This is a genomic window from Bradyrhizobium sp. SRS-191 (assembly GCF_024586915.1).
Classification (GTDB): Bacteria; Pseudomonadota; Alphaproteobacteria; order Rhizobiales; family Xanthobacteraceae; genus Bradyrhizobium.
Map to the genome: position 1 here is coordinate 227,167 of NZ_JANBVS010000005.1, position 113,359 is coordinate 340,525.

Consider the following 113,359-nt stretch of genomic DNA (forward strand, 5'->3'; position numbering starts at 1 on the left):
GGTGCGGCGCCGGTGCGCGGCACCCGCTATGGCGGCGGCTCCGAAACGCTCACCGTGAAGGTGAAGGTCGAGCAGGTCGGCCGCGGCGGCCAGTCGCAATCGCAGTCGCAGCGCCAGTCCTGAAATCCCGGTCTCGCTCGTGACCACACCCCCGATGTCATTTCGGGGCGCGCATCAGCGCGAACCCGGAATCCATCGCCCCGCAGAACGCGCTGAAAAATGGATTCCGGGTTCGTCGCTTCGCGCCGCCCCGGAATGACGACCTGTTGTGGAGCGGCAGCGGGGTCTCCGGCACTGCAGGGTTGGACGCGCCCCCGATTTTCGCTACTAATTCGCGCTCTGGCTCGAGGGGAAGACGATGACCTATTGCTGCGGAATTCTGGTGCGTGACGGGCTCGTCATGATCGCGGACACCCGGACCAATGCCGGTCTCGACAACGTCTCGACCTTCCGCAAGCTGCACATCTTCTCCAATCCGGGCGAGCGCATCATCGCGGTCGCCAGCGCCGGCAATCTCGCGATCAGCCAGTCCGTGCTCTCGACCCTGACCGAAGGCATCGAGGACCCCGAGACCGGCGAGGTCGAGACGCTGATGAACGCGCCGACCATGTTCCAGGCCGCGCAGCGCATCGGCAAGGCGATCCGCATGGTGCATGCGACCGAAGGCCCGGCGCTGAAGGCCGAGGACATCTCGTTCGACGTGTCCTTCCTGTTCGGCGGCCAGATCCGGGGCTCGCGGATGCGGCTCTTCATGGTCTACACCGCCGGCAACTTCATCGAGTGCACCACCGACACGCCCTATTTGCAGATCGGCGAGCACAAATACGGCAAGCCGGTGCTCGACCGCGCCATGCATTACGACGTCGAGCTCTACGAGGCGCTCAAGACCGGGCTGATCTCGATGGATTCGACGATGCGCTCCAATCTCGGCGTCGGCCTGCCGATCGACGTGCTGGTGGTGCGCGCGGACGCCTGCGAGGCCGATCTCAACCACCGCATCGAGGCCGGCGAGCCCTATTTCCACGACCTCCGCTCGCGCTGGTCGGCGGCCCTGCGCGCGGCGCATAACAACATCCCGCGCCCGCCCTATAAGACTCAGAGCGAAGTGAAGCACTGACGCGATCCAACGCTCAAAACGGCAAAACGTGAAAAGGTGAGGAAACATGGCTGAAGCAAACAAGATCGCGCTGGTGACGGGCGCAGGCACCGGTGTCGGCCGCGCCACATCGCTGGCGCTGATGAACGCAGGCTTCACCGTGGTGCTGGCGGGCCGCCGCAAGGAGATGCTGGAGGAGACCGCCAAGCTCGGCCCCGCCGGCATGAGCCTGCCGGTCTCCGCTGATATGATGGACCCCGCCTCGATCGCGGCGCTGTTCGACACGGTGAAGACAACCTACGGCCGGCTCGACGTGCTGTTCAACAATGCTGGCATGGGCGCGCCGCCGGTGCCGTTCGAAGACCTGACGATGGAGCAGTGGCAGTCGGTCGTCGCCACCAACCTCACCGCGCCGTTCCTGTGCACGCAGCACGCCTTCCGCATCATGAAGGACCAGTCGCCGCGCGGCGGCCGCATCATCAACAACGGCTCGATCTCGGCGCATGCTCCCCGGCCGTTCTCCTCGCCCTACACCTCGACCAAGCACGCCATCACCGGCCTGACGAAGGCGTCCAACCTCGACGGCCGCGCCTATGACATCGCGGTCGGCCAGATCGACATCGGCAATGCCGAGACGCCGATGACCGAGCGCATGGTCGGCGGCGTGATGCAGCCGGACGGCCGCATGATGCCGGAGCCGCGCATGGACGTGAAAGCCGTCGCCGACGCCGTCGTCTACATGTCCGGCCTGCCGCTCAGCGCCAACGTCCTGTTCATCACCGTGATGGCGACCAAGATGCCGTTCGTCGGCCGGGGCTAGCCCGCCGATCCTCGCAGCCCGGGCCGATACGCCGATCCGGGCTGCGCGATCCGCACGCGCAGGTCAATCTCGCCTCTCGCCTCAATTGTATCTTAAGGCAATTTTTCTACCTATCCGAGCAACGGGCTGCAGCCGCGGCGGCCTGAACCGGATGCGCGATGCGACACTCATCAACTCGCTGCCCTCGTTCGATCGACGACGCCAAGCAGTGGCTCGCGCGGCTGGCTCCGTCGCCCCCGCATGATACCGACCGCGCCGTGTTGCGCAGCCTTCTTTGGCCGGGCGCGATCATGTTCGTCCTGACCCTCCTGGCCTATGTCTGGACGGTGCAATGGTTTCAGCCATTCCCCCGCGACGCCACGAGCTTGGTGATCGGTCGCGACTTCCTTAACTTCTGGATGTATGGCCGGGCGGCGTTCACGCCCGACCCGTCGCGCTTCTACGATGTCGCGATCTACAACGACGCCCTGTCGGCGTTTCTCGGGCCTGACTATCCCGGCCAGAACGTGCCCAACCCGCCCAACGCGCTGGTGGTCTTGGCGCCGTTCGGGCTGCTGCCCTATCTGCCGGCGCTCGCCTGCTGGCTCGCGCTCGGTCTGCTCGCCTTCCACTATGGCTGCCGGCTGGCATTCCCCGATCGAAGGGCGCTGCTGATCGTCGCGATCTCGCCGGCCGCAATGATGTGCCTGCTGTCGGGCCAGAGTTCGTTCCTGACCACTGCTTTGTTGTTCGGCGCGCTCGCCTCGCCCGCACAGCGGCCTGCGCTGACCGGCCTCCTGATCGGCCTGCTCACGGTGAAGCCGCAGCTCGGCCTGCTATTCCCGGTGATGCTCGTCGCGTCCGGCCAGTGGCGCGTGATCGGCTATGCGACGCTCACCGCGCTCGTCCTGTTTGCCGGCAGCGTCGGCATCGGCGGGCTGCACGCCTGGAGCGACTACATCGCCAAGGGGCTTCCGACGATGACGGAGGTGCTGCGCGATCCCCGCGGCATTGCCGTGCCGTTCCACGCCTCGGTGTTCATGAACTTCCGCGGCCTCCTCGGCGATCGCCTGGCCGAAGCGATCCAGACCATCGCGGCGCTGAGCGCTGCGGCGGGCGTGTTCGCGGTCTTCCGCTATCGTCGCGATGCCGATCCCGCGGTGCTCCGGGCCTTCTTCCTGGCCTGCACGATCTCCGCCTCGCCCTATATGGGGATCTACGACGTGCTGCCGCTGACCTGCGCCGCCGTGGCGCTGATCGCGACCGGGGCATTGGACAATGCAGGCCGCAGGCTCGCGCAGCTGGTGTTCTGGCTCCCCGCGCTGCAGCTTCTGTTCGGCAACATCCAGGTGCCCGGGCCCGGCCTGATTGCGCCAGCCTTCGCGATCTATCTCGGCTGGCAGTTGTTCGCGCCGGCCCGAACCGTGCAACTCGACGCGCGCATTGCGGCAGGCTAAGCGGGCTTCCCCAGCTTCTGCCGCCGCTGTTCGCGCGCCCGCTCGAGCTCGGGAAACGGCTCGTACTTGGCGAGCATGCACGCTCTTGGAATGTTGTTCATCCCCACGACAAACTCCATCTTTTCCCGGCCGCCGTCGCCCGGCTCGAAATGCACCATGGTGACCCGTGTCTGCGGGATGAGCGGCACCTCGAGCTTGGCTGACACGCAATAGATCGTCATGCGCTTCGACTCGAACAGACCGCCGCCATACTCGAATGGTCCAGAGAACTTCGCCTCGGACAGGGGCGGCGCGCCATCGTCCCACAAAGAGCGGTAGCCCCAATGGTCCTCCAGAACCCGCGCAATGGCTTCACGCCGCCGCGGCAATGAGGGATCGGCCGCCGTCGACGCTGCCACGGCGCGCGAGTCCCGATTGGACCTGTCGTTCGATGGCGCAACCGGCTGCCCGGCGTCGGCCTGAGGCAAAGGCGCTGCCGCGCTGGCGCATCCCGCCAGTAGCAACAGCATCAGAAGGCCCGGAAGCTGCAACAGCCGATCTCGCGCGACAGGCGTCGGCATCTGCCGCGCCGGTGCAACGCCCGCCGGCGGCATCGGAAGTCCAAACATGAAAGCGTCCCCACCCCCAACAAGACAGGCCTGTCGGCTTGCCCCATGAAGATCGAGCTACCATCGGAGCCGCCCTTCGTCCAGTTGTAAACTCCACGACGTCGTACCTCAGGCTGTTCACCCCGGGCTGTTTACCTCAGGCTTTCTTGGAACACGCCCGATCAAGGAGCGGACGCCTACTCCAACCGCTCCACCTTGCGTAGGTCGGGAAACAGCTTCATCCACGCCAGGGCGATCGCGATGGTGCCGAGGCCGCCGATAATGGCGGCGGGCATCGCGCCGAACAGAGCGGCGGTCACGCCGCTCTCGAACTGGCCGAGCTGGTTGGAGGCGTTGATGAAGAGGAAATTGACGGCGCCGACACGGCCACGCATCTCGTTGGGCGTCGCGAGCTGCACCAGCGAGAAGCGGATCACGACGCTGATCGTGTCGGCGGCGCCGAGGATGGCGAGCGCAACGACCGAGATCCACATCACCTGCGAGACCGCGAACACGACCGTCGCCGCACCGAACACGATCACCGCCTGGAACATGCGCAAGCCCACGCGCCGGCGGATGGTGGTGCGCGCCAGCACCGCCGTCATAGCGAGCGCGCCGACCGCGGGCGCGGCGCGCAGCACGCCGAGCCCGAACGGCCCGGTCTGGAGAATGTCGCGCGCATAGATCGGCAGCAGCGCCGTGACGCCGCCGAGCAGCACTGCGAACAGATCGAGCGAGATCGTGCCGAGGATCGCCGGATTGGCGCGAATGAACCGGACGCCGGCGAACAGGTCGGCATTGCCGCCGTCGCGCCGCTCGGCCGGCACGTCATCCGGCACCTGCATCAGGCCCGTCAGCGCCATGCCCCCGAGCCAGAACAGCATCATGATGCCGTAGGGCAGCCCAGGCCCCACCGCATAGGCGAAGCCGCCGATCGCGGGGCCCGCGATGGTCGCAAGCTGCGCAGCCCCGCTCGAGAGCGCGCTGGCGCGCTGCAACGTGCCTGACGGCGCGATCAGCGGCAGCAGGGCTGCGGTCGCCGGGCTCTCGAACGCGCCGGCAATGCCGAGCACGAACACGGCCGCAAACAGCTGGAATTCGCCGAGCTGACCGGCATAGGCGCCCCAGCACAGATACAGCGCCGTGATTGCCTCGACGAGCTGACAGAGCTGCACCACGCGCTTGCGCCGATAGCGGTCGGCGGCGCTGCCGGCCACGAAGACCAGCAGCGCGGTCGGCAGAAACTGGATCAGCCCCACCATGCCGAGATCGAAGGCGCGCCCGGTGAGATCGTAGATCTGCCAGCCGATCGCCACCGCTGCGATCTGGCTCGCGAAGCGCGACAGGCTGCGGGACGACAGGAAGAACAGGAACGCGGCTTGCTTCAGGAGATCCTGCGCGCCGATCGGGGCGGTGGTCGACATGATGACGCCTTGGGTGACGCAGGCCCATCCGCTTGTCAATCGCAGCTCCGAGCATGGCCGCACGGCATTGCGCGGGGCTGTTCCGTCGGCTCATAATGATCAGGGGTTCGGGGGATCTGATGCTGCAGCTGCAATCGGCGTTCGGGATCGTGGCGCTGCTCGCGATCGCGTGGGCGCTCGGCGAGAACCGGCGCGCGGTGTCGCTGAAGCAGGCCGGCCTGGGGCTGGTGGTCACGCTGCTCACTGCGCTCGTGCTGCTCAAGGTGCCGACGGTGGCCCGCGCCTTCGGCGCCATCAATGACGCGGTCGGCGCGATCGCCTCAGCGTCGCGGGCCGGCACCTCCTTCGTGTTCGGCTATGTCGGCGGCGGCGCCCTACCCTTCGACCTCAAGGCGCCCGGCGCCGATTTCGTGCTCGCGTTCCAGGCCCTGCCGATCGTGCTGGTGATGAGCGTACTGACCACGCTGCTGTTCTATTGGCGCGTGCTGCCGCCGCTGGTGCGCGGGCTCGCCTGGCTGCTGGAGCGCACGCTCGGCGTCGGCGGCGCCGTCGGCCTCTCCACCGCCGCTAACGTCTTCCTCGGCATGGTCGAGGCGCCGCTGTTCATTCGTCCCTACCTCGCGCAGATGACGCGCAGCGAGTTGTTCCTGGTGATGACCGGCGGCATGGCCGGCATCGCCGGCACCGTGCTGGTGCTCTACGCCACGCTGCTTGCGCCGCTCATTCCCGACGCCGCCGCGCATTTCGTCATCGCCTCCGTGCTCGGCGCGCCGGCCTCGATCCTGATCAGCCTGATCATGGTGCCGGAGACCGCAAAGCAGCTCACCGGCGGCGCGCTCGGGGATCCCGACATGCAGGCCTCCTCGACGATGGACGCCATCGTCAAGGGCACCAGCGCCGGGCTCGAGCTGCTGATGAACATCGTCGCGCTGCTGCTGGTGCTGGTCGCGCTGGTGCATCTCGCCAACGCCATCCTGTCGCTGCTGCCGGCGGTCGGCGGCGCCGCGATCTCGCTGCAGCGGCTGCTCGGCCTGGTCATGGCGCCGGTGTGCTGGCTGATGGGACTGCCCTGGCCGGAGGCGGTCACGGCGGGGAGCCTGATGGGCACCAAGACGGTGCTCAACGAGCTGATCGCCTATGTCGAGCTGGCCAAGCTCGACGCCGCGGCGCTCGATCCGCGCGCGCGGCTGATCATGCTCTACGCGCTCTGCGGCTTCGCCAACTTCGCCAGCCTCGGCATCATGATCGGCGGCCTCGGCACCATGGCCCCGACACGGCGCGACGAGATCAATGCACTCGGCTTGAAATCAATAGTCTCGGGAACGCTCACCACCTGCCTGATGGGCGCGATCGTCGGGCTGTTGACATGAGCGAACGCTGTTATTCGACAGCCCCTCGCGACACAAACCGGGCTACTTCAAACGATCCGGCGGATGGCGGTTCAAATACTCCTTGGCCTGTTCGTTGGACGGATTGATGGTCAACACAGACTGAAAAACTGCGACCGCCTCACCAGCTTTACCGGCTTGATCCAAAGCGCGCCCGAGATCGATTTGATACTGCTCATTCCCTTTTTCTAGGTCAGCGGCAATACGGAATTCGGCAACCGCTTCATCGATCTGCCCGACCCGCCTGAGCAGCTCACCCAAATCATAGTGGGCGTCTGACATGCCGGGGGCAAGCCTTGTCGCTTTCCGATATTCTTCAATCGCCTCCTGGATCTCCCGGTTTTTCTCGAGAACAATAGCCAAATTATAGTAAGCTATTGCGTAACCCGGATCGCAGCGTATGGCCCTCTTGTATTCCTCTATTCCTTGAGACTTCCTGCCAGACGCGACCAGTGCAAGTCCATAGTTGTTGTGAACGGACGCGTCGGTCGGGTTTAATCTCACCGCCGCCTTGTGCTCACCAATGGCTTCTTCGGGTCTGTTAGCTCGCCTCAAAAGCCGACCCAGCTGATCGTGAGCGAGATAATACGTTGGATCGACCTGAACAGCCGCCTGAGCCTCTTTCAGCGCACCATCCATGTCCTTCGCATCCCGCCGCACATTACTCAAATTCAAATGAGGTGCAGCAAAATTCGGGTTATGGGCGATAGCAATATTCAACGCTTCAATCGCTGCATCGTCTTTTTTCTGCAGATGAAAGATTGCACCTCTCAAATTGTAAGCCCACGCAACGTCTTTGCTCGGTGGGTCCTCGGAGACGATCTGTTCGATCAAATCGAGCGCGGCATCCATCTTCTTAGCCGAAGCCAGAGCCAATGCCGCCAGATAGGGTCGCGTTCTCTTGATCAGCTCAGGAACTGCTGCATTGATAACTTTCTCCGGATCTTCGGCCTCATCCCCATCACTCTCGCTAAAGAACTTCTGCCCGTTGATCCTGAGTCGGAGCTGAAGCTTGCCTTGGTTGATCACGAATTCACCACCCACCGATTGGGTTCGCGTGCTTCGGAACAACGTTTTCAAGGAGGACAGAACCGCATCAATGGAGATTCCGACAGTAGGCACGACGATGTCTGGAAGTTCTCCATGAAGCGCGATTTCTATTAGCTCCGCACGCGTCTCTACCGGGTAGAGGTATCTTAAAATGCCATCGCGCAAGATCCGCGCAGTGACCCCAGACGAATAGCCGCGATCGGCCAGTGCCTTTGGCACAGCAATCTGCTCGATGACGATAGCATGTTGCATGAGCCCCTGAACAACGACCAGCACCACCAGAAGAGCAGCAGATGCTGCGAATAACTTCGTGATGATCGCTGAGAAATTCTGAGAGACATATGAAGCCAGGTCGAACGCTTCGTTCGGACTCTCGCGAGGAGAGATCGGCTCCGACGGCCGCGCTCTCCGAGGTGCGCGAAACAGCTGTCTCCTACTTCGGGGACCCGGAATGAACGATCGGGAGCTGGACATGATGCCGCCTCGCTGCATCAATCTTCGAGCATCCTAATCGTGCAACCACATAGTATGCAACCTCAGGGTTTTGAGCAAATCAGACGCATCTTCATCTGGACCGGCCAGTTTGAGCACATTCCAACGCCCGGGCGGTCCCGGAGCCGCAGCACGCTTGAAGGACCGTCCCTTGCTCGACGCCCCGACATCGATCCTGATCAGCCTGATCATGGTGCCCGAGACATCGAAGCAGGTGACCGGCGGCGTGCTCGGGCTTACATCAATCGTCTCAGGGACGCTCACCATCGGCCCGATGGGCGCGATCGTCGGCCTGTTGAACTGAGCCTGATAGCACCGCCTGTGGCAGGATCAGCGGCGCGACCTTGCTCATCACATGCGCGGAGCCCTCGGCCGTCAGATGTGCATGATCGAACGACAGCGGCACGTCGCCGACCGTGAGCGGACAGCTGCGCCGCGCGCACACGGCGGACAGGATCGAGACGTAGGATAGCCCCTCGCCGCTCGGGAGCGCCGCCTGCATCGCCTGGTCGAGGGCAAAGATGTCCGACCGGACGAAGGCGGCAGGGTCAGGCTTCACGCCGCGCAATGTGGCGCGGGCCAGCATCGAGGGCAGCCGCGCCCGGAACTGCACGGCTGGACCAAGCAGCACCACCGGAATGCCGGCCTCGCTCAGGCGCGCCAAGGTCGCGCGGAGGTCGCGCACCATGCCGGCGAAGCGCGGCGGGCGCGCATCCTCGAGCCAGTCCGCGGACATCACGACGAGATCGGGCCGGTTCACGGCAAGATAGTCCCGCATCTGCGCGGCGAGCGCGCGGCAGGCCGGCACGCCCTGGGTCTCCGCGTTGAAGGTCGGCATGCAGGTCGGCTGTGTCGCCTGCATGATGTTGACGGCGTCCGGATCGAGATGAGTCTGGAGGCCGTGATAGTAGTGCGCCGCGAAGCTGTCGCCCCATAGCAGGACGTTGGTCTTGCCGGTCACCGGCCGGAGGCAATCCTCCGGCACGCGCCCGTCCGGCGTCGTGAAGCAGCTGCCGTAGCGATAGACCGGCTTCATGTCGTAGCCGTTGTAGGCGTCGAGGCGCTGGGCCGCGCGGTCGGCGTCCGAGGTCGCGCCGGCGCGCAGCAGGCCCGTCGCGCTGCCGGCAAGCAGCACGATGCTTGCGAGCGCGGCGAGACCGAAGGCCGCGCGCGGCGTCGCGGCGAGCTGGCGCTGGCGAAACGGCTGCTCGATGAAGCGCCAGGACAGCGTGGCCAAGGCGACTGTCAGCCCGAACAGGACCGCCCGCTCCCAGCCGTCGAGCGCCAGGCCAGGCTTGGCGAAGCGCGCAAAGACAAACAGCGGCCAGTGCCAGAGATAGAGCGAATAGGAGATGCGGCCGACGAACGCCGCGACGCGGAGCGGCGACAGCGGGCTGCGCGGCGCGTTGGCGACACCGACGCCACTCCACAGGAACAACGCGGCACCGAGGCACGGCGCGAGCGCGTTGAGCCCGGGAAAGCCCGGTCCCGGGCGCAGCGACAGGATCGGGATCGCCATCAGCAGCAGCGAAAGCGCGCGTGCCGAGCGCTGCGCGAGGCCAGGCCGCGGCGCCGGAAGGCCCGAGACGGCAACGAGACTGCCGAGCAGGAATTCCCAGGCCCGCGGCGGGCTGAGGAAGAAGGCGCTCGCGGAGGCCCCTCCTTGCATCAGCATGAGGCCAAGCGCGAACGAGGCGGCCGCGAGCAGCAGCAGCGTGAGCGGCAATGCCAGCCGGCGGCCGCGCGCGATCCGCAACACGCCCCAGACCACGACAGGCAGCACGAGATAGAACTGCTCCTCGACCGCGAGCGACCAGGTGTGCAGCAGCGGCTTCTCCACTGCGGCGTGGTCGAAATAACCGGACTGCTGCCAGAAGAAGATGTTCGAGCTGAAGGTGACGACGGCGATGGCCGAGCGAAACAGCTCGGCCCGCTCGGAGTTCAGCAGATCCCAGGATGCCGGGATCGCGGTGAATGCGACCATGACGTAGAGCGCCGGCAGCAGCCGCCGCACGCGCCGTTCATAGAAGCAGGCGAACGAGAACTGCCCTTTGGCCATCTCCGCAGCGATGATGCCCGTGATCAGATAGCCGGAGATGACGAAGAAGATGTCGACGCCGATGAAGCCGCCGAAGATGGCCGGCGCCTCGAAGTGGAAGCCGACGACGGCGAGCACCGCGAGGGCGCGCAGCCAGTCGATGTCCTCGCGCTGGGCGGGAGCTGACGCTGCGGATGCGCCGGCCACACTGGGCTGCGCGGACGCAGGCATCCGTGGCGCGCGCTTGGACTTGGGAGCGTATTGAACGACGAAGGACGGCAAGGGAACGGATACGCCTTACACAAGCCCGCGCCGAACACGGCACTCCGCATCCGCCGCCGGCCCGTCCGTCCCTATCACGCGAGACTGGACGTCAACACACACGCGCGAGATCGCCGCCTCGCGCGCGAATGTTTCCATCCGTTTCTGTCGGCTTTAGGTCGTAAGTTCGACGGTTTTGAAGTCGGCCGGCAGGATCACCTCGAGCAGCTCGACGTCGTCGGAATAGTCGAGGATCATGTGCCGGATCTTCGGCGGCTGCGTCCAGCAGCTGCCCTCCTTCATCAAGGTCTCGCCGACGCCTTCGAGATAGCTCTTCACCCAGCCCTTGAGCACGTAGACCATCTGGAAGTCGACGGCATGGGTGTGCAGCTTCGAGACCTCCTGCGGATTGCACGGCGGCAGCATGCGGATGACATGCGCCCGCGCCAGCCCGTGAGTCGCAGCCGCAATGCCGAGGTCGCGGTACTGCGCATAGGTGCGCAGGCCGTCGGCCTTGAAGTCCGCTTCGTTCAGATGGCTGATCGCGATCTTCTGCCTTGGCCGCTTCGGCGCCGGCATGGTGCGGCCCTTGCTGACGAGCGCCTTGCGCGCTGAGGGCGGAGCAGCCCTGCCCGGCTTGGCGGCCGTCTTGGTCGGCGGCTTGGCACTGATCGCAGCCCCGGCTTTCGCCGTTGCCTTGCTGCTCTTGCTGGTTTTCATCGCCGCGGCCTTGGCAGCGGCGCGTGATGCTGGCTTGGTCGTGCGGCTCTTCCTGGCCATGGTGCTCTCCCTGCGAGTCCTCGCCGTGAGAGTAGCACAGATTGGAAGAGCCCAGCTGCTGCTCCAACAGAGGACGTCATTCCGGGGCGTGCGAAGCACGAGCCCGGAATGACACCGGTGATGGGGCTATCAGCTCAATGCAGCCGGAACACGCCGTCCACGGCGCGCAGCTCGGCCGGCTTGATCAGCTTGGAATGCGCCACCGTGACCGAGTGCAGCGGCCCCTCGATCTTCTCCTCCCAGAACGCCAGGAAGTCGTGCAGCGCGGGGAATTTCGGAAACAGGTCGTAGTTCTGCCAGACATAGGTCTGCAGCAGCGAGCGATGGTCCGGCATCCGATACAGGATCTGCGCGGTCGTCAGCCCATAACCCAGCACCTGTTTCCGAAAGTCCTCGGAAACCTCACCCCTCGAACCCATGCCAACCTCCGTTTCTGGAGCGCACGTCCGTGTGGCCAACCGGGATGGAGCCACCCGGCAAAGATGCGCTCACTGCAAAAGAAATGTGACGCATGTCTTCAATCCATCTCAAGCCTAAATGTTTAACGGCCTGTTGAAAAATGCTGCATTAGCAGCGACTTAGCCCGGGTGCTAATACGGGGTTTCGCGTTTCGTTCCGCTCGTGTTAACGCTATCGGAACGCTTTGGCAGAGCGCGCAGTTGACTGCTAATTTTTCTGCTACAAGGCCTTGCCCGGCTGGAAACTCTCCCCTAAATCCAGCCCGCGTGCTGGCACTCGCCGGCAACGACTGCCAAATCTCCAGAAACTGACAATCGCTTCAATTGCTTAGGAGGACTGTATGGCTTTCCGTCCGCTTCACGACCGCGTCGTGGTCAAGCGCATCGACGCCGAAGAGAAGACCGCTGGCGGCATCATCATTCCCGACTCGGCCAAGGAAAAGCCCTCGCAGGGCGAAGTGATCGCGGTGGGCCCGGGCGCTCGCGACGAGAGCGGCAAGCTGGTCCCGCTCGACGTCCAGGTCGGTGATCGCGTGCTGTTCGGCAAGTGGTCGGGCACCGAGGTCAAGATCGACGGCCAGGAGCTGCTGATCATGAAGGAAAGCGACATCATGGGCGTCATCACCGACGCCGGCGCCAAGAAGAAGGCCGCCTGATCCAAGCTCGCACACCGCTCACCCCTGAGGAGCGCCTGCGGGCGCCCGCCTGAGGGTGAGACAGACCATTCAACTCAGGGAAACCCAATATGTCAGCGAAAGACGTAAAGTTCGGCGTCGAAGCCCGCGACCGCATGCTGCGCGGCGTGGACATTCTCGCCAATGCCGTGAAGGTCACGCTCGGTCCGAAGGGCCGCAACGTCGTCCTCGACAAGTCGTTCGGCGCGCCGCGGATCACCAAGGACGGCGTCACCGTCGCCAAGGAGATCGAGCTCGACGACAAGTTCGAGAACATGGGCGCGCAGATGGTGCGCGAGGTCGCCTCGAAGTCCGCTGACGCGGCCGGCGACGGCACCACCACCGCGACCGTGCTGGCCCAGGCCATCGTCCGCGAAGGCGCCAAGGCGGTTGCCGCCGGCATGAACCCGATGGATCTGAAGCGCGGCATCGACCTCGCGGTCGAGGCGGTCGTCGCCGATCTCGTCAAGAACTCCAAGAAGGTCACGTCGAACGACGAGATCGCCCAGGTCGGCACCATCTCCGCCAACGGCGACTCCGAGATCGGCAAGTTCCTCGCCGACGCCATGAAGAAGGTCGGCAACGAGGGCGTGATCACGGTCGAGGAAGCCAAGTCGCTCGAGACCGAGCTCGACGTCGTCGAGGGCATGCAGTTCGATCGCGGCTACATCTCGCCCTACTTCGTCACCAACGCCGACAAGATGCGCGTTGAGATGGACGACGCCTACATCCTCATCAACGAGAAGAAGCTGTCGTCGCTGAACGAGCTGCTGCCGCTGCTCGAGGCCGTGGTGCAGACCGGCAAGCCGCTGGTCATCGTTGCCGAGGACGTCGAGGGCGAGGCGCTGGCCACCCTGGTCGTCAACCGTCTGCGTGGCGGCCTGAAGGTCGCTGCCGTCAAGGCGCCGGGCTTCGGCGACCGCCGCAAGGCCATGCTGCAGGACATCGCGATCCTGACCGGCGGCCAGGCGATCTCGGAAGATCTCGGCATCAAGCTCGAGAACGTCAACCTCTCCATGCTCGGCCGCGCCAAGAAGGTGATGATCGACAAGGAGAACACCACGATCGTCAACGGCGCCGGCAAGAAGGCCGACATCGAGGCGCGCGTGGCGCAGATCAAGGCGCAGATCGAGGAGACCACCTCGGACTACGACCGTGAGAAGCTGCAGGAGCGTCTGGCCAAGCTCGCCGGCGGCGTCGCGGTGATCCGCGTCGGCGGCGCGACCGAGGTCGAGGTCAAGGAGCGCAAGGATCGCGTGGATGACGCGATGCATGCGACCCGCGCGGCTGTCGAGGAAGGCATCCTGCCGGGCGGCGGCGTCGCCCTGCTCCGTGCCTCCGAGCAGCTCAAGGGCGTCCGCGCCAAGAACGAAGACCAGAAGACCGGCATCGAGATCGTCCGCAAGGCGCTCTCCGCCCCGGCCCGCCAGATCGCAATCAACGCAGGCGAGGACGGTTCGGTCATCGTCGGCAAGATCCTCGAGAAGGAGCAGTATGCGTACGGCTTCGACTCGCAGTCGGGCGACTACGTGAACATGGTGTCCAAGGGCATCATCGACCCGACCAAGGTCGTGCGCGCCGCGATCCAGAACGCAGCCTCCGTTGCCGGCCTGCTGATCACCACCGAGGCGATGGTCGCCGAGCTGCCGAAGAAGAACGCCGGCGGCCCCGCGATGCCTCCGGGCGGCGGCATGGGCGGCATGGACTTCTAAGTCCGGCTTCCATCTGATAGTTGCAAAACCCCGGCAGCGATGCCGGGGTTTTCGTTTGTGCAGGGATTCGCCGGCTTGCGCTCAACATGAGCAGTGCGTCGCCCGGATGAGCGCGGCGACATCCGGGGTCTCACGAGCTGTGTCGATGAACTCGCACGTCGCTTCGCTGATCCGGGCTACGGACTTGTGGGGTGGGCACAAAGGCGCATGGCACGCCGCGTGCTCGTGGCACACCGTCGCGCGCCGTGCCCACCGTTGTGCTGCGAGTTCGCTGCCGATGGTGGGCACGGCGCCCCCGCGGTTCTCGCCTGTGGAGACAGCACGGCAGCGCCTTTGCCCACCCTACCGATCCTGAAATCCGCCGTCGACAAAGCAGCCGCGCAGCCAATCGATCACGACGCGGGCGGCCGGATCGCGCTTCAGATGCGGCTGCACAAGCAGCCAGACGTCGCGACGCCTGGGGAGTTGCGTCATTCGTAGCGAAGCATCGCCGAAGAGATCGCGGCAGGCGTGTTCGGGCAGCACAGCGACAGCCTGTCCGCCCCGCAACACCTCCGACATCACCCGCACATTGTCGGTGACGCAGCGCGCGGCGTCGACGAGCTTACGCTGCTTCAGGATCTGCTGCTCGGGGATCTCACCGAGCTCATCGGGATAGCCGCAGACAAAGCTCGGCACCACGCCGGCCGGCTCGATCAGATAGAGCCTGAGACTGCCGAGGCGCGTGATGGTGAAGTCGCCCTTCTCCGGCTTGCGCAGCCGGATCGCGAAATCAGCCTGCCAGCGCGAGAAGCTGACATTGCCGCTCGCGGTCAGAAGCTGCAGTTGGAGTGCCGGATGCGCGGCGAGCAGCTCCGCGATGCGCGGCGCCAGGACGCTCTCGGCGACGGCCGGCGTGGCAGCGATGCGAAAGCGGCCGCTCACGCCGGCCTGCGCGGCGCCGACACGCGCGAGTTCGGCCGCGTGATGCGCCATCGCCTCGACATGCGAGAGCACCGTCTCGCAGGCCGCCGTCGGCCGGCGCACCCCGTCGATCGCCTCGAACAGCCGCACGCCGAGCACGGCCTCGATCCGTGTCAGCCGCCGGCCGACCGTCGTCTCGTCGATCCGCAGCCGCTTTCCGGCCCCGGTATAGCTGCCGGCGTCACGCACGGCGGCGATGATGCGCAGATCGTCCCAGTTCAGATCGCTCGGGCTCATGCCTGCCGCTAGCATGACGCCGCAATGCCTGCAATCCTGCAGCCATCGGCTGCAAATCTCCTGCATTGATGCAGGCGGCTTCCCGGCTAGCATGACCGCGTCATTTCAATCGCAGGACCTCGCCATGACCACGCCCTCGACGCTGCTGCAGCTTGCCGGTGCCGACCTCAGCCTCCCCTCGCTCGCTCAGTCCAGCCTGGTGCTGATCGACATCCAGAATGAGTATCGCAGCGGTCCGCTGGCGCTGCCGAACGTCGAGGCGGCGATCGCGCAGGCCGCCCGCCTGCTGGCCCGCGCGCGCGCCGCCGGCAGCGTCATCATTCACGTCGCCCATCGCGGCAAGGAAGGCAGCCTGTTCGACCGGACCGCGCCGCGCGGCGCGATCGCCGACGCCGTGGCGCCGCTGCCGGGCGAGGCGATCGTCGAAAAGACCCTGCCGAACGCCTTCGCCGGCACCGATCTGCAAGCGCGCCTGACTGCGGCCGGCCACAAGAACATCGTGCTCGCGGGCCTCATGACCCACATGTGCGTGTCGTCGACCGCGCGTGCTGCGCTCGACCTCGGCTGGCGCGTCACCATCGATGCCGAGAGCTGCGCGACGCGCGACCTGCCCGACGGCAAGGGCGGCACATTGCAGGCCGCCATGATCCACGAGGTCGCGCTGGCCGAGCTGTCGGACCGCTTCGCGATCATCGCGCGCGATGGCGCGGCGCTCGTCTAGCGGATCACGCTCCCGATCCGCTTGAAGCGAATGCCGCCGGACTGGTTCTCGTCATCGGCCGCGAGCGAGAAATAGATCATCGCGGCGCGGCCGATGACGTTCTCGACCGGAATGAACCCAATCTGCGACAACGCGCGGCTGTCGGTGGAGTTGTCGCGGTTGTCGCCGAGCATGAAAAGATGCCCCGGCGGAACAACGTAGACGTTGGTGTTGTCGAAATAGCCGTTATCGACGCAATCCAGCGTCTCGTAGCTCCGTCCGTCCGGCAGCGTCTCGCGCCAGCGCTTGACGCGCTCGTCCTCATCGTCGCCGCAGGCCTCGATTCCGATCAGATCCTCCAGCCGCTCGCGCGGCACGGCCGCGCCGTTGATGTGGAGCACCCCGCCCTTCATCTGAATGCGATCGCCGGGCAGGCCGACGACGCGCTTGATGTAGACGGTGGCATTGTCCTTCGGCAGAACGAACGCGACCACGTCGCCCCGTGCCGGCGTCGCTCCCCAGATGCGAGCTGACGGCGGCAAGCCCGTCGGCCAGGGCAACGGCCAGGTGAAACGGCTGTAGCCATAGGAGTATTTGGACACGAAGAAGTCGTCGCCGACCAGGATGGCCGGCTTCATCGAGCCCGACGGCGCATTGAACGGCTGATACAGGAAGTCGCGGATCAGCATCGGCGACGCCAGCAGCAGGCACAACGCCGCGAAACCGGCGATGAAGACGCCAAGAATCGCCCACCACGGCTCGCGCTTCGGCCTGATCTCTCCCGCATCCAAGCTCGTCACGATGTCCCTCATGCGATCGCGCCGCAAGGATGACCGAACCCCGCGCCGCACGCAATGACCTGCGCCCCGTGATCAGCGCTTCCGCCGCCACGGCGCGTCGTCCTCCCAACCGCCGGCCATGATCGAGCCGTAGGGGATCACCTCGTCGATGACCTCGCCGAGTCCGAAGCGTGCGATCTGCGCCCGCACCGAGGCCGCGTTCTTGTAGGCCTGCGGCAGCTCCGACAGATCGGGCTTGCCGCAATAGAACCGCGCATCGATGCCCTCGGGAAGGTTGGGGCGATGTTCACGCAAGAACGCCTTGCGGCCGAGATTGCGGCCGGCGCCATGCGGCGCGAAGCCGAGGGCGTCCTTGTTGTCCCGATGCCTGATGATCAGCACCGGCTCGGCCATGTTGAGCGGCACGATGGTGCGGCCGTCATCATCGGCCGAGAAGCCGGACCAGTTCGGCGTTGCGCCCTTGCCGTGATAGTACAGGCCATCGCTCTTCTGGAAGACGAAATTGTGCTCGTTCCAGAAGCGGTCGGCGACGGCGTTGCCGAGCTTGGCCGCCGTGAGATCGTGGATCGCGTGGTGGTTGGCCCGCGTCCACAATCGCGCCACCTGCAGCGCCTCCCAATAAGCGCGACCGTCGTCGCTCGACGCCTTGATCCAGGCGCTGTGCTCCGGGACCTTCGGCGCGTGGATCGCGGTGTGCTTGCGCGCGGCCGCCATGCCGCGCTTGTAGAGCTGCGCGCCGAAGCCGCGCGAGCCGTGATGCGTCACCAGCGCCGCCTGCCCGGTCGATTTGAGATGGCCGACGAAGGCAAAGTGATTGCCGTCGCCCTGGGTGGCGAAATGGCCCACGGCGAAGCGCTCCAGCCCCTTCAGGAACGGGTTGGTATCGAAGCCCTGCATCACCTCGTCCGGCGGCTGGTGCAGCCGGTCGCGCCCGCCGGGACCGAAATGGGTCACGGCGTGCACGGCATCGAGGATGCGCTTGGGATCGTCCTTGCGTGCGAAGACGGTCACCGCGACCGAACAGCAGATGTCCGACGAATGGAAGCCGGGATGGATGGCGTCCTCGCAGGCCACCACGCCGCCGACCGGAATGGTGCCGAGCGCCGTTCCCGAGGGACAGGCATCGGGCATGACAGCGCCGGCCACGATGGTCGGCACCCGCATCAGCGCATCCATGTGCTGCGCCACCGCCGCGACGTTGGCGCGCTCTAGTTCGTTCTCGGCCTCAATCAGCAGCGCGAACGGCACGCCATTGGTGCGCATCAGCGCCTCCGCCGGCTGCAGCGCCTGCAGCGCGACGAAGATCGCATCGTCATCGGCGCCGTTGGCGCGCATCGCGTTGGCCGTCGCCAGCCCGTCCTTGAACCAGCGGCCCGGCTTGAAGCCCCAGGCGATCAAAGTGTGTCCGTCGATCATGGCAGGTCTCGTGTCCAGTCAGATCCGTTTGTTGCCGCACGCGGCGCCTGCGTTCATCGCCGCAACCCTTGCCTCCCTCTCCGCCGTCATTCCGGGGCACGCGCCCCGGAATGACGTGCGGAGAGCGTGCCGCCTTACGTCATGCGCCGATACATCACGTCCGTGCGCAGCACGTATTTGCGCCCCTTGGTCACCCGATCCCCCCGATGCATGATCGGGTGATAGAACAAGAGCGCCATCCCCTGCACCGGCGTGATCTGGAAGGGATCACCGACGGCAGCTCCTCCGTAGCCATCCCTGAACGACGTCGCCCCGCCTTCGAAGTCGTCATTGAGATAGACCATGAACGTAAAGTAGCTTCGCTCGCCATTCTCGCGTTCGAAGTATCCGTCCAGATGCCAGTCGAATGTCTGCCCGACGTCGTAACGATAGAGGCGCAGCCGCTCGTTCAGTCTGCACGGGGTCCATTTCTTCAGGAAACGCGGCGCCAGATGATCGGACAGCCGATCATAGAGCGCAAGTGCGCGCGCCTGGTCATCGACCATCACGCGCTCGTTGTTGCGGACATCCTTCATCATGACCATCCCGTCCAGCGTCGAGATCGGCGCCTCGGCAAATCCGATGGTCTCGCCGAGCCGGACATAATCGGCGCACTCGTCAGCCGACAGGAAGCCGGAGATCGTGCCGACGTTCTTCGCTCTCCACCTGATCTCGCTCATGTGACACTCCCACTCTCCAGGTCAGTCGTTCCTACGTCGTCCGCTGATACATCACGTCCGTGCGCAGCACGTATTTGCGGCCGTGCGTCACCGGATCACCGCGATGCATGATCGGGTGATGGAACAGCAGCGCCATGCCCTGCTCGGGCGTGATGCGCAGCGGGCCATCCGGCATCAGGCCCGTGTCGTCGCAAAACGAAGTTCCGCCGCCTTCAAAGCCGTCGTTCAGATAGACCATGAACGTCAGCTGGCTGCGCTCGCCATTGTCGCGCTCGAAATGACCGTCGCGATGCCATTCGAACTTCTGGCCGACGTCGTAGCGATACAGCCGCAGCCGCTCGTTCAGCCCGACCGGAGTCCAGCGGTGCTGGAAGGACGGTGCGAGATGATGAGCGAGCCGATCGTACAAGGCTTGCGCACGTTCGGGATCGTCGAGGAGGACGCGATCGTTGTTGCGATAATCCTTGACGCCACGCGGCGCAAACAATGTCGCCTCCTCGAACCCCATCTGCTCACCCAAGCGAATGTAGTCATCGCACTCCGCTACGGAGAGGAAGCCCGAGATCGTCTCGATGTTGTCGGCGTGCCAGCTCAATTCGGTCATGATCCGATCCTCCGGGAGGTGACGGGCCGCTCGTGAGCGGCCCGTGATGTCTCAATGCAGTTTCAAGCGAATGCCCGCTCAATCCTTGAACGGATCGAACTCGCCCTCGCCGGCCATCACCACGGCGAACGGCCGCAAGCTGTGCACGACCTTCACCGAGCCGGCGTGCTCGGCGAGCACCTCGGGCAGACGGCGATAGGCCATCGGGCTCTCGTCGAGGTCGGCGCCGATCAGGGTGACGCCGCGGCTCTGCAGCCATGCGTCCATCTCGACCCGCGTGAAGCGGCGCTTGGCCTCGCGACGGCCGAACAGCCGCCCCGCGCCGTGCACCGTCGAGTACAGCGAGGCCTTGGCCTCCTCCGACTCGACGCCCTCGAGGATGACGGCATCGTCGCCCATCGAGCCGCCGACGAAGCCGCGCTGGCCCGGAAAGGCCGGCGTGGCGCCCTTGCGCACGACCCACAGGTCACGCCCGTCGTGGGTCTCACGCCAGGCGTAGTTGTGATGGTTGTGCACGCTATCGGTGACCGCGCCGCCGATGATCCGGCGCACGCGCTCCACCACCCACTCGCGGCCCGCATAGGCATAGCGCCCGGCGAGCTGCATCGCGGCGATGTAGCGCTGCCCGACCTCCGAGTCCTCGTCGACCACGGCGGGCGGCACGTTCATGCCGTCCTTGCCGCCGGCCGCCTTGAGATAACGCGTCGCCGAGGTATGGCCGAGACCACGGCTGCCGAAATGCACCCCGATCCAGACGAAGCCGTCCTCGTCGCGCATCAGATCGACATAGTGGTTGCCCGACCCCACCGTGCCGAGCTGTCCGACCGCCTTCTGCCGGTACGCGTCCATGTCGGACTCCCGCCACGCGTCGGCGTCATCGAACAGCTCGTGCTCGACACGCTCGGCATTCTTGCGGCCGACGCCGAACGAGATCACCTTCGACACGTCCTTGACGATCGTACCGACCTTGTCGGCGATCGCAGCGAACTGCGTGTCGAGCCGCACCGCCATGTTGCCGCAGCCGATGTCGAAGCCGACACCGGAGATGCTGATCTGCTTCTCATAGGCGATCACGCCGCCGACCGGCTGGGCATAGCCGAGATGGCCGTCGGCGCAGATCACGCCCGCCACGGCGTTGCCCACGCTCATGCAGTTGCGCATCTGCGCGATCGTCGCATCCTCGTGAGTTCCGAACACCTTCAGCGGGCTGTTCTGGTACTGCGCCGCCTGCGGCCGGCTCGCCACGGTGTCGGCCAGCGCCTCCGCTTCGCGCGCGAGCTGCTCCTTGCGAGCGGCGTCGCGGAACGTGCACCACAACGGCATCGAGCGCTGTCCGGGCCGCTCGACCCGCGCATCCGGATCGAGCCCGGATTCGATAGCCAGCTTTCGCGCACGGTCTTTGTAGGGATCGGCTCGCATCGGATCCTCCTCTCTTGCTCGCATGCAGGACACGGAGCAGCCACACGGCGTCTCCATGGTCGACGTTCGCGCGAATGGTCGCGCGAGCGGATGGTGCAGGCCAGGAGGTGGATCTGAGTTGAGGGGCTCTCCGCAACGGGAGCCCGGGCTCGGGAAGATCGTCGCTCTGGCCGGAACGGCAGAGGGACGATCCCGCTGCCGCGTTAGGCTATCAGTCTGGTATTGACGGGTAGCGCGTTGGCTGCGGAGACCGCCGGCACGCGCAGGACGAGCTCACGGCGCCGCGATTGCGGCAGCGCGCTGTCCTTGATGTGGCGTGGCGTCGGATACGACATGGGTCTCTCGCTGCGGATCATCCGCATGTAAGTTGGCGCGTGCAGATACAGGGGGTTTTTGGATTTGTAAAGTGACGGCGCGAGACAATCGCTCGAATTCGTCACGATGCGGCTTAGATCGAACTCATCACTCGGACTCATACTCCCGAGCCGTAGGGTGGGCAAAGGCACAGCCGCTCTCTGTCCACGATCGAGACCGCAAAGGCGCCGTGCCCATCGTCTTGCCGCGCAATCTGCGCCCCGATGGTGGGCACGCGCCGCCGTTGGCGTCGCTTTGCCCACCCTACGCACCTACGCCCTTCGATTCGACCTAATACAAACAAACGAAAGGCCGCCCGTGGGCGGCCTTTCTCATTAGTCGTACGGCTCTGCAGCTCACGCTGCATCCGGCGCCTTCAGCCGCACCAGCCTTGTCAGCAGCGCATCGAGGCCTGCGCCGTCGCCGGCGTGCAGGTCGATGCGGCCGACCTTCTCGACCAGGCGCTCCAGCGACTCCAGCTCCTTGAGCCGCAGCAGCAGCGGGTTCTCCTCCATCAACTTCGCGGTGTTCAGGAGCGAGCGCGTCGCCGCGGTCTCCTCCTGGCGACGGATCAGGTTGGCCTTGGCCAGCCGCTCCGCCTCCACCACCTTGTTGACGAGCTCGCGGATCTCGCCGGGCAGGATCACGTCCTTCACGCCGAGCTCCGTCACCTCCACGCCCGATCCGTCGAGCCGCGCGCGCACGTAGTCGCGCAGCTCGGCATCGAGCGACGCCTTCGCCGCCAGCACCTCGTCGAGCGTGCGTGACGCCACCGCCTCACGGATCGCAAACTGCACCAACCGATACAGCCACGCGTCCACGTCGGGTGTGGTCGCCACCACAGCCTCCGCATCGACGATCCGCCGGAACGCCGTCAAGGTCACCCGCAGCGCGATGCGATCCTTGGTCAGCATCTCCTGCGCGGTGATCTCGAGCGCCGTCGGCCGGAGGTCGAGGCGCTTGACCTCGATCTTGCGACCGACCGCCCAGAAGGCGTGCCGGCCGGGCACGAGCCGCTCCGCCAGCTTACCGTCGACGTGCAGCAGACCGGCCTCGTGGTTCTCGACCACGACCTCGGTCACGATGCCCGGCCGGTTGCGCTCGATCATCGCCAGATGCCGCGCGCTCACGCGCACGTCGTCGGTGATGTCGATCCGCTCGACCTCGATCGCTGTGGCAACCTTCCAGTAGACGCGGCTCTGCCAGGGCGTGAGCAGATGCGTCGGACGGCCATCGAGGCTGACGATCGCGATCTCGTTGGCGCCGGTCTCCACCGCCTCGAACAGCTCGGCGGCGAGATCGGGCCGCGCCGCCTTCAGCACGGCGTAACGGTCGGCCGGGTATTCGGCCTTCACCACGTCGAACAGCTGCACCGTCAGCCGGTGCAACGGATCGAGCAGCGCATGACGGCCAGGGCCGAGCGCGCGCACGAGCCGGCCATCACGCCAGACCAGCGCCCGCTCCCCATCCGCAACCGTCACGGTCTTCGTCATGACATGCCAGCTCATGGCATTCTCCTTCCTGCAAGGCCCCGCCTCGTGCCGGGCCCTGCGCCGTTGGCTGCCGGCCTGCACCGGCAGCGATCTGAAATTCAAAGGACGTGAGGACCGGACGGCGCTTCCTGCGTGAACCGAGCGGGCCGTGGCTTGAGCGTCGGATGACGGCGGGCGCACGCGCGCGCGACCCCGCTTGCGCGGGAGACGTCGCTGCGCAGCCTTCCCAGCCTCACCCGGCGCGGTATCCACCGCGGCACAGAGCCGGTCCTGCAGTGTCCTGATCTGGTCGAACTGCCCTTTCGGGCACAACGGCCGGACCGCGACTGAAGCGCGCGCCCGGTCCTCGTCAGAGGCACATAGCTTTGCTAGCTATTCCGAAGCGCTGGAGCGGGAGTCGAACCCGCGACACGATGATTCATGGTCATCTGCTCTAACCAACTGAGCTATCCTTTGTGTGTCGATCGGATTCGAACCGATCCCCTCGGGCCCTCACCCGATGCTCACCATGAGCTTCGACGCGCATCCTCACTTCAGCGGAATACGCCACCGGAGACCGGCGCGCACCAGTCGGGATCTCAACGAGCCCGAACCCGCGGCCAAAGCGAAGGGTCGTCTACGTAGATCAACTCATACACCGACGCAAGTGTTAGTTCGTAGCTACGTTGATTATTCCAACTCGTTTGATCATGACGGTCACAACTGACTCCACCTCGTCATTCCGAGGCGCGCGCAGCGCGGGCCAGGAATGACGGTTGGATCGATACAGCACGCAGGCCTCAGAGACTTCGACTCACGCCGGCGCCCAACAGGCGCCGGCGTGAGATCTCCCGGCTAGGCGGCCCTCATCACCGCTCCAACTCCACATCCCAGTAAAGATAATCCTGCCACGTTTCGTGCAGGAATCTCGGCGGGAACAGGCGTTGCGCGGCCATCAGTTCGTGCCGCGTGGGCTCGAACGGCGGCCGCAGCGGCCTGAGGTAGCGCCGGTCCTTGCGCGCGTTGCAGGGACTGCAGGCCGCGACGATGTTGATCCACGACGTCTCGCCGCCATCGGCTCGCGGCACGACATGATCGAATGTCAGCTCGCCATGCAGATAGCGGCCGCCGCAATACTGACACGTGAAGCGATCGCGCAGGAACACGTTGAAGCGCGTGAACGGCACGCGCATCGCAGGCCTGACGTAGTCGCGCAACGCGATCACCGACGGCAGCCGCATCGTGACGCTCGGGCTGCGGACAACCCGATCGTACTCCGCGACGACGACATGAGAGCCGCTGACCACGGCCCGGATCGCATCCTCCCAGCTGACCACGGACAGCGGGAAATAGCTCAACGGCTGGAAGTCGGCGTTGAGAACCAGCGCGGGATTTGTTGCTGACATCACTGGCCTCCTTTCTCGACACTGGCCGGCTCATTGATGCTGATGTCCTGCGGGACAGCCGATGTCGCTTCGCGCGTCCACAGCCGAACCACCATCAATGTAATTGAGATAAATCTGCTGCGCGGCCGCCTCGCTGACGCCGCGGCACGTCCTGACGATGCGCACGAAGGCAAGCGCCACCGGCGAGGACAGGGCTCGCACGTGGTCACAAATCTCGGGATCTTGTCTCGAGTCTTGCTTCGAGTCTTGCTTGGAATCTTGGCTCGTCATGCGGGTCATCGGACCCTCCGCTCGATGTGCGGAGGGTGGGATCCCGCCGCGGACTACATTTTTGCTGGAATTTGAAGTCCCGGTCCGGCCGGGAACAGTGCGAGAGTGTCACGACCCTGACAGGCGACGCCCATGCCAAAAGACATGCCGAACCAGCCGCGCGACCAGGTGAATGGCCGTTCGTTGGCGGGGGCGTTCGCGAGATGTGAGCTTAGGCTCAACACGGTCGTGGTCCTCAAGGGAGCGCCTGACAGCGGCGGTCCGTTTTCGATGGGGCAGAGCTATGCGCAGATTTCGACGTATCCGTCAAGGCTATCGGGCTCAGGCGAGACGACCGCCGTTGCGAGCGGAGATTGTTGGGGTCCGTCGTAGTACCGCTGCCACACCTTGCTGATGAGTTCTCCGGCGCCGTCTCGCGCGCGATCACGACGACGCAGGTCTCTCATCAGGCCACCTCGGGCAGCCCGCCGATCAGCTTGTCGAGCGTGACCGGATAGTTTCTCACGCGAATGCCGGTCGCGTTGTAGACGGCGTTGGCCACGGCTGCACCGACACCGCAGATGCCGAGCTCCGCCACGCCCTTCGCTTTCATCGGCGAGGACATCGGATCGGTCTCATCGAGGAAGATGACATCCTGGTGCGGAATGTCGGCATGGACAGGGACTTCGTAGCTGGCGAGATCATGATTGACGAAGAAGCCGTAGCGGCGGTCGACCGCGAGCTCCTCCATCAGCGCAGCGCCAACCCCCATCGTCATGGCGCCGATCACCTGGCTGCGTGCCGTCTTCGGATTGAGAATGCGCCCGGCGGCGCAGACGGCCAGCATACGTCGCACCCGGACCTCGGCCGTCGCCGCATCGACCGCAACCTCGACGAAATGGGCCGCGAACGTCGACTGCTGATGCGTCTTGGCGAGATCGCCGTATTCAATCGCATCCTCAGCCACGAGGCCGCCAGCAGCGGCCGCCTGGATCAGCGGAGCACTGCGGTTGCCGGCGCGGACCTCGCCGTCGGCGAACACGATCTCCGATGAGTTGAAGCCCAGTCGTGCCGCCGCCGCCTCGCGCAACTTGATGCAGGCGGCATAGACGCCGGCCGTCGAGTTGTTGCCGCCCCACTGCCCGCCCGAACCCGCGGACGCCGGGAAGTCGGAATCGCCAAGCTTCACCACCACCCGCTCGACCGGCACGCCCATCATCTCCGCTGCCGTCTGGGCAATGATGGTATAGCTGCCGGTACCGATATCGGTCATGTCCGTCTCGACCGTCACGATGCCGTCGGGCCCGAGCCGCACGCGGGCCGCTGACTTCTGGAGCAAATTGTTGCGGAATCCGGCCGCCATGCCCATGCCGACCAGCCATCGCCCGTCGCGGACCTGCGCAGGCCGCGCGACCCGCCTGCTCCAACCGAAGCGCTCCGCGCCGAGTTGCAGGCAGCCGATGAGGTTGCGATGTGAGAACGGCCGCTCCGCATTCTGCGGATCGACCTGGGTGTCGTTGCGGATGCGGAATACGACCGGGTCGAGGCCGAGCTTCTCGGCGGCCTCATCCATCGCGATTTCCAGCGCCATCATGCCCGGCGCCTCGCCGGGCGCACGCATGGCGTTGCCCTCGGGAAGATCGAGCTCGGCGAGCTTCATCGCGGTCATCCGGTTGGCGCCCGCGTACAGCAGCTTGGTCTGGTCGACCGCCGTTTCGGGCCGCCCGCCGGGGAGATTGCCGGACGTGCTCTCATGCGCGATCGCGGTGATCTTGCCGTCAGCCGTCGCGCCGATCCGGATCCGCTGGATGGTTGCGGGACGGTGCGTCGTGTTGTTGATCACCAGCGGCCGCGCCAGCGCGACCTTCACCGGTCGCTTCGCGGCGCGCGCGCCGAGTGCGGCAAGCACGGCATCGGCGCGAATGAACAGCTTGCCACCGAAGCCGCCGCCGATATAGGGCGAGTCCAGCCGCACATTCTCGGGCCGCAGACCGAAAATCTTGGCGATGCTGCCCTTCCCCCAATTGATCATCTGGTTCGAGGTCCAGATCGTCAGCCTGTCGCCGTCCCAGGCCGCGATGCTGGCATGCGGCTCCATCATCGCGTGGCTCTCGTCGGGCGTCGTGTAGATCGCATCGAGCTTGACCGGTGCAGCCGCGAACGCGCCGTCGAAGTCGCCGACACCGTTCACGGGTTTCGCGCCACTGCCCTCGCCGCTGTCACCACCGGCCGGTGGCGCGTTGCCGGCAGCGGCGCCGAGATCGAATCTGCCTTCCTGCTTTTGATAGTCGACCTCGATCAGCGCCGCGGCCGCGCGCGCCTGCTCGAAACTCTCGGCCACCACCAACGCGATCGCCTGGTGATAGTGCTGGATCTCGGGCCCGCCGAACAGCGATGCCGTGTTCATCCGCCCGAGCTCGAGCCGATCCATGTCGAGCGTGCTGACGATGGCGATCACGCCGGGCGCCGCCTTGGCACGTGTCAGATCCATCGCCCTGACCCTTCCCTTGGCGATGCCGGCGCCGAGCACGTAGCCGTAGGCCTGGTTGGGGGCCACGTCGTGACGCTCATAGGCATAGGGCGCGGTCCCCGAGACCTTGAAGCGGCCGTCGATGCGATCGGTGGGCTGCCCCACGACCTTCCGCTCATCGATCGGATTTGTCGTCGCGGGCGTGTCGAATTTCATGGTTCAGCCTCGTGCTTCGGCAAGAACCGCACCGAGGGTGCGCTCGGCCAGGCGGATCTTGAAGCTATTGTCATTGGTCGGCCTTGCATCGGCCAGCAGCCGCGCCATGACCGGCTTTGCGCCCCTGCTCAGCTGCGCATCGGCCTCCGCGATGCGCCACGGCATGTGCGCAACCCCACCCAGCGCCACGCGACCGGTGCCGTCGGAATGAACCACCGCGGCAACAGACACGAGAGCGAAGGCGTAGGACGCGCGATCGCGCACCTTGCGATAGATCTGCGCTCCGCCGATCGGCTTGGGCAATGTCACGGCCGTGATCAGCTCGTCGCCGGCGAGGTTGGTGTCGAGATGCGGCGTTGTGCCCGGCGCGCGGTAGAACTCCGCGATGGGGATGCGCCGTGTCGTTCCATCGGGCCTGACCGTTTCGATCTCGGCATCGAGCGCACGCATGGCAACCGCCATGTCGCTCGGATGTGTGGCGATGCAGGCCTCGCTCGTACCGACCACCGCGAGCTGGCGGGTGTAGCCCCCGATCGCTGCGCAGCCGCTGCCCGGTCTTCGCTTGTTGCAGGGCATGTTGGTGTCATAGAAATAAGGGCAACGCGTGCGCTGGAGCAGATTGCCGGCGGTCGTCGCCTTGTTCCGGAGCTGTCCGGAGGCGCCTGCAACGAGCGCACGCGCCAGAAGGCCGTAGTCACGCCGAATGCGCTCATGCGCGGCAAGATCGGTGTTGCGCACGAGCGCGCCGATCCGCACCCCACCGTCGCCGGTGTCTTCGATCTTGTCGAGCGCCAAGCCATTGACGTCGATCAGATGCGTCGGCGCTTCGATCTGCAGCTTCATGAGGTCGAGAAGATTGGTCCCGCCTGCGATGAACTTGGCGCCCGGCGTTGCCGCGACAGCGGCGGCGGCCTTGGCCGGCGACTCCGCGCGCTGATAGGTGAACGGCTTCATGCCTTGTTCTCCGCGACTTCGAGGATGGCCTCGGCGATGTTGGAATAGGCGCCGCAGCGGCAGATGTTGCCGCTCATGCGCTCGCGCAGCTCGTCCCTGGTGAGTTGCGGCGGCTCCGTCAGGCTGGCCGAAACATGGCTTGGGATGCCGGCCTTGATCTCGTCGAGCACGGCGACCGCCGAGCAGATTTGCCCCGGCGTGCAATAGCCGCATTGGAAACCGTCATGCTTGACGAAGGCCGTCTGCATCGGCGCGAGATGATCGGGCGAGCCGATCCCCTCGATGGTCGTGATCGCATCGCCCTCATGCATGACCGCAAGCGTCAGGCAGGAATTGATGCGACGGCCGTCGACATGCACGGTACAGGCGCCGCACTGACCGTGGTCGCACCCCTTCTTGGTTCCGGTCAGCTTGAGATGTTCGCGCAGGACGTCAAGCAGGGTGGTACGGGTGTCGACCTCGAGTTCCCTGACGCTGCCATTGACGGCGAAGGAGACTTTTGTCGTCGCAGGCGGCACCGCTGCCACGGGCTCTGCTGCAAAGGCGCCGGGCGAGAACGGTAACGCCATTCCTGCGACCGATACGGCACCGCCGACCATCAGGTCGCGCCGATTCATTCTGAAGGGGGAATTGTCCATCACGGTTTTCGATCCTCGAGTCGCAGATGCAAACGCGCCCCGGACAGATCGGTTTCGTGGTCGCGCCGACGTGTCTCAGCGAAAGATGCGGCAGACGGCGCAACCTCCGATCGCGCCTGTTCCCGCGCTGCCTTGATGCCCCGCAGCCTCTGCCCGTCGGGCAAATCAGTTGTGCAATCCGGCCAACACGCAGCGCGCGCTGCGCCCGAGCCTGCGTGCAAACCTCCGGTGCGGAAAGCCTGTTTTCACGAATGTCGTCAGAGCGATCGCGCCGATCAGCCGCGGGCCGCCAAATCTTCCGTTTCCAAAAATCGGAAATCGTGTAATCTGGGCCGGTCCCGTCCTCATGAGAGGGGCGACTCGCGATCGTCACGAACGTAGAGGGCGGGATGCGGTGGGCGTATCGCCTCGCAGCGTGACCTCGGTCATGCCGACGAACGAGACGGTGCGCACGGCGAAGTCGTGATGTCCTGACACCCCGAAGCTGGTGTCAAGGTCGAGGGCCCGACATGCCCCGGCCGATGGTGGCCAGACAGCCGGCGCACCAGGGAGACCACGTATAAGCCGTAAGGCCATCGCGCGGGGAATGCCGGATGATGCGGCTGAACCTGTGGTGACTGCCGCCTGCTTTTCTTGTTGCAGGCGGGCCATGGGTGAGGCCCTCACCCGGCATTCCCCGCGCCCTCTCACGATTTTCGAGGGCGATGTTACGAGCATAACCCGGGCGTCATCCGCCGCGGGAATGCGATGTCGTGCCCAGAGCCGTTTGAGGCGTGTTTCCGTATGTTCTTCTGCTTCCGCTCAATCGCATTAAGCGGCCGCGCGGTCTGATGCCGCCCCCGAGTCCACGCCAGATGTCGTGGGATCGTGACGACGCGGCACTCAAGAAGCAGGCCGTAGTAGATCGGACGAATAGACGCGCTGCGCGTGAATGCGCCCTCTCCCGCAAGGGGAGAGGGCGCATTCACGCGCAGCAGAGCGCTTGCCGATATAGCGCTCTCGCGTCAGCAGAGCAGCACGTGATGTCGAGAGATGGTGGGCACGGCGTCAACTAACAGTGTCAGCGGGGCACGAGCCGTGCCGCGCCGTTGCCTACCCTACGGGACCGCGGACAACAGCGGCCCCCTGCCCGGCTCAGTCGATGCGGGCGAGCACGGCGAGCTTGCGGATGCCCTTGTTCTTGTAGGCATCGAGGAACGCGTAGTAGTCGCGGAACGATACGCAGCCGTTGGAGTCGCCGTTCGGTCCGAGCATGAAGGTGTGCGCCAGCAGGCCGTTGCGGCCGTGGATGGCATCCTCGCCGCCGATCGGGTTCAGACGCAACGCCGGCACGCCGTGGAACAGCGCCTCGCGCGGCTTCAGCTCGTAGATGTGAGGCGGGGTGACGCCGCGCATCTTGATCTTCTCCGAGCTCGGCTTGTCGAGATTGTCACCGAGGCCGGAATGCGCCTCGAGCTTGGTGCCGTCAGGCAGGTACACCGCCTTGGCCGAGATGTCGTAGACCGCGGTGCTCATATCGTAAGGCGGCCGCCCACCGCGGGTCGGATCCTTGGTGATCGACGCCGTGATGTTGGAGTCGGCCGACGCATAGGCCAGCAATCCGCCATCCTGGTTCTCGGGCTTGCCCCAGAGCTTTTCCTGGATCGAGTGACGCTCGCCGGCGATCGACATCACCGCGGCCTTGGCGCGCTCGGTCATCGCGCGCAGCGAGAAGCCGCCGCTCTTGGTGTTGGCGTCGGCAGCCTGCGCCGGCGCGTCAACCTGCGGCTTTGCCGGCTGCTTGGGATTGGGATTGGCGAGCGCCAGCTGCATCGGCGGCCGGACGTCCTTCTTGGGCGCGTCGGCGACCTTGGCGGTCTCGGCCGGCTTGATTTCAATCGGCTTGGCCTCGGCCAGCTTCAGGTCGGGCAGCTTGGGGGCGGCGTCGGCGAGCCGAGGCAGCGGCGGCGCGCCGGCGGACGCGTTGGAGGCGACGCCCTGCGGCACGGCCGCGCCGAAGCGGTCGTTGAACATCTGCGGCGTGATGGCGGCGACCGTGGTCGTGGCCGGCATTTCCGGGAAGGCCGAGAACGCATCGCCCACGGCATCGGCAGCGCTGCGCGTTGCGATCCGCGGCGCCGGGCGCACGACGGGCTCGTCCTGCTCGATGCTTCCCAGGGTGGGATAGGCATCGGCCGCGATGATCTTGGTATAGACCGTCACCGCGCAGCCGCCGATCAGGCAGGCGACTGCCGCGCCACCGATCAATTTGTGAGAGAAAGCGACCAGGGAGGACTTCCTGCGGTTTCGTGCGGCCAACGCAGCTCGACTTTTACTCATTCACTCACGCCCGAACGAATACTCGAAAACTCTCGCGCGATGCGCCACGGACACCCGTCTTGCATCTCGCAGAAGCACCAAGCTTCATTAAGGCGACTTTTAGTTAAATGCTGATTAAGTTTTGGCGGATTAAGGGCGGGTTAACCATGAAGGTCTGTTTCGCCGTCAAAGAGGGCGGAAACAGGGCAAAAATGCAGACCCCGGCAATATTGCCGCACCGGGCGATTCCGGGGAGGCAGCATTCGACCGTCCCGGAAATCCGTAAAACAGCGCAGACCGCGTTAACGATTGGGCTCGAGCGGAGAGGTGCGGTCGATGATCTCTCGTTGCGAAGCATTGGCAAGGTCAACCGCGCAGTTTTCGCTGGTCAAAGGGCCGTGCCCGCGCACGGGCCCGGCGATCTCTGCGATGCCGGTCCAAGTATTGGTCGCGTCAAAACACGCCGAGATCGCCGACATCGGTCTACACACGGATCGGGCTCGCGGCCGGTCCGGGCCCGACAGCACAGCCGGCTGCGTTGCCAACCCATCCGTAGCATTCCGGATTGTGCGGCGCTCGGCCATGAGCGGCAGTATGGTAGCGAACGATTCTCCGCATCACCCCGTCCGCACATCGTATCGCGTCCACTCCCTGCCGCAGACGAGACCAGAGGACTCCATGCAGATCCCCGACCGGAAGCTGGCCTTCGTTCTGGCCGCGAGCAATCACGGGACGATGATCGTCAACCGGCTCGACTATCGGATGGTCGACGCCAACCGCGGCTATGGTGTCGGCTACCAGATCCTCCAGACCGGAGCGTTCGATCCGGCCGAGGTGAGCCTCGCCGTTCGCCTGCTCCACGTGCGCCGCAAGCATCATGGCGACGGCGCCGTGGCGATCGACTGCGGCGCCAATATCGGCGTCCACACGATCGAATGGGCGAAGGCGATGAACGGCTGGGGGTCCGTGCTGTCGATCGAAGCGCAGGAGCGGATCTACTACGCGCTCGCCGGCAACATCGCGATCAACAACTGCTTCAACGCGATCGCCATCCATGCCGCAGTGTCCTCGGAGAGCGGCGTGCTCAACATCCCGAGCCCGAACTATCTGACGCCGTCGAGCTTCGGCAGCCTCGAGCTGCGCCAGCGGCCGAATACCGAGTTCATCGGCCAGGCCATCGACTACGCCAACGACACCGTCGAGGTGCGCAAGCTGCCGCTGGACGATTTCAACCTGCCGCGCTGCGATCTGATCAAGCTCGACGTCGAGGGCATGGAGATCGAGGCGCTGGAAGGAGCCGCGGCGACGATCGAACGCTGCACGCCGATTATGATGATCGAGAAGATCAAGACCGATGCAAACCAGTTGCGGCAATGGCTCGAACGCCGCGGCTACAAGACCGTCGACGCGGACATCAACATGGTCGCGATCCACAGCCGGGACAAGGCGCTCGCGGACATCATTCCGCGGCAGGGCTGACGCGGACCTCAGCGCTGCAGCTCAGGCGGCGGGCTGCGATCGAGGATCTCGCCTTTGGGCTCGCTGAGCGCGTAGAAGGCGTAGGTCTCGATGGTCAGCGGCCCGCGCATCCGCGGGGCCTCGCCGATCTTCTCGACGCGGCCGAACGTGCTCGTGACATAGAACCGCGAGGCGATCTGCGCCTCGTCCACCAAAAGCTGCGTGCCCGCGAGCATCGCCGGATCAGGCTCCGGGAAGTTGACCCAGCGGATGCGCTGGATCGGCTGCAGCACGCATGTCCCCTGCGGCAGATAGAACGACAGCCACGCGGTGGTGCCGTAATCCATCGCGAGCACGCAAGCGGTGCCGGCACGGACCCGCGCCTTCTCGACCTCAGCGGCGAGCGGCCGCCAGCCGACGCCGACGCTGCGCACGGTGGCGTCGCGCTTATAGCCGGAGAGAAGACCCGTATTGGCCTGCACGATCAGGGCGACGAACATCACGACGCCGGCGGGCAGCGCCCAGCGCAGGCAGAAGGCCGCCGTGCGCTGCTCGCGCGGCCCCCATGCGACGAGATGGGCGGCTGCCGCTGCGGCCACCACGAAGGCCGGATAGATCGGCGCGAACCAGTTGGCCTCGACGCGGGCATGCAACGAATGCCAGGCGAAATAGGCGACGATGACCCAGACCGTCGCCTCGATCAGCACGCGCCCCGCCGCATCCCCTGCCCGGCGCCGTGCCAGTCCATAGAGACCCATCACGCCGAGAATGAAGACCAGCGGCGTCGCGAAGGCGAACTGCGTCGGGATGATCTCGGCGATGTAGACCGGACGAACCTCTTCCACCCTGGCGCGGCCGAGCTGCTTGATGAGCGACACCCATTGGTGGTCGGCATTCCACAGGATGACCGGCGAGAAGATCGCGAACGCGACGACGCCGCCGAGATAGGGCCAGAGCGAGGCCAGCCAGGGCCGCATCTTCGGCACGGCGACGAGCCAGATCAGGATCGCAGCGCCGAAGAACAGTGCGGTGTATTTCGACAGCAGCGCCGTACCGACGGCTGCGCCCACGGCGAGCCACCAGGCGCCCCTGCCCGTCTCCAGCACCTTGGCGCAGAAGAACAGCACGAAGCTGGAAGCAACAAGCAGCGGCGCATCGGGAGTGACGATCAAGGTGCCGACCGCGGCCATCAGCGTCACGTTGAGCAGCAGCGCCGCGGTCGCGGCGACGCGCACGCTGCCGAACAGGATCTCTGCGGTGCGGTACACCGCGTAGCTCATGGGAAGGCCGAGCAGGATGGAGACGCAGCGCACGCCGAATTCGCTGTCGCCGCCGATCAGCGTGCCCAGGCGGATCACCACCGCAACCATTGGCGGATGGTCGTAGTAGCCGCCCGCGAGATGCTTCGACCACATCCAGTAATAGGCTTCGTCGAAGGTGATCGGTGTGACTGCGGCGGCAACCAGCCTGAGCAAGACGAGGCCCGCGATGATCAGCCAGACGTTGCGCGCCAGCCTGGTGTCGTCGGCCTCTGCCGCAGAGGTCATCGCTTGCGCCAGACGAACAATCCGGAGATCGCGTAATTCCAGACCACGCCCATCAGCGCACCGGCCGCACCCGCCAGCCACCAGATCGGCTCCTGGTCATAGACCGAGAACGCGACGCCGACATTGGCGAGCAGGCCGACCGAGCAGACCAGATAGAACAGGAGCAGGCCGCGCAGGATGGCGAAGCCCTTCAGACGCTGGTCCCGATAGGTGAGGAAGTTGTTGAGGATGAAGTTCGAGGTCATCGCCACGAAGGCGCCCAGCGCCTGCGCCTCGGCGAACGGCAGATCGAACAGATTGAGACCGAGAAAGAGCGTCGCCAGATGCACGACCAAGCCAGTGCCGCCGACCATCGCGAACAAGAGGAAGCGCAGCGACACCACGTCGTTGGTCATCTTGGCCAGCACGAGGCCGAGGAAGTCGAGCGCGACCATCGAGTCGAGCTTGCTCTCGCCGTGCAGGCGCGAGCCGAACGTATAGGGCACCTCGACGGTCTTCAGCCCGCCCTCGGCGCTGGCGATGATGTCGAGCAGGATCTTGAAGCCCTGCGTCGACAGATCAGGCGCGATCTGCTCGAAGCGGTCGCGGCGGATCATGAAGAAGCCGCTCATAGGGTCGTTGACCTCGACCTTGAGCGCGCGGCGCGCGATCTCGGTGGCGAAGGCGCTGGCTCCGGCCCGCTTGCTGTCGAAGCTCGCCGCGCTGCCGCCCTCGATGTAGCGGCTGCCGACGACGAGCTCGGCCGCGCCGCTCTGCAGCAGCGACAGCATCTTCGGCAGCTGAGTCTCGTCATGCTGCAGATCGGCGTCGATCACGGCGGCATAAGGCGCGCTGGCGGCGAGGATGCCCTCGATGCAGGCGCCGGACAGGCCGCGGCGGCCGATGCGGCGGATACAGCGGACGCGGTTGTCGTTGCGCGACAATTCGCGCACCACCTGCCAGGTGCCATCAGGCGAGTTGTCGTCGACGAAAACGACCTCCCACGGCACGTCCTTGAACGCCGCCTCCAGCCGCCGGTACAGCGTGGTGACATTGTCGCGCTCGTTGAAGGTCGGCACGACGACCGAAACGATCGGAATATCAGCGGTTTGCGGCAGCACTGGCGAGGCCGTCCGGGTGGCTTGGTTCATGGTGCGGATGCGTATATCTGCCGCATCCCGCACTGCCAAGCGCGGCGGCCGGCCGGAGGTGCAAAAAGGCCGGCGGGTGGTGCCGCCTTGCACCGCCACAGTTAAGGAGGCCCTGAAAACGCCAACGACCACAAACAAAGGGTGCGCGTACATCCGGCGCAGCCGCTCTGCCGTGGTCGTCTCGGTGCCGGAGCCGCTACAGCTCGACGTCACCGTCCCTACCCAGATGGGGTGGCTCCCAGATAATTCAAGGCCCGCGGAAACCTGCCTAGTTCGGAACCTCGCGCACGACTGGCCCGCGCACGGCCGGCGCCACCGGAACCGTCTGCACCGGGGTCTGCGGCACGTCGACCTTGGCCGGCTGCATCGGACGGGCCATCGGCCCGACGGGAACGTAATAGAAGGCCGCCGCCAGCACGGCAGCCGCGACGATCGCGCCCAGGGCGCCGCCGACCGATTCTGCTCTCATTGCCATATCTCCCCTTCCCGGCCCGCTTCCTGGATACACGAGCGCTCCGAGCGCTGGAAGAGCGCCTGCGCAACACCGCCGAACTGGCCAGAGCCGGCCGGCTTGACTACTGTCCTACCCACAATGCCCTCAGCCATCAGCAACGGAACCGGTTCGTGAGCAAAGCTCCTGCACGCGCCTCGCAATCCAAGAGCCACATCTACATCGGCATCGGCGGCTGGACCTTCGCGCCCTGGCGCGGCGTGTTCTATCCCGACAAGCTGCCGCAAGCGAAGGAGCTGGAATACGCCGCCTCCAAGCTGACCTCGATCGAGATCAACGGCACCTATTACGGCTCGCAGAAGCCGGAAAGCTTTCGCAAATGGGCGCGCGAGGTGCCCGACGGCTTCATCTTCTCGCTGAAGGGGCCGCGCTTCGCGACCAACCGCAAGGTGCTCGCGGAGGCCGGCGATTCGGTGAAGCGCTTCTACGACACCGGCGTGCTCGAACTGGGCGACCGGCTCGGCCCGGTGCTGTGGCAGTTCGCGCCGACCAAGAAATTCGACGAGGTCGATTTCGGCAAGTTCCTGGAGCTGCTGCCCCGCGAGCTCGACGGCCGCAAGCTGCGCCACGTCGTCGAGGTCCGGCACGACAGCTTTTGCGTGCCTGAGTTCGTCAAACTGCTGCGCGAGTTCGCAACGCCGGTGGTGTTCGCCGAGCACGGCAAGTATCCGGCGATCGCCGACGTCGCCGGCGACTTCGTCTACGCGCGATTGCAGAAGGGCAATGACGAGCTGAAGACGTGCTACCCGCCGAAGCAGCTCGATGCCTGGGCTAAGCGGCTGCAGCTGTGGGCCGCCGGCGATGAACCGGACGATCTGCCGCGGGTTGACGACAAGCCGGCGAAGAAGACGCCGCGCGACGTGTTCGCCTACGTGATCCACGAAGGCAAGGTGCGCGCGCCGGCCGGTGCGATGGAGCTCATCGAGCGTGTGAGCTAGTTCAGGAGGCTCGTGATGGCCAAGAGCAAGACGCTGTACACCATCGGCTACGAGCACACGCCCGCCAAGGCCGTGCTCGACGAGCTGCAATCCGCCGGCGTCAAGCTGCTGGTCGATGTCCGCGCGGTGGCGGCGTCGCGACGGCCGGGCTTCTCCAAGAGCCAGCTTGCCGCCGGGCTCGACGAGCGCGGCATCGCCTATGTCCATCTGCGCGGGCTCGGCACACCGAAGGAAGGCCGCGAGGCGGCGCGCAGCGGCCATTACGACACGCTGCACAAGATCTACAGCGCGCATCTGAGGACGCCGCAGGCCAAGGAGCAAATGGACGAGCTGGCCTCGCTGGTTAAGAGCGCCGGCCCGGTGTGCCTGCTCTGCTACGAGCGCGACCACGCGCATTGCCATCGGCAATGGATCGCCGAAATCATCGAGGAGCGCGACAAGGTCCGGGTCGAGAACCTCGTCGCGCCTCAGGTCTAGCGGATCACTCCGCGGCGCAGGTGAAGGAGGAGGCCTGCTCGACGTCGCCGCTCACATACTTCGCGAATTTCGGCCACGGGCACAGCGGCCGCGTCCGCTGCGCGCTCCAGTTCGACGGCAGCTCCTTGTTGGCGGCATTGACAGAGGCGGTGATCGCCTCCGGCGCCTTGCCCTTCTCGACCCAGTCCATCAGCGCACCCAGCGCATCGAACTTCTCCAACGTGACGCCGCCACCGCAATGCGTCTCGCCGGGCAAGGCAAACAGCCGCGCGAAGCCGTCGGCCTTGCCCTGCGTGTTGGCATTGAGCTTCTCGTACCAGCGGATGGTGTCGTTGACCGAAAACACCGGATCGGCCTGGCCGTGATAGATCAGCATCTTGCGCGCGCCGTTCTGGAACGCCGGCAGGGTCGGATTGTCCACCGCGGGCGGCGCCATGAAATCCATCGCGGACTCCGCGAAGGGGCCCTCCTTGGCGTAGATCTTCGGCGCGTCCTTGTCGAAGTCGTAGGTCTGCAGCTTCTCGACCAGCTTGTCGGGCGAGCCCTCGATCTCCACCGGCGGGGTTGAGAAGATGTAGTTCAGCGAGGCGCCGCCCATGGTGGCGATGATCGGAAGGTTGTTCCACGGCGCCACCGGGCTTTCGACCTTCCAGGCGCGCCAATTGCCGGTGCCGACGCCGCCGTCGACCGGCCAGTCCGAATACAGCGCCTCGCCCTTGGAATTCTGCGGCCCGGCGAACACCCTCTTCAAGGCGTCGACCTTGGCGGACGGCAGGCAAGCATCGCTGCTGCCTGCGGCACAGCGCAGGCTGTCGAAGCTGAACGTCTTCTGGCAGGCCTTCAGATTGGCCGTCAGCCCGTCCTTGGCCCCGTCGAGCCCGTCGCAGATCTCGATGATCTTGGACGAGATCAGCTTGGCGTCGTCGCGGGTGATCGACTTGCGGATGTCGGCATCAGCCTTGGTCAGCGCCTGCACGTCCCAGGCGTGCTGCACGGCGGCGCGCGGCAGGTTGAAGCCGGGATTGCCGACCAGGAAGCCGTCATACTGCTCCGGCATGCGCTCGGCCGCGACCATGGTGTGGCGGCCGCCATTGGAGCAGCCGGCGATGTAGGAATAATCCGGCTTCTTGCCGTAATGCTCGGAAATGATCGCCTTGGCGATCGGCGCCAGCGTCATGTCGGCGGCGTAGCCATAGTCGCGCCGCGCCTGCGGATCGAGGCCGAACGCCGAGCCAGCAGCAAGACCGCGCGGCTTGTTGGCCGGATCGTTGCCGGAATGACCGCTGTCCGACGACAGCACCGCAAAGCCGCGGGCGAGCGGCGTTACGCCGCCGCTGACGAGACCATCCGCCTTGTCGCCGAGCGCCGGCACCACGACGCCGTCATTGCCGCCATTGACCTGGTGCAGGAAGCGGCCGTTCCAGGTCTCGGGCAGCCGGATCTCGAACTGGATCGCATAGGCATGGCCGTCGATGCCGGTGCGCTCATTGACCTTGCCGGAGACGATGCAATGCCGCGGCAGCCCGTCGGCGGCCTCCTGCAGCTTCGATCCGGTCAGGACCAGCCCGGGGATCTTCAGCGCCTCGGCCGTGACCTTGCTGCAGGCTGCATCCTCGGCCCGCGCCGTCCCCACTGTGGCGGCGCAAACGAGGCCCGCTCCGGCCAAAAACCATGCCCTGCTTCGGATCATGCATTCCCCCCGATCATCCTGTTCATTGGCCTGCAGTTAAACGCGCACAGCGCGTGTTGTAAATCGCCGACGTGGCGCGGCCGACCACAGCATGAGCGACCGGCTCTAATGCAATTGCCAGACTTCGAAAGACCGGTCATAGCCGCGCACCGACACTTCGCCGTGAAAGACGGCGTCGCGCGCCACGTCGCCGACGGCCTGCCGTACCTCGCTCGAGATCAGAAGGCGCGAATCGAACTCCTTGTTGAGCGCTTCCAGGCGAGAGGCAAAATTCACCGTGTCGCCGATGACGGTGTATTCCTTGCGCCGCGGCGAGCCGATGCTGCCGGCGACAACCTCGCCGAGATGCAGTCCGATCCCGATCCGGAGCGGCCAGGACGACATCGCATTGATGCGATCCATCGCCGCCACCATCTCGCGTGCCGCGGCAACCGCCTGCGCGGCCGCATCGCGCGACTCGAACGGCGCGCCGAACAGCGCCAGGAAGCCATCACCGAGAAACTTGTTCACGATGCCGCCATGGCGCTCGAGAATCTCGACCAGCACGGCGAAGGCGCCGTCGAGCCGGTCGACGACCTCCTGCGGCGCCCTGGATCTGGCCGCTGCCGTGAAGCCGCGGAAGTCGACGAACATGACGGCGACCTCGCGAATGTCACGTGCCTCTGCCGTGCCCTCCTTCATCAGACGCTCGACGACCTGCGGCGAAACGTGCTGGCCGAACAGGTCGGTGACGCGGTCGCGCGCGGATGCGGCCTCGATGCTCGCCGCGAACTGGCGGCGCAGCTGCACACTCACCGCGCCGGCAAGCAGGCCGCACAGCAGGACGATGAAGCTGCGCTCACCGTGATAGTAGATCTCCGGATTCTGGCTGACATCGATCGATGGGCGATGGATGAGGGCTACGGTGAGCAATTCGGCTGCGGCGACCAAGCCGGTGAAGCTGGACAGCCAAAAGTCGAGACGCAGCGTCGAGAGGATGATGAAGATGAAATAGACCAGAGGCGCGCCGAAGCCGAGCGCCTTGTCGCGGCCGATGCCCTCGATCTGCAACAGGAGCACGAGCGTTGGCATCGACGTCTCGACCAGAGCGCTGAGATAGCGCAAAATGATGGGAGCATCGCGTCCCAGACGAAGATTGGCTTTGATCCTGAACAGGATCAGAATCTCGAAGGCCATGAAGACGACGATGATCGCGTAGACGTAGAGCACCCCGACGCGACTCGGCCATATCCACTCGGATATCCGCGGTTCGAAGATCTCGACGAACATCGAGACGACGAGGAACAGCCCTGCGGTGGCGATCAGCGCCTTCGCGCGCAGCAGTTCGGTGTTCAAAGTCTGGCGCATCAGCGCGCGGTTGAACTCCGCCGAAGCCGCCGCCGACGCGTCACTCCCGCTGCCCGCCCCCGAGATCGTCATCCTGCCCCAACCGCCTCTGCTCCCGCGGCCATTGTGCCTCAATCGAGGGTGCGGCGGAAGCGGAAGACGGCGACCGTCATGGCGAACAGCATCAGGCCGAACAAGGCGACCGTATCATGCTGCAGGTTCGGCAAGGTCGAGCCCTTGAGCATGATGGCGCGGACGATGCGCAGATAGTGCGTCAGCGGCAGGCATTCGCCGACCACCTGCGCCCATTGCGGCATGCCGAGAAATGGAAACATGAAGCCCGACAGGAGAATGCTCGGCAGGAAGAACATCATCGACAGTTGCATCGCCTGCAGCTGGTTCTGCGCCAGGGTCGAGAATGTATAGCCGATCGACAGGTTCGTGGCGATGAACAGGGTCGAGAGCAGCGCCAACAGCAGCAGGCTGCCAATGATCGGCACGCCGAACAGCAGGACGCCGATGCCGATGATGATCGTGGCCTGCAGGAAGCCGACCAGCACGTAAGGGATGATCTTGCCGAGCATCACCTCGACCGGCTTGATCGGCATCGACAGCAGGCTCTCCATGGTGCCGCGCTCGATCTCGCGTGTCACCGACAGCGCGGTGAAGATCAGCATCGTCATCGTGAGGATGGTGCCGACCAGGCCCGGCACGATGTTGAGCCGGGACGACGCGGCCGGGTTGTAGCGCGCATGCGCCCGGATCTCGAACGGCGGCGAGCCCGGATCGCCGGTGTAGAGATCATGCGCAAGCGCGGTCTGCACGATCATGCCGAGCGAGGACAGCGCCGAGGACGCCGCTACTGGATCAGTCGCATCGGCGGCCACCAGAAGCGCGGGACGATCGCCACGGCGGACCGCACGCTCGAAGCCGCGCGGGATCTCGACGCCAAACAGCACCTTGCCCGAGAGCAGGAGATCATCGAACTCGGCGACGCTCGAGACCTCGCGGGTGAAGCGGAAATAGGCGGTGTTCTCCATCGCCTTCAGGATCGAGCGGCCGAGATCGCTATCCTCCTGCAGCAGCACCGCCGCGGGCAAGTGATGCGGCGTGGTGTTGATGGCATAGCCGAACAGCATCAGCTGCATCACCGGCAACATCACGATCATCGCGAACGAGACCCGGTCGCGCCTGAGCTGGATGAACTCCTTGACCAGCATCGCGTAGGTCCGCCGCCAGGAGCCGAAGCGCGGTGCAGGAGGGCTTTGGTGAAGCGCGGTCTCGCTCATTGGAAATTGTCCCGCGAGCGGTTCATGAGGTCGATGAAGACGTCCTCCAGCGAGGGCGCGGCGTGCTGCCATTGCAGGCCGGCCTTGTCGCGCCACGGCGCGATCGTCTCGTCCAGGGCTTTGGCGTCGCGGCCGGAGACGTGCAGGCTGGTGCCGAACGGCGCCACCATGTCGACACCCGGCTTGCCGGACAGATCGGTCGAAAGCGCACGGAGATCATCGCCGCTGACGGTGTATGTGGTGAGCGCCGACTGCGCGATCACCTCCGAGACGGTGCCATGGGCCAGCAGATGACCATAGGCGATGTAGGCGATCTCGTGACAACGCTCGGCCTCGTCCATGTAGTGGGTCGAGACCAGCACCGTCAGCCCCTCGCCCGCCAGCGCGTGGATCTCGTTCCAGAAGTCGCGCCGCGCCTTCGGGTCGACGCCGGCGGTGGGCTCGTCGAGCAGCAGCAATTGCGGGTTGGGCAGCGTGCAGGCGCCGAGCGCCAGCCGCTGCTTCCAGCCGCCCGACAATTCGCCGGCGAGCTGGCGCTCGCGCCCGGACAGACCGAGCCGCTGCACCATGTCGCGCGCAGCGGCTTGCGGATTCGGCATGCCGTAGAGCCGCGCGACGAATTCGAGATTCTCGCGCACCGACAGGTCCTGATAGAGGCTGAAGCGCTGCGTCATGTAGCCGACGCGGCGCTTGATCTTGTCGGCGTCGCGGCGGATGTCGAAGCCGAGGCAGGTGCCCTCGCCGCTGTCGGGAGTCAGCAGGCCGCACAGCATGCGGATCGTCGTGGTCTTGCCCGAGCCGTTCGGCCCGAGAAAGCCGTAGATCGAGCCGCGCCGCACCTGCATGGACAGATCATGCACGACCTCGCGTCCGTCGAAGGACTTGCTCAGTCCCTTGACGTCGATCGCGATCTCGGCTGGCGCTGCCGCTGTCATCGTCCGTCCGCCAGCGGTGTCTTGGGTTGCGGAGTCCTGGGTTGCGGATAGATGCTGACGGGCTGACCGACGCGCAGCGCATCCGGCCGCGACGGCCGCGCCTGGATCAAATAGACGAGCTTGTTGCGCTCATCGAGGCTGTAGATGACGGGCGGCGTATATTCCGCCGTCGTCGCGAGGAAATACACCCGTGCGGTCAGATCGGCGGCGCAATTGTCGCAGGTGACGCGGACTTCGTCGCCGACGGCAAACTTCGGCAGATCGGTCTCGGACACGTAGAAGCGCAGCTTCATGTTGCCCGGCGGCATGATCGAGAGCACCGGCCGCTGCGCCGCGACCATCTCGCCCTCGCGGAAATAGATCTGCTGGATGGTGCCGGCGACCGGCGCCACCCCCTTGCGCCGCGCCAGCCGCGTCTGCGAGGTCACGACATGGGCTTTCGCGACACGCAGCGCCGAAATCGCCGCATCGAGCGTCGCCTGCGTCCCTGCTCCCGTCTTGCTGAGAGCGGCGGCACGATCGTAGCTCTGCTGCGCATTGGCGAGCGTCGCTTCGGTCTGGTTGAGATCGGCCTGCTGCAGGTCGTCATCGACCGAATAGAGCGGATCGCCGACCTTGACCTCGTCGCCTTCACGCACGTTCAGCTTGATGACCCGACCGGCCTCGTCCGGACTGACGAAGATCATGTCGGCCTCGACCCAGCCCTGATAGCCGGGATCGCGCGTATCCTTGCAGCCGTTGAAGGTGAAGGCCGTGACCAGCACGGCGAGGCAGTGCAGCAGGCTCATGTTGGCCTCCTCGGCCCGAAGATCAGATCGAGATGCGTCTGCAGCATCGCTTCCGCATCGAGCGGCGCATGCGTTTCGAACAGGCTCTTCCAGATCACCGCGACCATCATCGGCGCGATCATCAGTTGCGGATGCTGCACGAGCTTCGGCTCGCGGATCTCGCCGCGCGTGATCGCGAGCTGGATCAGCGCGCGCATCGCGGCGAGGCCGCGCGAGACGACCTCGCGGTAGTAGAAGTCGGCAATCGCCGGGAAGCGTGGCCCCTCTGCGATGATGAGCCGGACGAGATCAGCCCGCTTTGTGCCGGCGATCTCCTGGAGGAACATCCGCGCCAGAACTTCGACCATGTCCCGCACCGATCCGCCGGCCGGCAGCGGCGCGGTGAGGCGGCCGACGAAGGGCACGATCGCAGTCCGGATCAATTCCTCGAACATCGACTCCTTGTCCTTGAAGTGCAGATAGATCGTGCCCTTGGCGACGCTGGCGCGCTTGGCGACATCGTCGAGCCGGGTCGCCGCAAAGCCGCGCGCAATGAACTCGTCCATCGCGGCCTGCACGATGGCCGCCCGGCGTTCGGCAGCACGATCGGCCCGGCGCGAGACGACAGCGCCCGCCCCTTCTCCCTCGGCAGAAGCGGTGGCGACCCGGGCGTTGCTCATCGGCTTTGACGACTTCGACATCTAACAATTATGACTGACTAGTCAGTCATTGTAAAGGAGGATGGCGGCTCGTGGATGGGCTCTCCTGCGGCAGCTCGGCCGGGGTGTGGCGACGATCAGCCTGCCCGGCGCGATCAGGCGCACGGCCGGATGTAGGGCCGGTTGATCTCCCAGAGCTCGTCGAGGACCTTCCGGGCCGCAGAGGCCGAGTTGACCACCGGGTCGATCAGCAGCGCCTGGAGCGCGATGTCCTTGGACGCCGTCATCGCCGCCTGAACCGCGAGCTGCTGCACCTGGACCTGGATCGCCATCAGCTTGGCCACGGCCTCTGGCAGCGGTCCGAGCGAGACCGGATGGATGCCGCAGCGGTCGGCGACCACGGGGACTTCGACCGCCGCCTCCGCCGGGAGGTTGGGGATGACGCCCCGATTGAGGACGACGCCGGATTCGATGGACTGCTTGCGATCGTGCAGCACCGAGCCGATCACCGCGACGGCACGCTCGCCTGACGGCGTCCGCCACCATTCCGGCATCCCCGCTCTTCCCGCCAGGACATCGTCGATCTCACGGATCAGCTTGGCCCGCTCGGCCTCGTCCCACGCAAAGTTGTAGCCTCCCTCGCCCGCCTCCCAGCCGTAGGCGAGATACTCGCCGACATGGCCATCGCCACAACCGAGCCAGGAGCCGAAGTCACGCAGCAGCGTTCGCGTGAGAGGCGCGACCTTGGGGTCGCAGGCGCGCTCCCGCGCGCGCAGCAGCGGGTAGAGATCGGCGCCGGTCTCACGATCACGGATCTGCAGCAGGCACTGGAAGTGATTGAGGCCGGCACCCCACACCTCGACGCGTTCCTCGGGCAATCCCAGGATCGCAGCCACCTGGCTGCGCGCGATGAAGATGCCGTGGCACAGGCCGATATAAGCGAGCCGGCTGTGCAGGCCGAGGGCGAGGATGATGCGGCTCTCCGGATTGGAGAAATTGATGAACAGCGCGTCCGGACAACGCCGCTCCATCTCGCGCACGAAGTCGAACACCACGGGCAGCGTGCGAAGGGTGAAGAACAGCGCCCCCGGGCCGCCATTCTCACCGAGCGTATGGCGGATGCCATATTTGCGCGGGACCTCGAAATCGAGCTTCCATAGCCGGTTGCGGTCGATGGCGGTGGAATGGATCACGAAGCCCGCGCCGTCGAGCGCGGCCCGCCAGTCCGTCGTCGCTTCGATCTCGAGGCCTGCGCCGGACACGTCGTTCAGCAGCCGCGCCAATCGTTCCGACCGCGCCAGCCGGGTCGCATCCCGGCCGACCAGCACCAGCGTCGAGCCGGCGAGATCATGCGTCGAGAACAGGTCCCGAAAGACGCTCAGGCCAAACGATGCGCTGCTCGCACCGAGGAAGACGATCTTGGTGACGGCGGTCATCGGGGAATTGTGCCAGTCCGGAGCGCTGCCAGGCTGATCCAGATCAAGATGGTCGCCAACGCGAAGATGGCGACCATCTGCTGCGGGATGACGCGACAATCAGGTGAAGTCGAGCACCACGCGGCCGTCGATCTTACCGGCCTTCATGCGGTCGAAGATGGTGTTGATCTCCGACAGCGGCGCCGTGGTGACCTCGGCCGTCACCTTGCCGTCGGCGGCGAACGCGATAGCCTCGTCGAGATCTCGGCGTGTGCCGACGATCGAGCCGCGGACGGTGATGCGCTTGAGCACGACGTCGAAGATCGGCGTCGGGAATTCGCCCGGCGGCAGGCCGACCAGGCTGACGGTGCCCTTGCGGCGAACCATGTGCAGCGCCTGCGCGAAAGCCGGCGTGGAGACGGCTGTGACGAGGACGCCGTGTGCCCCTCCTCCGGTGATCGCAATGACGCGCTCCACGGCATCCTTGTCGAGCGCGTTGACGGCATGTTCAGCGCCCGCTTCAAGCGCCAGCTTGAGCTTGTCCTCGGCAATGTCGAGACCGATCGCCTTCAGCCCCATCGCCTTCGCATACTGGATCGCGACGTGGCCGAGGCCGCCGACGCCAGAGATGACCACCCACTCGCCGGGACGCGTATCGGTCTCCTTCAGGCCCTTGTAGGTGGTGACGCCAGCGCACAGGATCGGCGCGACCTTGGCGAAATCGACATTGGCCGGCAGGCGCGCGGCGAACGCCGCGGATGCGATGACGTATTCGGCAAAGCCGCCGTTCACGCTGTAACCGGTGTTGTGCTGATGCTCGCACAGCGTTTCCCAGCCGGTCTCGCAATATTCGCAGCGCAAGCAGGCATCATGCAGCCACGCGACGCCGACGGCATCGCCGACCTTGAAATCGGTCACGCCTGCGCCGAGCGCCGCGACGACGCCGGCGGCTTCATGGCCGGGAATGAACGGCGGATTAGGCTTCACCGGCCAGTCGCCGGAGGCGGCGTGAAGGTCGGTGTGACAGACGCCGCACGCCTTCACCTTCACCAGCAATTCGCCGGGACCGGGCGACGGAACGGGCACGTCCTCGATCTCGAGCGGCTTGCCAAACGCTTTGACGACGGCGGCTTTCATGGTCTGCATCGGTCTGCTCCTCATGTTGAGGCGCAAACTAACGAGCCCGAACTTGCCCGGTCTTGATCGGTATCAAAAGGCGCTGCTGCTTTGATGCGCAGCATGTAACAGTTTCATGACGACGCCGATGCGCACGCCCCTTGCTATCACGCGTGAAACTTCAGTCCGTCCACGACCTTGTCGATCACCTTGCGCTCGGCACGAAACGCAAGCCCCACCAGATTGAGATCGCTGCGCGCCACCGCCTTCACGGCGGCGCGGTTGGCCTCGTCATGCGTCGTCTTGAACATGTCCTCGGTGTAGAGCGCCGGCTTGACGTCGCGTGTCAGGGCCCGATCCAGGGCGCGCGCCAAGGCTGCATGATCAGGTGCACCGTAGATCAGGATCGGTTGGCCGATCAGCGCATGATACGGCGTCGCAGAGCCGTCCTCATAGGGCGCGCCGATGCATTCCGGAAACGCCGCGGCAATGCCGCTGGCGAGAAACGCCGCCACGTTGAGCTTCTGCCAGGTTTCGAGATCGTTGCGGATGACGAGCGCGATCTTGGTGTCGAACTGCATGTCACTTCCAATTCCAAATATGCGGACGCCCAGAATAGCAAGGCCATTCCGGGCGTGAAGCTTTGTTTGATAGTGACGTGTGCGGGAACCGGGCGCGCTATACAGCCGCGAGAGCCATCAGCCCTTGGCGTCGCACACCCAGGCGCGGATCACGCATTCCTTGCCGCCAAATTTGTAGCACTCGCGCGTCGCCTCGTTGAGCGAGGCGGAGATCTTCGGCCGCACTGCATAGCCATGCGGGCCGCACGGATTGGTGAGATCGACGGCGAATGCGGCGCAGGCCTTCTTCATCGTCACGGCCGTGCATTCGCCCTTGCACTGCTTGAGCGCGGCCGCCTTGGCCAGATGCTCGGCCGGATAATCGAAGGCCTGGCCATAGGCGGCGCATTGGCCGATGGCGAAGGCGCCGGCCGCATGCGCCGGGCTGATCGCGCCGGTGGTTGCGATGCGCGCGGCGCCGACGAGCACGGTCAACCCAAATGCAAACAGCGCGAAACGTCGCGCGACGGTCGAAATGATCAATCTCTCCTCCCCCGAGGCCCAATGTCGGCAAATCTAGCCGGCGGTCGTTGAGACTTGGTGAATGAGAGGTTGAGACGAAGGTTCGGTCAGCGTCGTTCCGGGTCATTCGCGCGCAAAAGGGCGAACCCATTTTGGAGCAGCGCGAATGAGCAGGGAATGACGGGGAGAGAGCCCCCGACGTAGCTCACCCGCGCCGGGCGGCCTCGAGCGCCTGTGGCGTGTCGATGTCGAGGAACGCGCTGTCGCCATCGACCGGCACCTCGGCGACGGCTTCAGTGTGCTTGGCGATCAGGTGTCGCGCCCCGACATCGCCGTCGAGCGTCATCAGCTCGGCGAAGAAGCGGCGCGACCACAGCACGGGATTGCCGCGGCGGCCTTCGGAGACGGGCACGACGATCAAATTGCCGCGATCGGGCGCGAAGGCTGTGATCAGGCGGTCGAGCAGACCGGAGGAGACCATCGGCATGTCGCCGAGACAGACCACGGCGCCATCGATTGCGTCCGGCACGGCCGCGATGCCAGCTTTCACCGAGCTGGCGAGGCCGCCCGCGAAATCGGGATTGCGGACGAAGCGGACCTTGAGGTCGGAGAGCGCCTGCTCGACCAGCTCGGCCTGATGGCCGGTGACGACGATGACCTCGCACGCCTTCGACGCCAGCGCCTGCTCGGTCACGGTCCGCACCAGTTTCTTGCCGTCGAGCTCGGCGAGCAGCTTGTTCGGCCCACCCATGCGGGTCGAGCGTCCCGCGGCGAGGACGATGGCCACGACCTTGCGCTCGCCCTCGGTCTCCTCCGGCTTGGCGCGCGGCTGCGGTCGCGTCACGATTTCCATCAGCAGGCCTCCGACGCCCATGGCAGTCAGCTCGGCACGGGTGACCTTGATGCTGGCGAGCAGCCGCATCAGCACCCAATCGAAACCGTTCTCGGCCGGCGAGCGGGCACAGCCGGGCGCGCCCAGCACCGGCACGCCGCCGGCGCTGCCGATCAAGAGCAGGTTGCCGGGATCGACCGGCATGCCGAAATGGGTGATCGCGCCGCCGATGCCGGTGATCGCGGCCGGGATGACGTCGCGCCGGTCGGCAATCGCCGAGGCGCCGAACACGATCACGAGCTCGGCGCCGAGCGCCAGCAGCTCCTTGATCGCCACGGCCAGCGCGGCCTGCTCATGCGGCACGCGGCGCTCGGCGATGATACTGGCTCCCGCCGGCGCCAGGCGCTCGGCGGTCACGCGCAACGTCTTGTCGATCACCTTCGAGGCGAGGCCAGGAAGAATCGTCGAGACCACGCCGACGCGCTTGATGATGTATGGCGCGATGCTGAGAGCGCCCTTGCCCGCCGCCGCAACGGCGGCATCGCGCAACCGGCCCTCGACGCCGAACGGGATCAGCTTGACGGTGCCGACCATCTCGCCTTCGACCACCGGCTTGAACGCCGGGAGGGTCGCGAAGGTGATGGCCTCGTCGACATCGTTGATGCGGTCGACGGCGGCCCGGTCGATCATGAGAACGCCAGGCTGGGCCGCGAACAGATTCGCGCGGCCGGTGAAGGCGCGATCGACATGGATTCCCTCGCCCGCCACGACCTTGGCGACATCGGCGGCGGCTTCGTCCTCGGAGACGTCGCCGGCCTCGAGCCTGACAACCACGATCTCCTTGACGTCCTCCCTGACCAGCGCCTCGACCTCGGCGGGACCGATCAAGGTGCCCTTCTTGAGCACTAATGGTCCCTTGCGGAGGGTATGAACCGTCACCCCCCCGATCGCCTCAGCCGGACTGGCAGGACCGAACTTCATGCCGCCTGCTCTTTCTCCTTGGCCGGCAGACGCAAGGTCGCGGTGATCTCGGCCATGATCGAGACCGCGATTTCAGACGGCGACACCGCGCCGATAGCAAGGCCGATCGGCGCGTGGATGCGGGCGATGTCGGCATCTCTGGCGCCTTGCGCGCGCAGCCGGTCGCCGCGCTTGGCGTGCGTCTTTCGCGAGCCGAGTGCGCCGATGTAGAAGCAGTCGCGCGAAAACGCGTGCAGCAGCGCCGGATCATCGATCTTGGGATCATGTGTCAGCGCGACGAACGCCGTGTAGTGGTCGACGTTGAGCGGCGGCAACGCCACGTCAGGCCATTCGGCGATCAGCGGCACGTCGGGAAAACGCTCCGGGCTGGCGAAGGCCGTGCGCGGATCGACGACGGTGACGTCATAGCCGAGCGACTTGGCGATCGGCGCCAAGGCCTGGCTGATATGGACGGCGCCGACGATCACGAGCTTGGCCGTCGGGGCGTAGACGTTGAGGAACAGCCGTTTGCCGTCCACCTCGACCATACCGCTCTTGCCCATGCGCAGATGTTTGCCGAGCTCGTCGCTGAGGGGATCGCGGGGGATCGCCGCGGCCTTCACCAGGCGCTGCTCGCCCGAGGCGACGTCGGTGACGAGAACGGCCGGACGGCGCGCTGCGCGTTCGGCGTTGAGCTCGGCCAGTGTCGAAAGCTGCATGGATCACCCTACCTTCTCGACGAACACGCGGATGGTGCCGCCACAGGACAGGCCGACGTTCCAGGCGGTCTCGTCGGCGACGCCGAACTCCAGCATCTTCGGCTGGCCGCTGGAGATCACGTCGAGCGCCTCGGTGACCACAGCGCCTTCGACGCAGCCGCCGGACACCGAGCCCAGGAACGTGCCCTCGTCGTTGATCACCAGATTGGACCCGACCGGACGCGGCGCCGAGCCCCAGGTCTCGACCACGGTGGCAAGCGCCACGCCGTGACCGCCCTTGTGCCAGTCCTCGGCGGCCTTGAGGATGTCTTCGTCGCGGTTGAGCATGGCTATCTCCTTCGGACTGATCAGGCGGCGGGTCGGAACGCGCTACGCTGATGCGGCGGCAGCGGTGCTGATAGCGCCGAGATCAGCGTCTCGATCGAGGTCAAGTTATGTACCGGGCGGAATTCGTCAACGTGGGGCAGCATGGTTTTGATGCCCTGCGCCTTGGCCTCGAAACCGGAATAGCGCAGCAGCGGGTTCAGCCAGATCAGCCGCCGGCAGGAGCGGTGCAGCCGGTCCATCTCGAAGGCGAGCTTGCTGTCGGCCTCGCGCTCCAGCCCGTCGGAGATCAAGAGCACGATCGCGCCCTGCCCCAGCACGCGCCGCGCCCATTGCTTGTTGAAGGTCTCCAGCGAGGTCGCGATCCTTGTGCCGCCGGCCCAGTCCTCGACATTGGCCGAGCAGCTCGCCAGCGCCTCGTCGGGATCGCGCTGACGCAGCGCGCGGGTCACATTGGTGAGCCGCGTGCCGAACAGGAACACCGACACCCGCTTGCGTGCATCGGTGATCGCATGGAGGAAATGCAGGAACAGCCGGGTGTACTCGCTCATCGAGCCGGAGATATCGAGCAGCGCCACGATCGGCGCGGGCTTCTCGATTCTCCCTAAGCGATGGAAGTTGATGATCTCGCCTTCGGTGCGCAGCGCCTGGCGCAGGGTCTTGCGCATGTCGATGCGGTGGCCGCGCGGATCGGCGGTATGGCGGCGGGTCTTCAGCTCGGCCTGCGGCAGCCGCATCTTGGCGATGGCCCGCGCGACCTCGGCGATTTCAGCCGCGCTCATCTGCGCAAAGTCCTTCTTCTGCAGCACCTCGCGGTCGGACACCGACAGCCGCAGGTCCTGCTCCTGCGCCTTCGGCTCCTCATGCATCTGCGGCTGCGACATCGCCTCCTGGACGCGGCGCGAGGCTGGCGGCGGCTTCTTCTTGGCGTGGTCCGGTAACGGCACCGAATCGAGCATCGACTTCCATTCCTCCGCCGGGCGGAAGAACAGGTCGAAGGCCTGGGCGAAGATCAGCGCATGCTCGTGGCGCTTGACGAAGATGGATTCGAGCGTGGTGAAGACGTCCGCGCGCTTGCCGATGTCGATGACTTCGAGCGCGGTCATGGCGTCGATGACGGCGCCCGGTCCCACGGGCAAGCCCGCGGCGCGCAAAGCGCGTGCAAAGCCTGCGATGTTGTCGGCGATGCCGCCGGTCGGCGGCGCGAGGTGATTGATGCTGGTGGGCATGGCTTGATCCCCTCGTCATTCCGGGACATGCGAAGCATGGGCCTGGAATCCATAACCACGATCGTGAGTATGGATTCCGGGCTCGCCATCCGGGCGGCCCGGAATGACGACCGTTGTTGTTGCGCGACCTCGCCTTACGTCTCGCTGGTCGCGTCCTTGATCACCTTGTTCAACGCATCACCCTGCATGCGAGCGATGTCGTCCTGATACTTTAACAGCGCGCCCAGCGTGTCGCCGACCACCTCGGCATTGAGCGAGCGCGCATCGAGCTCGGTCAGCGCGGTGGCCCAGTCCAGCGTCTCGGCGACACCGGGCGACTTGTAGAAATCCTGGCTCCGCAGCGCCTGGACGAAGCGCACGATCTGCTGCGACAGCCGCTGCGAGATGCCGGGCAGACGCGTCTTGACGATCGCAAGCTCGCGCTCGGCCGAGGGATAGTCGACCCAGTGATACAGGCAGCGCCGCTTCAGCGCGTCGTGGATCTCGCGGGTGCGGTTGGAGGTGATGATGACGATCGGCGGATGCGGCGCCTTGACGGTGCCGAACTCGGGGATCGTGACCTGGAAGTCGGAGAGGATCTCGAGCAGATAGGCCTCAAACGCCTCGTCGGCACGGTCGAGCTCGTCGATCAAGAGCACCGGGGCGCCCGCGACATCCGGCTCCAGCGCCTGCAGCAGCGGGCGCTTGATCAGGTAGCGGTCCGCGAAGATGTCCGAGGTGAGCTGATCGCGATCAACATCGCCGCCGGCTTCCGCCAGCCGGATCGCGATCATCTGCGCCGCAGAATTCCACTCATAGACGGCCGACGCGACGTCGAGGCCTTCGTAGCACTGCAACCGGATCAGCTTGCGACCGAGTGCCGCCGACAGCACCTTGGCGATCTCGGTCTTGCCGACGCCGGCCTCGCCTTCGAGGAACAGCGGCCGGCCCATGCGCAGCGACAAATAGGTCACCGTCGCCAGCGATCGCTCGGCCAGATAGCCGCGCGACGACAACAATTCGAGCATCGCATCGACCGATGCCGGCAGCGTTGCAGCACTCATGAGCGAGACCGCCCTCCTTGACCGTAGGGGCCCGTCACGACGCCGGAGCTTCCGGCTCGGCCGCTTCCGGCGACGAGGTCTTGGCGCCGGCATTGGCCGCATCGACCGCGCGGCGCGCGAGCACGCCGATCAGATGGGCGCGATATTCGGCGCTGCCATGGATGTCGCTGTTGAGGCCCTCGGCCGAGACCGGGATGCCTTCCAGCACCTTCGGCGAGAAGCGCTTCTGCAACGCCTCCTCGAACGCGGTCACCCGAAACACGCCGTTGCCGCCGGCCCCGGTCACCGCGACACGCACGTCCGACGGACGGCGCGCGACGAACACGCCGACCAGCGCGTAGCGCGAGGCCTGGTTGCGGAATTTCACATAGGCCGTCTTCTTGGCCAGCGGGAAACTCACCTTGGTGATGATCTCGTCCGGCTCCAGCGCGGTCGTGAACAGGCCCTGGAAGAACTCCTCAGCCTTCAGCTTACGCTTATTGGTGACGATCGTCGCGCCGAGCGCGAGGCACGCCGCGGGATAGTCCGCGGTCGGATCGTTGTTGGCGATCGAGCCGCCGATCGTGCCGCGGTGGCGCACCGCGGGATCGCCGATGAGGCTGGCGAGATGCGCAAGCGCCGGGATCGCCTCACCGACCGTGGCGGAGTTCGCGACGTCGGCGTGACGCGCCATCGCGCCGATCACCAGATTGCGGCCCTTGACCTCGATCGTGTCGAGCCCCTCGACATGCGAGAGATCGACGAGATGCGGCGGGCTGGCGAGCCGCTGCTTCATCACGGGCACCAAGGTGTGGCCGCCGGCGACCAGCTTGGCGTCCTCGTTCTTGGTGAGGAGATTGGCGGCCTGGCGCACGGTGGCCGGCCGGTGATATTTGAATTCGTACATGGGGGAATGTCCTGTCGCGGCGGGCGGCTGAGGCGAGGTCCGGCTGTTAGGCGAGGTCCGATTTGGCCATCGCCTTGGCGCCGGCAGCAATGGATTGCACGATGTTCTGATAGCCCGTGCAGCGGCAGAGATTGCCCTCGAGCTCCTCGCGAATCGTCTCCTCGCTCAGCTCATGGCCCTTGCGGTGGACGAGATCGACGGCGGTCATGATCATGCCGGGCGTGCAGAAGCCGCACTGCAGACCATGGTGCTCGCGGAAAGCCTCCTGCATCGGATGCAGCGGCGCGCCATCTGCGGCGAGACCTTCGATGGTGCGGACCTCGTGACCATCGGCCATCACGGCCAAGGTCGTGCAGGACTTCACCGCCTTGCCGTCGAGATGCACGACGCAGGCACCGCATTGCGAGGTGTCGCAGCCGACATGGGTGCCGGTGAGGCGCAGATTCTCGCGCAGGAACTGCACCAGCAGCGTCCGCGGGTCGACGTTCGCCGTGACGGGATTACCGTTCACAATCATGGAAATCTTGGCCATTCAGGACTCTCTATATTCCGCGCACAGCGTTGCACTGCAGCGCAGCCCAGCAAAAATCGGTCGAAAACCATCATATGGGCGCTCTCCGCGACGGGCAACCTCGCCTCGGGCAGCGCATGGGTCGGTTGCGGTCAGCCTTGAACCGTCATCCTTGGACGGCCTTGGCGAAGTTCGCAAAGAATTCGTCGGCGAGTTTTTTTGCAGCGCCGTTGATCAGGCGCTGCCCGAGCTGCGCCAGCTTGCCGCCGATCTGCGCCTCGACATTGTAGCTCAGCAGCGTGCCGCCATCCTTCTCCGCCAGCGCGACCACCGCGCCGCCCTTGGCGAATCCGGCGACACCGCCCTCGCCTTCGCCGGAGATCTTGTAGCCGTTCGGCGGATCGAGATCGCTAAGGGTGACCTTGCCCTTGAAGCGCGCGGACACCGGTCCGACCTTCATCTTGGCGACGGCGCGGAAGCCGCCATCCTCGGTCGTCTCCAGCTCCTCGCAGCCGGGGATGCAGGCCTTGAGCACCTCAGGATCATTCAGCTTGGCCCAGACGGCCTCACGCGGAGCCGCCAGCTGGACCTCGCCCGTCATCGTCATTGCCATGAGCATTTCCCCCGGATTGGCGCGGTTAGAGGCATTCAAGTAAAGCACCAAGGGCCCAAAAGGAAGGGCAAGCAGCGCCGTCAAGCGTTGCAGAAACGCTGGAGCACCGCAGCATTCCGGGTCTGCCGGCCATCGGGTTTCGATTGGCAGACGGCGCCCGCAATGGTTAGTTCGCCATCAAATCTGCACGATTCCTCCGGCGATCACCGCCGGCTGCGACAAGGATTGCGACCCATGCCGATGATCGATGCCGACGGCTGTCTGTTGAACGTCACCGTCGAGGGCCGCGACGGCGGGCCGACCCTGATGCTGTCCAACTCGCTCGGCTCCACCCTGCAGATGTGGGAGCCGCAGATGCGCGCTTTCACACAGGTGTTCCGCGTGATCCGCTACGACCGGCGCGGCCATGGCAAGTCGACGGTGGCCCCCGGACCATATTCCATCGAACGATTCGGTCGTGACGCGCTCGCCATTCTCGACGATCTCAACATCGAGAAGGTGCACTGGTGCGGCGTCTCGATGGGCGGCATGGTCGGCCAGTGGCTGGCGGCTCATGCCCCCGAACGCGTCGGCAAGGTCGTGCTCGCAAACACGACTTGCCATTACCCTGATCCGACGATCTGGGACGCTCGGATCAAGGCGGTCCGGGACGGCGGCCTCGCCAGCATCGCGGACACGGTCATCGCCGGCTGGCTGACGCAGGACTTTCGCGATCACAATCCGGAGATTGCCGATCGGATGAAGGCGATGCTGGTGGCCACGCCCGTCGAGGGCTATCTCGCCTGCTGCGAAGCGCTGCGCGCCCTCGACCTGCGCGAGGATCTGCCCAACATCAAGAGCCAGACGCTGGTCGTCGCCGGTCGCTACGACAAGTCGACGCCGATCTCGATGGCGGAAGCGATTCGCAGTCGGATTCCGGGCGCCAGCATGACGATCGTCGATGCAGCGCACATTTCGAATGTCGAGGCGGCCGGTGCGTTCAACGATGCCGCGCTCGGCTTTCTGACGCAGCGCTGATCGACTTTGATCAAGCGCTGGGCTGTGCCGAGCCCTCAACGCTCAAGGCCGGAACGGACGCGGACACCGATGCAGTCGCCGGCGACGACGGCTTTTCCACCAGCATGATGATCGCCGTCCCCAGCAGCATCAGCAGCTCGGTGGCATGCAGGCGCAACGCCTGGGTCTCCCCGACCTTTGCCGCCAGGATCATGCTCGTGAAGGCCAGGAGGCTGCCGAGCCCAAGCCCGATCGACAGCGCCTCGACATAGCCCGCCACCTTTCGCACCCGCGGCACGAGGATGAGGACGAGGAACATCGCGAAGAAGCCTGCGACCGTCAGTCGCGCCAGCGCAAGCAGCCAGGCGGCCCGCACCGTGTCGATGGACGAGAGGTGCAGATGGTCGCTGATGAACAGCGCAACCGCAATATTGGGACGCGCGAACAGCCCCTGGATCGGCGACACCATGATCTGGAAGGCCACGACAGTCCAGGCGGGAACAAAATACAGCGCCAGCAGCACGCCGTTGACGCAGCTGAGCCGCCAGTTCCTGATCACGCAATTCTTGATCATGTCGCCCGCCTTTGCACCCTGCCGCCCGTCCGGCAGGTTCCAGACGAGCTAACGCGCGACAAATGCACCGGGCAATTTAAACCCTTTGTTTACCTTAACGGCGCAGCCGGACGCGCGGGAGCGCCGGGCCAGGAACTGCAGCAGAGATCAGGAGGCTGTCGCCCGGAGCTCATGCCCTTCAGGCATCGCGCTCCCGGCTCCGGGAATCCTGACGCTGCGGGTCGGGCTCCCGCCCCTGGTCCTGGCGGATCGGCTTGCCCTGGGTCTGCCCCTGCTGGTTCTGACCGGGGTTCTGGTGGCCCTGGTTCTTGTCGGTGAGGCTGCTCATGCGTGGCTCCCTGATGACGACGGCACAACAACCAATGCGCGAGCGCGTCTCGCGTTGCCTCGGCACGCTGTTCCCGCGCGGTCATTGGATGGCCATCGTCTGGCCTGATTGCGGCAACGGAACCGCGCCCTCAAAGCAGGCGGGATAAGCCCCTAATTGTGGCACTGCACGCTGTTGCGGCACCCGGTTCCTAGCTGTTAGTACTTCACCACGCGTCGCCTTCGGCCGCGGGTGCAAGCTCCACGGGTGCAGGCACCCGTTCCGCGGGCCCCCGCCGCGTTGCGAACCGGTCTCGGAAGTCTCAGCCCCGAAGTCTCAATAACGGCAGTTCATGGATTATTTCGCGCAGCAGCTCATCAACGGCCTCGTGCTCGGGTCGATCTATGGCCTGATCGCCATCGGCTACACCATGGTCTACGGCATCGTCGGCATGATCAACTTCGCCCATGGCGACGTCTTCATGATCGGCGGCTTCATCGCGCTGATCTCGTTCCTGGTGCTGGTCTCGGTCGGCCTGACCGCAGTTCCGGTCATCCTGCTGATCGTTCTCCTGGTCTCGATGGCGATCACCGCGCTGTATGGCTGGACCATCGAGCGCATCGCCTATCGGCCGCTGCGCCATTCGTTCCGCCTGGCCCCGATGCTGTCGGCGATCGGCATGTCGTTCGTGCTGACGAACTTCTCGCAGGTGTCGCAGGGCGCACGCGTCAAGCCGGTGCCGCCGATCATCACCGGCGGCTACACGCTGCACGAGGGCGACAGCGGCTTCGTCGTGCAGCTCTCCAATGTCCAGATCGTGGTGGTGATCACCACCATCGTGCTGCTCGGCCTGTTCACCTGGCTGGTGTCGCGCACCCGGCTCGGCCGCGACATGCGCGCCTGCGAGCAGGACCAGACCATGGCCGCGCTGCTCGGCGTCGACGTCGACCGCACCATCTCGATGACCTTCGTGATCGGCGCGGCCCTCGCTGCCGTCGCAGGCATGATGTACCTGCTCTACTACGGCCTGGTCGATTTCTTCATGGGCTTCGTCGCCGGCATCAAGGCGTTTACGGCGGCCGTGCTGGGCGGCATCGGCTCGCTGCCCGGCGCGATGCTGGGTGGTCTCGCGATCGGCTTGATCGAGACGTTCTGGTCGGCCTATTTCTCGGTCGAGTACAAGGACGTCGCGGCGTTCTCGATCCTGATCGTGGTGCTGATCTTCATGCCGACCGGCCTGCTGGGCCGTCCCGAAGTCGAAAAAGTCTGACGACGGAGTCCGTGTGAGCGCGTCCCTTCCTCCATCTTCGCCTTTTCAGTCGAATGGCTCCGAGCCGGTCGGAGCCGCCTTCATCCTCAAGAAAGCCGTCCTCAGCGCCCTGGTCGCGCTCGGCCTGTTTTCGCTGATGGTCGGCGTCCGCACCGAAGCCGGCCAGAGCGGCCAGCTCGAATACTGGACCCGGTTCGGCGAGCTTGCGAGCCTGGTCGGCGCGGTGTTCGTCGGCTCGATCGCGGTCGAGCTGCTGCGGCTGTGGCTCGGCCCGCGCGGTGGCTTCGGCAGCTTCGTCCCGGCGTCGGTGCAATCCGGACTGTCTGTTGCGGGGCGCTATCTCGCGCCGGCGCTGCTGATCTTCACCTTTCTCGTGCCGGTGATCTTCTACAATCAGCGTTACATTCTCGACCTCGGCATCCTCGTCCTCACCTATGTGATGCTGGGCTGGGGCCTCAACGTCGTGGTCGGCCTCGCCGGCCTGCTCGACCTCGGCTACGTCGCGTTCTACGCGGTCGGCGCCTATTCCTACGGCCTGCTCTCGACCACCTTCGGCCTGTCGTTCTGGATCTGCCTGCCGCTCGCCGGCATCCTCGCCGCGTTCTGGGGCGTGCTGCTCGGCTTTCCCGTGCTGCGGCTGCGCGGCGATTATCTCGCGATCGTCACCCTGGCGTTTGGCGAGATCATCCGCCTCGTGCTGATCAACTGGCAGGAGGTGACCGGCGGCCCCAACGGCGTCTCGGGCATTCCGCGGCCGACCTTGTTCGGCATTCCGCTGACCCCTGGCGAAGGCGGCCTCGCCGCGATGCTCGGCATTCCGTTCTCGCCGACGCATCGCATCGTGTTCCTGTTCTACCTGATCCTGGCGCTGGCGCTGCTCACCAACTGGGTCACCATCCGTCTGCGGCGGCTGCCGATCGGCCGCGCCTGGGAAGCGCTGCGCGAGGACGAAGTCGCCTGCCGCGCACTCGGCATCAACATCACGACGACGAAGCTGACGGCCTTTGCCACCGGCGCCATGTTCGGCGGCTTTGCCGGCGCCTTCTTCGCCACCCGCCAGGGCTTCATCAGCCCGGAATCCTTCACCTTCCAGGAGTCGGCACTGGTGCTCGCCATCGTCGTGCTCGGCGGCATGGGGTCGCAGCTCGGCGTGGCGCTCGCGGCGCTCGCCATGATCGGCGGCTTCGAGCTGTTCCGTAGCCTCGAGGTCTACCGCATGCTGGTGTTCGGTCTCGCCATGGTGCTCATTATGATCTGGCGGCCGCGCGGCATCGTCGGCCATCGCGCGCCCACCGTGTTCCTCGAAAAATCGAAGAGCATCTCCTCGGACCTCGTCAAGGAAGGCCACGGATGAGCTCCGCTCCGATCCTCGCGCTCGAAAACCTCACCATGCGCTTCGGCGGCATCGTCGCCGTGAACGCGCTGTCATTCACCGCGCAACGCAAGCAGATTACGGCGCTGATCGGCCCCAACGGCGCTGGCAAGACCACCGTGTTCAACTGCATCACCGGGTTCTACAAGCCGACCTCCGGCGTCATCCGCCTGACGCATGACGACGGCGCGCAGTTCGAGATGCAGAAGCTGAAGGACTACAACATCTCCAAGCAGGCCAAGGTCGCGCGCACCTTCCAGAACATCCGTCTGTTTCCCGGGATGACGGCGCTGGAAAACCTGATGGTGGCGCAGCACAACGCCTTGATGAAGGCATCCGGCCTGACTTTTCTCGGACTGCTCGGCGTGCCCTCGTGGCGCGCCGCGGAGCAGAGCGCGATCGACAATGCGGTGTTCTGGCTGAAGCGCGTCGGACTGCTCGACCGCGCCGACGATGCCGCCGGCAATTTCGCCTATGGCGATCAGCGTCGGCTCGAGATCGCGCGCGCGATGTGCACCGGCCCCGCCCTGCTCTGCCTCGACGAGCCGGCCGCGGGCCTCAACGCCCGCGAGAGCGGCGCCCTGAACGAGCTGCTGCTGTCGATCCGCAGCGACCACGGCACATCGATTCTCCTGATCGAGCACGACATGAGCGTCGTCATGGAAATCTCCGACCGTGTCGTCGTGATGGACTACGGCGTGAAGATCGCCGAGGGCACGCCGCGCGAGATCCGCGACGATCCCAAGGTGATCGCTGCCTATCTCGGCACCGATGAGGAAGAGGCGGCAGCCGTGATGGAGGCCGAGGCGTGAGCGCGTCCCTCCTCCAGATCCAGAAGTTGCGCGCGTCCTATGGCAAGATCGAAGCGCTCAAGGGCGTCGATCTCGACATCAAGGCCGGCGAAATCGTTGCGCTCATCGGCGCCAACGGCGCCGGCAAATCGACGCTGATGATGTCGATCTTCGGCCGTCCGCGCGCCAGCTCCGGCCACATCGTCTATGACGGCAACGACATCACGCAGGTGCCGACACACCTGATCGCGCGACTCAAGATCGCGCAGTCTCCCGAAGGCCGCCGCATCTTCCCGCGCATGAGCGTTGCGGAAAATCTGCAGATGGGCGCCGATGCCGGCGATACCACCGAAGCGCAGCGCGCCGACACGCTGGAGCGTGTGTTCGCGCTGTTCCCGCGGCTGAAGGAGCGCATCGACCAGCGCGGCGGCACGCTCTCCGGCGGCGAGCAACAGATGCTGGCGATCGGGCGCGCGCTGATGAGCCGGCCGCGGCTCCTGCTGCTCGACGAGCCCTCGCTCGGGCTCGCGCCGCTGATCGCACGGCAGATTTTTGACGCGATCCGGACGCTCAACCGTCAAGACGGTTTGACCGTACTGATCGTCGAGCAGAACGCCAATCATGCGCTGAAGCTTGCGCATCGCGGCTACGTGCTGGTCAACGGCATGATCACCCTGTCGGGCACCGGGACCGAGCTCTTGCAGCGGCCTGAGATCCGCGCGGCCTATCTGGAGGGCGGCCGCCACTGAGGCCGCGGGTCGAAAGTCCCGGCGGAAATGGCCCTTAGCCCTTCGTCGGTCTCCCCGAAATTTTGCGGTGACTTCGGCAGAAAATCAGCCACAATGCGCGCGGTCTGCGGCCCGCCGTTCGGGCCATTTCCATGTCGACCTACCCCCTGTGAGGATTTCTCATGAAACCACTCAAACTGATTGGTCTGGCTCTGGGCGCCACGCTTGCGCTCTCGACCGCGGCCTTTGCCGACGACATCACCATTGCCGTGGCCGGCCCGATGACCGGCAGCGAGTCGGCCTTCGGCCGCCAGATGCAGAACGGCGCCGAGATGGCGATCGCCGACCTCAATGCCGCCGGCGGCGTGCTGGGCAAGAAGCTCGCGCTGCAGGTGGGTGACGATGCCTGCGATCCGAAGCAGGCCCGCTCGGTCGCCGAGAAGCTCGCCGGCTCGGGCATTCCGTTCGTCGCCGGCCATTTCTGCTCGTCGTCGTCGATCCCGGCTTCCGAGGCCTATGCCGACAGCAACGTGCTGCAGATCACCCCGGCGTCGACCAACCCGCTGTTCACCGAGCGCAAGCTGTGGAACGTGGCGCGCGTCTGCGGCCGTGACGATCAGCAGGGTCTCGTCGCCGCCAACTACATCGCGAAGAACTTCAAGGGCAAGAACATCGCGATCCTCAACGACAAGACCACCTACGGCAAGGGTCTCGCCGACGAGACCAAGAAGGCGCTCAACAAGGCCGGCGTCACCGAGAAGATGTTCGAGTCGTACAACAAGGGCGACAAGGACTTCAACGCGATCGTGTCGCGCCTGAAGCGTGAGAACATCGACCTCGTCTATGTCGGCGGCTATCACCAGGAAGCCGGCCTGATCCTGCGCCAGATGCGCGACCAGGGTCTGAAGACGATCCTGATGGCGGGCGACGCCATGAACGACAAGGAGTTCGCCTCGATCACCGGTCCGGCCGCGGAAGGCACGCTGTTCACCTTCGGCCCCGAGCCGCGCAATAAGCCGACCGCGAAGGCGATCGTCGACAAGTTCAAGGCCAAGAACATCGACCCCGAGGGCTACACGCTCTACACCTACGCCGCGATCCAGGTCTGGTCGCAGGCCGTCAAGAAGGCCAACACCACCGACGCCAAGAAGGTGATGGACACCATCAAGGCCGGAGAGTGGGACACGGTGCTCGGCAAGCTCGGCTTCGACGCCAAGGGCGACATCAAGCAGATCGACTACGTCGTCTACAAGTGGGACGCCAAGGGCGGCTACGCCGAGCTCGGCGGCAAGGGCTCCTGATCGCGCCGCTGATCCAGCTTCATCAAAATGCAAACGCCCCGGTCAATGACCGGGGCGTTCTGCTGATGGAGGGGCGCGCACTGCGATCGCGACGATCACCCCGCACAGACCGAGAGCGGACGCGCTTCCTTCACGGCCGTTCGGGCGGTCTCGACAGCGTGCAGCAATTCACCCGGGCGGAACGGCTTCTGCAGGTAGACCACGCGCGTCAGCTGTTCCGACATCGCCGCACCGTCGAAGGCGGTCATGCCCGACACAGCCACGACCGGCATATCGGGAACCAGCCCACGCATCTCGCCAACCAGATCGAGACCGTTGCAATCGTCGAGGTAGATGTCGACAATCACGGCGTCAAAGGCCTGGTCGCGGAACAATTGTAGTCCGGCCGCTGCTGTTCCCGCTTCGACCACGTCAAACTGATTGACGCGCAGCACCATGCTGATCATGGCCCGCACGTCCTTCTGATCATCCACCACAAGAATCCGTGGCATCAAAATCTCCAGAAATTTTGTTGGACAGCCTACAACATAAAAAGAAATCATGTACAACTACGGGTATATTTATCCCGGTTGCGGTAAAGGTGCAGTTACTGCAAATCACGACTCATTCTACAGAACGTTCCAAACTGGTACCATACAACCATAATTTGAGTAGATATATTTCTCGCGTATCAGTGGCACCGACGCTTCCAGCAGCGCGTTGACGCCAGATGCGCAGGACTTTGGAGATGCAAAGCATCGAGGATCCAAGCGAAGTTCTTCTGTCGACGTCCACCGCAACACGCCGAGACCAACTCGCAGCATTGATCGCGGTTGCCGTCTCAGCCGTGCTATTTGCCGCCGCCGCTCCCTTTGCCAAGGTGCAGCTGCCGGCGGCGCCTGCATTCGTTGCGAGCTATCAGTCCGCACTGGCGCTGAACGATCTTATCACTGCGTTCCTGCTGTTCTCTCAATTCGTGCTGCTGCGTTCGCGCGCGCTGCTTTGGCTTGCCTCGGGCTATCTGTTCACGGCGCCGGCCGCCTTGCTGCATACGCTGGTATTCCCCGGCCTCTACTCACCGACTGGCCTGCTCGGCGCAGGCTCGCAGAGTGCGGTCTGGATCTACATGATCTGGCATGGCGGGTTCCCCCTCCTCGTCCTCTGCTATGCGCTGGACAGGAGCAGTCGGCCCGTGCTCGGCCGCTCGGTTCCAGCATGGCTGTCGCTTGCGCTCCTCGGAGTCGCGATCGTGCTGACGGCGCTGAGCTGGACCGTGGTCGCTCATGAGGAGGCGCTGCCGGCCCTCCTCCGGGACGGCGCGGCAACGACGGCCTTGAAGGTCATCGTCGGCTCGATCTGGTGCGTCACCGCCGTCGCCCTTGTCGCGCTGGCGTGGCAACGGCCGCATAGCATCCTCGATCTCTGGGTCATGGTGGTGCTGTGCGCCTGGCTGTTCGATCTCTCGCTGTCCTCGTTGCTGAATGCCGCCAGGTATGATTTCGGCTACTACGCCGGCCGCATCTACGGCCTGCTCGCAGCGAGTTTCGTGCTCGGCGTGCTGCTCGCCGACAATGTCGGTCTGCAATGGCGGCTGTCGCGTCTGCTGCAACAGCAGCGCCGGCAGAACGAAAGCGAGCGGGCGCGCTTCATCGCGCGTGAACGGCTGTTCAGTGCGGTCGTCGAATCCTCCAACGATGCCGTCATCACGCTGACCCTGCACGGCAAGATCACGTCCTGGAACCGGGCTGCCGAGCAGCTGTTCGGCTATCGCGCCGACGAAGCGTTGGGCAGCGACATCGGCCTGATCGTTCCTGCCGAGCGGCGTGGTGAGGTCGACCGTATCCTCGGCGAGATCGGCTGCGGCGAGAAGATCGAGCATCACGAGACCATACGCCGGCACAAGGACGGCCACGAGATCGAGGTGTCGCTCAGCGTCTCGCCGATCCTCGATGCGCACGGCGCAGTGATCGGAGCCTCGAAGGTCGCCCGCGACATCACCGAGAGCAAGCGCACAAGCAACGCGCTGACCCGGGAAACCGAGGAGCGGCGGCGCATCTTCGAGACGTCGCAGGACTTGATCCTGGTCGCCGATTCCCGCGGCAATCTGATGCAGGTCAGCCCCAGCGCCCGCACCATTCTCGGCTACCAGCCGGAGGAAATGGTCGGACGCAACGCCAGCGATTTCGTCTATCCCCCGGAACTCGAGGCCGTCCGCAGCCAGATGCGCGACTGTCGGCGCGGCCGTGACGTCCATAATTTCGAAGCACAGCTGCTGCACAAGGAGGGCCGCGGCGTCGTGCTGAACTGGATGGCGAGCTGGTCCGATCCGGTGCAGCGCCATTTCTTCGTCGGCCGCGACCTCACCGAGAAGCGCGCCGCCGAGGCGCAGTTCCGCCAGGCGCAGAAGATGGAGGCGGTCGGCCAGCTCACCGGCGGCGTCGCGCACGACTTCAACAACATCCTCACCGTCATCACCGGCAGCATCTCCATTCTCGCCGACGCCGTCGCGGAGCGGCCGGAGCTCGCATCCGTGGCCAAGCTGATCGACGATTCCGCCGACCGCGGCGCGCATCTCACGCGGCAGCTGCTCGCCTTTGCCCGCAAGCAGCCGCTGCAGCCGGTCGACCTCGACGTCAACGCGCTGGTGAACGAGACCGCCGCGCTGCTGCGTCCGACGCTGGGCGAGCACATCGAGATCGAGCGCATCCTCAGCAACGATCCATGCACCGCGCTGGCTGATCCGAACCAGCTCGCCACCGCGGTCGTCAACCTCTCGCTCAATGCGCGCGATGCGATGCCGCAAGGCGGCAAGCTGACGCTGGAGACGGCGAACGTCGCGCTCGATCAGGACTATGCCGAAGCCAACAATGAAGTCGTCGTCGGCGACTACATCATGATCGCAGTGAGCGACACGGGCTGCGGCATTCCTCCCGCTTATCTCGACAAGGTGTTCGATCCGTTCTTCTCGACCAAGGGCGTCGGCAAGGGCACCGGGCTCGGCCTCAGCATGGTGTTCGGCTTCGTCAAGCAGTCCGGCGGACACATCAAGATCTACAGCGAGGTCGGCCATGGCACCTCGATCAAGCTCTATCTGCCACGCTCCCTCACGGCGCCGCGCGGGGCCACCGAGCAGCAGCTGCCGGACATGAGCGGCGGTCACGAGACGATTCTGATCGTCGAGGACGATCCGATGGTGCGCCAGCATGTCATCACCCAGGTGGCGAGCCTCGGCTACACGACCCTTGCCGCAGCGAATGCCGCGGAGGCGCTCGACGTGCTGCAGCGCCATCCCGAGATCGACCTGCTGTTCACCGACGTCATCATGCCCGGCGCCATGAACGGCCGCCAGCTCGCCGATGCCGCCCGCGCGCGGCGGCCGGAGCTGCGGACGTTGTTCACCTCCGGTTACACCGAGAATGCAATCGTGCATCACGGCCGTCTCGATGCCGGTGTGCTGCTGCTGGCCAAGCCCTACCGCAAGCCGGAACTGGCCCGGATGATCCGCATCGCGCTGGATCGTTGAGCGCGTGGAGCTCGTGGGGTATCCATCGGCCATCAACACCTGCAGCCGAGGGCGACCGTGCAGAATCTCCTGACCGATATCCCCGGCGTACGCGTCGGCCATGCCGATGATGCAGTCCTCGCCTCCGGCGTGACCGCGATCCTGTTCGATCAGCCGGCAGTGGCCGCGATCGACATCCGCGGCGGCGGACCCGGGGTGCGCGAGGACGCGCTGCTCGATCCCGTCAACACGGTCGAACGTGTCGACGCCATCGCGCTGTCCGGCGGCTCGGCGTTCGGGCTGGAAGCCGCCAGCGGCATCCAGGCCTGGCTGGCCGAGCAAGGCCGCGGCTTTGCCGTGCGCGACGCGCTGATCCCGATCGTGCCCGGCGCGATCATGTTCGATCTGCTCAACGGCGGCAACAAGCAGTGGGGCCGCTATGCGCCCTATCGCGAGCTCGGCTACGCGGCGGCGGCCGCCGCCGACACGACGTTCGCCCTCGGCAGCGTCGGCGCCGGCCTCGGCGCCACGACAGCCAATCTGCAGGGCGGGCTTGGATCGGCGTCGGCGACCACGACAAACGGCATCAAGGTCGCGGCGATCGCGGTGGTCAATGCCGTCGGCAGCGTCACGGTGGGGGATGGCCCGTGGTTCTGGGCTGCGCCGTACGAGGTTGACGGTGAATTCGGCGGCCGCGGCCTGCCTGCGGCGTTCACGCCGGACATGCTGGCGATGCGCATCAAAGGTGGCCCTGCTCCGTCGGCCTCCGAGAATACGACGATCACGCTGGTCGTCACCGATGCCATCCTGACCAAGGCGCAGGCGAAGCGACTGGCGATGATGGCGCAGACCGGCATGGCGCGCGCGATCTATCCGGTGCACCTGCCGCTCGACGGCGACATCGTGTTTGCGGCGGCGACCTGCGCCAAGCCGGTGGAGCCGCTGGCCGAACTGAGCGAGCTCGGCATGGTCGCAGCCAATGTGCTGGCCCGCGCGATTGCGCGCGGGGTCTATCACGCGAAGCGGCTGCCGTTCGCCGGCGCCCTGCCCTCCTGGCAGGACCGCTTCGGCGGCTGAGCGGCTTACACGCTCATCGCCGTCGTGGAGGCGGCTGACGGCAGCTTGGGTTGATGCTGCATCAGCTTCTCGATCATGTTGTAGGACGCCGTCGCGGCATTGGAGGCCGTGGTGGCGGCCGGCGTGATCAGCGTCATCTTCGAGCCGTCGGCGTAAGTGATGGTGGTCGTCGTCGAGCCATCGCTGTTCGTGGACGAGGAGCTCGACGCACCCGACAGCGCCTGCATCAGCGCATCGGCGCCCGCGCTGGAGGCGTTGCCCGAGCTGCCGGCCTGGCCCGCACCCGCCTGCTGATGGTGATGGCCGCGCCGGCCCTTGGCGCCCTGCAGCGCCGAGGACAGTTCGTCGAGGCTGACATTGCCGTCGCTGTTCGCATCGAGCTTGCCGAACACCTTGTCGGCATTCGCGAGGTTGGTGCCGCCCGCGCCGAGCGCATTCTCGAACTCGGACTTGCTGATCTGCCCATCGCCATCGCCGTCGATCTGCGAGAACAGATCCTGCAGCGGATTGGCGGAGGAGCTCGCGCTTGTCGATGCGCTCGACTGGCTTTGCGCCGCCAGCAGCGCGTTCATCGTCTCCGGCGCGATCTGCCCCGAACTGCCGCTGCCCGAGGTCAACGAGGGGCTGAAATTGCCGGAGCTGCTGGTCTCCTTGTTGCCGAGGCTGAAGAGACCGCCGGCATTGCCCGACTTGCCGGACCCCGACTTGGTCGAGCCGATCGACTGCAGGCTGTCCAGGACCGACGAGGCGGCCCCCAGTGCAAACCACATGGCGAAACTCCCGCAAGGCCGCCCGCGAGGCGGCAGAACATCTCCCCACGGCTGTCGCAATTGCCATGCCAGCGGCAAACCGCTGATATGTCCGGATATTTCGCGATGTTACGAAGCCCAGACCCCGGCAGATGCTGCCGCGCCCGGCAGATTTTTCCCGCTCGCGTTGCCGGACCCGCGCCTGCATGATACGGCGACATTTCCGCTCGCACTGGAATAGCTGCCCATGACCCAGTCCTTCACGCCGCGTCCGCTCGTCATTGCGCCGTCCATCCTGGCCTCTGATTTCTCCAAGCTTGGCGAGGAGGTTCGCGCGGTCGATGCCGCCGGTGCCGACTGGATCCATCTCGACGTCATGGACGGCCATTTCGTCCCGAACATCTCGTATGGCCCCGACGTCATCAAGGCGCTGCGTCCGCACACCACCAAGATCTTCGACGCGCACCTGATGATCACGCCGTGCGATCCGTATCTCGAAGCCTTCGCCAAGGCCGGCTGCGACCACATCACGGTGCATGCGGAGGCCGGCCCGCATCTGCATCGTTCGCTGCAGGCGATCCGTGCGCTCGGCAAGAAGGCCGGCGTCTCGCTCAACCCGTCGACCCCGCTCAACGTCATCGAATATGTGCTGGACCTCGTCGACCTCGTTCTGATCATGTCGGTCAACCCCGGCTTCGGCGGCCAGGCGTTCATTTCGTCGGCGATCGGCAAGGTGCAGGATCTGCGCGCAATGACCGCGGGCCGGCCGATCGACATCGAGGTCGATGGCGGCGTCGGCCGCGACAATGCCGGCGCGCTCGCCGCCGCCGGGGCCAACGCGTTCGTCGCGGGCTCCGCCGTGTTCAAGGGCGGCACGACGGAGGCCTATCGCAGCAACATCGCCGCGATCCGCGACGCCGCCGCGTCGGCGCGCGGCGAGGCGATCTAAGGCGATCGACGGCCTATGCTCACGCTCACGCCGCAGCCGCTGACCAAGGCGGCGTTTGCCGCCTTCGGCGATGTCGTCGAGACCGACGGTGCCGCTCCGATCGAGATCAACCAGGGTTTTGCCCGCCGCTGCAACGGGCTCGCCGCGATCGACGTGACGTCGGGCGGTGTTGATGTCAACATCAGCCTGTTCGAGGCCAAGCCGCGGCCGCTGCCGATCGAGGTCAAGCTGATGGAGCGGCATCCGCTCGGCACGCAGCTGTTCATGCCGCTGCAGGATCGCCCCTGGCTGGTGCTGGTGTGCGCCGACCCGCGCGATCCCGCGAGCTACCGGGCTTTCACCGCGAGCGGACGCCAGGGCGTGAACTACGCCCGCAACGTCTGGCACCATCCGCTGCTGGTGTTCGACGAGGGTTCGCGCTTCATCGTGGTCGACCGCATGAGCCCCGACAATCTGGAGGAGCTGTGGCTGGACCAGCCGCTGTTCCTGAGCGTTCCCTGACCGATGGCGCGCGGGATTGCTGGTCCGCGCACAGGAGAGACGATGATGGACAAGCCGAACTACTTCGTGCCGCAAGGCGGCCACCCGCCGCAGACCGACCTGCTCACCGGTCGCGCCGTGTTCACCGAAGCCTACGCCGTCATTCCCAAGGGCGTGATGCGCGACATCGTCACCTCGGCGCTGCCGTTCTGGGACAAGACGCGGACCTGGGTGATCGCGCGTCCGCTGTCGGGCTTCTCCGAGACGTTCTCGCAATACATCGTCGAGGTGTCGCCCGGCGGTGGCAGCACCCAGCCCGAGCCTGATCCCGAGGCCGAGGGCGTGTTGTTCGTCGTCGGCGGCGAGATCGCGCTGACCATCGCCGGCACCACGCATCGCCTGGCCAAGGGCGGCTACGCCTTCCTGCCGCCGTCCTGCAAATGGACGCTGACAAACGACAGCGCGGCGCCCGCGACCTTCCACTGGATCCGCAAGGCCTACGAGGCCGTTCCCGGAATCCCGCTGCCCGAGGCCTTCGTCACCAACGAGGCCTCGGTCGCCCCCGTCGGAATGCCCGGCACCGAGGGCCGCTGGGCCACCACGCGCTTCGTCGATCCGCTCGACGTCCGCCACGACATGCACGTCAACATCGTCACCTTCGAGCCCGGCGCCGTCATCCCGTTCCTGGAGACGCATGTGATGGAGCACGGGCTCTACGTGCTCGAGGGCAAAGCGGTCTACAAGCTCAACCGCGACTGGGTGGAGGTCGAGGCCGGCGACTTCATGTGGCTGCGCGCGTTCTGCCCGCAGGCCTGCTACGCGGGCGGCCCCGGCCGCTTCCGCTATCTGCTTTACAAGGACGGCAACCGGCACATGAAGCTGCGGCCGTTCCGGTGAGGGCGCACGGCTCTCAGGAGCGAGGACGGATCTCCGGAGGAAAGCGATTCCGATTCTCTTTGGGTGCCTGCATTTGCCGAAGGCCGCCGCAAGCTTCGACGCGTTGCGCAACGGCGACTTGATGGCGCCGCTTGATGTCGGCCAGCAGCGCCGGCGAAACACCGCACGACTCCTGATGTTTGTGAACGTAGCGCTCCAGGTCGGCCCAAGCGACCGAATAATGGACGTAGGGATAGCAGCGGTCGGGTCCCGGTAGATCTGCGACCTTGCTCGAGATGGCCTCAGCCTCCGCCGACAATCGCGCCAGTTCCGGACATAGCTCCTGGGCTCCAGCCGACGGGGCGATGCCCAGCAAAACGAAAATGATGACCTGGGTTCTGTTGAGCAACACGGATGGACTCCTTGCTGCGCTTCATCGGCGACGCCGCAAGATCTTAACACGATCGATCGTGCGGGAACACACAACGCCACCATGAAGGGCACATCCCGATCAGTCCTCGTGGCCGCAGGGCATGGCAGGCCGACGAAGAGCTTGTCCCCATGGGCCTTGCACGAGGCCTCGCTCGCGACTGCGATCAATTCCCACTGCGCGTCCTGCTCCGTCACTCGCTCCTATCGATCGGCCTTCACGCCCCCTGATACTCCACCTCCTCCGCGGTCCCGCGATCGAGCACGGCTTTCGCCTTGGCGTGATCGAGATCATTCTCCCAGGCGGCGACGACGACGGTGGCGACGCAATTGCCGATCAGATTGCCGACGGCGCGCGCGATGCCGACGAACCAATCGACCGAGAGCACCAGGACGAGGCCGATGGCGGGAATCGCCGGCACGGCGCCGAGCGTTGCGGCGAGGATGACGATCGCCGAGCCGGGTACGCCATGCGCGCCCTTCGACGTCACCAGGGAGACGCCGAGCACCAGCAGGAGATCGCTCACCGAGAGCGGCGTGTTGGTGGCCTGCGCGATGAACACGACCGCAAGCGTCAGATAGATCGAGAACGCATCGAGGTTGAACGAGTAGCCGGTCGGGATGACCAGGCCGACGACCTCCTGCTTGACGCCCATCGCCTCGAGCTTGCGCATGATCTGCGGCAGCACGGAATCGGATGACGCCGTCGCCAGCACAATCAGCAGCTCCTCCTTCAGGTAGCGCAGGAACTTGAACAGGCTGAGGCCGGCGAGCCGCATCACCAGGCCGAGCGCGATGACGACGAACAGGGCCACCGAGACGTAGAACAGCACGACCAGCGCCAAGAGCTGCTTGAGCGAGCCGATGCCGTATTTGCCGACGGTGAAGCCGATCGCGCCGAGCACGCCGAGCGGCGCCACGCGAACGATCAGGCCCATCGCCTTGAACAGCACCTTGGCGATGGAATCGATCAGGTCGACCACCGGCTTGCCGGGCTCGCCGACCAGCGCCAGGCTGACGCCGAAGATCACCGCGAAGAACAGCACCTGCAGCACGTCGTTGCGGGCGAAGGCGTCGAACGCGGTCGGCGGAATGATGTTGAGGATGAATCCGCCGAAGCCGCCGCCCTGCAGCTTGTGCGCGTTGTCGGCGAAGCTCGCGAGCTGCTTGGCATCGAGCTTGGAGACATCGATGTTCATGCCGTGGCCGGGACCGAACAGCAACGCAAGCACCAGGCCGAAGGCCAGCGCGATCGTGGTCATGCCCTCGAAATAGACCAGCGACTTGACGCCGACGCGGCCGACCTTCTTCAGGTCGCCGGCGCTGGCGATGCCGTGAACAACCACGCAGAACACGATCGGCGCGACCACCATCGCGATCAAACGCAGGAAGGCGTCGCTGAAGAATTTCAGCCCCTGGGCAGTTTCCGGCGCAAACACGCCGATCAGGATGCCGAGCACCAGCGCGGCCACGACCTGGAAGAACAACGAGCCGAACAGGCTGCGCTTCGGCGACGCCGTCCCCGCCATGCTCACATCCGTTGCCGCCATCGACAGTCCCCTCTGGTCAATTCAAAACTGCGCGCCGCACGCGCGTCACAATGTCACTCTGGCGGCGGAACTTTTGAAAGGCAATCGCAGCTGCGCTCGAATTTGAGGCTGTTAATGGCGCGTGGACGGTCATGGTTGAAAGGTGAAACAATCGATCGCATGCGTGGCCGACTTCCTCTGCCATCAGTGAGAGAGCAGACCTCCATGAGGTCGTTCCTCACGCAACGCTTCCGTCCCTCACCCTGAGGAGCGCGCCGCTTAGCGCGCGTCTCGAAGGGCGAGGCCTCAGCTCGGGCCTCATGGTTCGAGACGCGCCGCGGGCGTGCACCTTGCGCAAGCACCAACTGACGGGCGCGGCGCTCCTCACCATGAGGGGTAAATTCCGAAACCGGAGCCTCACCTCGGCCATGAGCGGCGTGTTCATGGAGAGGGTCCAGCTCCGAAGCCAGCGCTACACATGGGCCATCAGCCGCGTGTTCATCGCGAGAGGAGGTCATCTGCGTCATCCCCCCGCCCCGACCTTCGCCGGCACGTCATCGTCGTCCATCTCACGCGCGGCGGCGCGCGTGCGCACGACGGTGACCGTGCAGCCCGCCTCCGCGGCGACCTTGGCCGACACGCTGCCGAGCAGGCTGCGGAGCACGGAGTCGCGGCGGGCGCCGATGATGATGTGGTCGACCTGGTTGACCTCGGCGAACTCGATGATCGCGGCGGCCGGATCGACGGCTTCGAGCACGTGCACCGTCAACCGGCTGGCGTCGAGCTTCAGCGGCGTGGCCCAATGCTTCAGCGCGACCATGCGGTCGATGTGCTTGTTGTTGCCGGCCTCGTCCAGGGTGCGGTCGATGGTCAGGCGGCCGAGCTTGAGCACGTTGACGCAGGCGAGCCGCGCCGACGGCAGCGTTGCAAGAATGCGCTCGGCGGTGACGCGCAGCGCGCCGTTGAGCTCCTCGCCGCCTTCGGAGGTGTCGATCGCCACCGCCACGATCGGGCTGGTGGCGATCTGCACCGCGACATCGGATGGCTTCGTCTCCGGCTGCACCAGCCCGCGGTTGAAGCGGCGCCGCCACACGGTGGTGATCGGATCGCGCTTGAGCTTCTCCGCGCGCGCCGTCAGCTTGACCTGATCGGGATTACCGAGGTCGAAGGCGAGCTGCGCCGCGGTCGGATAGCGCCAGACCGGCTCGATCTCCAGGCAGCGCAGCACGATCTCCTGCAGCCACGGCGGATAGTCCGGCTTCAGCTGACGCGGCGGATAGGGATCGCGCCACAACCGCCGGCGCATGCCGCGCAAGGTCTCGGTTTCGCCGAACGGCCGCACGCCGGTGGTGAAGAAATACAAGAGCACGCCGAGCGAAAAGATGTCGCTGCGCGGATCGCTGCGGGTGCCCATCATGCGCTCCGGCGCCATGTAGGGCGCGGTGCCGTAAGGCAGGCGGAATTCCTCCTGCAACAGATCCGGCAGATGCTTGTGGCAGGACAGGCCGTAATCGATCAGCACCGCCTCCCCCGTCCCGCGGAACATGATGCTCGACGGCTTGATGTCGTGATGGATGACGTGCTGCCGGTGCAGGTCGGCGAGCGCGGTCGCGATCTTCGCCACCAGCACCCGCGCCTCCTCGTAAGGCAACGGCAACTCGGGCAGCCGCTTGTACAGCGTCTCGCCCGGGATCAGCTCGATCACGACATAGGCCTGGGTCGCGAAATCGCCCGTCCCGAAGCACGCCGGCACGTGCGGTCCCGAGAGCTTCGGCAGGATCATCTGCTCCATCTCGAAGCTGACGATCGCCGCGGGGTCCTCGCCCTCGGAGACGCGCGGCACCTTCATCAGGATGGGCCGGTCGATATCGGGACGCGTGACGCTCCACAACGTCGCCATGCCGCCGGAATGCACGCAGTCGCCGACCGTGAAGCCGTCGATCACGACGCCCGGCTGAAGCTTTGATCTCGCCATGCGCTAGCGCCCCATCGAGAGCCGCTGCGCCAGCCAGGGCGGCAGGCCGTTGTCGCGGATGCGCTGCGCTGCCGTCTCGATATCATACGGCACACGGCAATAGGTCAGCTCGCGCGTCCGGGTGTCGAAGGTGACGAAAGACGCGGCCGGATCGCCGTCGCGCGGCTGGCCGACCGAGCCGACGACGGCGAGCCATTGCCGGCCGCGCAGCAGCTGAACCGGCATGTTGGCGGTCGGGGTGAAACTCGTCATCTTGGCGGTGGCGGACATCGAGTACAGCGCCGGACGGTGGATGTGGCCGCAGAACGTGACCTGCGCCTCGGTCGCGATCATGCTGCGCGCTGCGTCGGCCGAACTCTGAATATAGCGCCAGCGCGGCGGGCTCGACGCCTCCGAATGCACGAACAGCCGGTCTTCGTCACCGACGCTCATCGGCAGCTCGGCGAGAAAGCGGCGCTGCTCGGCACTGAGTCGGCCGCGCGTCCATTCCATCGCCGCCTGCGCCTCGGCATTCATGCTCTCGCTCGAGGTGGAGACCGCGTTGTCGTGATTGCCGCGCACCGCGAGCCCGCCCTCGGCGACGATCTCCATGACGGTGTCGACCGACCATTCCGGATCGGCACCATAGCCGACGATGTCGCCGAGACAAATGAGGCGCTCGGCGCCGCGGGCGCGCGCCGCCTCCAGGCAGGCCGCAAAAGCCTGCCGGTTGGCATGGATGTCGGTAAAAATCGCCAGCAGCACCCGTATCCTCCCGGTTCCACCGTACAAGTGGGCTTCGCGCGGAATTTGAGCAACATCAAACCAGGCGGATCGGAGCAAGGAGTTTTTCGGCGCGGCCGATCCATCGGCGACACGACATCGCGTCCTCGCGGCGGATCTCGCCCGAGCTGTGCGATCGCTTTGCCCTCTCGAAACGAGAGGGCGCGGGGAATGCCGGGCGCTGGCCGCAACCCATGGCCCGCCTGCAGAAAAAAAGCAGGCGGCAGTCACCACAGGTTCAGCCGAACATCCGGCATTCCCCGCGCGACAGTTTTAACGCTTATATCGTGCTCTCCTCGGTGCACCGGCTTTTTGGCCACCGTGCCGCAGCAATGCGCTTGCGCGCATCGCGCGGGGGACACCAGCATCGGGGTGCCAGGACCACACGACTTCACGTCCGCAAGGCCAAGCGCTCGTCTCACGCCAGCCCAGCGTCCATCGCTTCCCCGCCCACGTGTCGTGACGATCGCGCGCTACGTCCCTCTTCTCGGGACGGGATGATGGTGGATAGCATGATTTCTGAAAAAAGGAAACTGAATTTTTGCCCGATCGCATCTCGTCTCGGGCCGGGAGATGGCCTTCGCTGCTTCGTAGCCCGGCCGGGGACGGCAGGTCGCGCGAGGCTCGCACATTCTCGCCAAAGCCTCCGCTGTCGTCCCGGCCTTGAGCCGGGACCCATACCCACAGGGAGCGGCTTGAGGCAGGCGTGTAGTTGGCAGCTTGCTCGATCACGACCGCCGCGGAGTATGGGTCCCGGCTCAAGGCCGGGACGACACTGTTAGCTTGGCGAAAGCGGCGCCCCAACCTCCGCCGTCATGCCCCGCGCAGGCATCCAGCACGCCGCAGCGGACGTGTTGGGCAGCAGCGTGGTCGCTTCGCTCATCCGGGCTACGCAGCTCGCCGTCGTCTTCGATTCCGGCAAGACAAGTCTGCCAGAAGCCGGATACGAACGTGTTCGCTTCGAAGACGATCCGACTGCATCGACATTTCTGATGAAGAAGTCGCTGCCATCATAGGCCGCGCCTCGCATGATCGATGAGCGCGCGGAGCTTGGGCGCCAGGTTCCGACGCCGCGGAAAGTACAGGTAGAATCCAGCAAACGGCGCGGAGAAGTTTTCGAGCAGAGGCATCAGGTCTCCACGCGCGACGTAGGGCTGGAACGTCTCCTCCATGCCGAAGGTGATGCCGCCGCCCGCGCATGCGGTGCGGATCATCAACAACATGTCGTTGGTCGTCAGGCTGGGCTTCACCTCGACATTAAAGTCCCTGCCCGCTTCGGTGAACTCCCAACGATAGGGAGCGGCCAGCGGCGCGGGCCGCCAGCCGATGCAGGCATGATGGATCAGATCGCGCGGGTGCGCCGGCGCGCCGTGTTGTTCCAGATAGCTTGGTGCGGCAAAGGCCAGTTGCCTCTGATCTCCGGACACCGGGACGGCGATCATGTCCTGCGCGATGACTTCTCCCAGGCGCACCCCTGCGTCGTAGTGCTCGGCGACGATGTCGAAGGTGTCGTCGGTGATGGTGACGTCCAGTTCGATCGCGGAATAGGTTTGCATGAACGAGGACAGCAATGGCCCGGAGATGAAGCGTTCGGCGATGGAGGACACGGCCAGCCGCAGCAGACCGGACGGCGGCCCGGCCTTGTCGCCGATCTGTTCGGCGGCGGCATTCAGCGCGCCGATCGCCGGCGCGACATCCGCGTAGAAACGGCGTCCCGCCTCGGTCAGGCTGAAGCTGCGGGTCGTCCGGCTGACCAGCGAAATCCCGAGATGGTCTTCCAGTCTGCCCATGGCCTGGCTGACGGCAGACCGCGTCACGCCCAGCCGGTCCGCGGCAAGGCGGAAGCTCCCGGCCTCGGCCACCGCCACGAACAGCTCGATGATGTTCTTGTCGATGCGCATTGGTTAGATTTGCTTACCACCGAGGCAATCATTGAGCAAATTGTCGTGACAATGCCCGCAACCTAGCTTCCGCCCGTCACCACCTGACGGGAGTTGAACATGGACAAGGTCATCCTGATTACCGGGGCTTCGAGCGGCATTGGCGCTGGCATCGCACGAGAGTTGGCCGCGACGGGCGCGCGGCTGCTGCTGGGCGCGCGTCGCCTGGACCGGCTGGAGGCGCTCGCCGCCGAACTGCGCGCGGCCGGCCGAACCGCCGAGGTTCGGGCACTGGATGTGACCAACCGCGCCGACGTCGCGGCTTTTGCCGAGGCTGCGCGCGCCTTGTGGGGGCACGTGGACGTCATGATCAACAATGCCGGCATCATGCCGCTCTCGCCGATGGCCGCGATGAAGGTCGACGAGTGGGATCGCATGGTCGACGTCAACATCAAGGGCGTGCTGAACGGCATCGCGGCGGTGTTGCCCGGCATGCTGGCCCGCGGCTCCGGACACATCATCAACATCGCCTCGATCGGCGCTCTGCAGGTCGTGCCGACCGCCGCCGTCTACTGCGCGACCAAGCACGCCGTGCGGGCGATCTCGGACGGGCTCCGTCAGGAAAATGAGACGCTGCGCGTCACCTGCATCCACCCGGGCGTGGTGGAGAGCGAACTCGCCAGCACCATCACGGACGAGACCGCAGCCGAGATGATGCGCAGCTACCGCGCGATTGCCCTGCAGCCGGACGCGATCGGCCGCGCCGTCCGCTATGCCATCGAGCAACCCGACGATGTCGACGTCAACGAGATCGTCGTTCGTCCGACGCGGGCGCCGTAAGGCGCAGGCGGCTCTACCGCAACACCACCTCGAGCAGGTTGGCGAGCCGTGCGGCGGCGAGCGCGGCCTGCTTGCGGGCGAGATCGCGGGCGTTGGTCTCGTACTCGCGCGTCAGCTCCACCGGCTGCTTGTCGGCACGAACCGGCGCGGCATAGGCTGTGGACTTGGCGAGGTCGAAGCTCTCCTGCGCCCACACCGCGGGGTCGATGATCTGCGCCTTGCCGGCGTCGGGCGTGACAGTCGACAGGCCGCCGCGCTGGTCGGCATCGAAGATCGCGCCAAACACGGTGGAATAGCCGCCGAAGATGCCGTCCCAATAGGCGTGCAGATTCTGGGTCTCGCCGTTGGCGGCGATCACCTGCTCCTCATTGCCGCCGCGGTCGCCGCCTTTGTCCGGCAGCGCGGCCGAATAGCGGGCGATGGCGTGTAGCGGCTGGTGCAGATCGCCGACGAGGTGGATCGTCCAGCTCAGGCTATACGAGCGCAGCGGCTCCGAGGCATCGGTGTTCGCCGGCAGCTTGGCGATCATCAGCTTGAGCTGCGACACCGCATCCACCGCATCGGGGCGCGGCAGCGGCGTGTCGTCGGCCGAGAACAGCGCGTCCTTGTAGTGCCAGTACTGATGCTTGAGGTGGCCATACGGCACCAGCTGCTTCGCCGTCGAATCCGTCACCTGATCGTCGTAATAGTCCGGCTTCATCTTGATGTCGTCAGGCCAGGTCGCCGCATGCACGAAGGCGTAGAGCTTCTCCTGGCCCACAGGCGCGCCGGCGATCCAGCCGGCGTAGTCGGGATTGAGCTTGAGCAGCGCATCGGCCCGGTCTCGCGCCGCGGGAGACAGCTTCTTGTAGGCCAGATAGGCGATCTGCATGTGGCCTTCGTCCCACCAGGCCAACGCCGGTGCGGCCGGCCACAGCATCACAGCGAAGACCGCAATCATCAGCTTACGCATTGCGAAGCTCCTCGAGATTCAATCAACGAATGAATCGCGCATTCGGGTGGATCAAACGAATGATCCCGAGCCTAGCTTCAACGGACGAAATTGGCAATTTCACCGACGAGTCACTGCTCATCCTTCGGCGGCATGCGCGGCGGCAGCAGGGGCGTGAAGGAGACGCCGTCGCCGGCATTCTTCGCGGCCTTGAACTCGCCGGTGGAGGGATCGCCGCCCGCGGTCTCGATGATGGTCTTGGGCAGGATGTACTCGCGCGCCGCGTCGATGACGCCGCCGTCGCCGGTGCCGAAATCGGCGGCGCGTCCGCCCTGCGGATGACCGGCGGCGATCTGATCGGCGGCGTGCTGCGCCTTGTCGGCGAGCGTGTCGCTGTAGGGAATGCGATAGGCGCGCGGCACGCCGCTCGGGCGGTTGTCCTCGTCGAGCTTCTCGACCCATAGATAGACCGCGCCGGGATCGCCTTCGACGCTGTGCGGATCGACGATTCTGACCTGCAGCACCTTGAAGGCTTTCGGCAGCCGGTCGACGCTGGCCCAGCCGAGGAGGCCCCGGGCACCGACGAAGCTGCCGACATAGAACGCGCTGGTGACGACGACCGCGACCGCCTTCACCGGCCATGGCAGCCGCGCATAGACCAGCACCAGGAGCAGCAGTGCGCCGATCAGCGCGTAGCACACGGACAGCGTGACGATGACGGTCTGGAGACTGCTCATCATCGGCTGATCATCCTGACACCGGTCTTGGGATCGAGGTCGGCGCCGTTGGCGCGGACGTTGCGAAAGGTCTCCAGCAAGGATTTCGGCCGCCGCTGCACGTCGATGACTTTCCCAGTGGCATCGAGCTTGAAGCGCAACGCGGTCCTCTCATCGCCGGAATGATCGAGCACGACCTTGTCGTCGAAGATCACCTGCGCCGTCGGGTTCAGCTTCTGCACCTTCACCTTGGCCTCGACCGGCGCGCCGCTGACGTTCTGGAAATGCGAGATGTTGACGGTGTATTCGCCGGCCACGATGCCTCGGATCGTCACGATCTCCTCGCGGATCGGCGAGGGGATCTTCAGCCCGTTGACCAGGATGAAATCATTGGCGCCGCCGCGATCGTCGCGATCGAGCGTCAGGAAGCCGGCCTCGCGATGCCGGTACCAGGCGATGTTGCCGACGGGGTCCTGGACGAACAAATCGAGATCATCGGGATGATTGTCCGGCCAGTCCATCGTGATCAGGAACTCCGCCTTGCTGTCGACCTTGCCGTCCTTGGCGTCGGGCGAGATCGCGAGCACGGCGATGAAGAAGAAGAACGCGACGATCTGCAGCGCCTTGAACAGCATCACGCTGAACGGATCGAACTGCTCTTCGCGCGGATAGAGCCCGAAATCGTCCATCATGCGCCCTGCTCCGCAGCGTGCTCCATCGCACGCTCGAGCCGCGGCGTCACCCGCGTTTCGGTGAGCATCACCGCATCGGAGAACACGCGGCCCGTGGCCGCGTCGAGCATGTAGTACTGGATGCGCACCAGGATCGAGCCGACGAGACCGGCGAGCGTGGTGTACATCGCCACCGCCATGCCGTCGCTCATCAGCCCCATCGAGGATTTCATCGCCAGCTTGTCGTTGACGTCGAGGCCGGCGATCGGCGCCAGCATGATGATGAAGCCGATGATGGTTCCGAGCAGGCCGAGCTTCATCAAGGTGTCCGAGGCGAAGCCCCCGAAGCCGTTGGAGCCGCGCAGCCGGTCGGCGAGCGTCCGTAGCAGCAGCGTCTGGTCGAGCCGCCCTGCTCCTTGCACCTGCGCCTTGATGACAAGGCTTTTGATGTGGTTGGTGACGAGCCCTTGGGGAAGGAGTTGCGCATCCGGTTCGAGCGCGCGCTCCGCGTCCGGGCCGATCAGCACGGCGCGGCAGCGCTTCGCGGCATCGGCCTCGCGCGCGATCGCTCGCGTCCGCCAGAAGCAGTGGCAGCACGTCAGGACATAGAGCACGGCGACGACGCTGGAGATGTAGGTGCGGTCGGAGGCGACCATCAGATGGAAGTAGCCGTAGCGGGCCAGCACCACGGCGGCGAACACCGTGAGCCCGGTGAAGATCATCCAGAGCAGCAGCGGCCCGCGCTCGGCGCTGTCACGCGCAGGTTCCACTTTGTCGGCACTGCTGACCACGCTCATGCATGCACTCCCCGATGCGCCCCGTCCTCGGGCGCTTTGGTCTCGGAGTTAAGCAGAGCCGCGAAACAGCGTCCAAAGACATCTGCCTCGGGGCCTTCGGGAAATTTTCCCAACCTGCCGCTTGTTGCAGTGCATTCGCTTGGCGGCGCACGGGGCCGTTGTTACGCTGCACCAAACGCGGTGGAGGGATCGCATGCGCCTCGTGCTCCAGCTGATTGCGCGCCTTGCGCTGATCGTTCTGCTCTGTCTCGCGGCCACGGGCGTCTGGGTCACCGTCGATGCCTATCGCAGCGTCGACCGCGCCACCGCGGCCTCAGCGGAGCGCGTCTCGCAGGCGCTGGAGGCGCTGTATTGGCGCGAGCTGCTGTTGCGCAGCAACCGGACCCGCGACCATCTGCTGCCGGTGCCGGATTGGCGCACGACCGAGACGATGAAGCTGATCGCGCCGGGCATCTGCGTCGAGTTCAAGCCGGAAGCCGCCTTCGAGAAGCCGCTGTGCGGCCAGAGCAAGGGCCTCGGCGCGGCGCCGCCGCGCTGGTTCGCTGGCCTTGTGGAAACGATCCTCGGCGATCACGCCGCGGTGGCGCAGGCGATCAGCGCACGGGCAACGACGGCCGGCACGGTCTCCGCGATCGCCGATCCCGACGCGGCGATCCAGCTCGCCTGGCAGCGCATCCAGGACAGCTTTGGCGTGGCGCTGGCCATGGCGGTGGCGATCGGCGTGCTGGCCTCGCTCGCCATCGCGCATGCGCTGGCGCCGGCGCGCAGCATCGTCCAGGCGCTCCAGCGGATGGCCGAGGGCGAGCATCGGCCCGCACTGCCGCGCTTCCGCTCGATGGAGCTCGCGATGATCGGCCGCGCCGTCGGCGAGCTCGGCGACCGCCTCGCGCAGGCCAGCGAGCAGCGCGCGGCATTGACCGAGCGCCTGCTCGACATCCGCGACGAGGAGCGGCGCGCGCTCGCCCGCGAGCTGCACGACGAGTTCGGACAGAACCTCACCGCGATCCTCGCTTTTGCGTCGACCATCGAAAGCGCCGGCAAGGACCTCAACGACAAGCATCTCGACGACAAGCATCTCGACGATAAGCATCGCAGCGATCAGGTCGCGCAGGATGCGCGCATGATCACGCAATCGGTCCGCCATCTGATGGCCTGCCTGCGCGGCACGTTGAGCCGGTTGCGCCGGCCGCTCGCCGAGGAGCTCGGGCTCGAAGCCGGACTGGTCGCGCTGACGCAGAACTATCAGCATGCGGCGCGGCCGGCGATCCGGCTCGACCTGCACGGCGATCTCGCCGACATCCAGGGGCCGGTCGCGGTCACCGCCTATCGGATGGCACAGGAATGCCTGACCAATGCGCTGCGCCACACCGACGCCAGCGAGGTGTCGCTGCGCGTCGAGCGCCGCGCCGGCCCCGACAGCGCGCTCGTGATCTCGGTCGAGGATGATGGCGGCGGCGACGCGGCGCAGCTGGCTCAGTCGAGCGGCTTCGGCCTGACCGGCATCCGCGAGCGCATCGCGGCCGTCGGCGGCTCACTCTCGATCGAACCTGCCGCGCGCGGGCTGAGCGTCTCCGCGATCATTCCCTTGGCCGCCTGAGATCCGCCGATGACCGAGCCCGGCATTTCCATCCTGCTGGTCGACGACCATCCCGTCGTCCGCCAGGGCTATCGCCGCGTGCTGGAAAGCCAGGACGGATTTCGCGTCATCGCCGAAGCCGACAGCGCCGCGGCCGCCTACACCGCGTTCAAGGCGCATGCGCCCGATGTCGTCGTGCTCGACATTTCGATGAAGGGCGCCAGCGGGCTGGAGGCGATCCGCAACATCCGCGCCCGCGACAACCGCGCCTGCATCCTCGTGTTCTCGATGCATGGCGAGGCGCCGTTGGTGAAGGCAGCCTTCGCGGCCGGCGCCAGCGGCTTCGTCACCAAGAGCAGCGAGCCCTCGGCGCTGGTCCGCGCCATCCGCATGGTCGTCCGCGGCGAGCGTGCGCTGAGTGACGACGTCGCCCATGTGCTCGCCGCCGACAGCCTCGATCCGCAGCAGACGGTGCTGGACAGACTGGGCGAACGCGAGATCGAAATCCTGCGCCAGCTCGCCTCGGGCCTGACGACGGAGCAGATTGCAGGCAATTTGCATCTCAGCATCAAGACGGTGCAGAACTATCATTATCTGGTGAAGGCCAAGACGGGATTGCAGACGGATGCGCAACTGGTGCGGCTGGCGGTGAACAGCGGTCTGACTGATCTGTAGGGTGGGCGAAGGCGCTGCCGTGCCGTCACCTCACGCGAGATCGCAGCGGCGCCGTGCTCACCGTCTCGCGGCGGAACGTGCTGATCGACGGTGGCCACGGCGCGCACGATCCCGGCAAGACACAGAAATCGTGCCATGCGCCTTTGCACACCCTACTGGCTACGTCGGCTAGCGCGCCGCCAGCCCGCGCAACAACAGCGTCAGCACGGCATCGACCCGCGTCGAGCAGGTGCAATCGGCCCATTCGTCGGCGTGGGCGGGGTGATGGAAGCTGCGCGTCGCATCGAAGATCGCGGCGGCCGCGGTCTTGGGATCGGCGACATCGAACGCGCCCTGGGCGACGCCTTCGGTGATGATGCCTTCGACTTGCGCGATCAGGTCCTGCTTGTGCGCCTTGACCACCGTGCAGGCTTCGCGCGCAAGGGTCAGATAGGTCGCGAACATTTCGGGGTCTTCGCAGACGCGCTTGTGCTTGGCGTCGAACAGCTCGCGCAGCCAGCGCTCCAGCTTCACCGGCGCCGGACCGGGCTCCGCGGCGATCTGCGCCAGCGGTGCGCTGACCCGCTCGAGCCAGCGTTTCGCCACGGCTTCGCGCAGCGACGCCTTGCTCGGAAAATGGCGGTAGACGGAGCCGTGGCTGACATCGAGCGCTCTCGCGACGTCGACGACCGTCGCTTTGGCGAGCCCGTAACGGCGCAACACGTCCTCGGTCACTTCGAGGATGCGCTCGGATGTCAGAACCACAGCCTCATTCATGCGTGCACCATATCGGCGTCCGTCGTGTGCGCCTTGATCTGGATCGGCTCGGCCAATTCAGCCGGCCCGCGAAATTTCGCGGCCTGCGCTTCCAGGTGACGGGCAACCTGGAGATTCAGCCAGTCCTGAAATTGTGAGTGCAACAATCGCTTTTCAATCTTCATCGAAGCGGTCCTTCGCAGTTGAAGCCGCTGAACCCCAGAGGTCAGACAGTGCTAATTGATCATAACGTCAACATACACCATCGCGCTGACAGATTTCAATATCTGTCAGCGCATTTTCTAAAAATAGCATTATGATACCTGTCGCCACGCCATGACGATCGGAAACCCGCCGTTTGTGTCCCCCCGGCGGCTCTGGTAGAGCACGGCGTAAAATGCTGCTGGCGCGGACGCGATGGTCCCGCCCACCTTCCCTCCCGCCTGGAGAGCCGTCGATGATCCCCCGCTATTCCCGTCCCGAAATGGCCTCGATCTGGGACCCGCAGACCCGGTTCAAGATCTGGTTCGAGATCGAGGCGCATGCGGCGGACGCGCTGGCGGAGCTCGGCACGATCCCGAAGGACGCCGCCAAGACGATCTGGGCCAAGGCCAAGGACGCCACCTTCGACGTCGCCCGCATCGACGAGATCGAGCGCGAGACCAAGCACGACGTCATCGCCTTCCTCACCCATCTCGCCGAGATCGTCGGCCCCGAGGCGCGCTTCGTGCACCAGGGCATGACGTCCTCGGACGTGCTCGATACCTGCCTCAACGTCCAGCTGACCCGCGCCGCCGACCTGCTGCTCGCCGATCTCGACCGCGTGCTGGCCGCGCTGAAGACACGCGCCTTCGAGCACAAGATGACGCCGACCATCGGCCGCTCGCACGGCATCCACGCCGAGCCGGTCACCTTCGGCCTCAAGCTCGCTTATGCCTATGCGGAATTCACGCGCGCCCGCGAGCGTCTGGTCGCCGCCCGCAAGGAGGTCGCGACCTGCGCCATTTCCGGCGCGGTCGGCACCTTCGCCCAGATCGATCCGCGCGTGGAGGAGCACGTCGCCAAGGCGATGGGGCTGACGCCGGAGCCGGTCTCGACCCAGGTCATCCCGCGCGACCGCCACGCGATGTTCTTCGCCACCCTCGGCGTCATCGCCTCCTCGGTCGAGCGCCTCGCCACCGAGGTCCGCCATCTGCAGCGCACCGAAGTGCTGGAAGCCGAAGAGTTCTTCTCCGAGGGCCAGAAGGGCTCGTCGGCGATGCCGCACAAGCGCAACCCGGTGCTGTCGGAGAACCTCACCGGCCTCGCCCGCATGGTGCGCGCCTATGTGACGCCGGCGATGGAGAACGTCGTGCTCTGGCACGAGCGCGACATCTCGCACTCCTCGGTCGAGCGCATGATCGGACCCGACGCCACCGTCACGCTCGATTTCGCGCTGGTGCGCCTCGCCGGCCTGATCGAGAAGCTCTTGGTCTACCCGGCCAACATGGAGAAGAACCTCGACAAGCTCGGCGGCCTCGTTCACTCGCAGCGCCTGCTGATTGCGCTGACCCAGAAAGGCGCGAGCCGCGAGGACTCCTACAAGCTCGTCCAGCGCAACGCGATGCCGGTGTGGCGCGGCGAAGGCGACTTCCGCACCTTGCTGAAGGCGGATGCCGACGTGAAGAAGTACCTGAGCGATGCCGAGATCGACGAGCAGTTCGACCTCGGCTACCACCTCAAGCACGTCGACACGATCTTCAAGCGCGTGTTCGGGGCGGCGTGAGCCGCCTACTGCTCCGTGGCCTTCCGCTGCAATGACACCGCGGCACTGCCGTGGTTGTTGTCGTAGAACGCGTGCCAATACCGCGGCACGAAGATCGAGGTGTCGTTGACATAGACGAACACCTCGCCGTCGCTGCGGGCGGTGAACTCGGCCGACCAGCGGTTGGCGTTGGCCGGATCCTGCTTGAAGTCAGGCAGGTGCTCCTCCAGCCCCGTGCCTCCGACCCGGACGATCGGCGCAAACCAGTTCGACCACATCAGCCGCTTGTACGGGGTACCCAGCGCCTGTAGCAGCGTTCCATGTCGAAAGCCTGCGGGTGATGCCGGAATGCTTGCATCCGACCACGGCGTGGTCACGTCGAGCGTGATCACATAGGTCTCGTCCTGGGTGACGTTCAGCCCGGTCGCGTAGCAGAGCTGCTTGGTCTCGAAGCCGTTCTTGTAGCGCACGCTCTTCCTGGCCTCGACCGGCGTATCGCCGACCTCGATGCCCTCGCCCGTGCCCTTGCAGAACAGGCCGAGCGTGTTTGCTGTGCCGAAGGCGAGCCACCAGAACAGCCACCACATGATGGCGGTTGGAAAGATCCAGTGCGTCAGGACATAAAAGAACGCCTTGTAGATGCCGAGCCGACGCAGCCGGTAGACCGCGCTGCGCCAGCCGCTGAGCGCCGGATGGGCGTGAGGCTCGTGCCAGGCGATGCGCGCGACGTCGCGCAGCCCCTGCTGCAGGCTCGAGCCCCAGAAGCTCAGGACGGCGAGCAGAGCAACACCGATCAGAACGAAGCCGGTGCCGTCGCGAAACGCCACGAACCAGGGATCGAGCACCTTGGGCAGGAATGACGCCGCGGCGTTGACGATCGGATTCACATACGGACCGAACATCTCGTGGCCGAAGCGCGGGGCATAGATCACGAACAGCGGAATCGACGCCACGAACAGCAGCGCGAACATGGTGGAGAAGTAGACCACGCGCCGCAGCCACACCCAGTTCCAGACGTCGTCCTGCACCTTGGAGCGCGCGGCGCCCGGATCCGCCGGGTGCAGGGCATCGACCGGCGTGTCGGTCGCATCGGTGACGCGATAGGTCTTCGGCACCACCACCGGAACGTAACGATCGGTGCCCGATGTGATGCGCTCGAACACGGTGCGATGGATGGTCGCCTTCGGCGGCGGCAGCGCCGTCTGCGGCATGCTGGGGTGCAGGTCGGCGAGAATCTCGGCCTGCGGATCGGGCTGCTTCCTGATCATGCGCCAGACGCGCTTGACGTCGGCGCGAAACGACAATTTGTACGGCGGCGCCGCATAGATCTCGAGCAGATTGCGCGGCTTGTAGCGATAATAGGCCGCGAGGCCCTCGCGCGAGTTGTTGAGCTTGTCGTTCGGATCGATCTCGGGGTCGTAGAGCAGCCTGCGCCGCTCGTCGAGATAGACGAGGCCGTACGCCATCGCGCGATCGAGCATCCAGTCGAGCGTCACATAGGACAGGCCGTCGCGCGGATAGCCGCCGCCGATGTCGGAATGCACCCCGGTGAACCAGACCTGGCTGATGCGCTCGCGATCACGCGGCGGCAGGTCGGTGCGCAGCCGCGGCGCCGGCTCGGAGAGCTTCGCCGCCTCGCTGCGCGGATCATGGTCGACGTCGAACAGCCAATCGGTCTTGTCGGGCCTGCCTTTGACGACGGCGCGGGCGCGCACATAGCGCTCGTCCCAGATCACCGGCCGGAACGCATCGCGCTCCTCCTCCAGCGCCAGCGCGTGGCAGGCGCGATGAATCTTGGCGCTCATGAACCGGTCCGGCATCGAGAGCGGCCACACCCAGTAGTCGATGGCCCGGATCATTTCCTCGATCGGCCCGCCATAGGCGTCGACCGTGTCCCAGATCCCGACGAAGTGAACGCTCTCCACCTCGATCGGCGGCGGTTCAGGCGCCAGACCGCGCCAGCTGCGGAGCTCGCGGATTCCCCAGTCGCGAATGCCACGCAGATCGAGGCCGATCTTACCGAGATATTTGAGAACGCCGCTGGTGTAGCGCCGGCGGTAGCGGCGATAGGCGTCGGCGGCGAAACGCGCCAGGTCGGCCTCGTTGTTGTTGTAGTCGATCAGACCCTGCCCTGCGATCATCGCCGCGACGATGCGGATCGTGAAGGCGCCGCGGCTGAAGCCGAAGCAGTAGATGCGATCACCGGGACGGTAGTTGCGGCAGCAGAAGCTGTACAGCGCGATCACGTTGCGCTTCAGGCCGAAGCCGAAAATGCCGCCGAGCGCGGCGAACAGCTTGAAGGACGATGTGCCGACGCCGTCGTCGTAAAACGCGATCTGCCGGTCGGGATCACGCAGGTCCAGCAGCTGGAACAGCCGCCAGACGTTGGTCTTGAACACGGCCTTGGCGCTGTTGCCGGTCCCATCCGACAGCAGCACGATGTTCTTTCCCGCGGTCCCGGACATGAGGCCCCCCGACCCAAATGCCAAAGCACCTCAGCTTGGAAGCCAATTGCAGGAAAAGCAAGCTACAATCTCTGCACGAGCGCATCGGTGCTGCATCGAGCAGCGGGGAGTTAAACCGGGAACGCCGCCGCGGGCGGACACCGCTTCAGTCCGCCTCCTCGCATTTGTCCTGCTTGACCTTGAACATCTTCCGGAACTGGGTCTCGAGCGCGCTCCGCATCGCCTCCGTCTTCTGGGCGCCGGTGTTGCGGAGGTTGTAATTCACAGCGCAATTGGTCCAGCCGAAATTGACCAGATAGATCCGCATGCGCTCCGGCCCGTCCGCCTTCTGCGCCTCGGCGGCGTAGCGGGCGACGCAGGCCTTCGGACTGGCGTTGTCGGCGCAGCCCTGATCGACGGCCTGGCGAAACATCTGCTGCAGGTCGGTCTTGCCCTCGATCGCGTCGACGAAGCGCACGCAGGCGGCGGCGGGCTGATAGTCGCGCAGCGCCGCGGGAGTCTTGAAGCCGCGGGTCTGTGCCAGCTCGAAATCGCAACTGTCCTTCAGCTCCGCGATCCTGGCGCGGCGGTAGTCGTCGACACCGGGCAATGCGATGAACTCCAGCCGCGCGGCGGCGTCGAGCGTGGCCTTGCAGGCGCGGTCGATCTTGTCGGGATCGAGCGCCGCGACCGCCTTCGGCTCGAACGCCGGCAACGTGCCCGGCGAGTCGAAATCGGACGGGCCGAACAGCAGCCGCACGGTGTTGCGCAGCCGCGTCTCGTCCTGCTTGGCAGGATCGTACCGGACCGTGAAACGGCAGCCACTGTCCCAGGACATCGTCCGCTCGGCGGCGCCGGCGCCCGCGCAGCCGAGCGCGACGGCGGCAAGCGCCAAGCGTGAGGCCCATCCGGTCCAGCTTCCTCGCGTCATGGCAATCCTCGCAGGTGGCCTATGCCAGCATCCTACCGCGTCCCCGCGCCAAGGCTAGCCCGCGCCGCGTACCATCGGCAGCGTGACGTCATCACGCTTGATGCGATGGTGACAGACGGCGGGTGGGATATGCAGCACGCTCAGCGCCGGCAGCACGTCAGCGAAGAAGATGTGCCGGTCTTCCCGGGCGCGCGCGACACCGCCCCAGCCGGTGTCGTGTTTCTGATCATGAACGAGAAGGCCCCCTCTGCCGTCGTTGAGCTAGCCGGCGGTCATCGATTTGTGAGCCCACGCCGGTGCAGGTCCGGGCTATGGAGCGCGCGTTGCGCGACCATGGAGGCCTGCACGTGCCGTCGACCGAGACCACCTACGATCCCCTGCTGCGATGGATTCACTGGGCCACTGCGCTGCTGTTCATTGCCGCCATGCTGATCGGGCTCTATTGCGGGCTGCAGCCGGCGGGGACGTCGCCGCGCCGCGAACTGCTGGAGATCCACAAATCGCTCGGGATCACGCTGTTTCTGCTGGCGCTGCTCCGCGTGATCGTGAGGGCGCGAACCATGGCGCCGCCCGCGCCTGCAACGTTCAGCGCCATCGTCCGCGCGCTGTCTCAGCTCAATCATTGGGCGCTCTATGCGCTGCTGCTGATCATGCCGATCACCGGCTACATGTTCTCGTCGGCCGGTGGCTATTCGCTGCGCTATTTCGGGACCTTCAGCTGGCCGCGTTTGTTCGCCGGCGACAAGGCTATCGCCCATGCCGGCGAGATCACGCACGATACGCTGGCTTATGTCGTGTATCTCGTCGTCGGCCTGCACATCGCGGCGACGCTCTGGCACGAGTTCGTCAAGAAGGACGAGACCTTGGCCCGGATGTGGCCGCGGCGGTGAGCCTGGCTGCGGCTGCGGGCTGAGACCAGCGGTCGAGGGATCGAGCTCCCACCTCGTCAATACGAAGATTTGCGCGGAGTTGCCGTAGGGTGGGCAAAGCGGCCGCCGTCAGGCGGCAGCGTGCCCACCGTCGTGCGGCCAAGCGAGCGGACAGACGGTGGGCACGGCGCCACCGCGACCTCGTACGCCGAGAGGCCGCGGCTGCGCCTTTGCCCACCCTACGCCGTCATGAGCTACATCGGCTGCGCCGCCGCCACGAGATCGCCGGCGCGCTGGTCCTTTTTCAACAATGCCGCGAGCTCGGTCTCGTCGAGCGTCTCCTTGACGAGCAGCCGGCGCGCGGCGCGCTCGAGCACGTCGCGCTTGTCCTGAAGCAGCTTCCGGGTGCGCTCCAGCGAGGCCGTCACGATCTCCCGCACCTCGGCGTCGATGGCGTCTCCCGCCGCCTCGCCATACTCGGCGCTGCGCGAGGCGCCGGGCGCGAGGAACGACTGGTTGTCGCGCTCATAGGCGACCGAGCCCAACTGCTCCGACATGCCGTAGCGCGTCACCATCGAGCGCGCGATGTCGGTGACGCGGCGCAGATCGTCCGCGGCCCCCGTCGACAGATGGCCGTAGACCACGAGCTCCGCGGCGCGGCCGCCGAGCAGCACCGCCATCTTGTTTTCGAGCTCCTCGCGGGTCATCAGGAAGCGGTCCTCGGTCGGGCGCTGGATGGTGTAGCCGAGCGCGCCGACGCCGCGCGGAATGATCGAGACCTTGTGCACGGGATCGGTGCCCGGCAGGCTCATCGCGACGATCGCATGCCCCATCTCGTGATAGGCGACGATCTCGCGCTCCCTGGGATTGAGCAGCCGGTTGCGCTTCTCCAGGCCCGCCACGATGCGCTCGATCGCGTTGTTGAAATCGTCGAGCGTCACTTCATTGGCGCCGCGCCGCGTCGCCAGCAAGGTCGCCTCGTTGACCAGGTTGGCGAGATCAGCGCCGGTGAAGCCCGGCGTCAGCGCCGCGACCTTCTCCGGGTCGACGTCGGCCGCGAGCTTGGCCTTCTTCAGATGCACGTTCAGGATCTGGATACGGCCCGGCTTGTCCGGACGATCGACCAGCACTTGGCGGTCGAAACGGCCGGCGCGCAGCAGCGCGGGATCGAGGATCTCCGGCCGGTTGGTCGCCGCCAGCAGCACGAGGCCTGTCGAAGAATCGAAGCCGTCGAGCTCGACCAGCAGCTGGTTCAGCGTCTGCTCCTTCTCGTCATGGCCGCCGGCGAACGGACCCATGCCGCGGGCACGTCCGAGCGCGTCGAGCTCATCGATGAAGATGATGGCCGGCGCTTTTGCCCGCGCCTGCTCGAACAGGTCGCGGACGCGCGCGGCACCGACGCCGACGAACATCTCGACGAACTCCGAGCCCGAGATCGAGAAGAACGGCACGCCGGCCTCGCCGGCCACAGCTTTCGCCAGCAGCGTCTTGCCGGTGCCGGGCGGGCCGACCAGCAGCACGCCCTTGGGCATGCGGCCGCCGAGCCGGCCATAGGATTTGGGGTCCTTCAGGAAGGACACGATTTCGCGCAGCTCGTCCTTGGCCTCGTCGACCCCGGCGACATCGTCGAAGCGAACGCCGGTGTTGGCCTCGACATAGACCTTGGCCTTGCTCTTGCCGATCTGCATCAGGCCGCCGCCGAGTCCGCCGGCGCCCCCCATCATCCGCCGCGACAGGAAGTACCAGACGCCGAAGAACAGCGCGATCGGCATGACCAGCGAGAGGATGTCGCCCAAAATGTTGCTCTCGACGCGGCCGGTGAAGGTCACGTTGGCCTTGGCGAGCTCTTTCGCGAACTCCTGATCGACGCGGGTGGTCGCGAACCGCGTCTGGCCGCCGGGCAGCGGCTCCTTCAAGGTGCCTTCGAGATAGTTCTCGGAGACGCCGACCTCCTTCACCTTGCCGGCTGACAGCAGGTCCTGAAACTGGCTGTAGGGAATGACGGCGACCTGGCGATAGCTCGTCCACGCATTGTGGATCATCATCGCGACGAAGATCGCGACAACAGCGTACCAGAGATTGAAGCGGGTCTGCTTGGTCATGAGTCTCTCAACATGTGATCAGTCGAAACGAGCGGCCGCAAAGTGCGGATCAAGCGGCTTGCCGTCAGGTGCCCGCCTGCCCTTCGGGCTTGGTTGCGGCCTTGGCTTCGGACTTGGGCACGAAGACGGTGACGGCGCGCGGCAATACGCGGAAGCGTGCCGGTGTGAAGGTGACGAGCTCGCCATCGGCATTGATCGGGCGCGGCCGGCGGGTGCGGATCTCGAACGACGTATCGCGCGAGGCGCGGACCTCCTGCCACAGGCTGTGCCGGCCCTTGCGGAAGTCATAGGCCATCGCCAGCAGCTTCCAGACGCGGCCGATCTCGAGCGAATAGAGATCGAGATGGGAATCATCGATCTCCGCGCGATGATCGACCGCCATGCCGCCGCCATAGTAGCGGCCGTTACCGACTGCGATCTGAAGGGTCTTCACGCGCACCGCGCCATCCGACGACACGATCATCGCGCGGAACGGCCGCGCGTTGGTCAGGACCTTCAGCGCGGTGATGGCATAGCCGAGCCGGCCGAACCGGCGCTTCGTCTCCTTCGTCAATTGCCGCGCGAGCTCGGCGGAGAGCCCGAGGCTGGCGACGTTGAAGAACGGATGGCCGTTGACGTCGCCGAGATCGATCTCGCGACGATGGCCGGCGGTGATCACGTCGGCCGCGGCCTCCATGTCCTGAGGCAGGCCAAGCGTGCGCGCGAGATCATTGGCGGTGCCGGCAGGGATGATACCAAGCGGCAGGCCGGTCTTCACCAGCGCTGGAGCTGCCGCATTGAGGCTGCCGTCGCCGCCGGCGATGACGACCGCCTCGGCGTCATCAGCATGCGCCTCAATCCACGGCGCCACCTCGCGCGGACTGTGCGGAGCCGAGATGACGAGATCATAGCCCGCAGCGCCGAGCCGCGACACGGCGACACCGGCCGCCTCGCCGCCGGAGCGGCTGCCGCGGTTGAGGATCATCAGCAGCCGGCGCGTCGTCACGCCCTGACGCGGTGGAGGCGCCTTCGCGATCGATATCTGGTCGTCCCCCGCGCTCACGCCTTGCCCCCGTACACAATATACCAGCCGCCGCGGACCATTCCGCGCGGGTTCCATAGAAAGGCGCGAGCCGCCGTGCGGGTTCCATCACGATCGCAGCCGCGGCGGGCTTGATCCGGCAACCGCCGGGCCGCGTGGCGGAGCATGTCGGAATGCAAGGGTCGGGAGCGGAAGCGGCGAAGATTGATAGTTGCAAGCGACGCGTGTGACCGCATCTCGTCAAACTCCCAAGAGAGACAGACCCGAGGACCTCCCGGCAGCGCTCCGGAGAGCGATACCGGTGAGCGGCATCTGTCATGAAAGAGAGTCCGACATCATAGCCGTGCAAACACCTTTGCAGACTATCAGAGGGGCCCGGATCTCCGGCCCCCTGGAATTAGTTCGCGGCCGAATGGCTGCAAGGCAGCAGACACTCTGTCGCACCTCGCGTTCATCTTGCTCGTTCATCTTGCTGAACATGACGCGAACGACGGGGGTCTTGAAAACCGTCCGGGAGACACCTACGTCCTTCGCACCCCCCTGGTCCGGGCCCCTCTGGTGAAGCTGCCGGTGCGCTCACGATGTCGGACCTGACATCAATCTCACCGGCCTGATTAAGAGGACCCGTCGTGGAATTCCTGTTCATCGCGTTTGCCGGCAAGCCCCTCTGGATGTGGCTCGCCTTTCTCGCAATCGTGCTCGCCCTGCTCGTGTTCGACCTCGGCATCGTCCATCGCAAGACGCGCGCAATCTCGGTGCGCGAAAGCCTCGTGATGAGCGCCGTCTACATCATGCTCGCGCTCGTGTTCGGCGCATGGGTGTGGTGGCAGCTCGGAGCCGAGGCCGGCACGGCCTATCTCACCGCATTCACGATCGAGAAGGCCCTGGCGATGGACAATGTGTTCGTCATCGCCATGATCTTCAGCTACTTCGCGATCCCGCGCGCCTATCAGCATCGCGTGCTGTTCTGGGGCATCGTCGGCGTGATCGTGCTGCGCGCGATCATGATCGGACTCGGTGCCGCGATCGTCGCCCAGGCGAGCTGGGTGCTCTATGTATTCGCGCTGTTCCTGGTCGCTACCGGCGTCAAGATGCTGGTGTTCAAGGACAAGCCGCATGATGTCGGCGCCAATCCGGCGCTCAACTGGATGCGCCGCCGCTTCGACGTGACGGACCGCCTGCACGAAGAGCGCTTCTTCGTGCGTCAGCCTGACGCGAGCGGCAAGATGACCTGGTTCATGACGCCCCTCTTCCTGGCGCTGATCCTGATCGAGTTCGCCGACGTCATCTTCGCCGTCGACAGCGTGCCCGCGATCTTCGCGATCTCGACCGACCCGTTCGTGGTCTACACCTCGAACATCTTCGCGATCCTGGGCCTGCGCGCGCTGTACTTTGCGCTGGCCGCGATGGTCGACCGATTCCAGTATCTGAAGCTGGCGCTGGCTGCGGTGCTGATCTTCATCGGCTCGAAGATCTTCCTGGCCGATCTGCTCGGGTTGGAAAAATTTCCCCCCGCGCTGTCGCTCGGCATCACCTTCGGCCTGCTCGGCGCCGGCATCGCCTACTCGCTGTGGAAGACCCGTCCGGCGGTCGAGCAGGTGAAGTGAGAAGCGAGAGGTCGCGGCGTGGCAGAGGATATCGCATCCAATGACGAGACCTTGCCGGGGCCGCGCCGGCACAACGGTCCGATCAGCCGGCGGCTGCTCGCGATCGCGCGCACGGTGCGTTCGGAGGAGCCGTCGGTCGGCGAGTTGTTCGACCGGCTGGAGTCCGAAGGACTCGGCCTGACGCTGCTGCTGCTGACGATCCCGGCGCTGATCCCGCTGCCGGGGCCGTTCGGCATGGTGTTCGGCACCTTCGTCGCATTGGTCGCGTTGCAGATCCTGTTCGGTGCCGAGCGGCTGTGGCTGCCGCAAACGCTGCGACAGCGTCCGGTGCCGCAGCGGCTGCTGCGCAAGGTGATCCGCGCCGGGCTCGACTGGGCGGGCTATGCCGAGCGCGGCCTGCGCGAGGACCGGCTGGTCTGGCTGACCGGCCGCACCGCACGCATGGTCCTGGCCCTGCCGCTGCTGCTGATGGCCGTCACGATCATTCTTCCGATTCCGATGGGCAATGTGATGCCGGCGCTGGCGCTGATCGCCGCCTCGATCGGCTTCATGGCCGGCGACGGGCTGGCGGTGCTGCTGTCGATGCTGATTGCCGCGGCCGCCGTGGTCTGGACCGCAGTGCTACTCTATACCGGCGCGGCCGCGGCGGACTATGCCGCCACGCTGCTGGCGCGTCTCGCCGTCGAGCTGCGGACGATGCTGGCGAGCATCGGCGTCGATCTCGGCTTCGCAGCCGGTGTTTCGACCGTGTTTGCGGTCGCCACGGGCCTCATCGCTCTCGCCTTCTGGGTTCAGACGATCCGCCACACGCGCGGCCGGCGCGCGTCCGTCGATCCCGCATTGGACCCGCGCGAGCGCTCTCGCGCGATCGCGCGCCGCAGCCGAGGCCTCGTCACGGCGGCAAGCCTGGCGACCGCGGCCGCGGCGATCCTCATCGCAACGCGGCTGATGTTGACCGGATGGATCTGAGGTTCCGGGGAGCGGACATATTTTGGTGAGCGGCGTCGGTCGCAGCGCTCGACACTTGTCATTGAACTCGCAATAAAAAATGCGAGTGAAGAGGTGCTTGCGCGCCCGATGGGGCGGAGACCTGCAAGAATTGCCACTGTTCCGCGTGGAGTGCTGCGGCTATACCAAAGATGACTGTCATCAAACGGTTACAGAATCGACAAATGCCCGATTCCAACGCCACCGCGTCGATCCACGGCAGTGACCGTGCGCTCGGCGCGCCGGACGCCAGTGAATCCGCGAGCAGCCGCCAGAGCCGTGCCGCCGACCCGGCGTCGCAACTCGGTGAGCAGACCGTCTCGAAGCCTGCTGAGGGAGCCGCAGACAGCGACGCCGCCGCGCCGTCCCTTCCTGATCCGGAGGCCGGCACCGGTCATGAGATCGAGCTCAAGCTGCTCGTCGATCCAACGCAGCTCGCCGGCTTCAATGCCGCGGCGATCGTCGCCGCGCATGCGCGCAACAAGGGCACGCGCAAGCATCTCAAATCCGTCTACTACGATACGCCCAAGCACGCGCTGTGGAAGAACGGCTTCACCTTGCGGGTCCGCCAGACCGGCGCGCGCTTCGTCCAGACCGTGAAGGCGCAACACAGCGACGACCCGCTCAAGCGCGGCGAATGGGAAGCCAGCGTCGCTTCGCTGGAGCCGGACATGTCCCTCGCCGCGGCGCTGTTGCCCGAAGAGCTGCGCGACACCCTCACCAATGCGACGCTGCAGCCGGTGTTCACCTCCGACGTGCATCGTCACGCGCGGCTGCTCGATGTCCCCGGCGCGGTCATCGAGATCGCCTTCGACAGCGGCGTCATCAAGGCCGGCGAACACAGCGAGATCGTGAGCGAGATCGAGCTGGAACTGAAGAACGGCAATCCCGCAGCGATCTACGAGATCGCGCTGCGGCTCGCCGAGCACGGCGACGTCAGGCCATCGATCCGCAGCAAGTCCGCGCGCGGCTTCGATCTCGCCGCCGGCCGTCCGCCAGGTGCAGAGAAGCCGCGTCGGCCCAGCTTCGATCCGGCGGTGTCGCTGGACGAAGCCTTCGCCATCGTCCTGCGCGGCAGCCTGCATCATTTGTTGCAGGCCCTGCCGGCCGCCGAGGACGGCGGTGATCCGGAAGGCGTGCACCAGCTGCGCGTCGCGCTGCGCCGCCTGCGCGCCGCGCTGCACATCATGCGCCCGCTCGGCAGCTCGGCTGCGCTCGACGGCCTCGAGACGGATGCGCGCTGGCTGGCCCAGAACCTGTCTGCTGCGCGCGATCTCGACGTCTTCCTCACCCAGACACTGCCCGAGATCGCCGACGCCTGCACCATGGTCGCCGGCTTCGACACGTTGCGCGCACTCGCGGAGCGGCAGCGTGACCTCGCCTATCGCAAGCTGCGCATTGCGCTCGCCGACCGCCGCTGCACCTCGTTCGTGCTCGGACTGGGCGCGTGGATCGCAACCCGCGGCTGGCGCAACGACGTCTCGCCGGATGAGCTCGGACGGCTCGCCGGGCCGGCGGTCGATTTCGCCGGGCCCGTGCTGTCGGAGCGGCATCAGAGGGTGCTCAAGCGCGGCCGTCGTTTCAAGAAGCTGCCGGCCGAGCGCCGACACCGGCTGCGGCTGGCGCTGAAGAAGTTGCGTTACAGCATCGACTTCCTGCTGCCGCTCTATGGCCAGAGCAAGCCGGCGAAGAGATATGCGAGATCGCTCGCCGACCTGCAGGAGCAGCTCGGCCACTACAACGACATGGCCGTCACTGCCGGCGTCATCGAGACGCTCGGCACGACCTCGACGGACGCGGCGATCGCCGCCGCCGCGATCACCGGCTGGCATGCGCATGCGATGGCCGGCGTCGAAGACCCGCTGCGCGACGCGTGGCGTGGCTTCACGAAAACGCCGACACCCTGGCAACCCGAGGAAGCGTGACGCGTTGGGAGGCGTGACGCGTTGTTCGATGCGGTCGTCGACGTGTCGCATTGATCTGGTTCAAAACGCGCCTTCGCGATATGTGTCAGAGTGAACCCATGAAGATATCCAGCCTGACGTGCCCCCATTGCCACGCCGCCTATGAGATCGCGGAATCGACCTCCGCCGTGGGCGCCCCTGGCCGGGTCGATTGCGGCATCTGCGGAACGCCGCTGGCCGCATGGAGTGAGCCGAAGCTGCGGGCCTTCCGTCTGGTGGTGCCGCCGGAGCACAAATACCCCCGCGTACCGGCGCCCGCCCCGCTCGCCTGACGCCGCCGTTCCGAAATCCGGAACGTTCCGCATGATTCGAAGGGATTGACCGCGCATCGCGCATGGCGCCATCGCGGGCTGCAACTTGCCTCGCTTTTTTGACCGGGTCATAGTCCGTCATCGCGCGGTGCCGGCGGCCGGTCTGCCGCATCCACTGCAGCGTCCCGATCCAACTCAGCGAGTCATCCCCTCCTCATGCCCATCATCAACAGCATCGCCGCCTTGTCCGACGAAATGGCGGCCTGGCGCCACGACTTCCACGAAAATCCCGAACTGCTTTACGAAGTGCATCGCACCGCCGGCATCGTCGCCGACAAGCTGCGCGCCTTCGGCTGCGACGAGGTCGTCACGGGCATCGGCCGCACCGGCGTGGTCGGCGTGATCCGTGGTCGCAACTCGTCCTCCGGCAAGACCATCGGCCTGCGCGCCGACATGGACGCGCTGCCGATCGAGGAGACCTCCGGGGTGCCCTATGCGTCGAAGACGCCCGGCCTGATGCATGCCTGCGGCCATGACGGCCACACCGCGATGCTGCTCGGTGCTGCGAAGCATCTCGCCGAGACGCGCAATTTCGACGGCACCGCGATCGTGATCTTCCAGCCGGCCGAGGAAGGCGGCGCGGGCGGCAAGGCCATGGTCGACGACGGCCTGATGACGCGCTGGGGCATCCAGGAGGTCTACGGCATGCACAACATGCCCGGCGTGCCGGAAGGCCATTTCGAGATCTCGCCCGGCGCGATGCTGGCCTCGGCCGATGCCATCCACATCAAGGTCACCGGCAAGGGCGGCCATGGCGGCGCCGGCCCGCACCGGGCCATCGACAGCATCCTGATCGCCTCGCAGATCGTCAACGCGCTGCAGTCGATCGTCGCGCGCAACGTCGATCCGCTGAAGTCGGCGGTGATCTCGATCTGCTCGATCCATGGCGGCACGACGTTCAACGTGATCCCCGAAACGGTCGAGATGCTCGGCACCGTCCGTACGCTCGATCCGGAGATCCGCGACCTCGTCGAGAAGCGCATCGTCGAGGTCGCCGAGGCCACCGCACGCGCCTATGGCGGCTCGGCGGAAGCGATCTACGAGCGCAAATATCCCGTCACGATGAACCATCCGGCCCAGGCGGCCTTTGCCGCCGATGTCGCCCGCGACGTCGCAGGCAGCGAGCGCGTCAACGACCGCGCCATCCCGCTGATGGGCGGCGAGGACTTCGCCTTCATGCTCGAAGCCCGCCCCGGCGCCTTCGTCTTCATCGGCATGGGCCCCGGCAACGAGTGCCACCATCCGGGCTACCGCTTCAACGACAACATTCTCAGCGCCGGCGCGTCCTACTGGGTGAAGCTGGTCGAAAAGAGCATGCCGGCGAACTGAGCGTCGCCACGTAGGGTGGGCAAAGCGGCCGCCGTAGGCGGCTGCGTGCCCACCGTCGTGCGGCATCCGCCGCGGCATAATGGTGGGCACGGCGCCGCCACGATCTCGCGCGGCGAGACAGCACGGCCGCGCCTTTGCCCGCCCTACACACTTCGTTCGCTATCGAAACGTCTGTCTTCGCAGCGCGGCTAGGAGAGCCCATCCGTCTCCCGCCCGCGAGGCATCATGCCGCGTCGCTCCCACCTCACCCGCGATCTCGCCCTCCTGCTCGTGCTGTCCACGCTGTGGGGCGCCTCCTACACCTTCATCAAGATCGGCGTCGAGACCATCCCGCCGCTGACGCTGATCGCAGCGCGCACGCTGGTCGCCGGCCTTCTGCTCGCATCCATCATCCGCGGCCGCGGTCTGGCCTGGCCGCGCGAACCTGCGATCTGGCGGCGTTTCCTGGTCCAGGCCGGGCTCAACAGCGTCGTTCCCTTCACGCTGATCGCCTGGGCCGAGCGCACCGTCGAGGCCGGCCTCGCCACGATCCTGAACGCCACCTCGCCGATCTTCACCTTCCTGCTGACCGCGCTCGTCACCCGCCATGAGCCGGTCACCTGGCGCAAGCTCGTCGGCGTCATCGCAGGCCTCGCCGGCACCTGCCTCATCGTCGGCGTCGAGGCGCTGCAGGGGGTCGGCCAGCAATTATGGGCCCAGCTCGCGATCGTCGCCGCCACCATCTGCTACGCGGGTGCCGCGATCGTCGGAAAGGGCTTCAAGGGTCTCGACCCCATGCTGCCTGCTGCCGGCTCATTGCTGTCCGGCGCCGCGATCCTGATCCCGCTCGCGCTCGTCATCGACCATCCCTGGACGCTGGCGCCTTCGCTCCGCTCGGTGCTGGCGCTGCTCGCCCTTGCGATCATCTCGACCGCCGCCGCGATGGTGATCTACTTCCATCTGGTGCAGACCCTCGGCTCGATCGGCGCCACCGCGCAGTCCTATCTGCGGGTCCCGATCGGCGTCGCGATCGCCGTGGCCGCCCTCGGCGAGCACCTCGCGCCGACAGCCTGGATCGGCCTCGCCTGCATCGTCATCGGCGTGGTCGCGATGACGCTGCCGGCGCGCAAGCCCGGCTAACCCAGCGCAATCGCGACCTTGCCGAAATGCGCGCCGCTCGACATGTAGTGGAACGCCTCGCGCGCCTCGGTGAACGGAAACACCCGATCGACCACCGGCTTAACCTGGTGCAACGCGAGCGCGTTCGCCAGCGCCTGGAGATCGTCGACCGAGCCGACCGTCACGCCCTGCAGCCGCTGCTGCTGCATCACCATCAAGGGCAGCCGCAGTTCCGACGCCGGCGCGCCGGCGAGCACGCCGATGAAGGCGATGGTGCCGCCGATCCGGGTGGCGCGGATGGACTCGTTCAGTGTGCCGACGCCACCGACCTCGACCACGAGATCGACACCCTGCCCCGTGATCTCGCGCGCCTGCTTGCCCCAGTCCGGCGTGGTCTTGTAGTTCAGCGTCACGTCGGCGCCGAGCTCCTTCAGTCGCGCGATCTTCGCCTCGCTCGACGACGTCGCGATCACGCGGGCGCCGGCGATCTTTGCAATCTGGAGCGCGAAGATCGAGACGCCGCCGGTGCCCTGCGTCAGCACCGTCTGGCCCGGCCGGATGCCGCCGAGCTTGACGACCGCGCTCCAGGCGGTGACGCCGGCACACGGCAGGGCCGCCGCTTCGATGTCGCTGAGATGGGCAGGCGTCCTGACCAGCGCCTGCGCGGGGAAGACCCGATACTCCGTCAGCGTGCCGTCGACGGCGCCGCCGAGCGCCGCGCGCATCTTGGCTTCGCTCGGCTCCCCGCCGGTCCAGCCCTCGAAAAAGCTGCCGATGACGCGGTCGCCCCGCGCGAACGAAGCCACACCGTCGCCGACCGCCTCGACGACGCCCGCCCCGTCCGACAGCGGCACCAGCGGAAACTTCTGCTTGGAGCCGTAGCCGCCCCTGACGGTAAGAAGATCTCGATAGTTGATGCTCGCCGCATTGATCCGCACCAGCACCTCGCCGCGCGCCGGTTGCGGCACCGGCTTGTCGACCAGCGCCAGCGCATCGATCCCGCCCGGCCCCTGCAGCTCATAGCATCGCATCGGAATGTCTCCTGCCCTCAGCCCGCGCTGTTGCTTCGCGCATTGCCCACCGATGGTGGAGCGTTTCGCAGCGACGATCAAGCCGCGCCTGGTTCCGCATGGCGGACAAAAGCCGGAAGGCGCCGGGGCTAGCGGGCAGGCAAGTCTGGCCTCTGCAGTCGGCCGTCGTCGATCAAGGGCATCACGACATGGTCGAGCACGTACTCCGTTCCTACCAAGGTCATGACGATCGAAATCATCAGCAGGGCAGCCATCAGCATCATGTCGCGTCGATCCATTGAAGACATACGTCGCAGCGAACCACACGTTTCAGGCTGCCGGCGACGCGATCATATCTCGCCGATGGAACCGAGAGCGCTCTGAGGAACGGCGCAGCTCAATACACGTTCAAACCGCTGCCTCGCACTGCGGATCGCCTATGGGATGATAAGGCGCGACATCGTGGTGATCGTCGCCAATCCGCGCGGGCTCGGTCTGAGGACCGCGCTGCTCACATTCGAGATCCGCGACATCAGGCGGAACTGATCGGCACGTCCGCGCAACACGCCTTACACATCCGCCTCGAACCTGATCCGGCCGAGCAAGCCGCTGTCGCGATACTCCTGCTCGATGCTGCCGCCGATCGCGGCCAGACTCGCCCTGATCATGCGGGTGCCGAACCCCTCCCCCACCGGCTGCTCGACGACGTGGCCCGACAGCTCGCGCCAGGTCACAAGGCTGCGGCCGCCGTCCTGCGCGAGCTGCACCTCGAGCCGTCCACCATCACCGCGCAACGCGCCGTATTTGACCGCATTGGTCGCGAGCTCATGAAAAACCAGCGCGAGATTCCGCACGGCCTCTGGGCCCAGTGGGATGTCCGTCCCCTCCACCGTGACCGCGCCGGATGCGCGATAGGGCTGCAGCTCGGCCTCGAGCAGCATGCGCAGCGTCATCACGCGCTGATTGGACCAGGCGAGCGTGTTGGCGCGTGCGACGGCGTCGAGCCTGAGCGCGATCGCCTCGCCTTTCTGATGATCCTCGCCCGACAGGCTCGATCGCACGATCGACTGGAACACCGCGAGCTGATTGTTGACGCGGTGCCTGAGCTCGCCCAGCAACAGCTCGCGCGCATGCTCGTTGCGCTTGAGCTCGATCAGCGCCGCGCGACAGAGATTGGCGAGCCAGATCACGAGCGCAGACGCCGCGAGGAACGCAACGAGATTGACGACCTCCTCATGACCGGGCCGGTCGGTGAAGCCGATCAGCACGATCGCGGCCGACAGCCAAGCGGCAAAAACGGCCGCCGGCAGGCCGCCGAGCAGAGTTGCAAACAATACGGCCGGAAAGAACGGAGCATAGGCCAGGGTCGAGCCGGCGATGTCCAATCCGAAGCGGGAGGCGGCGGACACAGCGACGGCAAGAATCGTCAGCAGAAACGTGGTTGGCGACCACGGCCTGCGCCGAACAATCCAGTTTGAAAAACTCTGACCCAAGCGCACGATTGACCCCGAAATCCACCTCTATCCCCGGGTGCCCACGGGAACAAGCTGAAGGAACTGTCGATCGCGCCCGAAATTTTTGGAACCTTTTCCGAGTAGTTGCGTTTAGCCGCGCCGTTGCATCCCGCGGAACTCGTGTTGCCGTCGGACGGAAAGTGGTTCCGCTCCCACATATGCAGGCAGCCGGCGCCGCCGGGCCGCTAAAGCCGCAGATCACTCATGGCGGCGGCTTGGATGCAGGGGATCGAAGCGCCCTGCGCGAAAGGCGCCATGTAGGAGTCTTGCTTGTCACGCGCCTGCTTTCGAGCCACGCGTAGCTTGGCACCATCGAGCCTCTCGCCCGATATCCGCACACGAGAGCAACGGAGATGAACCTCTAATCGAGGGGCATCTCGTCCTAATCAGATGATAGCCTGAGTGGCCTACTCGGCCGCCTGTCGGACATGCCGCTCGGTCACCGTGCGCATCGTGACGAGTTCCTCGGCGGCGGAGGGATGCAGGGCGACGGTGGCGTCGAAGTCGGCCTTGGTCGCCTTCATCTTGATGGCGATGGCGACGGCTTGGGTGATCTCGGCGGCCATGTCGCCGACGATGTGGCAGCCGAGCACGCGGTCAGTCGCGCCGTCGACGACGAGCTTCATCAGCACGCGCGTGTCGCGGCCGGACATCGTCGCCTTGATCGGGCGGAAACTGGTCTTGTAGATATCGACGCGGTCGTAGAGCTCGCGCGCCTGGGTCTCCGTCAGACCGACGGTGCCGACCTCGGGCTGGCTGAACACGGCGGTCGGGATATCGGCATGATCGACGCGCACGGTCTTGCCGCCGAACACGGTGTCCGCGAAGGCGTGACCCTCGCGGATCGCGACCGGTGTCAGGTTGAAGCGGTGGGTGACGTCGCCGATCGCATAGATGCTCGGCACCGAGCTCTGCGAGAACGCATCGACTGCGATGCCGCCATTCCGTGGATTCATCGCGACGCCGGCCTTCTCCAGGCCCAGATTGGCGACCGCCGGATGACGGCCGATCGCGAACATCACCTTGTCGGAGGCGATGCTGGAGCCGTTCGACAGATGCGTCGTGTAGTCCTTGCCGTGCTGGTCGACGCTCTTGACCGTGCAGCCGGTCAGGATGGTGATGCCTTCCTTCTCCATCTCCGAGCGGACATGCTTACGGACATCCTCGTCGAAGCCGCGCAGGATGTTGTCGCCGCGATAGACCACGGTAACGTCGGAGCCGAAATTGGCGAAGATGCAGGCGAATTCGAGCGCGATGTAGCCGCCGCCCTGGATCACGATCCGGCGCGGCAGCTCCTCGAGGTGAAACGCCTCGTTGGAGGAGATGACGTGCTCGATGCCCGGAATCGGCGTGCCGTGATTGGGCGCGCCACCGGTCGCGATCAGGATGTATTTCGCAGTGACCGTCTCGCCGGTGCCGAGACGCACCGTGTGCGCATCCTCGATCGTCGCTCGGGTCTTGACGACGCGGGCGCCCGACTTCTCGACATTGGCGGTATAGGCCGCCTCGAGCCGCGCGATCTCCTTGTCCTTGTTGGCGATCAGCGTCTTCCAGTCGAACGAGGCCTGTGGAATCGTCCAGCCGAAGCCGGCGGCGTCGGCGATCTCCTGGCGGACATGCGAGCCGATCACGAACAGCTTCTTGGGCACGCAGCCGCGGATCACGCAGGTGCCGCCCATGCGGTATTCCTCGGCGACAACAACGCGTGCGCCATAGCCGGCCGCGATGCGGGCGGCGCGCACGCCCCCCGAGCCACCACCGATCACGAACAGGTCGACGTCGAATTCAGCCATCTCTCCCCCGACCTGTCCTTGCAACCAGCCTCAGATCGGCTTGTTGCGCTTGCGCATCTCGGCGCGGAACTGCGCGGTCACCGTATCGGAGAACTCCGCAGCCCACTGGTTCATCGACTGCATGCTCATCTGGATCGCCTTGGGCTCCGCCGCAAGCAGCTTCTGGCCGATCGGCGACTTATAGAAGGTGACGAGGTTGGCGATCTCGGCGTCGCTGAACTCGTTGCAGTAGATCTGCGCCATCTTCTCGCCGATCTCCTTTTCCTTGCCGGCATAGGTCTGCGCGACCATCACGGCGACCTCGTCGAGATCCTTCTGGTAGTTGAGATTGGACTGCAGCAGCGCCTGCTTGGTCTGCTGCACGATGCCCGGAACGGCATTGGCGTACATTGCAGCCGCATTCTTCATCGCCAGAATCTCGCGCGCGCCGGCCATGCAGGCGGCCGAGGCCGGCTTCAGTGCCGGTGCCTGGGCCTGCGCCTGCGCGGCAGCCGGACTGGCCGAAGCCAGAGCCAGCACGACGCCGGCGGCCGGCAAGATTCTGAACACGCTCTTCATTCCAAGTCTCCTGTGAGATTGCGGCCCAAAGCGCAGGTCGTGCTGCGCTCAAGGCCGCTGGATAACGCGAATTCCCTGTGCGCCTGCCAGGATCGCCGTGCTGCCGAGGCCGATGAACAGCCCGTGCTCCACCACGCCCGGAATTGCGCTCAAAAGGCCCGCCAGACGCGGGGGATCCTCGATCTCCCCCAGGCGAACATCGACAATCCAGTGGCCGCCATCGGTGACGAAAACGTGGCCATCTGCGGACTTGCGCAAGCTCATTGGCCCGGACACGCCGGCCTTGACGAAGGCTTCGCTGATCTCGCGCTGCGTCGCGGCGAGGCCGAACGGGATCACCTCGATCGGCAGCGGGAATCGGCCGAGCCGGCTGACCCATTTGCTCTCGTCGGCGATCACGATCATGCGACCAGAGGCGCTGGCGACGATCTTCTCGCGCAGCAGCGCGCCGCCGCCGCCCTTGATCAGATCGAGCGCCGGATTGATCTCGTCGGCGCCATCGATGGTGATGTCGAGCCGGTCGATCTCGTCGAGCGTGGTCAGCGGCACGCCGCAGGCCTCGGCCTGCGCCCGCGTGGCTTCCGAGGTCGGCACGCCGACGATCTTCATCCCGGCCCGCACCTTCTCGCCGAGCAGGTCGACGAAATGCTTGGCGGTCGAGCCGGTGCCGAGGCCGAGCCGCATGCCGCTCTCGACCTCCTCCAGCGCGCGCGCCGCCGCCTGCCGTTTCAGTGCGTCCATATCGACCAAGACACCCGCCCCTCGGATGGACCCCCACCGGGCGGGGGCCGAAAACCGGCGCATATCTAGCGGTGTTTTGCCGCAAGGCCTAGCTCTTGCTGGCTCCCCACGGTCACGAAATCGGACAAAAAGCTGGTCCAGCCCTCTTGCAAGGGCGAGGGCTGCCCGGTAGCGGATACCGATGCCCATCTCCAGCACCATCGTCTTCGATCTCGACGGCACCCTGGTCGACACGGCGCCGGACCTCATCAACGCGTTGAACCATATCCTGCAGCGCGAAGGGCTGCGGCCGGTTCCGCTGGCCTCCGCCCGCAAGATGATCGGGCATGGCGCACGCAAGCTGCTGGAGCGCGGCCTCGAAGCCGAGGGCCGCTTCGCCAGCCCTTCGGACATGGACCGCCTCACGGCCGATTTCATCGCCTTTTACGCCGAGAACATCGCGATCGAATCACGCCCGTTCGAGGGGCTGGAGGCGGCGCTCGACGAGCTCGCCGGCCGCGGCTGCCAGTTTGCGGTCTGCACCAACAAGCTGGAATGGCTGTCCAAGCGCCTGCTCGACCAGCTCGGACTCACCTCCCGCTTCGCCGCGATCTGCGGCGCGGACACCTTCGGCGTCGCCAAGCCCGATCCCGTGATCCTGCGTCAGACCATCGCACAGGCCGGCGGCGAGATCGGCGCCGCGATCATGGTCGGCGATGCCGGAACCGATGTCGGCGCCGCGCGCCGGGCCGGTGTGCCGGTGATCGGCTGCACCTTCGGCTACACCGACGTGCCCATCGCGGAGCTCAACCCTGACCACCTGATCGACCACATGCGTGAGTTGCCGGCCGCGGTCGCCGCTCTCGGACCGTCGCTCAAGATCGGCTGAGCGGAGCGCGGCCGGGACGGCGAGGTCGCGGCGGGCCTCCCCCGGGTCGAGAGCCGCCCCGCGAGCTTGGGATTCCACAGCCGCATCCCGCTCTAACCGTCTGTCCCCGCAACAAAAAGACACACGATCCGGAGTCTCAACGTTCTGTTGAGAATAGGGTTGACCGCAGTTGCGCCGCTGTTCTGACGCTCCTATGGTCGCCTTGGGATTGCGGCCGATGGCCGCAGGGTTGTGGGGCGGACATCATGATGCGGCGTGTCATCGCAATTGCGGTTGCGGGAGCCGGCTTGGCCGGTTGCTCGTCCTTCTCCATGGACAGCTTCAAGATGGCGGCGCCGGAGGTTCCCGTGCAGCTCGAGTCCGTGCCGCCCGGTGCCGAGGCCAAGACGTCGATGGGGCAGTCCTGCCGGACCCCCTGCACGGTCCAGGTGCCGGCGCCCGATGCCGGCTTCAGCGTCACCTTCACGATGGATAAATACCTGCCGGCGACGGTCCCGGTGCAGGTGATCCGCAACTCCGGCGATTTCAACTCGTCGCCGCCGGTGGTGATGGATCCAAACCCGGTCGTGGCCGAGCTGCAGCCGGCGCCGGGCGCGCCGCCGAAGGCCGTCAAGCACATGCGGCCGAAGAAGCCAAAGCCGCAGAAAGCCGCGGCAGCGCCGGCCGCCGCCGCGCCCGCGACGACCGGGTCTGCGTTCCCCGCCCCGATTCCCGGCGCCGCCCGCCAATAGGCCTCCTTCGCGTGCAGCGCAGCAACGACGGCGCGGCCTCCGCGATTGTGAGCCGCGCGGATCATGATTAGATTGCCTTGTAACTGACATCCGGCCGTGCGCTTCACGCGGTCGCCGCGTGGCATCGCCGCCATCTGCAAGGCCTTCCATGACCGCTGAGACGTCTGACGACACCGCCCTGACGCGCCCGATGACCGACCCGTTCGGCCGTCGCATCAGCTATCTGCGCGTCTCCGTGACCGATCGCTGCGATCTGCGCTGCTTCTACTGCATGTCCGAGGACATGACCTTCCTGCCGAAGGCCGACCTGCTGACACTCGAAGAACTCGACCGGCTCTGCTCGGCCTTCATCCACAAGGGCGTGAAGAAGCTCAGGCTGACCGGCGGCGAGCCGCTAGTCCGGCGCAACGTCATGGGCCTGGTGCGGTCGCTGTCGCGGCATCTCAGGAGCGGTGCGCTCAACGAGCTGACGATGACGACCAATGCGACCCAGCTCGCCAAATATGCGTCCGAGCTCGCTGATTGCGGCGTCCGCCGCATCAACGTCTCGCTCGACACGCTCGATGCCGACAAGTTCCGCACCATCACCCGCTGGGGCGATCTCGACCGCGTGCTCGCCGGCATCGACGCCGCGCAGGCCGCCGGCATCGCGGTGAAGATCAACGCCGTCGCGCTCAAGAGCATGAACGAGGACGAGATCCCCTCGCTGATCGACTGGGCGCACGGCAAGGGCATGGCGCTGACCTTGATCGAGGTGATGCCGATGGGCGAGATCGGCGAAGGCCGCATCGACCAGTATCTGCCGCTGTCGCTGCTGCGCAGCCGCCTCGCCCAGAAATACACGATGACCGATCTCGACGAGACCACCGGCGGCCCCGCCCGCTATGTCCGCGTCGCCGAGACCGGCGGCACGATCGGCTTCATCACGCCGATGACGCATAATTTCTGCGAGAGCTGCAACCGCGTGCGCGTCACCTGCACCGGCACCTTGCACACCTGCCTCGGCCACGAGGATGCGTCCGACCTGCGCAAGCCGTTGCGGGCGTCGGCCAGCGACGAGCAGTTGAGCGATGCGATCGACCGCGCCATCGGCCTCAAGCCGAAGGGCCACGATTTCATCATCGACCGCCGCCACAACCGGCCGAGCGTCAGCCGGCACATGAGCGTGACCGGCGGCTGATCGCAGTCGTCAACGCCCAAGGCCAGCAATCAATCAGCGCTGCAGCCAGCCGGCGGTCCGCGCGCCTCGGACGACGCGCGGTTCTCACGAGAGGAACAAATCACCGGCTTGCGGCACGGTCCGCTGCGGCGTAGCTTTCAACCTGAGATCGCACGTTCGAAAGCACGTTCCTGGTGAAACCTAGCGGGAGGCAGCGATGGCAGAACCAGTCGCATGGCACCTGTCCGGTGACTATTTCGAGAATTGCAGTTGCAGCCTGCTCTGTCCGTGTCTCATGTCGGCCGCCCCTCCCCTGACTGCGCAGCCCACCGAGGGATTCTGCAATGTGCCGCTGCTGTTCCACGTCGACACCGGCCGCTATGGCGATGTCGCGCTCGACGGCCTCAACGCCGCGGTGATGCTCCACGCGCCGGGCGTGATGGCGAACGGGGACTGGTCGATCGCGGCCTATGTCGATGAGCGCGCCGACGATCAGCAGACCGAGGCTATGGCCACGATCTTCACCGGCGCCGCCGGCGGCCCCATGGCTGCGTTCACGCCGTTGATCAGCACCAATCTCGGCGTACGCAAAGTCGCCATCACCTTCCGGATTGACGGCAAGACGCGGTCCGCCGACATTGCTGACATCTTGCACATGTCCGTCGATCCGCTGCCGACCATGCATCCCAGCGGAGAGATGTGGGTGAACATTGGCCATCCCGTCAGCCCGGACCGGATGGCGCTCGCGGTCGGCGCTGCGGGCAACACCTACAACGATCACGGCATGCGCTGGGACAATTCCGGCAAGAACGGCCTGTACGCATCGATCAGCTGGACCAACCAGGCCTGATGCACGTGACGCAAGGCCGGCAGCCCGCCTTGCAGATGACCGATAGCGCCCTGGAAGCCGTGCTGCGGCGCGACCGCTGGATCGTCGGCGGCGCGGTCGCGATCATGGTCGCCCTGTCCTGGACCTATGTCCTCTGGCTTGCGAACGACATGGACATGGGCGGCATGGATATGACCGGCTTTCGTATGATCCCGGCCGGCATCGGCATCATGTTGCCGGCAAGCGAGCCGTGGCACACGATCGAGTTTGCCTACGTGTTCCTGATGTGGGCGGTGATGATGGTCGGGATGATGGCGCCGTCGGCCGCGCCGATGCTCCTGATGTACGCCCGCGTGGGTCGACAGGTTCGCGCGCAGGGCCAACCATTCGCTACGACCGGCTGGTTTGCGGCCGGCTATCTGCTGGCCTGGAGCGGCTTTTCGCTGATAGCGACAGGCCTGCAATGGGGCATCGAGCGGACGGCCCTGCTTGATTCCCGGATGGCGATCGACAACCACCTGCTCGGCGCCGTCGTCCTGATCGCCGCAGGCGCCTATCAGTGGACACCACTGAAAGGCGCCTGCCTTGTCCAATGCCAGTCGCCGCTTCTGTTCCTGATGCGCCACGGCGGCTTTCGCGGCGACCTGCAGGGCTGCCTGCTGCTGGGGCTGCGGCATGGCGGCTATTGCGTCGGCTGCTGCTGGGCTCTGATGGCGCTGCTGTTCGTCGGTGGGATCATGAGCGTGATGTGGATTGCCATCCTGACCCTGCTCGTCCTGCTTGAAAAACTGGCTCCGGCCGGACGATGGATCGCACGTGCAGCCGGCGTTGCTTGCGTTGCCGCGGGCGCCTGGATGCTGGTATTCCCACCACAATGACGCCCAGCGGCGCGCCTCAGGTCGTCGCGAAAAACGCGACTGGCTCTTGGCATTGGATATCGGGGACATGGTAAGCAGGCCGCCAGCAAGGCGACTCTGTCGCCTGGATTGTCGCAATCAAACTGACGCGAGACGCTCGTGCTCCCCTGGAAACTGATCGACACCGCAGACGTGCCGGGCGGCGGCGAGCCGCTGCGGCTGATGCAGCGCGGCCGCGAGTTCTCGATCAAGCTCGGCTCGAACGAACTGATGAGCAGCCGTCTCTACGGCTCCGAGGAGGCGCTCGCAACGTTGAGCTGCGCCCGCCTCAAGGACCGCCCTGCCCCGCATCTGCTGATCGGCGGCCTCGGCATGGGCTTCACCTTGCGCGCGGCGTTGAAGGTGCTGGGACCGCAGGCGCGCGTCACCGTCGCCGAGCTGGTGCCCGCGGTGATCGCCTGGGCGCGCGGGCCGATGGCTGAACTCTCCGGCGACAGCCTGGCCGATCCGCGCGTCGACATCCGCGAGGGCGATGTCGTGAAGCTGATCGCGGCCGCGCGAGGCAGCTACGATGCGATCCTGCTCGACGTCGACAATGGTCCGCAGGGCCTGACGCGCGAGTCCAATGACGCACTGTATGATCCCTCGGGCCTGCGCACGGCCTTCACGGCGCTGCGCCCCGGCGGCCTGCTCGCCGTGTGGTCGTCACATCCCGACGACCGCTTCGCCCCGCGCCTGCGCAAATCCGGCTTCACCGCCGAGGAGATCAAGATCCGCGCTACGGGGCGCGGTGGCGGCGGCGCCCGTCACGTGATCTGGATTGCGACCAGGCCGGCGTAGACCCGAATAAGGTTGCCCGCAAAGCCCCCCTCACACTTACGATTGCGGTAAATTTGCACTCCCCTCCCCAACCAGGGAGAGATTACGTGACCGCATCATCACCATCCTAAAGATGCGTTTTCGTTTGACACGACTGAGTGCAAAGCTAATCTTAGAGACAAATTTTATTAGTTTAAAAATATTCTTGGGGCACCAAATTGTTAAAACCACCCGTTAAAATTTTCGTTGCCTATGGGCATGATCACCAGCTTCGAGATACGGTCTCAACTACTCTTGAGCGTCTCGCAAACCAGCTTGGCTTTCGCATCACAGTTAAAGTTGTGACCGATTCAATCGTCCGAACCGGGACAGGCGCAGTTGGCAGCGAAGTCCATAAGACGCTCAAAGCGGTCGATGCAGCGATTATCCTTCTCACATCTGACGATTACGCGATCTCCAAAAATGAATTCAATCGAATCAAAGACGCATCAGCAGACGTCCGACTTGATGCAAACGAACTCATCAAACGGATGGAGCGACGATCGCGTCAGAACGTAGTGTATGAGATTGGATACCTAAATGCAAAGATTGGCCAAGAACGTTACTATGTAATAGCAGATGACGGCATTACCGCCTTCGCGAATTTGGGCGATGTTTTTAGAACCAAAAGCTTCGAGGGCAACATCGAACCATTGCTCAAGGAATTTCTAACTGACCGACTTAAACTTAAACTTGAACAGCGCCCTCTCTATCAGACGTCACGAGAAATCGAATATTTCGACTTCATTGAAGAACTAGAGAATCTTGACGATTCCGAGATACTCGACGACTTCGAGAACGAGTTCTCCGAACTATTGAACGACGACGACCGGATTCTATACATATACGAAAGAATCGTATTTGATAGCTATTTTCAAGACTCAATCTGGTGGCGCAAGCAAATCTCGAAGATAAAAAGAAAATCCAAAGAACATCGACTGCTTGTATCGGGACTCAATCTAGTTCAAGAGTACATTGCAAGCTGGCGACCTCCAGAGAAAAAAGATTACTCGAACATCCGATTGGTCGCCACCGAACTCAAAGCCAAGATCACGGAAATTGAAGCGATTGGCGTCGCCCCAATAGCCAGAATTGTGCTCTATGATTACTTAGGTCTCGCCCTGGATAAATGCGCGCGACGATCAATCGAAATCGGAAACATCAATGACGCCATAACTGATTGGCGCCTCGCTATATCGGCGCTAGACGCGACGCTCACTCTCGCCGCAGAATTTGAGGATGAGCAGTTACCACTTTGGCGAGGCTACGCCGCCTACAATAAAGCTCGAGTTCTTCGGCAATTGTCAGACCACGACAATTCAGTCGGAGCTGAATGGATGGCGACATTCCAAGAAGCAATTCGATTTCGCCACAAATGGACGCAAACCCCCGTTTTTTTGCCCAACATGGTCAAAGTTGGCCTGTTTACAGAGTACCTGCATGCCAAGGCCACTCGGATAGAAATGCGACAACCTGGCGAGATTGGTGACTTCGCCATCAGCGATGAATTCGTCACTGAGGCCAGGAAGGAGTTTGAAGAGTGGTTAGCGGGGCCAGACCAAAATCGGGTCCGCCTTGCCCGAAATGTCATTGACACATGGAATAAGCTGAATAGCAAAACATAGGCTGATAGGCGTCGCCGTAGTCCAACAAGGCACCCTACCAGTCTTTACATTACGCGGCGCGCACGCGGACCGGACGAGAATGGATTAAACACAGCATCCTCCCGCGCATTAATCTGATATGGCCCTATTTCCTTTGTTCGCATGGCTTCGCTAGGGCTCATTGGCATGACCGTCGATCTTTTGAAGGACACCAAGTCCTATCCGCGGATGACGCGCTGGTTCAATCCGCTGCTTCTGATCAAGCTCCTCAACAACGTCGTCACCTCAGCGATGTTCGGCCAGTATGCCGACCGGCGCCTGATGGTCGCCGCGCTCGATACGGTGGCGCCCGAGGAGCACATGGCGCGCGCGACGGCGTTCGCGCGAGGGCTCAGCCCGACGACGAAGGGCCCCGTCTGGATCGACTTCGTCGCCGACCTCGGCGACGGCTTCGACAGCACCTATGCTGTCGCCTGCCTGCTCGCCCGCCAGACATTGGAGTTCGGCGGCGAAACTCTGCCGCGCGGCGAGATGCTGATCATGGGCGGCGACGAGGTCTACCCGCTCGCCAATGCCCAGACCTACCGGAATCAACTGCGCAAGCCTTACCAATGGGCCTCTCCCGACCACGACAAGACCGACGACGACGGCGTTCCGTTGTTCGCGATCCCCGGCAATCATGACTGGTATGACGGGCTGGTGCAGTTCCTGGCCTATTTCACCCGGCCGACACCGACCCATTTCGGCTCGTGGCGGACGCAGCAGAAGCGCAGCTATTTCGCGATCCAGCTCACCGAGAGCTGGTGGCTGTGGGCGATGGACATCCAGCTCGCCGACAACATGGACCAGCCGCAGGCGGACTACTTCAAGCTCATCGCCCAGTCGGACCAGCTCAAGCCGGGATCGAAGATCATCCTGTGCACCGCGGAGCCTGGCTGGCTCTACACCGACACCAATATGAGATCATGGGAAATCGTCGACTACGTCCTCGGCATTGCAAGGAAGGCCGACAAGGCGCTGACGATCCCGCTGCTGCTCTCCGGCGACACCCATCATTACAGCCGCTACCACGCTGAAGACGGCACGCAGTTCGTGACGTCGGGTGGCGGCGGCGCCTTCCTGCACCCGACCCACCAACTGGAGAAGAACGTCAGCGTGCGCTGGACCGGCACGAAGGTCCCGCTGACGCTCGCCGACAAGCCTGATGGCAAGGAGCCCGCCGTCTACCCGTCGATGCACACCAGCCGTGAGCTTCTCTGGCGCAATCTGTGGTTCGCGCTGACGAATTGGGATTTCTCGATCCTCATGGGCCTGGTGTATTTCGCCGTCGGCGTCCTGGTCGGTTTGCGCAACGAGATCGACATCTACGTTCTCG

108 protein-coding genes and 1 tRNA gene (2 of these 109 running past the window's edge) are annotated in these 113,359 nt (G+C 65.5%); 42 read left to right on the plus strand and 67 right to left on the minus strand.

The window, feature by feature from the left end; all coding sequences use genetic code 11:
- From NLR35_RS11815 to NLR35_RS11830, 4 genes are all read left to right on the plus strand, one after another.
- On the plus strand, positions 1-123 hold the end of the coding sequence (locus tag NLR35_RS11815) for a transglutaminase family protein (protein WP_006612101.1). 726 nt of this gene lie to the left of the window's left edge; the window shows 123 of its 849 coding nt (coding positions 727-849); the start codon falls outside the window, past its left edge; its stop codon occupies positions 121-123.
- Positions 124-358: 235 nt separating this feature from the next.
- Positions 359-1,117, plus strand: a complete 759-nt coding sequence (locus tag NLR35_RS11820) for a proteasome-type protease (RefSeq protein ID WP_257166706.1) — start codon at positions 359-361, stop codon at positions 1,115-1,117.
- Between the two features lie 46 nt (positions 1,118-1,163).
- Entirely contained in the window at positions 1,164-1,916 is a 753-nt protein-coding gene (locus NLR35_RS11825) for an SDR family oxidoreductase (RefSeq protein ID WP_257166707.1), read from the plus strand.
- Between the two features lie 290 nt (positions 1,917-2,206).
- A complete protein-coding gene (locus NLR35_RS11830; protein WP_257166708.1) occupies positions 2,207-3,352 on the plus strand; it encodes a glycosyltransferase family 87 protein in 1,146 nt (381 codons plus the stop codon).
- Here NLR35_RS11830 and NLR35_RS11835 read toward each other — a convergent pair.
- A complete protein-coding gene (locus NLR35_RS11835) occupies positions 3,349-3,912 on the minus strand; it encodes a hypothetical protein (RefSeq protein WP_257166709.1) in 564 nt (187 codons plus the stop codon). The genes NLR35_RS11830 and NLR35_RS11835 overlap by 4 nt on opposite strands.
- Positions 3,913-4,136: 224 nt before the next feature.
- A complete protein-coding gene (locus NLR35_RS11840) occupies positions 4,137-5,363 on the minus strand; it encodes an MFS transporter (protein WP_257166710.1) in 1,227 nt (408 codons plus the stop codon).
- Positions 5,364-5,482: 119 nt separating this feature from the next.
- Between NLR35_RS11840 and NLR35_RS11845 the strand changes: the two genes are divergently transcribed.
- Complete coding sequence (locus tag NLR35_RS11845) at positions 5,483-6,733, plus strand: NupC/NupG family nucleoside CNT transporter (protein ID WP_257166711.1); 1,251 nt, start codon at positions 5,483-5,485, stop codon at positions 6,731-6,733.
- Positions 6,734-6,775: 42 nt separating this feature from the next.
- On the opposite strand, the gene NLR35_RS11850 is transcribed toward NLR35_RS11845, so the two are convergent.
- Positions 6,776-8,080 (minus strand): tetratricopeptide repeat protein, encoded by a 1,305-nt coding sequence (locus NLR35_RS11850; protein WP_257166712.1) that lies wholly within the window; start codon positions 8,078-8,080, stop codon positions 6,776-6,778.
- A gap of 349 nt (positions 8,081-8,429) precedes the next feature.
- On the opposite strand from NLR35_RS11850, the gene NLR35_RS11855 reads away from it, so the two are divergent.
- The gene (locus NLR35_RS11855; protein WP_257166713.1) at positions 8,430-8,597 is read left to right on the plus strand and encodes a hypothetical protein; all 168 of its coding nucleotides are present in this window, start codon (positions 8,430-8,432) and stop codon (positions 8,595-8,597) included.
- Here the strand turns inward: NLR35_RS11855 and NLR35_RS11860 are convergent.
- The 3 genes from NLR35_RS11860 to NLR35_RS11870 form a co-directional block, all read right to left on the minus strand.
- A complete protein-coding gene (locus NLR35_RS11860) occupies positions 8,544-10,538 on the minus strand; it encodes an acyltransferase family protein (protein WP_308773839.1) in 1,995 nt (664 codons plus the stop codon). The two genes, NLR35_RS11855 and NLR35_RS11860, sit on opposite strands and share 54 nt — an antisense overlap.
- A 228-nt stretch (positions 10,539-10,766) precedes the next feature.
- On the minus strand, positions 10,767-11,372 hold the full coding sequence (locus NLR35_RS11865) for a cupin domain-containing protein (protein ID WP_257166715.1): 606 nt from the start codon (positions 11,370-11,372) through the stop codon (positions 10,767-10,769).
- 134 nt (positions 11,373-11,506) lie between these two features.
- On the minus strand, positions 11,507-11,791 hold the full coding sequence (locus tag NLR35_RS11870; protein ID WP_257166716.1) for an usg protein: 285 nt from the start codon (positions 11,789-11,791) through the stop codon (positions 11,507-11,509).
- Between the two features lie 380 nt (positions 11,792-12,171).
- Here NLR35_RS11870 and groES point away from each other — a divergent pair, with 380 nt between their 5' ends.
- Together groES and groL are read left to right on the plus strand one after the other, a co-directional pair.
- Positions 12,172-12,486, plus strand: coding sequence for a co-chaperone GroES (gene groES / locus NLR35_RS11875; RefSeq protein WP_006612113.1), 315 nt, complete (start codon positions 12,172-12,174; stop codon positions 12,484-12,486).
- A gap of 89 nt (positions 12,487-12,575) precedes the next feature.
- Positions 12,576-14,216: a chaperonin GroEL gene (gene groL, locus NLR35_RS11880; RefSeq protein WP_257166717.1), complete on the plus strand. Its 1,641-nt coding sequence runs from the start codon at positions 12,576-12,578 to the stop codon at positions 14,214-14,216.
- 342 nt (positions 14,217-14,558) lie between these two features.
- Here groL and NLR35_RS11885 read toward each other — a convergent pair whose 3' ends face one another.
- Entirely contained in the window at positions 14,559-15,401 is an 843-nt protein-coding gene (locus NLR35_RS11885) for a LysR family transcriptional regulator (protein WP_257166852.1), read from the minus strand.
- Positions 15,402-15,540: 139 nt separating this feature from the next.
- Between NLR35_RS11885 and NLR35_RS11890 the strand changes: the two genes are divergently transcribed.
- Positions 15,541-16,137 (plus strand): cysteine hydrolase family protein, encoded by a 597-nt coding sequence (locus NLR35_RS11890; protein WP_257166718.1) that lies wholly within the window; start codon positions 15,541-15,543, stop codon positions 16,135-16,137.
- On the opposite strand, the gene lepB is transcribed toward NLR35_RS11890, so the two are convergent.
- The 14 genes from lepB to NLR35_RS11960 all read right to left on the minus strand — a co-directional run bounded on the left by lepB (position 16,134) and on the right by NLR35_RS11960 (position 31,152).
- Positions 16,134-16,916 carry a signal peptidase I gene (gene lepB, locus NLR35_RS11895; RefSeq protein WP_257166719.1) on the minus strand — a complete coding sequence of 261 codons (783 nt, stop codon included), beginning with the start codon at positions 16,914-16,916 and terminating at the stop codon, positions 16,134-16,136. The genes NLR35_RS11890 and lepB overlap by 4 nt on opposite strands.
- A gap of 72 nt (positions 16,917-16,988) precedes the next feature.
- Entirely contained in the window at positions 16,989-18,332 is a 1,344-nt protein-coding gene (locus NLR35_RS11900) for an RtcB family protein (protein ID WP_257166720.1), read from the minus strand.
- 134 nt (positions 18,333-18,466) lie between these two features.
- Complete coding sequence (locus NLR35_RS11905) at positions 18,467-19,051, minus strand: 2OG-Fe(II) oxygenase (RefSeq protein WP_257166721.1); 585 nt, start codon at positions 19,049-19,051, stop codon at positions 18,467-18,469.
- A 31-nt stretch (positions 19,052-19,082) separates the two neighbouring features.
- The gene (locus NLR35_RS11910) at positions 19,083-19,655 is read right to left on the minus strand and encodes a 2OG-Fe(II) oxygenase (RefSeq protein ID WP_257166722.1); all 573 of its coding nucleotides are present in this window, start codon (positions 19,653-19,655) and stop codon (positions 19,083-19,085) included.
- 78 nt (positions 19,656-19,733) lie between these two features.
- Positions 19,734-21,074, minus strand: coding sequence for an RtcB family protein (locus tag NLR35_RS11915; protein WP_257166723.1), 1,341 nt, complete (start codon positions 21,072-21,074; stop codon positions 19,734-19,736).
- Between the two features lie 203 nt (positions 21,075-21,277).
- A complete protein-coding gene (locus NLR35_RS11920; protein WP_257166724.1) occupies positions 21,278-21,409 on the minus strand; it encodes a hypothetical protein in 132 nt (43 codons plus the stop codon).
- 375 nt (positions 21,410-21,784) lie between these two features.
- Positions 21,785-22,936 (minus strand): slipin family protein, encoded by a 1,152-nt coding sequence (locus NLR35_RS11925; RefSeq protein ID WP_257166725.1) that lies wholly within the window; start codon positions 22,934-22,936, stop codon positions 21,785-21,787.
- 371 nt (positions 22,937-23,307) lie between these two features.
- A tRNA-His gene (locus NLR35_RS11930) sits at positions 23,308-23,373 on the minus strand.
- A 396-nt stretch (positions 23,374-23,769) separates the two neighbouring features.
- The gene (locus NLR35_RS11935; RefSeq protein WP_257166726.1) at positions 23,770-24,306 is read right to left on the minus strand and encodes an HNH endonuclease; all 537 of its coding nucleotides are present in this window, start codon (positions 24,304-24,306) and stop codon (positions 23,770-23,772) included.
- 30 nt (positions 24,307-24,336) lie between these two features.
- Positions 24,337-24,585 carry a hypothetical protein gene (locus NLR35_RS11940; RefSeq protein ID WP_257166727.1) on the minus strand — a complete coding sequence of 83 codons (249 nt, stop codon included), beginning with the start codon at positions 24,583-24,585 and terminating at the stop codon, positions 24,337-24,339.
- Between the two features lie 436 nt (positions 24,586-25,021).
- The gene (paoC, locus tag NLR35_RS11945) at positions 25,022-27,241 is read right to left on the minus strand and encodes an aldehyde oxidoreductase molybdenum-binding subunit PaoC (RefSeq protein WP_257166728.1); all 2,220 of its coding nucleotides are present in this window, start codon (positions 27,239-27,241) and stop codon (positions 25,022-25,024) included.
- Positions 27,242-27,244: 3 nt separating this feature from the next.
- Entirely contained in the window at positions 27,245-28,195 is a 951-nt protein-coding gene (locus tag NLR35_RS11950; RefSeq protein WP_257166729.1) for a xanthine dehydrogenase family protein subunit M, read from the minus strand.
- Complete coding sequence (gene paoA, locus NLR35_RS11955) at positions 28,192-28,812, minus strand: aldehyde dehydrogenase iron-sulfur subunit PaoA (RefSeq protein ID WP_257166730.1); 621 nt, start codon at positions 28,810-28,812, stop codon at positions 28,192-28,194. The genes NLR35_RS11950 and paoA overlap by 4 nt, the downstream gene beginning before the upstream one ends.
- A 1,155-nt stretch (positions 28,813-29,967) precedes the next feature.
- Positions 29,968-31,152 (minus strand): DUF2778 domain-containing protein, encoded by a 1,185-nt coding sequence (locus tag NLR35_RS11960; protein ID WP_257166731.1) that lies wholly within the window; start codon positions 31,150-31,152, stop codon positions 29,968-29,970.
- A gap of 657 nt (positions 31,153-31,809) precedes the next feature.
- Between NLR35_RS11960 and NLR35_RS11965 the strand changes: the two genes are divergently transcribed.
- Positions 31,810-32,610 (plus strand): FkbM family methyltransferase, encoded by an 801-nt coding sequence (locus NLR35_RS11965; RefSeq protein ID WP_257166732.1) that lies wholly within the window; start codon positions 31,810-31,812, stop codon positions 32,608-32,610.
- 8 nt (positions 32,611-32,618) lie between these two features.
- Here NLR35_RS11965 and NLR35_RS11970 read toward each other — a convergent pair whose 3' ends face one another.
- The 3 genes from NLR35_RS11970 to NLR35_RS11980 form a co-directional block, all read right to left on the minus strand.
- Positions 32,619-34,136: a glycosyltransferase family 39 protein gene (locus tag NLR35_RS11970; protein ID WP_257166733.1), complete on the minus strand. Its 1,518-nt coding sequence runs from the start codon at positions 34,134-34,136 to the stop codon at positions 32,619-32,621.
- A complete protein-coding gene (locus NLR35_RS11975) occupies positions 34,133-35,266 on the minus strand; it encodes a glycosyltransferase family 2 protein (RefSeq protein ID WP_257166734.1) in 1,134 nt (377 codons plus the stop codon). The genes NLR35_RS11970 and NLR35_RS11975 overlap by 4 nt, the downstream gene beginning before the upstream one ends.
- Positions 35,267-35,534: 268 nt before the next feature.
- Entirely contained in the window at positions 35,535-35,735 is a 201-nt protein-coding gene (locus tag NLR35_RS11980; RefSeq protein ID WP_257166735.1) for a hypothetical protein, read from the minus strand.
- Positions 35,736-35,890: 155 nt separating this feature from the next.
- On the opposite strand from NLR35_RS11980, the gene NLR35_RS11985 reads away from it, so the two are divergent.
- Together NLR35_RS11985 and NLR35_RS11990 are read left to right on the plus strand one after the other, a co-directional pair.
- Positions 35,891-36,715: a DUF72 domain-containing protein gene (locus NLR35_RS11985; RefSeq protein WP_257166736.1), complete on the plus strand. Its 825-nt coding sequence runs from the start codon at positions 35,891-35,893 to the stop codon at positions 36,713-36,715.
- A gap of 15 nt (positions 36,716-36,730) precedes the next feature.
- Positions 36,731-37,192 carry a DUF488 family protein gene (locus tag NLR35_RS11990; RefSeq protein WP_257166737.1) on the plus strand — a complete coding sequence of 154 codons (462 nt, stop codon included), beginning with the start codon at positions 36,731-36,733 and terminating at the stop codon, positions 37,190-37,192.
- Positions 37,193-37,196: 4 nt separating this feature from the next.
- Here NLR35_RS11990 and NLR35_RS11995 read toward each other — a convergent pair whose 3' ends face one another.
- From NLR35_RS11995 to NLR35_RS12080, 18 genes are all read right to left on the minus strand, one after another.
- A complete protein-coding gene (locus tag NLR35_RS11995) occupies positions 37,197-38,882 on the minus strand; it encodes a tannase/feruloyl esterase family alpha/beta hydrolase (RefSeq protein ID WP_257166738.1) in 1,686 nt (561 codons plus the stop codon).
- Positions 38,883-38,987: 105 nt separating this feature from the next.
- Complete coding sequence (locus NLR35_RS12000) at positions 38,988-40,301, minus strand: adenylate/guanylate cyclase domain-containing protein (RefSeq protein WP_257166739.1); 1,314 nt, start codon at positions 40,299-40,301, stop codon at positions 38,988-38,990.
- A gap of 38 nt (positions 40,302-40,339) precedes the next feature.
- The gene (locus NLR35_RS12005; protein WP_257166740.1) at positions 40,340-41,497 is read right to left on the minus strand and encodes an ABC transporter permease; all 1,158 of its coding nucleotides are present in this window, start codon (positions 41,495-41,497) and stop codon (positions 40,340-40,342) included.
- Positions 41,494-42,432: an ABC transporter ATP-binding protein gene (locus tag NLR35_RS12010; RefSeq protein ID WP_257166741.1), complete on the minus strand. Its 939-nt coding sequence runs from the start codon at positions 42,430-42,432 to the stop codon at positions 41,494-41,496. Before NLR35_RS12010 ends, NLR35_RS12005 begins: the two co-directional genes overlap by 4 nt.
- Complete coding sequence (locus NLR35_RS12015) at positions 42,429-43,220, minus strand: HlyD family secretion protein (RefSeq protein ID WP_257166742.1); 792 nt, start codon at positions 43,218-43,220, stop codon at positions 42,429-42,431. The genes NLR35_RS12010 and NLR35_RS12015 overlap by 4 nt, the downstream gene beginning before the upstream one ends.
- The gene (locus NLR35_RS12020; RefSeq protein ID WP_374940806.1) at positions 43,217-43,900 is read right to left on the minus strand and encodes a TetR/AcrR family transcriptional regulator; all 684 of its coding nucleotides are present in this window, start codon (positions 43,898-43,900) and stop codon (positions 43,217-43,219) included. Before NLR35_RS12020 ends, NLR35_RS12015 begins: the two co-directional genes overlap by 4 nt.
- A 113-nt stretch (positions 43,901-44,013) precedes the next feature.
- Entirely contained in the window at positions 44,014-45,294 is a 1,281-nt protein-coding gene (locus NLR35_RS12025) for an alpha-glucosidase/alpha-galactosidase (RefSeq protein ID WP_257166743.1), read from the minus strand.
- 99 nt (positions 45,295-45,393) lie between these two features.
- Complete coding sequence (gene adhP, locus NLR35_RS12030; protein WP_257166744.1) at positions 45,394-46,419, minus strand: alcohol dehydrogenase AdhP; 1,026 nt, start codon at positions 46,417-46,419, stop codon at positions 45,394-45,396.
- A gap of 137 nt (positions 46,420-46,556) precedes the next feature.
- A complete protein-coding gene (locus NLR35_RS12035) occupies positions 46,557-46,970 on the minus strand; it encodes a DUF2000 family protein (protein ID WP_257166745.1) in 414 nt (137 codons plus the stop codon).
- A 117-nt stretch (positions 46,971-47,087) separates the two neighbouring features.
- The gene (locus tag NLR35_RS12040) at positions 47,088-47,492 is read right to left on the minus strand and encodes a DUF4189 domain-containing protein (protein ID WP_257166746.1); all 405 of its coding nucleotides are present in this window, start codon (positions 47,490-47,492) and stop codon (positions 47,088-47,090) included.
- A gap of 184 nt (positions 47,493-47,676) precedes the next feature.
- On the minus strand, positions 47,677-49,284 hold the full coding sequence (locus tag NLR35_RS12045) for a molybdopterin-binding/glycosyltransferase family 2 protein (RefSeq protein WP_257166747.1): 1,608 nt from the start codon (positions 49,282-49,284) through the stop codon (positions 47,677-47,679).
- Positions 49,281-49,982, minus strand: coding sequence for an XdhC family protein (locus tag NLR35_RS12050; RefSeq protein WP_257166748.1), 702 nt, complete (start codon positions 49,980-49,982; stop codon positions 49,281-49,283). The genes NLR35_RS12045 and NLR35_RS12050 overlap by 4 nt, the downstream gene beginning before the upstream one ends.
- A gap of 3 nt (positions 49,983-49,985) precedes the next feature.
- Entirely contained in the window at positions 49,986-50,309 is a 324-nt protein-coding gene (locus tag NLR35_RS12055; RefSeq protein WP_006612353.1) for an XdhC family protein, read from the minus strand.
- A gap of 20 nt (positions 50,310-50,329) precedes the next feature.
- The gene (locus NLR35_RS12060) at positions 50,330-51,535 is read right to left on the minus strand and encodes a VWA domain-containing protein (protein ID WP_257166749.1); all 1,206 of its coding nucleotides are present in this window, start codon (positions 51,533-51,535) and stop codon (positions 50,330-50,332) included.
- 134 nt (positions 51,536-51,669) lie between these two features.
- The gene (locus NLR35_RS12065) at positions 51,670-52,578 is read right to left on the minus strand and encodes a MoxR family ATPase (protein ID WP_257166750.1); all 909 of its coding nucleotides are present in this window, start codon (positions 52,576-52,578) and stop codon (positions 51,670-51,672) included.
- 34 nt (positions 52,579-52,612) lie between these two features.
- A complete protein-coding gene (locus tag NLR35_RS12070) occupies positions 52,613-53,464 on the minus strand; it encodes a xanthine dehydrogenase family protein subunit M (RefSeq protein WP_257166751.1) in 852 nt (283 codons plus the stop codon).
- A 46-nt stretch (positions 53,465-53,510) separates the two neighbouring features.
- Positions 53,511-53,996, minus strand: a complete 486-nt coding sequence (locus NLR35_RS12075; RefSeq protein ID WP_006612357.1) for a (2Fe-2S)-binding protein — start codon at positions 53,994-53,996, stop codon at positions 53,511-53,513.
- A gap of 145 nt (positions 53,997-54,141) precedes the next feature.
- Entirely contained in the window at positions 54,142-54,588 is a 447-nt protein-coding gene (locus NLR35_RS12080) for a carbon monoxide dehydrogenase subunit G (RefSeq protein WP_257166752.1), read from the minus strand.
- Between the two features lie 234 nt (positions 54,589-54,822).
- On the opposite strand from NLR35_RS12080, the gene pcaD reads away from it, so the two are divergent.
- Complete coding sequence (gene pcaD, locus NLR35_RS12085) at positions 54,823-55,605, plus strand: 3-oxoadipate enol-lactonase (RefSeq protein ID WP_257166753.1); 783 nt, start codon at positions 54,823-54,825, stop codon at positions 55,603-55,605.
- Positions 55,606-55,615: 10 nt separating this feature from the next.
- Here pcaD and NLR35_RS12090 read toward each other — a convergent pair whose 3' ends face one another.
- On the minus strand, positions 55,616-56,158 hold the full coding sequence (locus tag NLR35_RS12090; protein ID WP_257166754.1) for a hypothetical protein: 543 nt from the start codon (positions 56,156-56,158) through the stop codon (positions 55,616-55,618).
- A gap of 178 nt (positions 56,159-56,336) precedes the next feature.
- A complete protein-coding gene (locus NLR35_RS12095) occupies positions 56,337-56,486 on the minus strand; it encodes a hypothetical protein (protein WP_257166755.1) in 150 nt (49 codons plus the stop codon).
- Between the two features lie 331 nt (positions 56,487-56,817).
- Between NLR35_RS12095 and NLR35_RS12100 the strand changes: the two genes are divergently transcribed.
- From NLR35_RS12100 to NLR35_RS12120, 5 genes are all read left to right on the plus strand, one after another.
- Positions 56,818-57,735, plus strand: a complete 918-nt coding sequence (locus NLR35_RS12100) for a branched-chain amino acid ABC transporter permease LivH (RefSeq protein WP_257166756.1) — start codon at positions 56,818-56,820, stop codon at positions 57,733-57,735.
- A 13-nt stretch (positions 57,736-57,748) separates the two neighbouring features.
- Complete coding sequence (gene livM, locus NLR35_RS12105) at positions 57,749-59,089, plus strand: high-affinity branched-chain amino acid ABC transporter permease LivM (protein ID WP_257166757.1); 1,341 nt, start codon at positions 57,749-57,751, stop codon at positions 59,087-59,089.
- Positions 59,086-59,919: an ABC transporter ATP-binding protein gene (locus NLR35_RS12110; RefSeq protein ID WP_257166758.1), complete on the plus strand. Its 834-nt coding sequence runs from the start codon at positions 59,086-59,088 to the stop codon at positions 59,917-59,919. Before livM ends, NLR35_RS12110 begins: the two co-directional genes overlap by 4 nt.
- The gene (locus NLR35_RS12115) at positions 59,916-60,647 is read left to right on the plus strand and encodes an ABC transporter ATP-binding protein (protein WP_257166759.1); all 732 of its coding nucleotides are present in this window, start codon (positions 59,916-59,918) and stop codon (positions 60,645-60,647) included. The genes NLR35_RS12110 and NLR35_RS12115 overlap by 4 nt, the downstream gene beginning before the upstream one ends.
- Before the next feature lie 161 nt (positions 60,648-60,808).
- Entirely contained in the window at positions 60,809-61,927 is a 1,119-nt protein-coding gene (locus tag NLR35_RS12120; RefSeq protein ID WP_257166760.1) for a branched-chain amino acid ABC transporter substrate-binding protein, read from the plus strand.
- 95 nt (positions 61,928-62,022) lie between these two features.
- Here the strand turns inward: NLR35_RS12120 and NLR35_RS12125 are convergent, their stop codons facing one another.
- A complete protein-coding gene (locus tag NLR35_RS12125; RefSeq protein WP_257166761.1) occupies positions 62,023-62,418 on the minus strand; it encodes a response regulator in 396 nt (131 codons plus the stop codon).
- 236 nt (positions 62,419-62,654) lie between these two features.
- Here NLR35_RS12125 and NLR35_RS12130 point away from each other — a divergent pair, with 236 nt between their 5' ends.
- A complete protein-coding gene (locus tag NLR35_RS12130) occupies positions 62,655-65,429 on the plus strand; it encodes a PAS domain S-box protein (RefSeq protein ID WP_257166762.1) in 2,775 nt (924 codons plus the stop codon).
- 57 nt (positions 65,430-65,486) lie between these two features.
- Positions 65,487-66,485, plus strand: a complete 999-nt coding sequence (locus NLR35_RS12135; protein WP_257166763.1) for a P1 family peptidase — start codon at positions 65,487-65,489, stop codon at positions 66,483-66,485.
- Positions 66,486-66,490: 5 nt separating this feature from the next.
- Here the strand turns inward: NLR35_RS12135 and NLR35_RS12140 are convergent, their stop codons facing one another.
- On the minus strand, positions 66,491-67,255 hold the full coding sequence (locus NLR35_RS12140) for an EF-hand domain-containing protein (protein WP_257166764.1): 765 nt from the start codon (positions 67,253-67,255) through the stop codon (positions 66,491-66,493).
- A gap of 226 nt (positions 67,256-67,481) precedes the next feature.
- Here NLR35_RS12140 and rpe point away from each other — a divergent pair, with 226 nt between their 5' ends.
- The 3 genes from rpe to NLR35_RS12155 are packed head-to-tail and all read left to right on the plus strand — an operon-like array spanning position 67,482 to position 69,560.
- The gene (gene rpe / locus NLR35_RS12145) at positions 67,482-68,183 is read left to right on the plus strand and encodes a ribulose-phosphate 3-epimerase (protein WP_009028548.1); all 702 of its coding nucleotides are present in this window, start codon (positions 67,482-67,484) and stop codon (positions 68,181-68,183) included.
- A 15-nt stretch (positions 68,184-68,198) separates the two neighbouring features.
- A complete protein-coding gene (locus NLR35_RS12150) occupies positions 68,199-68,684 on the plus strand; it encodes an ureidoglycolate lyase (protein ID WP_257166765.1) in 486 nt (161 codons plus the stop codon).
- A 45-nt stretch (positions 68,685-68,729) separates the two neighbouring features.
- Positions 68,730-69,560 carry a bifunctional allantoicase/(S)-ureidoglycine aminohydrolase gene (locus NLR35_RS12155; RefSeq protein ID WP_257166854.1) on the plus strand — a complete coding sequence of 277 codons (831 nt, stop codon included), beginning with the start codon at positions 68,730-68,732 and terminating at the stop codon, positions 69,558-69,560.
- Positions 69,561-69,573: 13 nt separating this feature from the next.
- On the opposite strand, the gene NLR35_RS12160 is transcribed toward NLR35_RS12155, so the two are convergent.
- From NLR35_RS12160 to NLR35_RS12180, 5 genes are all read right to left on the minus strand, one after another.
- Positions 69,574-69,951, minus strand: coding sequence for a hypothetical protein (locus NLR35_RS12160; protein ID WP_257166766.1), 378 nt, complete (start codon positions 69,949-69,951; stop codon positions 69,574-69,576).
- 235 nt (positions 69,952-70,186) lie between these two features.
- The gene (locus tag NLR35_RS12165) at positions 70,187-71,518 is read right to left on the minus strand and encodes a dicarboxylate/amino acid:cation symporter (protein WP_257166767.1); all 1,332 of its coding nucleotides are present in this window, start codon (positions 71,516-71,518) and stop codon (positions 70,187-70,189) included.
- Between the two features lie 502 nt (positions 71,519-72,020).
- Complete coding sequence (locus NLR35_RS12170) at positions 72,021-73,472, minus strand: bifunctional serine/threonine-protein kinase/universal stress protein (RefSeq protein ID WP_257166768.1); 1,452 nt, start codon at positions 73,470-73,472, stop codon at positions 72,021-72,023.
- A 3-nt stretch (positions 73,473-73,475) separates the two neighbouring features.
- Entirely contained in the window at positions 73,476-74,216 is a 741-nt protein-coding gene (locus NLR35_RS12175) for a metallophosphoesterase family protein (RefSeq protein ID WP_257166769.1), read from the minus strand.
- Between the two features lie 1,028 nt (positions 74,217-75,244).
- Positions 75,245-76,135, minus strand: coding sequence for a LysR family transcriptional regulator (locus NLR35_RS12180; RefSeq protein WP_257166770.1), 891 nt, complete (start codon positions 76,133-76,135; stop codon positions 75,245-75,247).
- A gap of 99 nt (positions 76,136-76,234) precedes the next feature.
- Here NLR35_RS12180 and NLR35_RS12185 point away from each other — a divergent pair, with 99 nt between their 5' ends.
- Positions 76,235-76,954, plus strand: coding sequence for an SDR family oxidoreductase (locus NLR35_RS12185; protein ID WP_257166771.1), 720 nt, complete (start codon positions 76,235-76,237; stop codon positions 76,952-76,954).
- Positions 76,955-76,967: 13 nt separating this feature from the next.
- Here the strand turns inward: NLR35_RS12185 and NLR35_RS12190 are convergent, their stop codons facing one another.
- The 4 genes from NLR35_RS12190 to NLR35_RS12205 form a co-directional block, all read right to left on the minus strand.
- Positions 76,968-77,906, minus strand: a complete 939-nt coding sequence (locus NLR35_RS12190) for a S1/P1 nuclease (protein WP_257166772.1) — start codon at positions 77,904-77,906, stop codon at positions 76,968-76,970.
- A 110-nt stretch (positions 77,907-78,016) separates the two neighbouring features.
- Entirely contained in the window at positions 78,017-78,625 is a 609-nt protein-coding gene (locus NLR35_RS12195) for a hypothetical protein (RefSeq protein ID WP_257166773.1), read from the minus strand.
- On the minus strand, positions 78,622-79,293 hold the full coding sequence (locus tag NLR35_RS12200) for a hypothetical protein (protein ID WP_257166774.1): 672 nt from the start codon (positions 79,291-79,293) through the stop codon (positions 78,622-78,624). Before NLR35_RS12200 ends, NLR35_RS12195 begins: the two co-directional genes overlap by 4 nt.
- On the minus strand, positions 79,290-80,069 hold the full coding sequence (locus NLR35_RS12205; protein WP_257166775.1) for a MotA/TolQ/ExbB proton channel family protein: 780 nt from the start codon (positions 80,067-80,069) through the stop codon (positions 79,290-79,292). The genes NLR35_RS12200 and NLR35_RS12205 overlap by 4 nt, the downstream gene beginning before the upstream one ends.
- Before the next feature lie 193 nt (positions 80,070-80,262).
- On the opposite strand from NLR35_RS12205, the gene NLR35_RS12210 reads away from it, so the two are divergent.
- Both NLR35_RS12210 and NLR35_RS12215 read left to right on the plus strand, forming a co-directional pair.
- Positions 80,263-81,666: an ATP-binding protein gene (locus NLR35_RS12210; RefSeq protein WP_257166776.1), complete on the plus strand. Its 1,404-nt coding sequence runs from the start codon at positions 80,263-80,265 to the stop codon at positions 81,664-81,666.
- A gap of 9 nt (positions 81,667-81,675) precedes the next feature.
- A complete protein-coding gene (locus NLR35_RS12215; RefSeq protein ID WP_257166777.1) occupies positions 81,676-82,320 on the plus strand; it encodes a response regulator transcription factor in 645 nt (214 codons plus the stop codon).
- A 168-nt stretch (positions 82,321-82,488) separates the two neighbouring features.
- Here the strand turns inward: NLR35_RS12215 and NLR35_RS12220 are convergent, their stop codons facing one another.
- Both NLR35_RS12220 and NLR35_RS12225 read right to left on the minus strand, forming a co-directional pair.
- Positions 82,489-83,076 (minus strand): TetR family transcriptional regulator, encoded by a 588-nt coding sequence (locus tag NLR35_RS12220; protein WP_257166778.1) that lies wholly within the window; start codon positions 83,074-83,076, stop codon positions 82,489-82,491.
- Positions 83,073-83,240 (minus strand): hypothetical protein, encoded by a 168-nt coding sequence (locus NLR35_RS12225; RefSeq protein ID WP_257166779.1) that lies wholly within the window; start codon positions 83,238-83,240, stop codon positions 83,073-83,075. The genes NLR35_RS12220 and NLR35_RS12225 overlap by 4 nt, the downstream gene beginning before the upstream one ends.
- Before the next feature lie 272 nt (positions 83,241-83,512).
- Between NLR35_RS12225 and purB the strand changes: the two genes are divergently transcribed.
- Positions 83,513-84,820 carry an adenylosuccinate lyase gene (gene purB / locus NLR35_RS12230; protein WP_257166780.1) on the plus strand — a complete coding sequence of 436 codons (1,308 nt, stop codon included), beginning with the start codon at positions 83,513-83,515 and terminating at the stop codon, positions 84,818-84,820.
- A gap of 5 nt (positions 84,821-84,825) precedes the next feature.
- Here purB and NLR35_RS12235 read toward each other — a convergent pair whose 3' ends face one another.
- Both NLR35_RS12235 and NLR35_RS12240 read right to left on the minus strand, forming a co-directional pair.
- Positions 84,826-87,264, minus strand: a complete 2,439-nt coding sequence (locus NLR35_RS12235; RefSeq protein WP_257166781.1) for a DUF2235 domain-containing protein — start codon at positions 87,262-87,264, stop codon at positions 84,826-84,828.
- A gap of 145 nt (positions 87,265-87,409) precedes the next feature.
- Positions 87,410-88,174: a hypothetical protein gene (locus NLR35_RS12240; protein ID WP_257166782.1), complete on the minus strand. Its 765-nt coding sequence runs from the start codon at positions 88,172-88,174 to the stop codon at positions 87,410-87,412.
- 347 nt (positions 88,175-88,521) lie between these two features.
- Between NLR35_RS12240 and NLR35_RS12245 the strand changes: the two genes are divergently transcribed.
- Complete coding sequence (locus NLR35_RS12245; RefSeq protein ID WP_308773841.1) at positions 88,522-89,064, plus strand: cytochrome b; 543 nt, start codon at positions 88,522-88,524, stop codon at positions 89,062-89,064.
- Between the two features lie 233 nt (positions 89,065-89,297).
- On the opposite strand, the gene ftsH is transcribed toward NLR35_RS12245, so the two are convergent.
- Both ftsH and NLR35_RS12255 read right to left on the minus strand, forming a co-directional pair.
- On the minus strand, positions 89,298-91,145 hold the full coding sequence (gene ftsH / locus NLR35_RS12250) for an ATP-dependent zinc metalloprotease FtsH (protein WP_257166784.1): 1,848 nt from the start codon (positions 91,143-91,145) through the stop codon (positions 89,298-89,300).
- A 64-nt stretch (positions 91,146-91,209) separates the two neighbouring features.
- Positions 91,210-92,187: a lipid kinase gene (locus NLR35_RS12255; protein ID WP_257166785.1), complete on the minus strand. Its 978-nt coding sequence runs from the start codon at positions 92,185-92,187 to the stop codon at positions 91,210-91,212.
- A gap of 608 nt (positions 92,188-92,795) precedes the next feature.
- Between NLR35_RS12255 and NLR35_RS12260 the strand changes: the two genes are divergently transcribed.
- The 6 genes from NLR35_RS12260 (at position 92,796) to NLR35_RS12285 (ending at position 99,483) form a co-directional block, all read left to right on the plus strand.
- Complete coding sequence (locus tag NLR35_RS12260; RefSeq protein ID WP_257166786.1) at positions 92,796-93,773, plus strand: TerC family protein; 978 nt, start codon at positions 92,796-92,798, stop codon at positions 93,771-93,773.
- Between the two features lie 18 nt (positions 93,774-93,791).
- Positions 93,792-94,742 (plus strand): exopolysaccharide biosynthesis protein, encoded by a 951-nt coding sequence (locus NLR35_RS12265; RefSeq protein WP_257166787.1) that lies wholly within the window; start codon positions 93,792-93,794, stop codon positions 94,740-94,742.
- 203 nt (positions 94,743-94,945) lie between these two features.
- Positions 94,946-96,685: a CYTH and CHAD domain-containing protein gene (locus NLR35_RS12270; protein WP_257166788.1), complete on the plus strand. Its 1,740-nt coding sequence runs from the start codon at positions 94,946-94,948 to the stop codon at positions 96,683-96,685.
- Between the two features lie 98 nt (positions 96,686-96,783).
- Positions 96,784-96,996, plus strand: coding sequence for a zinc-ribbon domain-containing protein (locus NLR35_RS12275; RefSeq protein WP_257166789.1), 213 nt, complete (start codon positions 96,784-96,786; stop codon positions 96,994-96,996).
- 195 nt (positions 96,997-97,191) lie between these two features.
- Positions 97,192-98,364: a M20 aminoacylase family protein gene (locus tag NLR35_RS12280; RefSeq protein ID WP_257166790.1), complete on the plus strand. Its 1,173-nt coding sequence runs from the start codon at positions 97,192-97,194 to the stop codon at positions 98,362-98,364.
- 225 nt (positions 98,365-98,589) lie between these two features.
- Positions 98,590-99,483 carry a DMT family transporter gene (locus tag NLR35_RS12285; protein WP_257166791.1) on the plus strand — a complete coding sequence of 298 codons (894 nt, stop codon included), beginning with the start codon at positions 98,590-98,592 and terminating at the stop codon, positions 99,481-99,483.
- Here the strand turns inward: NLR35_RS12285 and NLR35_RS12290 are convergent.
- The 6 genes from NLR35_RS12290 to rpiA form a co-directional block, all read right to left on the minus strand.
- Positions 99,480-100,493 (minus strand): NAD(P)-dependent alcohol dehydrogenase, encoded by a 1,014-nt coding sequence (locus tag NLR35_RS12290; protein WP_257166792.1) that lies wholly within the window; start codon positions 100,491-100,493, stop codon positions 99,480-99,482. The genes NLR35_RS12285 and NLR35_RS12290 overlap by 4 nt on opposite strands.
- A gap of 128 nt (positions 100,494-100,621) precedes the next feature.
- Complete coding sequence (locus NLR35_RS12295) at positions 100,622-100,756, minus strand: hypothetical protein (protein WP_257166793.1); 135 nt, start codon at positions 100,754-100,756, stop codon at positions 100,622-100,624.
- A 285-nt stretch (positions 100,757-101,041) separates the two neighbouring features.
- Positions 101,042-101,941 carry an HWE histidine kinase domain-containing protein gene (locus NLR35_RS12300; RefSeq protein ID WP_257166855.1) on the minus strand — a complete coding sequence of 300 codons (900 nt, stop codon included), beginning with the start codon at positions 101,939-101,941 and terminating at the stop codon, positions 101,042-101,044.
- 452 nt (positions 101,942-102,393) lie between these two features.
- Positions 102,394-103,779 carry a glutathione-disulfide reductase gene (gene gor / locus NLR35_RS12305; protein WP_257166794.1) on the minus strand — a complete coding sequence of 462 codons (1,386 nt, stop codon included), beginning with the start codon at positions 103,777-103,779 and terminating at the stop codon, positions 102,394-102,396.
- Between the two features lie 30 nt (positions 103,780-103,809).
- The gene (locus NLR35_RS12310; RefSeq protein WP_257166795.1) at positions 103,810-104,337 is read right to left on the minus strand and encodes a DUF2059 domain-containing protein; all 528 of its coding nucleotides are present in this window, start codon (positions 104,335-104,337) and stop codon (positions 103,810-103,812) included.
- 48 nt (positions 104,338-104,385) lie between these two features.
- On the minus strand, positions 104,386-105,078 hold the full coding sequence (gene rpiA / locus NLR35_RS12315) for a ribose-5-phosphate isomerase RpiA (protein WP_257166856.1): 693 nt from the start codon (positions 105,076-105,078) through the stop codon (positions 104,386-104,388).
- 181 nt (positions 105,079-105,259) lie between these two features.
- Between rpiA and NLR35_RS12320 the strand changes: the two genes are divergently transcribed.
- From NLR35_RS12320 to NLR35_RS12355, 8 genes are all read left to right on the plus strand, one after another.
- The gene (locus tag NLR35_RS12320) at positions 105,260-105,946 is read left to right on the plus strand and encodes an HAD hydrolase-like protein (protein WP_257166796.1); all 687 of its coding nucleotides are present in this window, start codon (positions 105,260-105,262) and stop codon (positions 105,944-105,946) included.
- A 248-nt stretch (positions 105,947-106,194) separates the two neighbouring features.
- On the plus strand, positions 106,195-106,677 hold the full coding sequence (locus NLR35_RS12325) for a hypothetical protein (protein ID WP_257166857.1): 483 nt from the start codon (positions 106,195-106,197) through the stop codon (positions 106,675-106,677).
- A 148-nt stretch (positions 106,678-106,825) separates the two neighbouring features.
- Positions 106,826-107,857: a GTP 3',8-cyclase MoaA gene (gene moaA, locus NLR35_RS12330; RefSeq protein WP_257166797.1), complete on the plus strand. Its 1,032-nt coding sequence runs from the start codon at positions 106,826-106,828 to the stop codon at positions 107,855-107,857.
- Between the two features lie 196 nt (positions 107,858-108,053).
- The gene (locus tag NLR35_RS12335; protein WP_257166798.1) at positions 108,054-108,686 is read left to right on the plus strand and encodes a DUF1326 domain-containing protein; all 633 of its coding nucleotides are present in this window, start codon (positions 108,054-108,056) and stop codon (positions 108,684-108,686) included.
- Between the two features lie 35 nt (positions 108,687-108,721).
- Entirely contained in the window at positions 108,722-109,543 is an 822-nt protein-coding gene (locus tag NLR35_RS12340) for a DUF2182 domain-containing protein (RefSeq protein ID WP_257166858.1), read from the plus strand.
- 138 nt (positions 109,544-109,681) lie between these two features.
- Positions 109,682-110,362: a spermidine synthase gene (locus NLR35_RS12345; RefSeq protein ID WP_257166799.1), complete on the plus strand. Its 681-nt coding sequence runs from the start codon at positions 109,682-109,684 to the stop codon at positions 110,360-110,362.
- Positions 110,363-110,559: 197 nt separating this feature from the next.
- On the plus strand, positions 110,560-112,005 hold the full coding sequence (locus tag NLR35_RS12350) for a nucleotide-binding protein (protein ID WP_257166800.1): 1,446 nt from the start codon (positions 110,560-110,562) through the stop codon (positions 112,003-112,005).
- Between the two features lie 165 nt (positions 112,006-112,170).
- Positions 112,171-113,359, plus strand: the 5' portion of a protein-coding gene (locus NLR35_RS12355) for a metallophosphoesterase (RefSeq protein WP_257166801.1). 653 nt of this gene lie beyond the right edge of the window; the window shows 1,189 of its 1,842 coding nt (coding positions 1-1,189); the start codon lies at positions 112,171-112,173; its stop codon lies beyond the right edge, outside the window.

What these genes read in the sequence shown, in the direction of transcription:
- NLR35_RS11820 (WP_257166706.1), top strand. Translation starts at nt 359, where the DNA reads ATGACCTATTGCTGCGGAATTCTGGTGCGTGACGGGCTCGTCATGATC.
- NLR35_RS11825 (WP_257166707.1), top strand. Translation starts at nt 1,164, where the DNA reads ATGGCTGAAGCAAACAAGATCGCGCTGGTGACGGGCGCAGGCACCGGT.
- NLR35_RS11830 (WP_257166708.1), top strand. Translation starts at nt 2,207, where the DNA reads ATGTTCGTCCTGACCCTCCTGGCCTATGTCTGGACGGTGCAATGGTTT.
- NLR35_RS11835 (WP_257166709.1), bottom strand. Translation starts at nt 3,912, where the DNA reads ATGCCGACGCCTGTCGCGCGAGATCGGCTGTTGCAGCTTCCGGGCCTT.
- NLR35_RS11840 (WP_257166710.1), bottom strand. Translation starts at nt 5,363, where the DNA reads ATGTCGACCACCGCCCCGATCGGCGCGCAGGATCTCCTGAAGCAAGCC.
- NLR35_RS11845 (WP_257166711.1), top strand. Translation starts at nt 5,483, where the DNA reads ATGCTGCAGCTGCAATCGGCGTTCGGGATCGTGGCGCTGCTCGCGATC.
- NLR35_RS11865 (WP_257166715.1), bottom strand. Translation starts at nt 11,372, where the DNA reads ATGGCCAGGAAGAGCCGCACGACCAAGCCAGCATCACGCGCCGCTGCC.
- NLR35_RS11870 (WP_257166716.1), bottom strand. Translation starts at nt 11,791, where the DNA reads ATGGGTTCGAGGGGTGAGGTTTCCGAGGACTTTCGGAAACAGGTGCTG.
- groES (WP_006612113.1), top strand. Translation starts at nt 12,172, where the DNA reads ATGGCTTTCCGTCCGCTTCACGACCGCGTCGTGGTCAAGCGCATCGAC.
- groL (WP_257166717.1), top strand. Translation starts at nt 12,576, where the DNA reads ATGTCAGCGAAAGACGTAAAGTTCGGCGTCGAAGCCCGCGACCGCATG.
- NLR35_RS11890 (WP_257166718.1), top strand. Translation starts at nt 15,541, where the DNA reads ATGACCACGCCCTCGACGCTGCTGCAGCTTGCCGGTGCCGACCTCAGC.
- NLR35_RS11900 (WP_257166720.1), bottom strand. Translation starts at nt 18,332, where the DNA reads ATGATCGACGGACACACTTTGATCGCCTGGGGCTTCAAGCCGGGCCGC.
- NLR35_RS11905 (WP_257166721.1), bottom strand. Translation starts at nt 19,051, where the DNA reads ATGAGCGAGATCAGGTGGAGAGCGAAGAACGTCGGCACGATCTCCGGC.
- NLR35_RS11910 (WP_257166722.1), bottom strand. Translation starts at nt 19,655, where the DNA reads ATGACCGAATTGAGCTGGCACGCCGACAACATCGAGACGATCTCGGGC.
- NLR35_RS11915 (WP_257166723.1), bottom strand. Translation starts at nt 21,074, where the DNA reads ATGCGAGCCGATCCCTACAAAGACCGTGCGCGAAAGCTGGCTATCGAA.
- NLR35_RS11920 (WP_257166724.1), bottom strand. Translation starts at nt 21,409, where the DNA reads ATGTCGTATCCGACGCCACGCCACATCAAGGACAGCGCGCTGCCGCAA.
- NLR35_RS11925 (WP_257166725.1), bottom strand. Translation starts at nt 22,936, where the DNA reads ATGAGCTGGCATGTCATGACGAAGACCGTGACGGTTGCGGATGGGGAG.
- NLR35_RS11935 (WP_257166726.1), bottom strand. Translation starts at nt 24,306, where the DNA reads ATGTCAGCAACAAATCCCGCGCTGGTTCTCAACGCCGACTTCCAGCCG.
- NLR35_RS11940 (WP_257166727.1), bottom strand. Translation starts at nt 24,585, where the DNA reads ATGACCCGCATGACGAGCCAAGATTCCAAGCAAGACTCGAAGCAAGAC.
- paoC (WP_257166728.1), bottom strand. Translation starts at nt 27,241, where the DNA reads ATGAAATTCGACACGCCCGCGACGACAAATCCGATCGATGAGCGGAAG.
- NLR35_RS11950 (WP_257166729.1), bottom strand. Translation starts at nt 28,195, where the DNA reads ATGAAGCCGTTCACCTATCAGCGCGCGGAGTCGCCGGCCAAGGCCGCC.
- paoA (WP_257166730.1), bottom strand. Translation starts at nt 28,812, where the DNA reads ATGAATCGGCGCGACCTGATGGTCGGCGGTGCCGTATCGGTCGCAGGA.
- NLR35_RS11960 (WP_257166731.1), bottom strand. Translation starts at nt 31,152, where the DNA reads ATGAGTAAAAGTCGAGCTGCGTTGGCCGCACGAAACCGCAGGAAGTCC.
- NLR35_RS11965 (WP_257166732.1), top strand. Translation starts at nt 31,810, where the DNA reads ATGCAGATCCCCGACCGGAAGCTGGCCTTCGTTCTGGCCGCGAGCAAT.
- NLR35_RS11970 (WP_257166733.1), bottom strand. Translation starts at nt 34,136, where the DNA reads ATGACCTCTGCGGCAGAGGCCGACGACACCAGGCTGGCGCGCAACGTC.
- NLR35_RS11975 (WP_257166734.1), bottom strand. Translation starts at nt 35,266, where the DNA reads ATGAACCAAGCCACCCGGACGGCCTCGCCAGTGCTGCCGCAAACCGCT.
- NLR35_RS11980 (WP_257166735.1), bottom strand. Translation starts at nt 35,735, where the DNA reads ATGAGAGCAGAATCGGTCGGCGGCGCCCTGGGCGCGATCGTCGCGGCT.
- NLR35_RS11990 (WP_257166737.1), top strand. Translation starts at nt 36,731, where the DNA reads ATGGCCAAGAGCAAGACGCTGTACACCATCGGCTACGAGCACACGCCC.
- NLR35_RS11995 (WP_257166738.1), bottom strand. Translation starts at nt 38,882, where the DNA reads ATGATCCGAAGCAGGGCATGGTTTTTGGCCGGAGCGGGCCTCGTTTGC.
- NLR35_RS12000 (WP_257166739.1), bottom strand. Translation starts at nt 40,301, where the DNA reads ATGACGATCTCGGGGGCGGGCAGCGGGAGTGACGCGTCGGCGGCGGCT.
- NLR35_RS12005 (WP_257166740.1), bottom strand. Translation starts at nt 41,497, where the DNA reads ATGAGCGAGACCGCGCTTCACCAAAGCCCTCCTGCACCGCGCTTCGGC.
- NLR35_RS12010 (WP_257166741.1), bottom strand. Translation starts at nt 42,432, where the DNA reads ATGACAGCGGCAGCGCCAGCCGAGATCGCGATCGACGTCAAGGGACTG.
- NLR35_RS12015 (WP_257166742.1), bottom strand. Translation starts at nt 43,220, where the DNA reads ATGAGCCTGCTGCACTGCCTCGCCGTGCTGGTCACGGCCTTCACCTTC.
- NLR35_RS12020 (WP_374940806.1), bottom strand. Translation starts at nt 43,900, where the DNA reads ATGTCGAAGTCGTCAAAGCCGATGAGCAACGCCCGGGTCGCCACCGCT.
- NLR35_RS12025 (WP_257166743.1), bottom strand. Translation starts at nt 45,294, where the DNA reads ATGACCGCCGTCACCAAGATCGTCTTCCTCGGTGCGAGCAGCGCATCG.
- adhP (WP_257166744.1), bottom strand. Translation starts at nt 46,419, where the DNA reads ATGCAGACCATGAAAGCCGCCGTCGTCAAAGCGTTTGGCAAGCCGCTC.
- NLR35_RS12035 (WP_257166745.1), bottom strand. Translation starts at nt 46,970, where the DNA reads ATGCAGTTCGACACCAAGATCGCGCTCGTCATCCGCAACGATCTCGAA.
- NLR35_RS12045 (WP_257166747.1), bottom strand. Translation starts at nt 49,284, where the DNA reads ATGAAGTTCGGTCCTGCCAGTCCGGCTGAGGCGATCGGGGGGGTGACG.
- NLR35_RS12050 (WP_257166748.1), bottom strand. Translation starts at nt 49,982, where the DNA reads ATGCAGCTTTCGACACTGGCCGAGCTCAACGCCGAACGCGCAGCGCGC.
- NLR35_RS12055 (WP_006612353.1), bottom strand. Translation starts at nt 50,309, where the DNA reads ATGCTCAACCGCGACGAAGACATCCTCAAGGCCGCCGAGGACTGGCAC.
- NLR35_RS12060 (WP_257166749.1), bottom strand. Translation starts at nt 51,535, where the DNA reads ATGCCCACCAGCATCAATCACCTCGCGCCGCCGACCGGCGGCATCGCC.
- NLR35_RS12065 (WP_257166750.1), bottom strand. Translation starts at nt 52,578, where the DNA reads ATGAGTGCTGCAACGCTGCCGGCATCGGTCGATGCGATGCTCGAATTG.
- NLR35_RS12070 (WP_257166751.1), bottom strand. Translation starts at nt 53,464, where the DNA reads ATGTACGAATTCAAATATCACCGGCCGGCCACCGTGCGCCAGGCCGCC.
- NLR35_RS12075 (WP_006612357.1), bottom strand. Translation starts at nt 53,996, where the DNA reads ATGGCCAAGATTTCCATGATTGTGAACGGTAATCCCGTCACGGCGAAC.
- NLR35_RS12080 (WP_257166752.1), bottom strand. Translation starts at nt 54,588, where the DNA reads ATGGCAATGACGATGACGGGCGAGGTCCAGCTGGCGGCTCCGCGTGAG.
- pcaD (WP_257166753.1), top strand. Translation starts at nt 54,823, where the DNA reads ATGCCGATGATCGATGCCGACGGCTGTCTGTTGAACGTCACCGTCGAG.
- NLR35_RS12090 (WP_257166754.1), bottom strand. Translation starts at nt 56,158, where the DNA reads ATGATCAAGAATTGCGTGATCAGGAACTGGCGGCTCAGCTGCGTCAAC.
- NLR35_RS12095 (WP_257166755.1), bottom strand. Translation starts at nt 56,486, where the DNA reads ATGAGCAGCCTCACCGACAAGAACCAGGGCCACCAGAACCCCGGTCAG.
- NLR35_RS12100 (WP_257166756.1), top strand. Translation starts at nt 56,818, where the DNA reads ATGGATTATTTCGCGCAGCAGCTCATCAACGGCCTCGTGCTCGGGTCG.
- NLR35_RS12110 (WP_257166758.1), top strand. Translation starts at nt 59,086, where the DNA reads ATGAGCTCCGCTCCGATCCTCGCGCTCGAAAACCTCACCATGCGCTTC.
- NLR35_RS12120 (WP_257166760.1), top strand. Translation starts at nt 60,809, where the DNA reads ATGAAACCACTCAAACTGATTGGTCTGGCTCTGGGCGCCACGCTTGCG.
- NLR35_RS12125 (WP_257166761.1), bottom strand. Translation starts at nt 62,418, where the DNA reads ATGCCACGGATTCTTGTGGTGGATGATCAGAAGGACGTGCGGGCCATG.
- NLR35_RS12130 (WP_257166762.1), top strand. Translation starts at nt 62,655, where the DNA reads ATGCAAAGCATCGAGGATCCAAGCGAAGTTCTTCTGTCGACGTCCACC.
- NLR35_RS12140 (WP_257166764.1), bottom strand. Translation starts at nt 67,255, where the DNA reads ATGTGGTTTGCACTGGGGGCCGCCTCGTCGGTCCTGGACAGCCTGCAG.
- rpe (WP_009028548.1), top strand. Translation starts at nt 67,482, where the DNA reads ATGACCCAGTCCTTCACGCCGCGTCCGCTCGTCATTGCGCCGTCCATC.
- NLR35_RS12150 (WP_257166765.1), top strand. Translation starts at nt 68,199, where the DNA reads ATGCTCACGCTCACGCCGCAGCCGCTGACCAAGGCGGCGTTTGCCGCC.
- NLR35_RS12155 (WP_257166854.1), top strand. Translation starts at nt 68,730, where the DNA reads ATGGACAAGCCGAACTACTTCGTGCCGCAAGGCGGCCACCCGCCGCAG.
- NLR35_RS12165 (WP_257166767.1), bottom strand. Translation starts at nt 71,518, where the DNA reads ATGGCGGCAACGGATGTGAGCATGGCGGGGACGGCGTCGCCGAAGCGC.
- NLR35_RS12170 (WP_257166768.1), bottom strand. Translation starts at nt 73,472, where the DNA reads ATGGCGAGATCAAAGCTTCAGCCGGGCGTCGTGATCGACGGCTTCACG.
- NLR35_RS12180 (WP_257166770.1), bottom strand. Translation starts at nt 76,135, where the DNA reads ATGCGCATCGACAAGAACATCATCGAGCTGTTCGTGGCGGTGGCCGAG.
- NLR35_RS12185 (WP_257166771.1), top strand. Translation starts at nt 76,235, where the DNA reads ATGGACAAGGTCATCCTGATTACCGGGGCTTCGAGCGGCATTGGCGCT.
- NLR35_RS12190 (WP_257166772.1), bottom strand. Translation starts at nt 77,906, where the DNA reads ATGCGTAAGCTGATGATTGCGGTCTTCGCTGTGATGCTGTGGCCGGCC.
- NLR35_RS12195 (WP_257166773.1), bottom strand. Translation starts at nt 78,625, where the DNA reads ATGATGAGCAGTCTCCAGACCGTCATCGTCACGCTGTCCGTGTGCTAC.
- NLR35_RS12200 (WP_257166774.1), bottom strand. Translation starts at nt 79,293, where the DNA reads ATGATGGACGATTTCGGGCTCTATCCGCGCGAAGAGCAGTTCGATCCG.
- NLR35_RS12205 (WP_257166775.1), bottom strand. Translation starts at nt 80,069, where the DNA reads ATGAGCGTGGTCAGCAGTGCCGACAAAGTGGAACCTGCGCGTGACAGC.
- NLR35_RS12210 (WP_257166776.1), top strand. Translation starts at nt 80,263, where the DNA reads ATGCGCCTCGTGCTCCAGCTGATTGCGCGCCTTGCGCTGATCGTTCTG.
- NLR35_RS12215 (WP_257166777.1), top strand. Translation starts at nt 81,676, where the DNA reads ATGACCGAGCCCGGCATTTCCATCCTGCTGGTCGACGACCATCCCGTC.
- NLR35_RS12220 (WP_257166778.1), bottom strand. Translation starts at nt 83,076, where the DNA reads ATGAATGAGGCTGTGGTTCTGACATCCGAGCGCATCCTCGAAGTGACC.
- NLR35_RS12225 (WP_257166779.1), bottom strand. Translation starts at nt 83,240, where the DNA reads ATGAAGATTGAAAAGCGATTGTTGCACTCACAATTTCAGGACTGGCTG.
- purB (WP_257166780.1), top strand. Translation starts at nt 83,513, where the DNA reads ATGATCCCCCGCTATTCCCGTCCCGAAATGGCCTCGATCTGGGACCCG.
- NLR35_RS12235 (WP_257166781.1), bottom strand. Translation starts at nt 87,264, where the DNA reads ATGTCCGGGACCGCGGGAAAGAACATCGTGCTGCTGTCGGATGGGACC.
- NLR35_RS12240 (WP_257166782.1), bottom strand. Translation starts at nt 88,174, where the DNA reads ATGACGCGAGGAAGCTGGACCGGATGGGCCTCACGCTTGGCGCTTGCC.
- ftsH (WP_257166784.1), bottom strand. Translation starts at nt 91,145, where the DNA reads ATGACCAAGCAGACCCGCTTCAATCTCTGGTACGCTGTTGTCGCGATC.
- NLR35_RS12270 (WP_257166788.1), top strand. Translation starts at nt 94,946, where the DNA reads ATGCCCGATTCCAACGCCACCGCGTCGATCCACGGCAGTGACCGTGCG.
- NLR35_RS12275 (WP_257166789.1), top strand. Translation starts at nt 96,784, where the DNA reads ATGAAGATATCCAGCCTGACGTGCCCCCATTGCCACGCCGCCTATGAG.
- NLR35_RS12280 (WP_257166790.1), top strand. Translation starts at nt 97,192, where the DNA reads ATGCCCATCATCAACAGCATCGCCGCCTTGTCCGACGAAATGGCGGCC.
- NLR35_RS12285 (WP_257166791.1), top strand. Translation starts at nt 98,590, where the DNA reads ATGCCGCGTCGCTCCCACCTCACCCGCGATCTCGCCCTCCTGCTCGTG.
- NLR35_RS12290 (WP_257166792.1), bottom strand. Translation starts at nt 100,493, where the DNA reads ATGCGATGCTATGAGCTGCAGGGGCCGGGCGGGATCGATGCGCTGGCG.
- NLR35_RS12295 (WP_257166793.1), bottom strand. Translation starts at nt 100,756, where the DNA reads ATGATGCTGATGGCTGCCCTGCTGATGATTTCGATCGTCATGACCTTG.
- gor (WP_257166794.1), bottom strand. Translation starts at nt 103,779, where the DNA reads ATGGCTGAATTCGACGTCGACCTGTTCGTGATCGGTGGTGGCTCGGGG.
- NLR35_RS12310 (WP_257166795.1), bottom strand. Translation starts at nt 104,337, where the DNA reads ATGAAGAGCGTGTTCAGAATCTTGCCGGCCGCCGGCGTCGTGCTGGCT.
- rpiA (WP_257166856.1), bottom strand. Translation starts at nt 105,078, where the DNA reads ATGGACGCACTGAAACGGCAGGCGGCGGCGCGCGCGCTGGAGGAGGTC.
- NLR35_RS12320 (WP_257166796.1), top strand. Translation starts at nt 105,260, where the DNA reads ATGCCCATCTCCAGCACCATCGTCTTCGATCTCGACGGCACCCTGGTC.
- NLR35_RS12325 (WP_257166857.1), top strand. Translation starts at nt 106,195, where the DNA reads ATGCGGCGTGTCATCGCAATTGCGGTTGCGGGAGCCGGCTTGGCCGGT.
- moaA (WP_257166797.1), top strand. Translation starts at nt 106,826, where the DNA reads ATGACCGCTGAGACGTCTGACGACACCGCCCTGACGCGCCCGATGACC.
- NLR35_RS12335 (WP_257166798.1), top strand. Translation starts at nt 108,054, where the DNA reads ATGGCAGAACCAGTCGCATGGCACCTGTCCGGTGACTATTTCGAGAAT.
- NLR35_RS12340 (WP_257166858.1), top strand. Translation starts at nt 108,722, where the DNA reads ATGACCGATAGCGCCCTGGAAGCCGTGCTGCGGCGCGACCGCTGGATC.